General features: G+C 62.3%; 90 protein-coding genes and 1 tRNA gene (1 of these 91 running past the window's edge). 56 read left to right on the forward strand and 35 right to left on the reverse strand.

Annotated elements, in window-relative coordinates; translation table 11 throughout:
* The 5 genes from tssK (J3U95_RS12675) to J3U95_RS12695 form a co-directional block, all read left to right on the forward strand.
* Nucleotides 1–895: the 3' portion of a type VI secretion system baseplate subunit TssK gene (tssK, locus tag J3U95_RS12675; RefSeq protein WP_208278951.1), read on the forward strand. Its footprint begins 446 nt before the window's first position; 895 of the gene's 1,341 nt are visible here — the last part of the coding sequence; the start codon falls outside the window, past its left edge; the stop codon is at nucleotides 893–895.
* A gap of 29 nt (nucleotides 896–924) precedes the next feature.
* On the forward strand, nucleotides 925–1,188 hold the full coding sequence (locus J3U95_RS12680; RefSeq protein WP_109345735.1) for a PAAR domain-containing protein: 264 nt from the start codon (nucleotides 925–927) through the stop codon (nucleotides 1,186–1,188).
* Nucleotides 1,189–1,192: 4 nt separating this feature from the next.
* The gene (locus J3U95_RS12685; protein WP_208278952.1) at nucleotides 1,193–2,434 is read left to right on the forward strand and encodes a hypothetical protein; all 1,242 of its coding nucleotides are present in this window, start codon (nucleotides 1,193–1,195) and stop codon (nucleotides 2,432–2,434) included.
* Nucleotides 2,431–3,936: a hypothetical protein gene (locus J3U95_RS12690; protein ID WP_208278953.1), complete on the forward strand. Its 1,506-nt coding sequence runs from the start codon at nucleotides 2,431–2,433 to the stop codon at nucleotides 3,934–3,936. Before J3U95_RS12685 ends, J3U95_RS12690 begins: the two co-directional genes overlap by 4 nt.
* 120 nt (nucleotides 3,937–4,056) lie before the next feature.
* Nucleotides 4,057–4,794: a DNA-binding protein gene (locus tag J3U95_RS12695; RefSeq protein ID WP_229519812.1), complete on the forward strand. Its 738-nt coding sequence runs from the start codon at nucleotides 4,057–4,059 to the stop codon at nucleotides 4,792–4,794.
* Between the two features lie 101 nt (nucleotides 4,795–4,895).
* Here the strand turns inward: J3U95_RS12695 and mqo are convergent, their stop codons facing one another.
* The 12 genes from mqo to J3U95_RS12755 all read right to left on the reverse strand — a co-directional run bounded on the left by mqo (nucleotide 4,896) and on the right by J3U95_RS12755 (nucleotide 19,522).
* Nucleotides 4,896–6,485, reverse strand: coding sequence for a malate dehydrogenase (quinone) (mqo, locus tag J3U95_RS12700; protein WP_208278955.1), 1,590 nt, complete (start codon nucleotides 6,483–6,485; stop codon nucleotides 4,896–4,898).
* 488 nt (nucleotides 6,486–6,973) lie between these two features.
* Entirely contained in the window at nucleotides 6,974–7,249 is a 276-nt protein-coding gene (locus J3U95_RS12705) for a 7(1) septoil knot domain-containing protein (RefSeq protein WP_208278956.1), read from the reverse strand.
* Between the two features lie 171 nt (nucleotides 7,250–7,420).
* Nucleotides 7,421–8,575 carry a type VI secretion system baseplate subunit TssK gene (gene tssK / locus J3U95_RS12710; protein ID WP_208278957.1) on the reverse strand — a complete coding sequence of 385 codons (1,155 nt, stop codon included), beginning with the start codon at nucleotides 8,573–8,575 and terminating at the stop codon, nucleotides 7,421–7,423.
* An 8-nt stretch (nucleotides 8,576–8,583) separates the two neighbouring features.
* The gene (locus J3U95_RS12715; RefSeq protein ID WP_208278958.1) at nucleotides 8,584–9,162 is read right to left on the reverse strand and encodes a type VI secretion system tube protein Hcp; all 579 of its coding nucleotides are present in this window, start codon (nucleotides 9,160–9,162) and stop codon (nucleotides 8,584–8,586) included.
* Between the two features lie 30 nt (nucleotides 9,163–9,192).
* Nucleotides 9,193–10,839, reverse strand: a complete 1,647-nt coding sequence (tssC, locus tag J3U95_RS12720; RefSeq protein ID WP_208278959.1) for a type VI secretion system contractile sheath large subunit — start codon at nucleotides 10,837–10,839, stop codon at nucleotides 9,193–9,195.
* Between the two features lie 151 nt (nucleotides 10,840–10,990).
* On the reverse strand, nucleotides 10,991–13,093 hold the full coding sequence (locus J3U95_RS12725; protein ID WP_208278960.1) for a sensor domain-containing protein: 2,103 nt from the start codon (nucleotides 13,091–13,093) through the stop codon (nucleotides 10,991–10,993).
* Nucleotides 13,094–13,264: 171 nt separating this feature from the next.
* Nucleotides 13,265–14,140, reverse strand: a complete 876-nt coding sequence (locus J3U95_RS12730) for a helix-turn-helix domain-containing protein (RefSeq protein WP_208278961.1) — start codon at nucleotides 14,138–14,140, stop codon at nucleotides 13,265–13,267.
* Between the two features lie 16 nt (nucleotides 14,141–14,156).
* The gene (locus J3U95_RS12735) at nucleotides 14,157–15,020 is read right to left on the reverse strand and encodes a pirin family protein (protein ID WP_208278962.1); all 864 of its coding nucleotides are present in this window, start codon (nucleotides 15,018–15,020) and stop codon (nucleotides 14,157–14,159) included.
* 149 nt (nucleotides 15,021–15,169) lie between these two features.
* Complete coding sequence (locus tag J3U95_RS12740; protein ID WP_208278963.1) at nucleotides 15,170–16,534, reverse strand: alginate export family protein; 1,365 nt, start codon at nucleotides 16,532–16,534, stop codon at nucleotides 15,170–15,172.
* A gap of 1 nt (nucleotide 16,535) precedes the next feature.
* The gene (locus J3U95_RS12745) at nucleotides 16,536–18,344 is read right to left on the reverse strand and encodes an amidohydrolase (RefSeq protein ID WP_208278964.1); all 1,809 of its coding nucleotides are present in this window, start codon (nucleotides 18,342–18,344) and stop codon (nucleotides 16,536–16,538) included.
* A gap of 171 nt (nucleotides 18,345–18,515) precedes the next feature.
* Nucleotides 18,516–18,812, reverse strand: coding sequence for a putative quinol monooxygenase (locus J3U95_RS12750; protein ID WP_208278965.1), 297 nt, complete (start codon nucleotides 18,810–18,812; stop codon nucleotides 18,516–18,518).
* Nucleotides 18,813–18,877: 65 nt separating this feature from the next.
* A complete protein-coding gene (locus J3U95_RS12755; RefSeq protein WP_208278966.1) occupies nucleotides 18,878–19,522 on the reverse strand; it encodes a hydrolase in 645 nt (214 codons plus the stop codon).
* 301 nt (nucleotides 19,523–19,823) lie between these two features.
* On the opposite strand from J3U95_RS12755, the gene J3U95_RS12760 reads away from it, so the two are divergent.
* From J3U95_RS12760 to J3U95_RS12770, 3 genes are all read left to right on the forward strand, one after another.
* Complete coding sequence (locus J3U95_RS12760; protein ID WP_208278967.1) at nucleotides 19,824–20,564, forward strand: SDR family NAD(P)-dependent oxidoreductase; 741 nt, start codon at nucleotides 19,824–19,826, stop codon at nucleotides 20,562–20,564.
* Between the two features lie 237 nt (nucleotides 20,565–20,801).
* Nucleotides 20,802–21,413, forward strand: coding sequence for a nuclear transport factor 2 family protein (locus tag J3U95_RS12765; RefSeq protein ID WP_208278968.1), 612 nt, complete (start codon nucleotides 20,802–20,804; stop codon nucleotides 21,411–21,413).
* Between the two features lie 52 nt (nucleotides 21,414–21,465).
* Nucleotides 21,466–22,350, forward strand: coding sequence for a LysR family transcriptional regulator (locus J3U95_RS12770; RefSeq protein WP_229519814.1), 885 nt, complete (start codon nucleotides 21,466–21,468; stop codon nucleotides 22,348–22,350).
* A gap of 22 nt (nucleotides 22,351–22,372) precedes the next feature.
* Here the strand turns inward: J3U95_RS12770 and J3U95_RS12775 are convergent, their stop codons facing one another.
* A complete protein-coding gene (locus tag J3U95_RS12775; RefSeq protein WP_208278969.1) occupies nucleotides 22,373–24,064 on the reverse strand; it encodes a sigma-54-dependent Fis family transcriptional regulator in 1,692 nt (563 codons plus the stop codon).
* 137 nt (nucleotides 24,065–24,201) lie between these two features.
* The gene (locus tag J3U95_RS12780; protein ID WP_208278970.1) at nucleotides 24,202–25,071 is read right to left on the reverse strand and encodes a LysR family transcriptional regulator; all 870 of its coding nucleotides are present in this window, start codon (nucleotides 25,069–25,071) and stop codon (nucleotides 24,202–24,204) included.
* Nucleotides 25,072–25,204: 133 nt separating this feature from the next.
* Between J3U95_RS12780 and J3U95_RS12785 the strand changes: the two genes are divergently transcribed.
* From J3U95_RS12785 to J3U95_RS12795, 3 genes are read left to right on the forward strand one after another with little or no spacing between them, the layout of a single operon-like run.
* The gene (locus J3U95_RS12785; RefSeq protein ID WP_208278971.1) at nucleotides 25,205–25,951 is read left to right on the forward strand and encodes a glucose 1-dehydrogenase; all 747 of its coding nucleotides are present in this window, start codon (nucleotides 25,205–25,207) and stop codon (nucleotides 25,949–25,951) included.
* Nucleotides 25,951–26,799, forward strand: a complete 849-nt coding sequence (locus J3U95_RS12790; RefSeq protein WP_208278972.1) for an NAD(P)-dependent oxidoreductase — start codon at nucleotides 25,951–25,953, stop codon at nucleotides 26,797–26,799. The genes J3U95_RS12785 and J3U95_RS12790 overlap by 1 nt, the downstream gene beginning before the upstream one ends.
* A gap of 12 nt (nucleotides 26,800–26,811) precedes the next feature.
* Nucleotides 26,812–28,836, forward strand: a complete 2,025-nt coding sequence (locus tag J3U95_RS12795; RefSeq protein WP_208278973.1) for an FG-GAP repeat domain-containing protein — start codon at nucleotides 26,812–26,814, stop codon at nucleotides 28,834–28,836.
* Between the two features lie 32 nt (nucleotides 28,837–28,868).
* Here J3U95_RS12795 and J3U95_RS12800 read toward each other — a convergent pair whose 3' ends face one another.
* Both J3U95_RS12800 and glmS read right to left on the reverse strand, forming a co-directional pair.
* The gene (locus J3U95_RS12800; RefSeq protein ID WP_208278974.1) at nucleotides 28,869–29,612 is read right to left on the reverse strand and encodes a carbonic anhydrase; all 744 of its coding nucleotides are present in this window, start codon (nucleotides 29,610–29,612) and stop codon (nucleotides 28,869–28,871) included.
* A 242-nt stretch (nucleotides 29,613–29,854) separates the two neighbouring features.
* On the reverse strand, nucleotides 29,855–31,684 hold the full coding sequence (gene glmS, locus J3U95_RS12805) for a glutamine--fructose-6-phosphate transaminase (isomerizing) (protein ID WP_208278975.1): 1,830 nt from the start codon (nucleotides 31,682–31,684) through the stop codon (nucleotides 29,855–29,857).
* A gap of 162 nt (nucleotides 31,685–31,846) precedes the next feature.
* Between glmS and J3U95_RS12810 the strand changes: the two genes are divergently transcribed.
* On the forward strand, nucleotides 31,847–32,317 hold the full coding sequence (locus tag J3U95_RS12810; protein WP_208278976.1) for an Lrp/AsnC family transcriptional regulator: 471 nt from the start codon (nucleotides 31,847–31,849) through the stop codon (nucleotides 32,315–32,317).
* A gap of 124 nt (nucleotides 32,318–32,441) precedes the next feature.
* On the opposite strand, the gene glmU is transcribed toward J3U95_RS12810, so the two are convergent.
* The gene (gene glmU, locus J3U95_RS12815) at nucleotides 32,442–33,818 is read right to left on the reverse strand and encodes a bifunctional UDP-N-acetylglucosamine diphosphorylase/glucosamine-1-phosphate N-acetyltransferase GlmU (protein ID WP_208278977.1); all 1,377 of its coding nucleotides are present in this window, start codon (nucleotides 33,816–33,818) and stop codon (nucleotides 32,442–32,444) included.
* A gap of 40 nt (nucleotides 33,819–33,858) precedes the next feature.
* Between glmU and J3U95_RS12820 the strand changes: the two genes are divergently transcribed.
* The 4 genes from J3U95_RS12820 to J3U95_RS12835 all read left to right on the forward strand — a co-directional run bounded on the left by J3U95_RS12820 (nucleotide 33,859) and on the right by J3U95_RS12835 (nucleotide 36,338).
* Nucleotides 33,859–34,737, forward strand: coding sequence for a DUF6279 family lipoprotein (locus tag J3U95_RS12820; RefSeq protein ID WP_208278978.1), 879 nt, complete (start codon nucleotides 33,859–33,861; stop codon nucleotides 34,735–34,737).
* 104 nt (nucleotides 34,738–34,841) lie between these two features.
* Nucleotides 34,842–35,438: a 16S rRNA (guanine(966)-N(2))-methyltransferase RsmD gene (gene rsmD / locus J3U95_RS12825; RefSeq protein WP_208278979.1), complete on the forward strand. Its 597-nt coding sequence runs from the start codon at nucleotides 34,842–34,844 to the stop codon at nucleotides 35,436–35,438.
* 122 nt (nucleotides 35,439–35,560) lie between these two features.
* Complete coding sequence (coaD, locus tag J3U95_RS12830; protein ID WP_005664073.1) at nucleotides 35,561–36,061, forward strand: pantetheine-phosphate adenylyltransferase; 501 nt, start codon at nucleotides 35,561–35,563, stop codon at nucleotides 36,059–36,061.
* A 16-nt stretch (nucleotides 36,062–36,077) separates the two neighbouring features.
* The gene (locus J3U95_RS12835; RefSeq protein WP_071360959.1) at nucleotides 36,078–36,338 is read left to right on the forward strand and encodes a YfhL family 4Fe-4S dicluster ferredoxin; all 261 of its coding nucleotides are present in this window, start codon (nucleotides 36,078–36,080) and stop codon (nucleotides 36,336–36,338) included.
* Between the two features lie 653 nt (nucleotides 36,339–36,991).
* On the opposite strand, the gene J3U95_RS12840 is transcribed toward J3U95_RS12835, so the two are convergent.
* The gene (locus J3U95_RS12840) at nucleotides 36,992–37,276 is read right to left on the reverse strand and encodes a hypothetical protein (protein WP_005664069.1); all 285 of its coding nucleotides are present in this window, start codon (nucleotides 37,274–37,276) and stop codon (nucleotides 36,992–36,994) included.
* A gap of 149 nt (nucleotides 37,277–37,425) precedes the next feature.
* On the opposite strand from J3U95_RS12840, the gene J3U95_RS12845 reads away from it, so the two are divergent.
* Nucleotides 37,426–38,379, forward strand: a complete 954-nt coding sequence (locus J3U95_RS12845) for a LysR family transcriptional regulator (protein WP_109345713.1) — start codon at nucleotides 37,426–37,428, stop codon at nucleotides 38,377–38,379.
* Between the two features lie 98 nt (nucleotides 38,380–38,477).
* Here the strand turns inward: J3U95_RS12845 and J3U95_RS12850 are convergent, their stop codons facing one another.
* Entirely contained in the window at nucleotides 38,478–38,933 is a 456-nt protein-coding gene (locus J3U95_RS12850) for an Lrp/AsnC ligand binding domain-containing protein (protein ID WP_005664065.1), read from the reverse strand.
* 212 nt (nucleotides 38,934–39,145) lie between these two features.
* On the opposite strand from J3U95_RS12850, the gene putA reads away from it, so the two are divergent.
* Nucleotides 39,146–42,793, forward strand: coding sequence for a trifunctional transcriptional regulator/proline dehydrogenase/L-glutamate gamma-semialdehyde dehydrogenase (gene putA / locus J3U95_RS12855; RefSeq protein ID WP_208278980.1), 3,648 nt, complete (start codon nucleotides 39,146–39,148; stop codon nucleotides 42,791–42,793).
* Between the two features lie 110 nt (nucleotides 42,794–42,903).
* A complete protein-coding gene (ald, locus tag J3U95_RS12860) occupies nucleotides 42,904–44,019 on the forward strand; it encodes an alanine dehydrogenase (RefSeq protein ID WP_208278981.1) in 1,116 nt (371 codons plus the stop codon).
* Here ald and J3U95_RS12865 read toward each other — a convergent pair.
* Complete coding sequence (locus tag J3U95_RS12865; protein ID WP_208278982.1) at nucleotides 43,989–44,783, reverse strand: 5'-methylthioadenosine/adenosylhomocysteine nucleosidase; 795 nt, start codon at nucleotides 44,781–44,783, stop codon at nucleotides 43,989–43,991. The genes ald and J3U95_RS12865 overlap by 31 nt on opposite strands.
* Nucleotides 44,784–46,020: 1,237 nt before the next feature.
* Here J3U95_RS12865 and J3U95_RS12870 point away from each other — a divergent pair.
* The 17 genes from J3U95_RS12870 to J3U95_RS12950 all read left to right on the forward strand — a co-directional run bounded on the left by J3U95_RS12870 (nucleotide 46,021) and on the right by J3U95_RS12950 (nucleotide 63,739).
* Complete coding sequence (locus tag J3U95_RS12870; RefSeq protein ID WP_208278983.1) at nucleotides 46,021–46,860, forward strand: alpha/beta fold hydrolase; 840 nt, start codon at nucleotides 46,021–46,023, stop codon at nucleotides 46,858–46,860.
* 84 nt (nucleotides 46,861–46,944) lie between these two features.
* Entirely contained in the window at nucleotides 46,945–47,715 is a 771-nt protein-coding gene (locus J3U95_RS12875; protein ID WP_208278984.1) for a sulfite exporter TauE/SafE family protein, read from the forward strand.
* Between the two features lie 198 nt (nucleotides 47,716–47,913).
* Nucleotides 47,914–49,845 carry a tRNA uridine-5-carboxymethylaminomethyl(34) synthesis enzyme MnmG gene (mnmG, locus tag J3U95_RS12880; RefSeq protein ID WP_208278985.1) on the forward strand — a complete coding sequence of 644 codons (1,932 nt, stop codon included), beginning with the start codon at nucleotides 47,914–47,916 and terminating at the stop codon, nucleotides 49,843–49,845.
* Nucleotides 49,842–50,492, forward strand: a complete 651-nt coding sequence (rsmG, locus tag J3U95_RS12885; protein WP_208278986.1) for a 16S rRNA (guanine(527)-N(7))-methyltransferase RsmG — start codon at nucleotides 49,842–49,844, stop codon at nucleotides 50,490–50,492. The genes mnmG and rsmG overlap by 4 nt, the downstream gene beginning before the upstream one ends.
* Before the next feature lie 122 nt (nucleotides 50,493–50,614).
* Nucleotides 50,615–51,385 (forward strand): ParA family protein, encoded by a 771-nt coding sequence (locus J3U95_RS12890; protein ID WP_005664046.1) that lies wholly within the window; start codon nucleotides 50,615–50,617, stop codon nucleotides 51,383–51,385.
* 23 nt (nucleotides 51,386–51,408) lie between these two features.
* Nucleotides 51,409–52,287 (forward strand): ParB/RepB/Spo0J family partition protein, encoded by an 879-nt coding sequence (locus tag J3U95_RS12895; RefSeq protein WP_208278987.1) that lies wholly within the window; start codon nucleotides 51,409–51,411, stop codon nucleotides 52,285–52,287.
* Nucleotides 52,288–52,650: 363 nt separating this feature from the next.
* Nucleotides 52,651–52,986: an ATP synthase subunit I gene (locus J3U95_RS12900; protein WP_109345703.1), complete on the forward strand. Its 336-nt coding sequence runs from the start codon at nucleotides 52,651–52,653 to the stop codon at nucleotides 52,984–52,986.
* A gap of 4 nt (nucleotides 52,987–52,990) precedes the next feature.
* Nucleotides 52,991–53,824: a F0F1 ATP synthase subunit A gene (gene atpB / locus J3U95_RS12905; RefSeq protein WP_208278988.1), complete on the forward strand. Its 834-nt coding sequence runs from the start codon at nucleotides 52,991–52,993 to the stop codon at nucleotides 53,822–53,824.
* 85 nt (nucleotides 53,825–53,909) lie between these two features.
* A complete protein-coding gene (gene atpE / locus J3U95_RS12910; protein WP_005664041.1) occupies nucleotides 53,910–54,155 on the forward strand; it encodes a F0F1 ATP synthase subunit C in 246 nt (81 codons plus the stop codon).
* Between the two features lie 77 nt (nucleotides 54,156–54,232).
* Nucleotides 54,233–54,703, forward strand: coding sequence for a F0F1 ATP synthase subunit B (locus J3U95_RS12915; protein ID WP_109345701.1), 471 nt, complete (start codon nucleotides 54,233–54,235; stop codon nucleotides 54,701–54,703).
* A 2-nt stretch (nucleotides 54,704–54,705) separates the two neighbouring features.
* A complete protein-coding gene (locus J3U95_RS12920) occupies nucleotides 54,706–55,239 on the forward strand; it encodes a F0F1 ATP synthase subunit delta (protein ID WP_208278989.1) in 534 nt (177 codons plus the stop codon).
* A 78-nt stretch (nucleotides 55,240–55,317) separates the two neighbouring features.
* Complete coding sequence (atpA, locus tag J3U95_RS12925; RefSeq protein WP_005664034.1) at nucleotides 55,318–56,859, forward strand: F0F1 ATP synthase subunit alpha; 1,542 nt, start codon at nucleotides 55,318–55,320, stop codon at nucleotides 56,857–56,859.
* Nucleotides 56,860–56,915: 56 nt separating this feature from the next.
* On the forward strand, nucleotides 56,916–57,791 hold the full coding sequence (gene atpG, locus J3U95_RS12930) for a F0F1 ATP synthase subunit gamma (RefSeq protein ID WP_005664033.1): 876 nt from the start codon (nucleotides 56,916–56,918) through the stop codon (nucleotides 57,789–57,791).
* Nucleotides 57,792–57,846: 55 nt separating this feature from the next.
* Nucleotides 57,847–59,250, forward strand: a complete 1,404-nt coding sequence (gene atpD, locus J3U95_RS12935; RefSeq protein ID WP_208278990.1) for a F0F1 ATP synthase subunit beta — start codon at nucleotides 57,847–57,849, stop codon at nucleotides 59,248–59,250.
* A gap of 156 nt (nucleotides 59,251–59,406) precedes the next feature.
* On the forward strand, nucleotides 59,407–59,829 hold the full coding sequence (locus J3U95_RS12940) for a F0F1 ATP synthase subunit epsilon (RefSeq protein ID WP_208278991.1): 423 nt from the start codon (nucleotides 59,407–59,409) through the stop codon (nucleotides 59,827–59,829).
* Nucleotides 59,830–59,949: 120 nt separating this feature from the next.
* The gene (locus tag J3U95_RS12945; protein ID WP_208278992.1) at nucleotides 59,950–61,980 is read left to right on the forward strand and encodes a DUF4214 domain-containing protein; all 2,031 of its coding nucleotides are present in this window, start codon (nucleotides 59,950–59,952) and stop codon (nucleotides 61,978–61,980) included.
* 79 nt (nucleotides 61,981–62,059) lie between these two features.
* Entirely contained in the window at nucleotides 62,060–63,739 is a 1,680-nt protein-coding gene (locus tag J3U95_RS12950; RefSeq protein WP_208278993.1) for a serine hydrolase, read from the forward strand.
* 36 nt (nucleotides 63,740–63,775) lie between these two features.
* On the opposite strand, the gene J3U95_RS12955 is transcribed toward J3U95_RS12950, so the two are convergent.
* Nucleotides 63,776–64,402 (reverse strand): peptidoglycan recognition protein family protein, encoded by a 627-nt coding sequence (locus J3U95_RS12955; protein ID WP_208278994.1) that lies wholly within the window; start codon nucleotides 64,400–64,402, stop codon nucleotides 63,776–63,778.
* A 111-nt stretch (nucleotides 64,403–64,513) separates the two neighbouring features.
* Here J3U95_RS12955 and J3U95_RS12960 point away from each other — a divergent pair, with 111 nt between their 5' ends.
* Both J3U95_RS12960 and J3U95_RS12965 read left to right on the forward strand, forming a co-directional pair.
* Nucleotides 64,514–64,936 (forward strand): CoA-binding protein, encoded by a 423-nt coding sequence (locus J3U95_RS12960; protein ID WP_208278995.1) that lies wholly within the window; start codon nucleotides 64,514–64,516, stop codon nucleotides 64,934–64,936.
* Between the two features lie 68 nt (nucleotides 64,937–65,004).
* Complete coding sequence (locus J3U95_RS12965; RefSeq protein ID WP_229519815.1) at nucleotides 65,005–65,589, forward strand: glutathione peroxidase; 585 nt, start codon at nucleotides 65,005–65,007, stop codon at nucleotides 65,587–65,589.
* Here the strand turns inward: J3U95_RS12965 and J3U95_RS12970 are convergent.
* Nucleotides 65,540–66,019, reverse strand: coding sequence for an acetyltransferase (locus J3U95_RS12970; RefSeq protein WP_208278996.1), 480 nt, complete (start codon nucleotides 66,017–66,019; stop codon nucleotides 65,540–65,542). The two genes, J3U95_RS12965 and J3U95_RS12970, sit on opposite strands and share 50 nt — an antisense overlap.
* A gap of 174 nt (nucleotides 66,020–66,193) precedes the next feature.
* Here J3U95_RS12970 and J3U95_RS12975 point away from each other — a divergent pair, with 174 nt between their 5' ends.
* The gene (locus J3U95_RS12975; protein WP_208278997.1) at nucleotides 66,194–66,805 is read left to right on the forward strand and encodes an OmpW/AlkL family protein; all 612 of its coding nucleotides are present in this window, start codon (nucleotides 66,194–66,196) and stop codon (nucleotides 66,803–66,805) included.
* A gap of 193 nt (nucleotides 66,806–66,998) precedes the next feature.
* Here J3U95_RS12975 and pabB read toward each other — a convergent pair whose 3' ends face one another.
* The 5 genes from pabB to argB form a co-directional block, all read right to left on the reverse strand.
* Complete coding sequence (gene pabB, locus J3U95_RS12980) at nucleotides 66,999–68,816, reverse strand: aminodeoxychorismate synthase component I (RefSeq protein WP_208278998.1); 1,818 nt, start codon at nucleotides 68,814–68,816, stop codon at nucleotides 66,999–67,001.
* Between the two features lie 10 nt (nucleotides 68,817–68,826).
* A complete protein-coding gene (slmA, locus tag J3U95_RS12985; protein ID WP_208278999.1) occupies nucleotides 68,827–69,405 on the reverse strand; it encodes a nucleoid occlusion factor SlmA in 579 nt (192 codons plus the stop codon).
* 7 nt (nucleotides 69,406–69,412) lie between these two features.
* Entirely contained in the window at nucleotides 69,413–70,171 is a 759-nt protein-coding gene (locus J3U95_RS12990; protein ID WP_208279000.1) for a pyrimidine 5'-nucleotidase, read from the reverse strand.
* Nucleotides 70,172–70,259: 88 nt separating this feature from the next.
* A tRNA-Thr gene (locus tag J3U95_RS12995) sits at nucleotides 70,260–70,334 on the reverse strand.
* A gap of 68 nt (nucleotides 70,335–70,402) precedes the next feature.
* Nucleotides 70,403–71,332: an acetylglutamate kinase gene (argB, locus tag J3U95_RS13000; protein WP_005664009.1), complete on the reverse strand. Its 930-nt coding sequence runs from the start codon at nucleotides 71,330–71,332 to the stop codon at nucleotides 70,403–70,405.
* A 121-nt stretch (nucleotides 71,333–71,453) separates the two neighbouring features.
* On the opposite strand from argB, the gene J3U95_RS13005 reads away from it, so the two are divergent.
* A complete protein-coding gene (locus tag J3U95_RS13005) occupies nucleotides 71,454–71,645 on the forward strand; it encodes a cysteine-rich CWC family protein (protein ID WP_208279001.1) in 192 nt (63 codons plus the stop codon).
* A gap of 4 nt (nucleotides 71,646–71,649) precedes the next feature.
* On the opposite strand, the gene J3U95_RS13010 is transcribed toward J3U95_RS13005, so the two are convergent.
* Together J3U95_RS13010 and J3U95_RS13015 are read right to left on the reverse strand one after the other, a co-directional pair.
* Complete coding sequence (locus tag J3U95_RS13010; protein WP_208279002.1) at nucleotides 71,650–72,714, reverse strand: extracellular catalytic domain type 1 short-chain-length polyhydroxyalkanoate depolymerase; 1,065 nt, start codon at nucleotides 72,712–72,714, stop codon at nucleotides 71,650–71,652.
* A 98-nt stretch (nucleotides 72,715–72,812) separates the two neighbouring features.
* Nucleotides 72,813–73,292 carry a hypothetical protein gene (locus J3U95_RS13015; RefSeq protein ID WP_208279003.1) on the reverse strand — a complete coding sequence of 160 codons (480 nt, stop codon included), beginning with the start codon at nucleotides 73,290–73,292 and terminating at the stop codon, nucleotides 72,813–72,815.
* Between the two features lie 151 nt (nucleotides 73,293–73,443).
* Here J3U95_RS13015 and J3U95_RS13020 point away from each other — a divergent pair, with 151 nt between their 5' ends.
* The 3 genes from J3U95_RS13020 (at nucleotide 73,444) to J3U95_RS13030 (ending at nucleotide 75,600) form a co-directional block, all read left to right on the forward strand.
* A complete protein-coding gene (locus J3U95_RS13020; RefSeq protein ID WP_208279004.1) occupies nucleotides 73,444–73,638 on the forward strand; it encodes a DUF1289 domain-containing protein in 195 nt (64 codons plus the stop codon).
* Between the two features lie 9 nt (nucleotides 73,639–73,647).
* Entirely contained in the window at nucleotides 73,648–74,559 is a 912-nt protein-coding gene (locus J3U95_RS13025) for an MBL fold metallo-hydrolase (protein ID WP_208279005.1), read from the forward strand.
* Between the two features lie 87 nt (nucleotides 74,560–74,646).
* Entirely contained in the window at nucleotides 74,647–75,600 is a 954-nt protein-coding gene (locus J3U95_RS13030; protein ID WP_208279006.1) for an NAD(P)H-dependent flavin oxidoreductase, read from the forward strand.
* A gap of 3 nt (nucleotides 75,601–75,603) precedes the next feature.
* Here the strand turns inward: J3U95_RS13030 and J3U95_RS13035 are convergent, their stop codons facing one another.
* Complete coding sequence (locus J3U95_RS13035; RefSeq protein ID WP_109345681.1) at nucleotides 75,604–76,188, reverse strand: hypoxanthine-guanine phosphoribosyltransferase; 585 nt, start codon at nucleotides 76,186–76,188, stop codon at nucleotides 75,604–75,606.
* Nucleotides 76,189–76,316: 128 nt separating this feature from the next.
* On the opposite strand from J3U95_RS13035, the gene J3U95_RS13040 reads away from it, so the two are divergent.
* The 7 genes from J3U95_RS13040 (at nucleotide 76,317) to J3U95_RS13070 (ending at nucleotide 81,544) form a co-directional block, all read left to right on the forward strand.
* Nucleotides 76,317–78,134, forward strand: coding sequence for an aminopeptidase P family protein (locus J3U95_RS13040; RefSeq protein ID WP_208279007.1), 1,818 nt, complete (start codon nucleotides 76,317–76,319; stop codon nucleotides 78,132–78,134).
* Nucleotides 78,134–78,394: a hypothetical protein gene (locus tag J3U95_RS13045; protein WP_109345677.1), complete on the forward strand. Its 261-nt coding sequence runs from the start codon at nucleotides 78,134–78,136 to the stop codon at nucleotides 78,392–78,394. The genes J3U95_RS13040 and J3U95_RS13045 overlap by 1 nt, the downstream gene beginning before the upstream one ends.
* Nucleotides 78,395–78,424: 30 nt before the next feature.
* Nucleotides 78,425–79,168, forward strand: a complete 744-nt coding sequence (locus J3U95_RS13050; RefSeq protein WP_208279008.1) for an MgtC/SapB family protein — start codon at nucleotides 78,425–78,427, stop codon at nucleotides 79,166–79,168.
* Nucleotides 79,169–79,248: 80 nt separating this feature from the next.
* The gene (locus J3U95_RS13055; protein WP_208279009.1) at nucleotides 79,249–79,827 is read left to right on the forward strand and encodes a DUF924 family protein; all 579 of its coding nucleotides are present in this window, start codon (nucleotides 79,249–79,251) and stop codon (nucleotides 79,825–79,827) included.
* 1 nt (nucleotide 79,828) lies between these two features.
* A complete protein-coding gene (locus J3U95_RS13060; protein WP_208279010.1) occupies nucleotides 79,829–80,659 on the forward strand; it encodes a Rossmann-like and DUF2520 domain-containing protein in 831 nt (276 codons plus the stop codon).
* A 24-nt stretch (nucleotides 80,660–80,683) separates the two neighbouring features.
* The gene (locus J3U95_RS13065; protein WP_208279011.1) at nucleotides 80,684–81,061 is read left to right on the forward strand and encodes an MAPEG family protein; all 378 of its coding nucleotides are present in this window, start codon (nucleotides 80,684–80,686) and stop codon (nucleotides 81,059–81,061) included.
* 120 nt (nucleotides 81,062–81,181) lie between these two features.
* A complete protein-coding gene (locus J3U95_RS13070) occupies nucleotides 81,182–81,544 on the forward strand; it encodes a hypothetical protein (protein ID WP_109345670.1) in 363 nt (120 codons plus the stop codon).
* Between the two features lie 27 nt (nucleotides 81,545–81,571).
* Here the strand turns inward: J3U95_RS13070 and J3U95_RS13075 are convergent, their stop codons facing one another.
* The gene (locus J3U95_RS13075) at nucleotides 81,572–82,150 is read right to left on the reverse strand and encodes a putative pterin-binding protein (RefSeq protein WP_208279012.1); all 579 of its coding nucleotides are present in this window, start codon (nucleotides 82,148–82,150) and stop codon (nucleotides 81,572–81,574) included.
* Between the two features lie 63 nt (nucleotides 82,151–82,213).
* Here J3U95_RS13075 and J3U95_RS13080 point away from each other — a divergent pair, with 63 nt between their 5' ends.
* Complete coding sequence (locus tag J3U95_RS13080) at nucleotides 82,214–82,810, forward strand: alpha-ketoglutarate-dependent dioxygenase AlkB family protein (protein ID WP_208279013.1); 597 nt, start codon at nucleotides 82,214–82,216, stop codon at nucleotides 82,808–82,810.
* A gap of 176 nt (nucleotides 82,811–82,986) precedes the next feature.
* Nucleotides 82,987–83,559 carry a porin family protein gene (locus J3U95_RS13085; RefSeq protein WP_208279014.1) on the forward strand — a complete coding sequence of 191 codons (573 nt, stop codon included), beginning with the start codon at nucleotides 82,987–82,989 and terminating at the stop codon, nucleotides 83,557–83,559.
* Between the two features lie 128 nt (nucleotides 83,560–83,687).
* Here the strand turns inward: J3U95_RS13085 and J3U95_RS13090 are convergent, their stop codons facing one another.
* Both J3U95_RS13090 and ettA read right to left on the reverse strand, forming a co-directional pair.
* Nucleotides 83,688–84,233, reverse strand: a complete 546-nt coding sequence (locus tag J3U95_RS13090; protein ID WP_208279015.1) for an REP-associated tyrosine transposase — start codon at nucleotides 84,231–84,233, stop codon at nucleotides 83,688–83,690.
* 170 nt (nucleotides 84,234–84,403) lie between these two features.
* On the reverse strand, nucleotides 84,404–86,071 hold the full coding sequence (ettA, locus tag J3U95_RS13095; protein ID WP_208279016.1) for an energy-dependent translational throttle protein EttA: 1,668 nt from the start codon (nucleotides 86,069–86,071) through the stop codon (nucleotides 84,404–84,406).
* A 121-nt stretch (nucleotides 86,072–86,192) separates the two neighbouring features.
* Between ettA and J3U95_RS13100 the strand changes: the two genes are divergently transcribed.
* The 4 genes from J3U95_RS13100 (at nucleotide 86,193) to J3U95_RS13115 (ending at nucleotide 91,601) form a co-directional block, all read left to right on the forward strand.
* A complete protein-coding gene (locus tag J3U95_RS13100; protein WP_208279017.1) occupies nucleotides 86,193–87,476 on the forward strand; it encodes a site-specific integrase in 1,284 nt (427 codons plus the stop codon).
* Nucleotides 87,473–89,011, forward strand: coding sequence for a site-specific integrase (locus J3U95_RS13105; RefSeq protein ID WP_208279018.1), 1,539 nt, complete (start codon nucleotides 87,473–87,475; stop codon nucleotides 89,009–89,011). Before J3U95_RS13100 ends, J3U95_RS13105 begins: the two co-directional genes overlap by 4 nt.
* Nucleotides 89,008–91,083: a hypothetical protein gene (locus tag J3U95_RS13110; protein WP_208279019.1), complete on the forward strand. Its 2,076-nt coding sequence runs from the start codon at nucleotides 89,008–89,010 to the stop codon at nucleotides 91,081–91,083. Before J3U95_RS13105 ends, J3U95_RS13110 begins: the two co-directional genes overlap by 4 nt.
* 62 nt (nucleotides 91,084–91,145) lie before the next feature.
* A complete protein-coding gene (locus J3U95_RS13115) occupies nucleotides 91,146–91,601 on the forward strand; it encodes a hypothetical protein (RefSeq protein WP_208279020.1) in 456 nt (151 codons plus the stop codon).
* Nucleotides 91,602–92,429: 828 nt separating this feature from the next.
* Here J3U95_RS13115 and J3U95_RS13120 read toward each other — a convergent pair.
* Together J3U95_RS13120 and J3U95_RS13125 are read right to left on the reverse strand one after the other, a co-directional pair.
* Nucleotides 92,430–92,912 carry a 3'-5' exoribonuclease gene (locus tag J3U95_RS13120; RefSeq protein WP_208279021.1) on the reverse strand — a complete coding sequence of 161 codons (483 nt, stop codon included), beginning with the start codon at nucleotides 92,910–92,912 and terminating at the stop codon, nucleotides 92,430–92,432.
* A gap of 9 nt (nucleotides 92,913–92,921) precedes the next feature.
* A complete protein-coding gene (locus J3U95_RS13125; RefSeq protein WP_208279022.1) occupies nucleotides 92,922–93,386 on the reverse strand; it encodes a hypothetical protein in 465 nt (154 codons plus the stop codon).
* Nucleotides 93,387–93,713: the final 327 nt, after the last annotated feature.

Below are 93,713 nucleotides of genomic sequence, written 5' to 3' on the forward strand. Positions count from 1 at the left end.
CGCGCTGCGCCTGGTGTCCGAATTCGAGCCGCGCGACGCCTACGTCCACTTTCCCCTGCTGCGCGTGCGTAGAATCGCCACCGGAGGCTTCGAGCTCGATCCGGCGCTGGTGCCGCCGTCGATGTCGCTGGGCGCCGCCCCGGTCCTGTTCCAGCAGCTGCGCCGCCTGCTCGACGCGCTGCAGGCCAAGGTCGGCGCGCTGTACGGCCACCACCGCGAGCCGACCCGCAACGTGATCGAATTCCGCTCCGGCGACATGTCGTCGTTCTGGCTTCTGCACACGGCCAGTTCGGCCTATGCGGCGCTGTCGCACCACTTCAACCAGCCGGCACTGCACCCCGAACGCCTGTTCGAGGCGCTGCTGGACGTGGCCGGCGGCCTGATGACTTTTTCAAAGAGCTGGAACCTGTCCGACCTGCCTGCTTACCAGCACCACGATCCCGGCCCCGCCTTCGCCAAGCTGCACCAGATCGTCCGCGAGCTGCTCGACACCGTCATTTCGGCCAAGTACTTCGGCATCGCCCTGAACGAGGTGCGGCCCTGCTACCACATCGGCATGCTCGACTCGGGCAAGATCGACGACGACACCACCTTCTACATCGCCGTCTCGGCCGACATCCCGGCGGTGGAACTGGTCGACGTGGCGCCGCTGCGCTTCAAGGTGGGCGCCCCGGACGACGTCGAGAAATTCGTGCTCTCGGCCCTGCCCGGCGTGCGCCTGCAATACACGCCGCAGCCGCCGGCGGCGATCCCGGTGCGGCCCGATACCTGCTACTTCATCCTCGAGGCGAAAGGACCGATGTACGAGCGCATGCTCAAGGCGCAATCGATCTCGATCTATGTCCCGGCCGGCATGAAGGAGCTCAGGCTCGAGCTGCTGGCGGTGATGTCCTGACCGACGTTCTGAAAAAAGGGAGAACAAGCATGGCAGGAGCACTGATCAGACTAGGCGACAAGACCTCGCACGGCGGCGTCGTGCTGGAAGCCTCGCCCAACAGCGATATCGACGGCGTGGGCATCGCCCGCATGGGCGACAGGACGAGCTGCCCCAAGCACGGCCCCGGACCCATCGTCGAAGGCGATGCGACCCTGATCGTCGACGGCAAGGCAGCGGCGCGGCATGGCGACAAGACTGCCTGTGGCGCGACGCTGATCGCCGGCCAGCAAACCACCATCGACCAGGTCTGAGCCCATGTCCACCACCACGACCACGGCAGCGCCACCGTCCCCGGGCTGGTTCAGCCGCATCGGCGGCAGGCTGCTCGCGCGCCAGCCTGTCGCGCAGGACGCCACCGCGCCGGCAGTGCAGCAGGACGCTGTCCAGGAACCACCTTGCCCGACCTTGTCGATCCTCGCCGGCGCGCTGTGCACGCCCCATGGCGCATCCGCCGACGAACTGGGCGCCGCGCTTGCCGCCAACAAGGTCGATGCCGACCTCGACCGCGAACTGGTCGACGACGACGGCTTCCCGGCCATGAGCGCACGCTGCGAACAGGCCGGCGACGCAGCGGTGCGCGAAGAGATCGCCGACTGGCTCGACACCTGCACCACGCCGGCGCCGCGTTTCGGCGACGAAGGGTGGCGCGCACTCGTCCTTGGCACCACAGTCCTGCGCGAGCTAGCCGACCGCGCGGCAGGGCTGCTGGGCGCGGACGAAGGCGCGCCTTTCACGCTGCAACTGGCCTTGGCGCTGCCGGATGACTGGCAGGTCGAACACCGCCAGGCGGCGTCGGCGTGGTGCAGGCAGGTGCTGGTGCAGTCCGGCTGGCCCGCGGCGCGCATCGGCCTGGCCGAACCGGCGGCCCCGACGCCGCTCATTGCCCGGCTGGCACAGGAAGCGGAACAAAAATCGGCGCCGGCCGCGACGATCCTGCTCGCCTTCTGCTCCCACGTCGGCCAGGAGACGGTCGACCGCTGGTCGGCCAATGGCACGCTGTTCACCTCCTTCCACCCGCGTGGCCACATCCCCGGCGAAGGCGCGGCCGGCCTGCTGCTGGGGCCGGCCGCGGACGGCGCCGGCATTGTCCACCTCAGCCTGGAAGCCGAGGCCTGCGATCCGGCATCCGCCAGCCTCAAACGCCTGTCGCCGCAGCGCCTGAACACCCTTGCCGAGCGCCTGCTGCAGGGAACGGCGATCGCGCCGGCCGCCATCGCGATGGTCGTCGCCGACACCGGCGCCGACACGCGCCACGCGCTCGAACTGATGGAGTTCGGCGGCGCCACCACGCCGCACCTCGACAACGCCAGCGACATCGTCCGCCTCGGCCCGGCCTGCGGCGCATGCGGCGCCGTGCCCTTCGTCGCCGCGCTGGCGCTGGCGGCGCACGCCGCGCTCGAACACGATGCGCCGCTGCTCTGCGTGGGCAACGACGCGCCGCACCTGCGCGCGCTGGCCCTGGTCCGCCCCGCTCCTACGCCACAGGACACGCCATGAGCTCACCCTATTACGTGCCGTCGGGCCGCCTGCCGGCGCAGGCGATCGTCTCGACGGCGGCCTGCGCGCTGCTGGTCGTCATCCCGGCCTGGCTGTATGCCTGGCTGACGATCCACTCGCCGCTCGTCCTGCTCAACTGGTTCGCCATGGGCGTCTTCGCGGCCGTCATGGGCGTGGCCGCGCGCCAGGTGGCGCGCCAGGCGAAGGCGCGCAACCCCATGGGGATGGGCAGGTTGGGCCTGGCGATCGGCGTCGCCGGCTGGTACGCCCACTGGGCCGCCTGGCTTGCCATCGCCGACGCGGGCGGCTTCGCTTCGCTGCTCGCGGCTCCGCAGGACATGTGGCGCTTCGGGATGGTGCTGGCGGAGAACGAAGTGCGCCACGTCGCGGGGATGCGGATCGAAGGCAGCGCGCTCGTCGCCGGCTGGATCGTCGAGTTCATCCTGTTGACCACCTTGCCCCGGTCGCTGGCGCGCGGCGCGGCCGAGGAACCGTTCTGCGAGCTGGGCGACTGCTGGGCGACGCCGTTCGAGCTGCCGCGCAGATTCGCCTGGATCGAGGAACCGCACGTCGTCGTGCACCGGCTCGAAACCGCGCCCGGTGAACTGTTCTCGATCCTCGGCGCCAGCGTCGATGCGGACGCCGCGCGCTACAGCGCGGTGACGCTGTACCGCACCGGGGGCGATCCGTTCGTCTCGATCGACAACGTGCAGGTCGAGCGCGACGCGAAGAAGGAAAAGAAGTCCACGCGACCGGTCGTCGCCTACCTGCGCCTGCCGGGCATGGATGCAGACCGGATCATTGAAGAATGCAGCGCACCGACCGCAATCGAAACCGGACAGGCTCCGACCGACCCGCCGGAACTGGTCGACGCCATCGACCATCTTGGCGCCGGCCGCCTGGAGGAAGCGCTGGCCGGCGCCATGCCCCATGCCGCGGCAACCCAGGACGGCTTGCGCATCGATGCGATCCGCCTGTGCGCGATGGCCTGCGCGCGCCTGGGGCACTGGGCCGAATCGCTGCGCTACTGGAATGCCTTGTGCGACGAAGAGCCGAGCGCCTTCAATGCCCTGCAAACCGGATGCTGCTGCGCCATGACCGGCGACACGGCGCGCGGCGAAGAATGGATCGCCTGGGCGCGCGAACGCAATGCCACTTCGCGCGAGATGCCGGACCCGCAGATCGTGACCAGCTTCATCTCGGCCCTGGCCCAGTCCGGCCAGGCGGCGCGGGCGATGCCGTATCTCGATCAGATACGCGCGCTCTACACGGGCCTGGGCTGTCTTGATGCGACCTTGCTGTTCGTGCGCCGGGCGCCGCCGTTCGGCGTCTTCCTGCAGAACAGCCTGCCCATCGTCCGCGCGGCCCTGGACCAGGACGAGGGTCGCGCCTGGTACGCCGCGATGCGGCCGCATCTCGACGGCCCGGGAAACGAGACGCTGAGCGCCTGGCTGGACGAGAATTTTGCCAACATGGCATCAGCCACGCCGGCACAGGCCTGAGATAGCGGCAAATCCGCGACACTCCACCGCATCGTGCGATGCTTTTGAGCAACTAAACCGGCGTCTAGCGTATGATGGACAGCCCTACAACGAACATCCTGACGCGGTATGAAAACGGATATGGCACACCTGGACGTGACGCTCGGCGACGTCATCGAGGCGGCCGACACTCTCCAGAACGACAAGCAGCAGGTCACGATCGAGGCGGTGCGCGGCCTGATCGGCGCCGGCTCGACCAAGACCATCCACCAGCACCTGGCCACCTGGCGCGCCAGCCATGCGAAACCGGTCGAGGCACCCAAGGCCGAGATGCCGCCCGAGCTGCTGGCCGAACTGAGTTGCTGGGCCCAGCAGTATGCGCAAGATGCCGGCGCCGGCATGCGCGATGCGCTGGCGCGCGCCGAAAGCGATATGGATGCGCTGCTCGCGGCCGGTAACGAACTCGAAGCCGAACGCGATGGCCTGAACGCCGAACTGAGCGATGCGCGGGTCGCGCGCGAACAAGCCCAGCTGATCGCGGACGAGCGCAACGAGGAGATCGAGCGCCTGACGGCCGAGCTGCGCAATGCGCGCCAGATCGCGGCGGACGCACTGGTCGGCAAGGCCAAGGATCAACTGGCGATCGACGGCAAGGATGCCCAGCTGGCCGACCTGCGCCAGCAGCTCGAGCGCAACGTGGCGGCCACCGCGGCCGAGTCGGATGCGCGCCTGCGCGCCCAGATGGAGCTGGTTGGGGTCACGACCGAGCGCGACAACCTGGCGGCCGAGATCAAGGAATTGCGCACCACGCTCGACAACTCGCGCACCGAACGCAGCAATCTGCGCGCCGAACTCGAAACCCTGCGCGCACGCAAATAAGCCTGCGCCGGATGAAATAAAAAAAGGCCTCGGTTCAGATGAACCGAGGCCTTTCTACTTGTGAATGACTGCCGCATGCGCCGCAGCCATTCCCTACAACATTACTCCTGCGTTGCCGCCGGCACGTCCAGCGTGAACGCCTTCAGGCCCAGCGCAGCGCTGCTCTGCTGGCGGATCTCGTTGGCGAAAGCCGGATCGTCGTTCAGCTTGCGGCCGTACGAAGGAATCATTTCATGCATCTTGGCTTGCCATGCAGGCGTTTCCAGCTTGTCGCGGAAGGCCGATGCCTTGAGCACCTTGAGCATGATCGGCGCGGCGGTCGAGGCGCCTGGCGAGGCGCCCAGCAGGGCGGTGACGGAGCCGTCGCTTGACGCAACGACTTCGGTGCCGAACTGCAGCAGGCCGCCCTTCTTCGGGTCGTCCTTGACGATCTGGACGCGCTGGCCGGCGTTAACCAGTTCCCAGTCTTCCATCTTGGCTTCCGGGAAGTATTCACGCAGCGTCGCCACGCGGTCTTCCTGCGAGTTCATCACCTGCTCGACCAGGTACTTGGTCAGCGGGATGTTGTCGATGCCAGCCTGCACCATCGGACGCACGTTGCCGGTGCCGATCGAGGCCGGCAGGTCGACCCACGAACCGTTCTTGAGGAACTTGGTCGAGAAGGTCGCGAACGGTCCGAACAGCAGGGCTTTCTTGCCGTCGATGATGCGGGTGTCGAGGTGAGGCACCGACATCGGCGGCGAACCGACCGAGGCCTTGCCGTACACCTTGGCGTGGTGCGCTTCGATCAGCGCCTGGTTGGTGGTCACCAGCCATTGGCCGCCGACCGGGACGCCGCCGTAGCCCTTGGCTTCAGGAATGCCGGTCTTTTCCAGCAGCGGCAGCGCGCCGCCGCCGGCGCCGATGAACACGAACTTCGCGCTCACGGTCTTGAGCTGGTTGTCCGCCAGGTTCTTGACGGTCACGTTCCACAGGCCATCCTTGCCGCGCTTGATGTCTTCGACTTGGCTGCGCAGGTTCAGGGTCATGCCGTGGGTGCCGGTCAGGTGCTTGACCATGCTGCGGGTCAGGGTGCCGTAGTTGACGTCGGTACCGATGTCCATGCGGGTCGCGGCCACTTTCTGGTTCGCGTCGCGGCCGTTCATGACCAGCGGCGCCCACTTGCGGATCGTCTCATGGTCTTCGCTGTACAGCATGCCCTTGAACAGGTTTTCCTTTTGCAGCGCGGCGTAGCGCTTGCGCAGGTAGTTGATGTTGTCGTCACCCCAGACAAAGGCCATGTGCGGCACGTTGTTGATGAAGGTGTTCGGCGCGCCCAGGTATTCCTTCTTGACCTGGTAGGCCCAGAACTGCTTCGAGATCTCGAACTGTTCGTTGATGTCGACGGCCTTCTTGGTGTCGATGGTGCCGTCCGGCATTTCGGGCGTGTAGTTCAGCTCGGCGAAACCGGAGTGGCCGGTGCCGGCATTGTTCATCGCGTCGGAGCTTTCGGCCGAGACCGAATCCATGCGCTCGAACATCTCGATCGTCAGTTCGGGATCGAGTTCCTTGAGCATGGTGCCGAGGGTGGCGCTCATCACGCCGGCGCCGATCAGGACGACGTCGACCGGCTTGTCATTGGAGGGAGCGGGGGCTTTGCTGCACGATGCAACGATGAAGCAAGAAAGGACAACTAGAAGCGAGGTACGCATACGAGTATCACCTGAAAAATGTTTGCGATGGCCTGGCATGCAATCAGATTTAAAAAGTTCAACGGCTCGGTAAAGGAACGTTTCCACACCGCCTGCTGGCGGTATCGAAGCACCGATAAGGAACGGGTTGTCGGGACCTGTCGCGATCATTGAAAACAGCAACAAAACTCGGCAACCGACGCAGTGCGAAGGCGAGGCAACGGTGAACTGGATGACAGTCAAACCGGCCTTGCAGGCAACACGGATATGACGCGCTGACATGGGTTGTCAGGCAGGCCAGTCGATATCCCTGGCGTCCATTGAGCGGGAAGTCCTATAGAGGACTGAGCGGAGTATAGCCCAAACAAATCAGGCTTGCGCGGGCCTCTATCGGTAAACGTGGCCCTCTCAGTATTCGACCTGTGGCGGACTCAGTAGTAGTACCGAGTCCGCGGTGGTGGAACGTCATCACGCCGGCCCCGCCGGCGTCATCGCCCCTCAAAAATGCGCTAGCCCAGGTTGATCCTGGGCGGCCGCGGACGCTGCCAGCCGGCCTCGCCAACGCTGTCAACGAAACAGATTCTCAGCTCGGACATGCCTTCCGAAACGAAGCAGATGCGCACATTTGCCTCCTGGCGGTCACGCGTGATGTACCACAGCGCTTCGCCATGCGCCAGGCCGCGGGTCGACACCCGGTGCACCAGCAGGTCAGCCTTGCCGCGAGCGACGAGGGCGACGCGCACCTGGGCTTCGCCGGGACTGGTGGTTTGATAAATGGTGGGCATGATATTTACTCCTTGCGCACCTGGATCGGGCGCGCGGTACTTGTTGATCATGAGAGAACGTCCCCGCCCTCGGTTGCGCAACGATGCGCAGGATAAAGGCTTGCTCGGCGCGCTGGATGATGTGTTGGTCGATCATCGACGGTCTTGTGCCTGTGCGAAAAATGGGGTCGGCTACGCTGTTCTTGTCACATTCCGGAACTGGTGCAAGAAGAGCTGGGCAGGCATGCCGCGCCGGTCCTCACCCTGGATCAGCAGGGTCTCGCCCGGCTGGAAGGCGTCGCGTCCTTCGCTGTGGATGCGGTCGTTCCGGATCCAGAACAGCGCGACGTCCAGCTGCAGGCCAAGGCGGCGCGCCTCGTCCTCGCTCACCTGCCGCACGCGCGGCCGCTGGCGCTGGCACTGGACGGTGGGCAGCATGTCGCTGGCGGCGATGCTGGCATTGGCCAGCCAGCGGCCGGCCTCGGCCACGGTATGGCCCGGCTGCGGCCGCAGCTCCACGATCAGCTCATTTCCGGCATCCTGCGGCAGGCGCCGCGTGAAGCCGTTCTTGAAGATGCTGAAGCGCGTCCGCTCCGAGCCGCTGCGCACCGTGTCCAGCCGCGCTTCCAGGTAGCGCAGGGCATCGGCGAAACAGCCGATGCAGTCACCGTGCAGATAAGGTTGCATCCGGTAGGGCACGGGACGCCCATCGAGCGCAGACAGGGCGCCGGCCGCCGCGGCCAGGGCGAGGTAGGCCGCGCGCGGGTGCGTGGCACGATCGGTGACGCAGGCCCCGAGCGGCGGCACGGCGGCGGCGATGGCGATGGCGATCGCGGCGGCGCGATGATGCGCGGCCATGCCGCTGAGCTCGACTTCCGGCGGCGCCTCGTCGGCGCGGCACAAGTCCTGCAATCTATTCCACAGACGCTCCACCAGCTCATCGAGACGATGATGCAGCCCCATCTCTCCATGGAATTCGGCGGCGCCCAGCCGCAGCATGGGCGGGTGATAGGCGGCCAGCGTCGGCCGGCCCTGCTCATCGCGCTCGACCCGCAGTAGCGGACAGCTGCGCGACGCTTCGGGCGAAGCGGCATGGGGCGCGGTGGCCACCAGTTCGACACGCGCGCGCCTGGTCACGTGGATACGCTGCGGGAAACCGCGCTCGTCCAATGACAGCGACAGCGGCCCGGTGTCGTCCGCGTGTGGATGGGTCACGAACGTGCCGTCGGGCAGCACGCATTCCAGGCGCGTCACCCGCAGCGTGCCCTCGGCCAGGGCGGCGCGGTCGATCTCGAGCGTATGCACGCCCCAGGCGTCGGGCTGGATGTGGTCTGACAAAGGGGGCATGACAGCCCTCACGATGTAAAGGCTGTAATCGGACGATTGCGCGCCAGGCTCCAGCCGGCGGATGATTTGCCAGTTGGATCGGTACCGACCAGCTGCGTGTCGTAGAACCACAGGATCTCGCTGAAATTGAGCTTGAACCGTTCGGTCGGCGCGTCATCTGGCTCAGTCTGTAGCTGGATCTCGCTGACCATGGCATCGCGCAACCAGATGGTCATCAGGTTGACGGTCTGGTCGCTTGCGCGGCACGCGAAATGCAGCTTGGTCGGCTGCTTGTCACCGCTGCCGAGCGGCTTGGCGCGCAGGCACAGGTCGTATAGCTTGACCGAGGTCCGATCGGTGTGCTTTACACAGGTGAACTCGGTGATGACCGGCCGGCCCGAGGTGCGCGCCGAGTTGGCGAGGTCGGTCGTCATCTGCTGCTTCATTCCCTGGTGCATGGAGACAAGCTGCAGGCACGGTCCGATTTCCTTGAATAGGGCGTTGTCACGCCACTGCTCGTCGATCTGGCTGTCGGCAGTCGTCCAGTCGCTTTTTTTCTTGCCGAATACCAGCTCGGGATCGCCCGGTTCCAGAAGTATCAGATCCATGCTATTGCTCCTTTCAGTGTTGTGGCGGCCTCAGGCTGGCAGGGGGACGACCAGGCGGATCGAGGTTGGCAATTCCTCGAACTGGAAGTGCGGCTTGATGAACACGATCGCGGTGTGACGATCGGGTTCACCCGAGGCTTCGGTCACCACCACATTGGCGGCGCGCAGCGGGAAAGTCGCCTTGACGTCCTGAGGCGCGTTATCGTCCAGCAAGACATAATGGGCAAGCCAATCGTTGAGCCGGGACTCGACGCCGGCGCGGGTCATGCCGGCATTCTTGCGCATGATGACATTGAAATAGTGCGCGAAACGCGATGCGGCCAATACGTACGGCAGCGTCGTCGACAAACCGGCAATGGCACGCACATCGGAAAAGAAGCGGGGATTTGGCGCGTGATCAGCCTGTCCGCCCACGAAGACCGCACTGGCCGTTCCCTCGAGGTGGTACAGCGGCATGAGACCGAGGGCAGCCAGCTCCTTATCGTAGCGGTCGGAAATCACCACCTCGGTCGGGCATAACGGATGGGCGGCGCCGGTATCCGGAGCGGCGCCGCACAGGGGAAAGTTCTCGACCAGGCCACCACCCTCGACACCGCGGATCGCCGCCGGCCAGCCGTACAGGGCGAAGGCATGGGTAACGCGTTCGGCCAGCACCCACGCCGCATTCCCCCACAGAAAATCGGTGCGTTCCGAACCGTCGTGGGGTAGCCGCAGCAAGACGCGCGGCAACGCCAGCGTCACGTAGCGCGACACGTCCTGCGCGCGCCATTCACGCCAGGACGTGAGCCCATGGGCCTGGAAGACGCTTTCCAGGTCGCGCGGCGGCGCCAGCGGGTCGACGCTGTCCAGCCCGAACCCACGGCATGAAGCGGCCGCGATGAAGGACGTATTCGTGCTGGCGGCAACCTCGGCAATCTTGCCCACGAGGGCCAAGTCTGCGCCGCCGGCGCCAAATTCGTAGTCGCCCACCAACAAGCCATACGGAAAACCGCCATCGACACCAGCGGCGGCATCACGGAGCATCCTGGCCAGGATACCCCGGCCGGATTCTGCCACGCCGTCCATGTCCTTGCACAGCTCGCTCTTTGCAACGTCGAGCACCTTCAGCCTGAGCAGCGGGCTCGTCTCGGTCCTGGACACCAGATAGTGCAAGCCACGCCAGCTCGCTTCCAACCTGCGAAAGGCATCCTGGCGCAGGATCGCCGACACTTGGAGCGACAGCAGCGCGTCAATCTGCGCCACGCGCTGGTCGATGGCGGCATTGCCCTGGTTCTGGTCCTTGAGCAAGCATAATTCATTGCGTTGGCTGTAGGCTTTACGCAAGGTCGGCAGTGCCTGCACGACGCTCAGCGGCGCAAAATCACCCATCGAATGGAAACGCAGAAATGCGTCTGCCTCGCCCAGCCCATCGAGCTCCGGCAGACTGAGGTCGATCGCCACGCCCGGCCCGATGCTGCGCATCACCTTATCGATACTGTTGCGGTCGATGTCGTGGATCGGTCGTTGCGCCAGCGGCACAGCATCGTCCTCCGGCAAGTCGCCGCGCAGGTCGGACAGGATGCCGACGATAAACGGCAGCTCTTCCTCTGCCTTGCCCCCAACGATATCGGCATCGTAGGTAATCCGGACCCGCGGGGCCCGAACACGCTTCAATCTGGTCTGTATGCTCTCAGTCATATCCTGGCTTTGCTATGGTCGGAAAACATCAGCACCTGAACGGCGTTATTTCCTATGGATCAATGATAATGGCATGATTTATTTGCCTCAAGGAAATATTACTCGTGAGGTATAGATTGTTGGTTATGTACAAATCCGATCGACCGTCCGCTCAGGGTCGCATCACAGGCGAGTCGAGCCGCTGCATCCGGTTCTCGGCCGCTTCCGGACGCCCGAACAGATAGCCCTGGAAGTGCGAGCAGCCTTCTTCCATCAGGCGCCGCAACTGCTCCTCGGTCTCCACGCCCTCGGCCGTCGTCTCGATCAGCAGGCTGCTCGAGAGACCCGTGATGGCGCGGATGATCGCCATCGCTTCCCGGCTCTGCCCGATCTCTTGTACGAACGACTTGTCGATCTTGATCTTGTCGAAGGGGAAGGAGCGCAGATAGCTCAGCGAGGAATAGCCGGTGCCGAAGTCGTCGAGCGAAATGCGCACGCCCAGCTTTTTGAGGGCCTTCAGGGTGCGGATATTGCCGTCGCTATTGTCGAGCAACACCGACTCGGTGATTTCGAGTTCCAGCCGCTCGGCCGCCAGGCCGGAATCGGCCAGCGCCAGCGCCACCATGCTCACCAGCTCGCTGCTCTTGAACTGGATCGGCGACAGGTTGACGGCGATCGTTTCGCCATTGGTCCAGGTCGCCGCCTCCTGGCAAGCGAGGTTGAGCGCGCGGGCCCCGAGCTCGTGGATCAGGCCGGTTTCTTCGGCGATCGGAATGAAGTCGATCGGTGGAATCGCACCGCGTTCCGGATGGCGCCAGCGGATCAGCGCCTCATAGCCCGAGATGCGGTTGCCGGCCTTCTCGACGATCGGCTGATAGTGCATCTGCAGCTCGCCGCGGTGCAGCGCGCGGCGCAGGTCGATCTCGATCTGGCGCCGCACCCGCGCCGCCGCCTCCATCTCGGGCCGGAACACTTCATGGCGGTTGCGGCCGTTGCGCTTGGCTTCATACAAGGCCATGTCCGAGTGCTGCAGCAACTGCTCGGCCGTGCTGCCGGCGGGCGTGGACAGCGCGATGCCAACGCTGATGCCGACCGCGAAGCTGTGGCCCTCGATCGAGAATGCCGGCGCCACCGCCTCGATCAGGCGCTGCGCTGCCTGCTGGGCTTCTTCCAGGCGCTTGACGCGCGGCAAGACCACGGCGAACTCGTCGCCGCCCAGGCGCGCCAGCGTGTCCTGGTCGCGCAGGCATTTGCGCAGGCGGCCCGCCAGCATTAGCAGGATCTTGTCGCCGAAGCCATGGCCATAGGCGTCGTTGATGTTCTTGAAATTGTCCAGGTCGAGGCACAGGATGCCCACGCCGGAGCCATCCTCCGCGCTGGACGCGAGCGCGCTCTCGAGGCGTGCGTTGAACAGGTTGCGGTTGGGCAGATTGGTCAGGCCGTCGTGCTGCGCCATGTGATGGATTTGCGCATAGGCGGCCAGCTCGTCGGTCACGTCTTCGGTGATGATCAGCACGTACTCGCCCTCGCCATTGGGCTGCTTGCCCGGCACCGTGCGGCTGCGCAGGCTGCGCGGGCCGACCGAGGTCTCCACCAGCACGGCGTCGTCCAGCCCGACCCTGGTGGGCGCCGCATGCGCCGTCTGGCGCTCGACGTACTCGGCCACGCTGGGGCTCAGGCAATCGCCGACGGCCAGGCCCTTCAGGTCGACATAGGCCTGGGCGAACAGGCGCTGTGCCTGCTGGTTGGCCAGCAGGATGGTACGCGATGCGACGTCCAGCACCAGCACGCTGGCCGGGATGTTGGCGATCACCGAATCGAGGAAGTCCGACAGCGAAGCCATCTGGCGGCTATAGGCTTCGGCCAGCTCCTTGGCCTCGACCAGCTTGCGCCGCTGCTGGTAGCGTTCGGTGATGTCGCGCGTGATCTTGGCAAAGCCGACCAGGACGCCGTCATCGTTGCGGATGGCGTCGATCACGACGTGGGCCCAGAATGCGCTGCCATCCTTGCGCACGCGCCAGCCCTGGTCTTCGAAGCGGCCGGTGCGGGTGGCGATCTCGAGATTGGTGTCGGGCAGGCCGGCATCCCGGTCCTCGGCGCCGTAGAAGCAGGCGTAGTGGCGGCCGACGATCTCGCCGGCGGTATAGCCCTTGGCGCGCTGGGCGCCGGCATTCCAGCTGGAGACGACGCCGGCGGGCGTGAGCATGTAGATGGCGTAGTCGACCACCCCCTGGACGAGCAGGCGGTACATCAGGTCGGGGTTCTCGGTGTTCATGGGCGTGGCATTGGAAATCGGAGCACCGGGCAGGCGCGGTGCGGCGCCCCTGATGACGGGGAAGGACGCACGAAGGCGGTCATCAGGAACCCCGACTATACAGGATTTAGTTCTTTCTAGAACTAACTATGGTGCTCGAGCAATACGTAACGCACTCCCGGCAGGGCGCCGCTAGGTGCGCACGTCCAGCCGCCATGCCGCGGGCGTCGCGCCGGTCATCTTGCGGAAGGTGCGGCCGAAGTGCACCGCGTCGGCAAAGCCGGTGGCCACGGCGACGTCCTCCAGGCGACCATTGGTGTTCAACAGCAGGTGCTTGGCGCGCTCGACACGCGCCTGCAGCTGCCACTGATAGGGCGCCAGTCCGGTCGACGCCTTGAAGGCGCGGCAGTAGTGCGACTGCGACATGCCGGCCAGTTGCGCGAGCGTCGCCAGCTCGACCCGCGCCGGCATCCTGGCCTCGAGATAGCCCAACGCATCCCTGAGCTGGAGCGCCGAGAGCTTGTATCCGCTGCCTTTGGCCGGCCTGGGCCGTTCGCAAAGCCTTGCGGCAATCGCCGCGGTGAGCGAGTCGCCGTAGAGCTGAGCGGTGGGATCGGGGTCGTCGATCGCCTCGGTCAGCAACCTGATTAGGGTCCACACCCGGTCATCCGAGAAGCGCAGGCGGGGCACGTCCATCGGTCCCGGCGAACCGGACATTGCCATGCGCTCCCGGAGCAGGCTTGCGTCGAAGCTGATCGCCGCGCACCGGAGATAGCGGGCATCGTCCGCATACCCCCATAGCGCCATCTCCGCCGGCACGAAATACATGGGCCGGGGAGTGTAAGGATGGGGATTGGGGACGGCGGGCGCCGACCTGGGTTCGGCGTAGCCCTGTCCGACCTCTTCGAGCTTGGTGCCGAGCCGGATCGACTCTTCGTGACGTTTCAGCTGCACCAGGACCCGGCCCGTGCAGGTGTACTCGACCAGCTCGACATTGACGCCGTTCCAGCGACGACTCGCGGTCGTCAGCATGGTCACGTTCTCGGGCAGCTCGCGTGCGTTCGACATACGAATGCCATCGCGGCTATGCGTGAGGGACCACGGGCCGCATCGTGCCCGCGTGAGGGAATTTGCCGTGGCGGTAAGCGGCATAATAGCCGGCCAGCTCTTCGGTGGAGCCGGCAATGAAAGGGCCTTTCGCCACCACCGCGATGTTCTGCGGCTGGCCCGCATACAGCAGCAGGCGGGCGCCATCGTCCCCGGCGCGCAACTGGAGCACGCTGTCACCGTCGCCCATCGGGCCCGTCCAGCCGACCGTGCCCGTGGCGAGTTTCTCGGCCGTCGCGCCGGCTGTTAGCTCTCCTTCGATCACCACCACGAAAGCGTTGTACGAGGCGGGAACAGGCGCGGCAAAGACTGCCCCCGGCGCCAGGCGGATGTCGACCAGGGTCACCGGAACCGCATTCAACGTCGGCGCCGCCGCGTTCCCCGACTTGCCGCTGTAGACCGTCGCCACGACGCCAGGTCCGGTGTGCACCGGCATCGCGGCGCGCCGCAGGACCTGCACCCGCGGCGCCATATTGCGCTGCGCCTCGGGCAGGATCAGCCACAGCTGGAACAGGCGCATGCCGCTGGACACCACCGTGTCTTCGGCATGGACGATGCCGCTGCCGGACGTCATCCATTCGACGTCGCCTTCCTCCAGCCGCCCACCGGTATCTTCCATGGTGCCGTTCAGCATGAAGGTGACGGTCTCGAGGCCGGCATGCGGGTGTGCCTCGCCAAACGCGCCTCCCGGCGAGACGTGGTCATCGGCCATCAGGAAGAAGGGATCGGTGGCAGCCAGGTCGCCGGGCGCCACCACCAGGGCGGCCTTGTGGCGCTCGCCGTCGAAGCCCGGGCCCAGTGGCGGAATGCGGGTGACACGATCGATCGTTCGTTCGAACATTGCTCTCTCCTCGTGGTGCCGGGCGGTCCGTTGCGCATCGGCGCCATCCCGATCCCGTTCATTATCCCTGGCTGCCCAAGCGCGATCTAGACACGAAAGTGGCGATGTCGTGTCGCGAAATGCGCAACGCGACCACGTCGAGCGACAACTCAGAACCGGTACTGCGCACCGATGCCGACGAAGCTCAGCGCATCGTCGGCGCCGGTCTCGCGCAGGAACCTGCCTGGCTTCCCGTAGGCGACCACCGCCGTCGAGGACCAGCCCGGGGCCGGCGTCCAGGTGGCGCCCAGCGATGCGATGGTGGCCACGTAGCGCGCCCGGCTGTCGCCGATGGGCCCGATCAGCCTGCCGTTGGGCGCATACACGCCGTCGCGGGTGCGGTGGCGCCAGAAGAAGTCGAGGCTGGCGTTCAGCTGGACCCGTGGCGCCAGTTGCATCGTCAGCGCCGGATGGATGTTGAAGAAGTTGCGTGGGCCGAGCGTCGCTTCGTCGCCGAAATAATTCCCGCGCGGGTAGATGGGATTGAGGGTGCCGAGACGGTCGTCGCCGGGGTCCTTGTCGCCGCTGGCGACGGCGAGGAGCAGCGCCGCCCGCGGCCGGCCCGCCACGCCATCGAAGGTGTGGCCCGTTTCCGTCGCGAGCGACCAGGCGCGGATATCGGCGTTGCCGAAGTGTCCGCCCTGCACGACCGATTCCCAGTCCCAGTCCCATGCTTCGCGGCTGCCGAACAGGCGGGCGCCGACCGACCAGCGGCGCTCGTGCGCCTCGCCCTGGACGTAGCGGGCAGCGGTGTCGTCATAGTGCAGGGCATAGAGGTCCCAGGAAGTGAGGCCGCCAGTGCGGGTCGCGTAGACGCCGCGCAGCTTCTGCGTCGGCAAGCGCGTGTCGTCGAAGCTGCCCGGCAGGTTCTGGCGCGGCGCCGCGGCGAAGGCGTCCACGCGCCAGGCGCCGCCCACCGCATAGGCGCGGACGGCCTCGAAGCTGCGCCGCACATTGGGGCCCTCGCGGGCGTCGATGACGCGCCCCCTCCCGAACTGCAGCTCCTGGATGCCGGCCCGGATGCCGACGCGGCCTGCGCCATCCCCGCTCGACTGCCATTCGGCGAACAGGTTGGTCGGGTCGAGCCGGTTCTCGTCCACCGGGGACGGGCCGGCGGCGCGGCCATTGGTGGTCGAGCTGGACAGCTGGGCGAAGCCGCGCCAGTGTTCGCCCAGGCGCAGGTCGGCGAAGATGGAACTGCGATGCTGCAGCACGCCCCATCGGTCCTGGGGGTCCAGCCCATAGCGCGGATTGCCGGTGTGCTCGTAGCGCAGGCGCAGGTCGCCGCCCAGCGTCAGGCGCACATGATCCGCGAGCGGGCGGTCCTTCCAGCATGCGGCGCGGCTGCCGCCATCGGCGCATCGCTGGCGCTGGGCCTCGACGTCGTCGTCGAAGCGCAAGGGCCGATACTCCGCCAGCGCGGCATCGGCCGCCAGCAGCAGGGGAATGGCGAGCCAGGCCGCGCGCACGCTCACCTTACCGGGCCTGGTAATAGCCGCCGAAGTGCTTGATCGGCGACCAGGCCGGCAGGATCTCGGGCAATACCGGCGACAGCGAGCCGTAGTCCTGTGCGCCGTACACCACCCGGCCATCCATGACCGTCAGGACCGAGGAAACGGACTTGATCTGGGCTTCCGGCACCGTAAAGTAATCCCGGTCCAGCAGCGCGAAATCGGCGAGGTGGCCGGGGGCGATCATGCCCATCTCGGACTCGGTATTCATGAACCAGGCCGCATTACGCGTGAACAGTTTCAATGCCTCTTCACGTGTGAGGCGATTGTCCTTGGCCAGGATCTCGGCGCCGGAGATCGACTTGCCGGACACCATCCAGCTGATGCCGATCCACGGATTGAACGAAGCGGCGCGGAAGGCATCGGTGGTCATGGCCAGCGGGATCCCGCTGTCGACGAGATGGCGCAGGCGCGGAGTCTGCAACGCCTTGTCGCGGCCATGGGTCTTGACGAAGCTGTCGCCGTGCAGCGCCATCTTGGTGTCCAGGGCGATGCCGCCGCCCAGCGCCTTCACCCGGGCGATATTGGCCGGACTGATGGTCTCGGCGTGTTCGAGGCTCCAGCGCAGGCCGTCGAGCGGCATCTTCTGGTTGAGCTTCTCGAGCGCATCGAGGAAGGGCGTGATGTTCTCGTCGTAGGTGATGTGCTCGCGGAAGGGAATGCGCCGCTGGACCAGCTTGGAGATGTCCCTCTCGACCAGTCGATGCATCAGGGCCGGCTCGATGATCAGCGCCGGACGGTCGAAGTTCTCGTGGTCGTGCACCTCCACCGACAGCAGCTCGCCGGCGCCCTGGTAGGAGTGGCCATGAGCCAGGTGCGGGTGCAGGTTGTGGCCGGGAGCGATCGGCGCCGTCTTCGTGATCGCCGTGATCTGCGCGTCCACCACATTGAAGTCGGCGCCATCGCCGAACTGGATGTCCATGAAGGGCATGCGGATGTTGAGGCGGTTGTCGCGGGCGAGGGCGTCCACGGTGCGCACGGCCTTGGGATAGCCACGGAAGCCCGTGCCCGCATCGACGATGGACGTGACCCCGACGCGGTTGAGACTATGGACAATCTGAACCAGCGAGCTCACCTCTTCGTCAGGCGTGAGCTGGGGGACCATGGTTTCCATGGCGATGAAGGTGAAGGTGTAGCCGTGGACCACACCGGTGTAGCGGCCTTGCGCATCCTTTTCCAGCTCGGTGCCCGGCAGGTTGGGGAACTTGTCGGTGCCCACGCCGAAGGCGTCCATCGCCAGCTGGTTCATGAAGCCGCGGTTGTAGGCGTACTGCACGATCAGGGGATGGTTGGGGACGGCCTTGCGCAGTTCGTCCACGGTGGGGAAGCGGTTCTCCTCGAACTGGTATGGCGACCAGCCGCCGACCACCTTGACCCAGTGGCCCTCCGGCGTGCGCTTGGCTTGCTCGCTCAGCATTTGCAGGGCCCGGCGCAGCGTCGGCACGCCGTCCCAGCGCAGGGTGTAGTTGTAGCCGAGTTCGTTGAGCACGTGGGTGTGGGCGTCGATGATGCCGGGGATGAGGCGGCGGCCGCGGGAATCGATGACTTTCGTGTTGGCGTTCTTCAGGCCCAGCACCTCGGCGTCGGTGCCGACCGAGTAGATGCGGCCGTTCTTGACGGCCACGGCCGAGGCTGAGGGTTGTGCCGGATTGCCGGTGTGGATCCTGGCGTTATGGACGATCAGGTCGGCGCCTGGCGTTTCTTGCTTTCCTTGTGCCTGGGCATTGGTGAAGCCGCTTACCAGCAGGCATCCGATCAGGATTATTCGTTTCAATCTCGTTCCCCAGTTATCGATGTATAGGACACCACGCTGCACCGGTCGCGGTCGGTGAACCGGACTCGGCAGCGGGGTGGTGTGATGGGGAAGAGGTTACCTATACGGTCCAGCGTAGTCACTGATCGTTCATGCTGTTCGCAGGACGATTCTGCTCATCCGTGCGGGAGCTCAGGCGACGCGCCTGAGCATGCGTGCGAATTCCGTCTTCTCGACGTTGTCCACGCCGTTCTCGTGGAAATGCACGATGTGCGGGCCATGCTCGTGATGCCGGTCGCGCGCCTCGGTGGATGCCCACTCTTCCACGAACACGAAGTGCCCCGGCGTATCGCTGTCTTCGAACAGGTCGTAACGGATATTGCCGTCCTCCTTGCGCGAGGGCTCGACCAGGCTGGCCAGGTCGCGGCGCAGCTGGTCTTCCTTGCCTTCTTTCGCCGTGAGTCCGACGACGATGAATAATTCGCTCATTCTCTTCATTCCTTGATGTTCGATCACAGGGCGGCCTCGCGTACGGCCGCCATCGGACTTGCGGCTTACTTCGTGGCCGCGTCGTGCATCGCCTTTTCGGCATTGAAGCCGTCGTGGTTCTCGAAGACGCCCATGAAGCCCGGCACCGTCGCAGCGCGCGACCAGTCGCGCTGGAGCTCGCAGTACATCTGGACCCGGCTGATGAGCTTCACGCCGGCCTGTTCCATGCGGCGCAAGGCCGCCTCGTGCGCACCGAGCGAGGTGCCGCCCACCGCATCGACCGGCACGTAGACTTCGTAGCCCTCCTGGATCGCGTCGAGCGCCGGGAAGGTCAGGCAGGCCTCGGTCCACAGCGCGGTCATGATCAGCTTCTTGCGGCCGAGCGCCTTGACCGCCTCCTTGAACTCGATATCTTCCCAGCTGTTGATGGAGGTACGGTCGTAGGTCGGCAGGTGGCCGAGCACCTCCTGCAGCTCGGCGATCGGCGGCTTGTTGCGGCCGGTCGCGACATTGACGGTCGAGTGGATGATGGGCAGCTCGTAATTCAACGCCGCCTTGGCAGTGCTCACGATATTGAACACCAGCTCGTCGCGCGGCATCGAGCGGATCGACGAGACCTGAACCGGCTGGTAGTCGATGATGATCAGCGCCGCATTCTGGGGTGTCAGGAGGTGATCGGTATGTGGATTGCGAATTTTTTCGGTGGTCATGGTCTTCTGCGCTCCTTCTGGTAGCGGGGTTGGTTTCCGGGGCAGGCCGCACGAACACGGCATTGCGTGAATGGCCATTGTGCTGTTCCTCGCCAGGTTGCGGTAGCGCCTGCCTACGCAAAGGTCCGTAGCCTGACATGCAACCCCATATGGAAACGCGGACGTCCCATTCTTCGCAACACAGTTTGGCTATTCCAGTGCCTAGGTGTCCATGTTGCAGAGCGCTAGGATGTTCCGTGGCCCATGAATCGACGATGCATGGGCCACGCAATCCGACAAACGCCATATGGGGAGTTGAAGAATGATCGATCTAAAGGGAAAGCGCGCGCTGGTCACTGGAGCTTCGCGCGGCATCGGCGCGGCAATCGCATTGGCGCTGGCTGAAAATGGCGCCGACGTCGCGTTCACCTACCGCCACGCAGCCGACAAGGCAAACGCGATGACCGCTGCCATCGAAGGCCTGGGCCGCCGCGGCTTCGCCATCCAGGCCGACAGTGCCGATCCTGAAGCGATTGCGCGTTCCGTCGACCTGGCCGTTGGCGCACTCGGTGGACTGGATATCCTCGTCAACAGCGCAGGCGTCGGGCTCAACGGAATGATCGCGGACCTCGACATCGACGCGTACCAGGCAATGATGGATGTGAACGTACGCGGACCGCTCCTGTATGCCAAGGCAGTCATCCCGCATCTGGGCGCGGGCGGCCGTATCGTCTCCATCGGTTCGGGCCTGGCGGAACGGGTGCCGTTTCCCGGCGTGACCGCGTATGCGATGTCCAAGTCGGCCTTGCTCTCGTTCACGCGCGGACTGGCGCGCGAACTCGGCCCGCAGGAAATCACGGTCAATCTCGTGCAACCCGGCTCCACCGACACGGATTCGAATCCCGCCGACGGCCCGGCTGCCGATTTCCAACGCGGCATGACAGCCCTGGGACGTTTCGGCGAGCCGAAGGAAGTCGCGAATGCGGTAGTGTTCCTGGCCAGCCCGGCAGCCAGCGTGATCACGGGGGCGATCCTCACGGCCGATGGGGGCGCGATCGCCTGAACGGAAAGCCCATTTGATCATCTCGAAAACTTTCGCGCGCCCCAGTAAGAAAAATTAACCAAATGATTAAACCGATTCGGGGCAGCGGGATGCTGCGGCGCAGCGCATTTCTACGTTGCGAGGTGCATCTTCACCGTAAAAAATGGCATGTTGCATCACACAAAAGTAATGTTGGCACGACGTTTGCAATAGAGAGTTGGGCGACACCCAACTTTAATCCGCAACGAAAGAACCAACATGAACACATCATTCGTGACTGCCAGCACAGGCCCTGCGCGCAACGCATTTCCAGCAAACGTGGGTTCGATCGGCGCCAGCCTGATTGCCATCGGTATCCTGCTTGTCCCATCTGCTGCATTTGCCCAGGAACAGCGCGCTGCACTCGATGTCGTCAAGGAGTTCCTTGAAAATACCGCACCCGACAAGGTCGGCGCCGCAGCCAGGCGCCTGGTCGCCCCAGACGCAACCTATGTTTCGCTGAACTTCGACAACCCGGAGCTGAAGAAGATCGAGCCCTGGGCGGGAACGTCGAAAGGTCCGGAAGGATTCAGCAGCACCTTCAGCCGTGTGGCCAAATACTGGAAAATCGAGGACTTCAAGGTCACCGACATGTTTGGTAGCGGCGAGAGCGTCGCCGTGTTCGGGACGTTCACCTACCGTTCGGTGGCGGTCGGCACGACGTTCCGTTCACCATTCTCGATCCTCGCGAAAGTCAGGAACGGGCAAATCCATTATTTCCAGTTCATGGAAGACACCTATGCGTCCGCAGCGTCGTTCCGGCAAAGCGGCAGCTGGATCGTCAAGACCGATCCGGACGCGCCGGCATTTGAAGTCGGCAAGGGCAAGTAAGCGGCATGCTGATCCTCAATGGTGGCCAAGGCGGCGTGGACGAGACGGGAGCATGAAAGTGGACATCGACGTACTGCAGACCTTCGTCGAAGTTGCCGGCGCAGGCGGTATTTCACCGGCGGCATCGCGGCTCAGCTTGTCGAAATCGGTCGTGAGCCGCCGCCTCGCCCGTCTTGAAGACGAGCTGGGACTGCAACTGCTGTCGCGCACGACCCGTGGCGCGGCGCTGACGGAAGCCGGCGCGACCTTCATGCACTATGCGTCGCGGGCCTGTGCCGAGATCGACCTGGCCCGGGAAGCGATCCATCCGGCGGGCGAGCTGTGCGGGCGCTTGCGGATTGCCGCGCCGCTGTCCCTGGGCTCGACGCATTTCGCGCCCGTGATCGCGGACATGGCGCGGCGCCACCCACTGCTCAGCATCCACACCTGTTACAGCGACCAGGTCGTCGATCTCATCGGGGAGGGCTACGATTGCGCGATCCGGCTCGGCTACCTGCAAGACTCGAACCTGGTCGCGCGCCGCATCGGCCCGATCCACAGGACGCTGGTGGCCAGCCCGGCCTACGTCGAGCAGGTCGGCTTCCCCGAGACACTGGAAGAACTCCACCACCACCAGGCCCTCATGCAGGGTACGGAAGCCTGGCACCTCACGGATGGAGACACCAATGTCACAGTACGCCCCCAAGGACGTTTCAAGGCCGACAATTGCGCCGCCCTGCTCGCTGCCACGCTGGCAGGACTGGGCATTGCCTGCCTTCCCACTGGCCTGGTACGCGACCACCTGGATGCAGGGGCGCTGGTCCCAGTCCTGCGCAAGCATCCCTTGCAGCCAGCCGGCGCCTATGTAGTGCGCCCGCCTGGCCAGCGCACGACCCAAAAGGTTCGCGTCCTGACCGACCTCCTCACCGAATATTTCGACAAAACGCCACCCGTTTGAGACGCTTGCCTTTCCGGTGAACTCAGATTTTTACGGAGTCATCAGCGCTGTCGATGCTGGAATGTTTTAGCCGGTAACTGAGCTGCGGCCTGGTGATGCCCAGCATCCGCGCGGCGCCGGACAGGTTGCCCTTGCAGCGTACGACCGCTTCGCGCAACACCATATTCTCTATGTCTTCAAGCGACATTTGACTTTGGAGAATCTGGTCGCACAGGGTGCTTTTACGTTCTTGCTCAGGGTTTTCAAGTGCCCCGGCTTTGTCGACTGCAACGCGCTCCATCTCCGGCAGCACGAAGTTCGGAAACAAATCCCGGCTCTCGATCCAGTCGCCCTGTGCCGCCAGGATGACCCCGCGTTCGATCATGTTCCCAAGCTCCCGGACATTGCCAGGCCAGCCGTATGCCACCAGCGCCTGCATGGCCTGGTCGGTCACGCCTGCAACGCGCTTTTCATGCAGCGCGCAGAACTTGTCCACCATCATCGATACCAGCGACGGGATATCGCTGCGGCGCTCTCGCAATGGCGGGATGAGGATGGGGTAGACGCTCAGGCGATAGTACAAGTCGGCGCGGAAGCGTCCAGCCTTGACGGCCTCCGGCAGGTCGATGTTGGTTGCCGCGACGATACGCACATCGACCTTGCGCGGACGCTCGTCGCCGAGCCGCTCGATTTCGCCTTCCTGCAGCGCACGCAGCAGTTTCGCCTGCGAGGCCAGTGGCAGCTCGCCGAGCTCGTCGAGAAAAAGTGTGCCTCCATCGGCGCGTTCGAACTTGCCAGCGCGTGAGCTGGTGGCGCCGGTAAAAGCGCCCCTCTCGACGCCGAACAGCTCCGCCTCGATCAGGTCGTGCGGAAGTGCGGCGCAGTTGATCGTCACGAAAGCCTTGTCTGCACGCCGGCTCCGGTGATGGATGGCACGCGCGAAGCGTTCCTTGCCGACACCGGTTTCACCTGACAACAGTACCGTGACGTTGGTTTCAGCAGCTTTCTCGACGAGGCGATAGGCCTGCCTGAAGCTTGGCGATTCGCCGACCATGTCCTCGAGGCTGCGATATGTCTTCAGGCTACTGCGCAGCATGTCGACCTGGGATGAAAGCTCCAGCAGCTGGGACACGATGGACTCGGGCTCGAAGTAAGGTGTGAAGTCTTGCGCGTCGGGCCATTCCTCGACAGGCTTGCCGACGATCCGGCATTCTTCGTCCGAACAGCCGATGCACTTCGTTTCCTTGAACAGGATGAAGCGTCCCATGAAGGCAGACGTATAGCCGGAGGCGTAACCGATCAGGCTCCAGCATACGGCGTCCTGTTGCGGACCGAAGGAGTTGACGTGGGCGGCTGCTTCCCACGAGTTACGCCAGATGAACTCTCCATGGAATTCGCCTTTGTCGACGTCCATATGGCCGAGCACGGGAATGACCTGTACGCCGCCCTCGAGCATGTGCATCTGTGGCCCCGTTGCGAACGCTTCCTCGATCGTCAGGTTTCCACGAATCTTGCGCGCCAATTCGGCATCGCGCGTGCCCGATGCAAATCCCATGCGGGTGAACATGCGCCGGGTGAACTCCTTGCCGACCGAATTCATCATTTCTTCGCGCAAGCCGCCCAAGGAAGCCGCATGGAGCAACAGCATGCGGCTTTCGGACAGCCAGATCGAACCGTCGTCTGGCGAGAAGCGGATGAGCCGCCGCAGGTCCAGGTCTTCGGGAAATTCGATCATTTCTTTTCTTTACGAGATTAACGGACGGTTACGATCAGATACTACCGAGTGGATTGGAAATACATTGAATGAGAGAAGATTACCTGTACGGTCCAGCATGGTCACTGATCGTTCTTGCTATTTGCAGCACGATCCGATCATGGCGTCGCGGTCGCGGCACTCGACAGCATCGTATCGGCGATATCCAGCATCGCGCGCAGGCGGTCCATATGCCGCAAATCGTGGTGATAGCCTACCCAGATATCCCGGCTCGGGGGGCGATCGGGCAGGTCGATGCGCTGCAATCCAGATAGTGCATCGCCAAGCGGCCTTGGCAGCACTGCAATGCCCATGCCGCGCAGGCACATCTGTGCCTGGACGGCCCGGCTCGTGCTCGTGAACACCCGCCGCGACGAAGGAAACCTGTCGAGCAGCCAGGCGACATCCGGAAAATGCGACTGCGCCGTATTCATCAGGATCAACCCCACCGAAGCCGGATCGGCCTGCAGCGCAGATGCGGTGTCGGCCGAGCCATACAGGCCGTATGGAATGCTCATCAGGCGGCGCTGGACGATGTCCGGTTCGCTGAAAGGAACGAGGCGAAACGCCACATCGGCCTCGCGCCGCGACAGATCGAGCAAGCGGTAGCTGGCGATGACTTCCGGCACGACGGCCGGATGGCGGCGCGTCAATTCGGCCAGGACAGGGGCCAGGACATAGCCTGCAAACCACTCCGCCGAAGAAATCCGCAAAATGCCTTCGAGACGTTCGTGATTGCCCGCCAAGCGTCTTTCCATGGCCAGCGCGGAATTTTCCATGGATTCCGCCAGCGCCAGCACGCCGTCCCCGGCATCCGTGAGAACCAGTCCATCCCTGGTGCGGCGAAACAGCGCCTGCTCCGCCTCGTCCTCCAACGCCTTGATCCGGCGACCGACCGTCGGATGGCTCACACCCAGCGTGCGGGCGGCTTCGCCGAACGATCCGCTGCGCACGACCGCCAGGAAGATACGGACGTCGTTCCACTCCATGTCGTCACTACCCGTTCAAAAATGTACTTCGAATATATATGGATGGCAGTTCTCAAACAATATTGTAGGGGTCACCATGGCGCTTCAATCGTACCGGCCCATTCCGGGCCGGCCTCATTCGGGATCGCAAGACATGAACAAGTTGAAAGACAAGGTCGCCATCGTGACGGGCGCGTCGAAAGGTATCGGTGCGGGCATCGCCCGCCGGCTCGCGGCCGATGGCGCTAAGGTCGTCGTCAATTACGCCTCGAGCAAGAGCGGTGCCGACAAGGTGGTCGCCGACATCGAAGCCGCCGGTGGGAAGGCCATCGCGGTGGGCGCGGACGTCACCAGGAAGGCGGAGGTCGAGGCGCTGGTCAGTGCGACGATCGACCATTTCGGGCGGCTGGACATCGTGGTGAACAACTCCGGCATCTACCAGTTCGCCAGGATCGAAGAGACGACCGAGGAACTCTATCGCAAGCAGTTCGACATCAACGTCCTCGGCCCGCTGCTGGTCACCGCGGCCGCCGCGCCGCACCTGGGCGAGGGCGCCAGCATCATCAACATCAGTTCCAACGTCACGAGCGTTCTTCCGGCCGAGAGCGCCATCTACAGCGGCACCAAGGGCGCGATCGACACCATCACCGGTGTGCTCGCGCGCGAGCTCGGCCCGCGCGGCATCCGTGTCAATGCCGTCAATCCCGGCCTGGTCGACACCGAAGGAACCCACGCCGCAGGGGCGATCGGATCCGACTTCCAGGCCTGGAACGAGGAACGGACACCGCTCGGCCGCGTCGGCCAGGTGCAGGACATCGCACCGATCGTTGCCTTTCTCGCGTCAAGCGATGTCGGCTGGGTGACGGGCGAGATCATCCTGGGTTCGGGGGGCATGCGCTGATGGAGATCGGCATCATCGGACTGGGCGCAATGGGCCGCGAAATCGCGCGCAATCTGGCTGCGGCTGGGCATGCGGTGAAGGCGTGGAATCGTTCCGGTGGGGACGTCGCGGGCGTGCGGATGGTGGAGACGCCGGCACAGGCGCTGCAGGCGGACGTCGCCCTGACGATGCTGTCCGACGATGCGGCGATCCGCGGTGTCCTGCTGGAGACGGGGGCGCTGGCGCAGGCGCGCGGAACGCTGGTGCATATCGTTGCGTCGACTATCTCTGTCGGGTTCGCACGGGAACTCGTCGAGTATCACCATGCTGCGAACATCGGCTACGTGGCCGCGCCGGTGCTGGGCCGGCCGGACGTTGCCGCCAGGGGCGAACTGCAGGTACTGGCCGCCGGTCCGCTCGCTGCCGTGGAAACAGTGCGGCCAGTGCTGGAAGTCATCGGCAAGCGCATATGGGACATCGGCACGGAACCGCCGACCGCCTATGCCGCCAAGATCGCCTGCAATATGATGATCACGATGGCGATCGAGGCCATGGCCGAAGCCGTCGTGCTGACCGAGTCGAATGGACTGGTGCGCGAGCGTTTCTTCGACCTGATCCTGAATACGCTGTTCGGCAGCCGTTCATACCAGGTCTATTCGGCCAATATCATTCACGATCGCTACGAACCGGGATTCAAGGCGTCGCTGGGCTTGAAGGATTTAAGGCTTGCGCATGCGGCGGCAGAACAACTGGGGCGACAGCTGCCGATGCTCGATGCCGTTCGTCATCGAATGGGCGAGGCCGTCATTGCCGGCGGTGGTGAGAGGGACTTGTCGGTGATGGCTGATTACACCATTCGATCGACATAGCTATTCAAAGAGATGGCGCTGGCGAAAAAAGCCGATTTTGTTCTGGTTCAGCCTGAAAACCTCCCTCGCCGACGCCAGTCGAACAGTTACCACGACACGGTTATCTGGCCGGTTTGTCTGCAAACGCCATGGGAGAAAATCATGAGTTCAGCCATATACGATTTCTCTTTCGACTCCTTCCAGATTACGAACACGCGGGCGAGACACACCGACACCGACTTCGTCACCTTTAGCGTGGCGATCGGCGGCAAGGAGCCGCTCACGGCAGTGAAGTACATGGGAGACCTGAATAACGGGACCTACCAACCCGGACTTGTTTTCAAGGGTGTCGTTGTCGGCGACGGAGAAACCGTCGTGGTGTCGTACCTGATCGTGAACAAGGGCCATACCACCGAACACCGGAGCAAGATCGAGCAGGATCTGGAAAAGGCCGCCAGGGAGCTTGGCGGCAAGGCCGCGCAGGCAGCGAGCGCTGCAGCGGTAGGCGCCGCCAGCGCCGCCATCGGGGCTGCGCTCGGGACCGCCGTATTTCCGATCGTGGGAACGGCGATCGGGGCGCTGACGGGTTGGCTCATCAACAAGGGCGCAACCTTCGGCATCGATCTGATCTTCGCGAACTGCGACGGGCCGGTGGCAGGGGCGGTTCACCCATTCACGGGCGCGCAGCTGCGCCAGTCGACGGACAACGGCAAGCCGCTATCCACTCGGGACGACACGCCGGGAACAGACTCGCCAACGGGTTGCGGCAGCAATTCTCATTATTACGTGAACTGGTCGGTCCGCAAGGTGGGGGAAGGGCAGCAAGACGTCGCGCCGCGCGCCAGGCCTGGCGCCAGCCAGCGCACGGGTGACGTGGACGGAGACGGCAAGGCCGAACTCATCGTGACGAGCGCCTGGGGCTTGGGGATGCTGAAGCAGACGGGCGCCACCATGGCGTCGCCCATCATGGCGCCCAACGGCACCCGATTCGGCGATTGGCTGCTCAACACCGGCGACAATACGGTGGGGCCGGTCGCCGACTACGATGGCGACGGCAGCGCCGAGATTCTCATGACCAGCCCCTGGGGAATCGGCATCCTCAAACTCGCCGGCGGCACGCTGGTATCGCGCATGATGGCGCCCAACTCCACCACATTCGGAAACTGGGCGCTCGATACCGCAGTCACTATGGTCCGGGCGGTGGGCGACTTCGATGGCGATGGCCAACAGGAGATCGTGGCGACCGGCCCTTCCGGGATCGCCATCCTCAAACTGACGGGCGCCACGCTGACGCCGTTGATGGTCGCAGACAATTTCACGCGATTCGGCGAGTGGAGCCTCGACACTGTGAACGACCAGCTTGGCCCGATCGCGGATTACGACGGCGACGGCTGCGACGAAATCTTGGTGTCGAGTGCGTGGGGCGCCGGTATCCTGAAGCTGGCAAATGGAACGCTCGAAGCGAGCATAGTGGCGCCCAACGGGACGCGCTTCGGTGGCTGGGTGATCGACACGTCGCTCAACCGGTTCGGGCCAGCCGGCGACTACGATGGGGACGGGCGTGCCGAAACCCTGGTCGCCAGTGCGTGGGGCCTGGCTCTGTTGAAACAGACGGGAGGAACGCTGGAGGCGCCGATGATGCAGCCTGCCGGCACGCGCCTCGGTGGATGGCTCGTCGATGGCGGCGCCAATCGTTTCGGGCCGGCGGCAGATTACGACGGGGATGGCAGAGCCGAACTGCTCGTCACCAGTGCCTGGGGTATCGGCATCCTGAAGCAAGCGGGCGACACGATGACGTCGTCCATGCTGGCGCCCAACGGTACCCGATTCGGGAGGTGGCTGCTCGACAGTTCCTGCAACCGGTTTGGTCCGGCGGCGGATTATGACGGGGACGGCCGCGTTGAAATCCTGGTGACCAGTCCGTGGGGGCTCGGTATCCTGAAGCTCACTGGGGACACCCTTGGCGCTTCCATGCTGGCGGCGAACGGAACGGGCCTGGGTGATTGGGTGATCGATGCAAGGGACGAGCAACTGCTGGGGCAATCGCCGCGCACCTGATCTGTATGCGCTCACCCATCCGCCAGGGCCTGCTACTGGCTTTGCAGCACGACGCGGTCGCCCAGCGGCTGCACCGGACGCGCATTCATCTTGTAGAGTTTCCTGAACGCCGCCAGCTGCGCCGGCGTTACCTCGGCCGGCGTCTTCATCACCCGCCATAGAACGTCCTCGCTGCATGGCGGCGTGGTGAGCGAGCCGGTGAACTGGTAAAACCCGCTCCCCGATGGCAGTAAGCCCGCCGGGTCGAAGGACGCGAGCTTGCCGGTTTCGCCCGCCTTCTGCGGCAGGTTGGCGAACAAGGGCTTGAGGGCCGCCTTCTCCTTGCCCTCCTTGAACAGCACGGCGACGACGGCCAGGTCGCCCTGCGCGTCCTTGTGCACCAGGTGCGCCACCATGGGGTAGGGTTTGCCGTCGATCTGCTCTTCGCTCGGCGCGTGAAAATGGAACTGGACCAGCGTGTAGTGCACGCCGTCAATCGTCGCTGCGCTCCCGGGCGGCAAGTTCACCTGCACCGAATGCCCGTTGTTGATCATCTCCGCGTTGGCGCTCTTGTAGGCAAAGGCGGTGGGCTCGAGCGCTGCCTTGACCGCCTTGCCGGTATCGATGTTGATTGGTGACTGGTGCTTCCCGAATTTGCATTGCTTGTAGGCGTTATCGAGCTCGGCCCAGTGTGCGGCGCCGCTGTCGCCCTCGTAGCTCCACGGCGGATGCGGTTCCTGCGCATGCGCGCCGAGCGCAACGATGCTGGTGGCAACGACCGGCAAGATCTTCCTCATTGTGGCCTCCCGCTGGTGGATCGCATGGTGGAACCACTGACAAGCTTGCGCCCGGGGCGGGGATGCGTCCATTGGACGTTGGTCCTGTGGACGAATAATAGAGTTCGCTACAAACTTTCCTATAACGCAGACCGATTTCGATATGGAAAATAAAGAAGGGCCTCGACACGAAATGTCGAGGCCCTTTGTTGTGTCAAACGTTTTTTGTTAGCGTCAGACCTTACTTTGTTGGTGTCCGGTCTTTACTCGACCGTCACCGATTTCGCCAGATTACGCGGCTTGTCCACATCGGTCCCACGCGCCAGCGCCGTGTGATACGCCAGCAGCTGCAGCGCCGCCACGTGCAGGATCGGCGACAGCAGGCCGTAGTGTTCCGGCAAACGAATCACGTGCAGCCCATCGCCCGAGGTGATGCGCGAATCGACGTCGGCGAACACGTACAGCTGACCGCCACGCGCGCGCACTTCCTGCATGTTCGATTTCAGCTTTTCCAGCAGCGCATCGTTCGGCGCGATCGTTACCACTGGCATCTCTTCGGTCACCAGCGCCAGCGGGCCGTGCTTCAGTTCGCCGGCCGGGTAGGCCTCGGCGTGGATGTACGAGATCTCCTTGAGCTTCAGCGCGCCTTCCAGGGCGATCGGGTAGTGGATGCCGCGGCCCAGGAACAGGGCGTTCTCCTTGCGCGCGAATTCCTCGGCCCAGGCGATGATCTGCGGCTCGAGCGCCAGCACCGACGACAGCGCGACCGGCAGGTGGCGCATCATCTTGAGGTGTTCGGATTCTTCGGCATCGGTCAGGCGGCCGTTGACTTGCGCCAGGGTCAGGGTCAGCAGGAACAGGGCCGCCAGCTGGGTGGTGAAGGCCTTGGTCGAGGCCACGCCGACTTCGACGCCGGCACGGGTGATGTAGGCCAGCTGGCATTCTCGCACCATGGCGCTGGTGGAGACGTTGCAGATGGTCAGCGTGTGGTTCATGCCGAGGCTGCGTGCGTGCTTGAGCGCGGCCAGGGTGTCGGCCGTCTCGCCGCTCTGCGAGATGGTCACCACCAGGGTGTCGGGGTGCGGCACGCTGTCGCGGTAGCGGTATTCGCTGGCGATCTCGACGTTCACCGGCACCTTGGCCACCGATTCGATCCAGTATTTGGCGGTGAGGCCGGCGTAGTAGCTGGTGCCGCAGGCCAGGATCAGCACGCGGTCGATCTTCTTGAACACGGCATAGGCGCCGTCGCCGAAGAGTTCCGGCATCACGCCGGTCACGCCCTCGAGGGTGTCGCCGATGACGCGCGGCTGCTCGAAAATCTCTTTCTGCATATAGTGGCGGTATGGGCCGAGCTCGGCCGCGCCGGTGTGGGCGTGCACGGTTTTCACTTCGCGCTCGACCGGACGGCCGTCGATGTCGACGATCCAGTAGCGGGCCAGTTGCAGGTCGACCACGTCGCCTTCTTCCAGGTAGATGATCTGGTCGGTGGTGCCGGCCAGCGCCATCGCGTCGGAGGCGACGAAGTTCTCGTCCTTGCCCACGCCGACGATCAGCGGCGAGCCCTGGCGCGCGGCGATCACGCGGTGCGGTTCTTCGCGGCAGAACACGGCGATGGCATAAGCGCCGTCCAGGCGCTTGACGGCTTGCTGCACGGTCTCGAACAGGTCGCCGGTGTACAGGTGGTCCACCAGGTGGGCGATGACCTCGGTGTCGGTCTGGCTCGTGAACTTGTAGCCCAGGCCGGTCAGCTCGGCGCGCAGCTCGTCGTGGTTTTCGATGATGCCGTTGTGGACAAGTGCGATGCGCGCATTGTCTTCGGTCGGCGAGAAGTGCGGGTGGGCATTGTGCGACGCCGGGGCGCCGTGGGTGGCCCAGCGCGTGTGGGCGATGCCGGTGAAGCCGTCGAGGCTGGCTTCTTTGACTTGCGATTCGAGGTCGGTCACGCGCGAAGTGGAACGCGAACGGGTCAGGCGGCCATCGAGGTGGACGGCGACGCCACAGGAGTCATAACCTCGGTATTCGAGGCGTTTCAGGCCTTCGATCAGGACGGGGGTGATATTGCGTTTGGCAACTGCTCCGACGATACCGCACATGGCTAACCTCTCTGGATGAAAAACTGTTGAGTCTTATCGTAGAGCAATCTGAATGAAATAAGCTTACAGTGCGCGGCTAATTTTGTTAGATTATTTCATTCATGCATGAACAAGAAATCTTGTTTCATATAATTAAAAAGATTTATCAAATATTTCATCAAGATGACAGAACCGCCCGCTCTCGACGACCTCGATCGTCGCATTCTGAATATTTTGCAAACTGACGCATCGCATACGAACGCCGAACTGGCGGCGCTCGTGCACGTGTCGCCGCCGACCTGCCTGCGCCGCGTGAAGCAGCTGACGGAAAGTGGCGTTATCGAGCGCCAGGTGGCGATCGTGGCGCCCGACAAGGTCGGCAGCCGCCTGTCCGCCATCGTCGAGATCACGCTCGACGTGCAGGCCGCCGAGCGCATGGAAGAGTTCGAAAATCTGGCCGCCAGGGAAGCGGCCGTGCTGCAGTGCTACCGGGTGTCGCCGGGCCCCGATTTCGTGCTGGTCGTGCAGGTCGCCGACATGCCGGCCTACCACGCGCTGGCGCACCGGCTGTTCACGTCGCACGCGAACGTGCGCAACGTGAAAGCCTATTTTTCGACCCACCGCAGCAAATTCGACACCCGGATCGCCGTCTAGATCACCGGCCGCAGCCTGTGGATAATATTGTGGAAGACCAGGTGAATGAACAGTGGGTAAGCACGGTAAAACCCTGTGTTTATCTTGTTCACTTCCTGTGATTACCCTGTAAACAGCCGGTGGATTACTTCTTCACTTTCACCGGACGCTTCCATCCTTCGATGGTGATTTGCTTGGGCCGCGAGATGGTCAGCTTGCCGGCCGGCGCATCCTTGGTGAGCGTGGTGCCGGCGCCCAGGGTCGCACCCTTGCCGATCGTCACCGGCGCAACCAGCTGGCTGTCGCTGCCCACGAACACTTCGTCTTCGATCACGGTACGGAACTTGTTGGCGCCGTCGTAGTTGCAGGTGATGACGCCGGCGCCGATGTTGACGCGCGAGCCGACGGTGGCGTCGCCGATATAAGCCAGGTGGTTGGCCTTGCTGTGCGCCGCGACGGTGCTGTTCTTGACCTCGACAAAGTTACCCACATGGACGTCCTCGCCCAGCTCGGTGCCCGGACGCAGGCGCGCATACGGTCCGATCTGCGAGGCGGCGCCAATCGTGGCGCCTTCGATATGGCAGAACGGCTTGATATTGGCCCCAAGACCGACCGTGACGCCGACCAGCACGCAGTTGGCGCCGACCTTCACGCCGTCGGCCAGTTCAACTTTACCTTCGAACACGCAGCCGACGTCGATCACGACATCGCGGCCGCAAATCAGTTCGCCGCGCACATCGATGCGCGCCGGATCCATCAAGGTCACGCCTTTTTCCAGCAGGGCATGGGCGATATTCAATTGGTGACGACGCTCGAGCTCGGCCAACTGCACCTTGCTGTTCACGCCAGCCACTTCCCATTCGCCCGACGGTTGCGCCGACACGACCGGCACGCCGTCCGCCACGGCCTGGGCCACGATGTCGGTGAGGTAATACTCGCCCTGGGCATTGTTGTTGGACAGCGCCGCCAGCCACTTCTTGAGGTGACGGGTCGGGATCGCCATGATGCCGCTGTTGATTTCGCGGATGGCGCGCTCGGCCTCGCTGGCATCTTTTTCTTCGACGATGCGCACGATCTTGCCGTTCTCGCGCACGATGCGGCCCAGGCCGAAGGGGTTGGCCTGTTCGACGGTCAGGATGCCCAGCTTGTCGCTTCCTGCGGCCTCGACCAGGCGGCGCAGCGTGTCCGCCGTCGTCAGCGGCACGTCGCCATACAGCACCAGGGTGGCGCTTCCATCGTCCAGTTGCGGCACGGCCTGCATCACCGCATGGCCGGTGCCCAGCTGCGGCTGCTGCAGGGCGGTGTCGATGGTGACGCCGGTTTCTTGCGCCAGCGCGGACACCATGTCGGGCACCGCTGCGCCGCCGTGCCCGTAAATCACACATAATTTCTGCGGACTCATGCTACGTGCCGTATCGATAACGTGACGCAACAGCGGCTTACCAGCCAATGGATGCAGGACTTTCGGCAGGGCGGATTGCATGCGCTTTCCCATGCCGGCGGCGAGGATCACAACGTTCATAAGCCGTTCTCAAAAAGTTGAAAATATGAAAAATTCTAGCATGCGAGATACCTTTTTCCGGCGCACCCTAGCACTATTCGCGATTGCCTTGATGGCCTTGGCAGCCGGTTGCAGCACCATTCGCTTTTCGTACAACCAGGGCGACACCTTACTGTACTGGTGGATGAATTCCTATGTCGACTTCGAAGGACAACAGGCCGACATCGCCAAGCGCGACATCAATGGCTTGTTCCAATGGCATCGCCAGACCCAGCTGCGCGACTATGCCGCTTTATTAGGCAATTTCAAGCAAAAACTGGCCGGCAACCCAAGCCAGGCCGACCTATTGCAGGCCTACCGCGAGATCCGCGTGCGCGGCGAACGCCTGTCCCAGCGCGCGGTGCCGGAACTGACGACGCTGGCCATGTCGATCACCCCTGCGCAAATCGCCAATATCGACAAGAAGTTCAAGGACAAGAACGAGGAATACCGCCGCAAGTTCATGAGCGGCAGCGTCGAGAAGCGCCAGCGCGCGCGCTTCAAGAAATCGATGGAGCAGATGGAACTGTGGTTCGGCCGTTTCAGCAGCGAGCAGGAAGCCGCCCTGCGCCGCGCCTCCGACTTGCGTCCGCTCGACAACCAGCAGTGGCTGGAGGAGCGCCAGTACCGCCAGCGCCGCATCCTGGCGCTGCTGCAAGAGGTGCAACAGAAAAAGCTTAATCGCGAGCAGACCACGGCCAAGGTACAAGGCCTGATGCGCGAGTTGTTCACACGCATGGAGTCGCCCGAGCGCAAAGCCTTCTATGACGCCAGCATCGACCACACGACGAAATACATCCTGACCGCGATCAAACTGGCGACGCCGGAGCAGAAGGCCCATGCGCAGCAGCGGATGCAGGGTTGGATCAATGATTTCGAGGCATTGGCAGCGGGTAAATAACCTCGGCGGCAAACCGCATAAACCTGCATGCTATAGTGCCGCCCATGCAAAGAAAGTCCATCAAATCAGGGCCCCAGGCCGCCAAACCCCACGGCGCGCCGCGCATGGCCCAGCATCAGGTCCGCATCATCGGCGGCACCTGGAAACGCACCCTGCTGCCGGTGGTCGACGCCCTCGGCCTGCGTCCCACGCCGGACCGGGTGCGCGAAACCGTCTTCAACTGGATCAACCACCAGCTCGGCAGCGACTGGGAGCAAGCCAGTGTTCTCGACCTGTACGCGGGTTCCGGCGTGCTCGGCTTCGAGGCGGCCAGCCGCGGCGCGGCGAAGGTGACCATGGTCGACAACCACGGCCCGGCCGTGCGCCAGCTCGAAGCCAACCGCGACAAGCTCAAGGCCGACAACATCACCATCCTGCGCGCCGATGCCCTGACCCTGGCCCGCGACCTGGCCACCCGCGGCCAGCGCTACGACGTGATCTTCCTCGATCCGCCTTATCAACAGGATCTGCTGGCCAAGACCCTGCCGCTGTGCGCGGCGCTGCTGCTTGAAGGCGGCATGGTGTATGCCGAAGCCGAGGCGCCGTTGCCGACCGAAGGCGACGACGTCCCCGACTGGCTGATTGGCTGGGAAGCGGTGCGCGCCGACAAGGCGGGCATGGTCTACTACCATTTGCTGAAGCTGCAAGAAAAGGCGGCCTGAGTCCCGCCAAGGGGCTGGAAACTGCACAACCATTGGGCAAACCGTGCCCCGGCCTGGGGCGGATGCCGTGTTTTCAGGCATAATGCGCGTTCCGATAGGGTGTTCATTTTCAGGGAGCCGCAATGGTTGTAGCCGTTTATCCAGGTACGTTCGATCCGCTGACCCGCGGCCACGAGGATTTGGTACGCCGCGCATCCGGGCTGTTCGACCGACTGGTGGTCGGCGTCGCCGACAGCCGCAACAAACGTCCGTTCTTCACGCTCGAAGAACGCCTGGATATCGCCAACGAAGTGCTTGGCCATTACCCCAATGTGCAGGTCGAGAGCTTTTCGGGCCTGCTCAAGGACTTCGTGCGCAAGCACGACGCCCGTGTGATCGTGCGCGGCCTGCGCGCGGTGTCCGATTTCGAGTACGAGTTCCAGATGGCGGGCATGAACCGCTACCTGCTGCCCGACGTCGAAACCATGTTCCTGACCCCGTCCGACCAGTACCAGTTCATTTCGGGCACCATCGTGCGCGAAATCGCCATGCTGGGCGGCGACGTGTCCAAATTCGTTTTCCCTTCGGTCGACCGCTGGCTGCAGCAGAAAATCGCCAGCATGGCGCAAGCGCCGAAGGCCTGATTCTCCAGGACGTATCATGGCTTTATTGATTACCGACGACTGCATCAACTGCGACGTCTGCGAACCCGAATGCCCCAACGATGCCATTTCGATGGGCGAAGAGTATTACCAGATCGATCCGCACAAGTGCACCGAGTGCGTCGGCCATTTCGATGAACCGCAATGCGTGCAACTGTGCCCGGTTGCCTGCATTCCGCTCAATCCGGAATGGCGCGAATCGCGCGAAGAACTCCTCATCAAGTACGAACGGCTAACGGCCGACAAGGCCACGGCCTGATCTTCTCCCCCAAGCCGGCAACTCTGCCGGCTTTTTTATTTCCCTCTCGGCTTTCCTGACCGCGTACCGGTTTGCCCGGCATGCGGCGTCCGCACGTCCCTGAACGCCAGCTTCTCATCCAGTCCCATTCATCCGTCCCGACCTGCTACTCCCGGTTAATGTCGACGGGCGCTTTTTCACGCTTGTTGGTCTGCTGCTTTCGCTTGTCCGCCTTATTACCGTAAGTATATTTTTCCATGCTCTAGAATGTGAATTTTGTTGAACCTCTTCTATTTACTAATCAAATGACGAAAAGATGCCTTCATCTTGTTCCAAGTATCGATATTTAATGCCATTTTGAAACGCAAGCATAGCTCATCCATATTCTCGTAAAATTGCTGTAACTTACGGCTAAATATGCTCATCGTCATTATAAGTCGCACTTTAGCGTTCTCTCGCCTCAACGGTGTTTTTGACTCTTTGTGAATTTTGTTAAATAAAAACCGCGCGAAAAGCCAGGTGACGACAAGTCACCAGGTGTGAAGCGACATTCGGGCGGTTTTCAGAGGGAAAAAGAAGATCGCAGCCGTGGCGGCGTGCGACGGAGGGCAGGGACGAAAAAAAACGCGGTGTCCGTTGCCGGAGACCGCGTCAGGGGAGAAATTCGGTAATAATCAGTGGCGGATGCCCATCGCACGCACTTCGGCGGCGTCCACCGGATCCAGGCTGGCAAGCTTGCGCTTGAGCGCCAGCGCTTCGTCCAGGGCGCGGCGCGCGGCCTGTTCGGCCTTGCTGCGGCGTGGACGCACGGTCAGGTACAGGGCGCGGCCGATGCCGACCAGCAGTGGACGGAAGAACAGGACAAAGCCAGCCAGCAAGGCAAGATACACAGTGGTGCTGAACACTTGGCCGTAAGGCACGGCAGCGGCGGCTTGGACTAGGGTGGCGGTAGAAGACATGATAGGCTCGTTCTGTTATTGTTGAGAACTATAGTGCGTCGCAACATATAAATCTAATTTTGTTCCCTGATGGCCCTTATACTGTTTGTGAATGATTTGGAGTACACTACTCGTACTCCTGTCTTCACAACAGTTTTCTCCTGAATCCCATGAGCTTTCTGACGCTTGACCTGAATCTGCTGCGCGTGTTCGACGCGGTGATGACCGAGCAAAACCTGACCCGCGCCGCCGGCCACCTGGCCATGACCCAGCCCGCGGTGTCGAATGCGATCAAGCGACTACGGGAAAGCCTGGGCGACGAGCTCCTGATCCGCACCGCCTATGGCGTCAAGCCGACCCCGCGCGCCGAAGCCCTGTGGCCGGCCGTGCGCCAGGCCCTGGCGGCGCTGGAAGCGGCGGTGATGCCGGAAACCTTCGACGTCTCCAAGGCCCAGGCGACCTTCCGCATGGCGATGGCCGACGCGACCGCCGCGCTGTGGCTGCCATCCCTGATGCGCTCGATCGAACGCGAGGCGCCGGGCGTGAACATCCGCATGGTGCCGCTGACGACGCGCGAGCCGCGTCCGATGTTGTTGCGCGGCGACATCGACCTGGCGGTCGGCTTCTTCCCCGGCGTCGCGGCCCAGCTGTCGTACGAAACCGGTTCGCCGATCCGCCACGAGCGCCTGTATTCCGGCGTCTATGTGTGCGTGATGCGCAAGGACCATCCGCTGGCCAAGGAAAAGCTCGATCTCGATACCTATTGCAAGGCCAATCACTTGCTGGTGAGCTTCTCGGGCCGTGCCCACGGCCTGGTCGACGAGGCGCTGGCCCAGGTCGGTCGCGAACGCCGCATCCTCTTGACCGTGAACCAGTTCTTCACGGCGGGCAGGGTGGTGGCGAACTCGGACCTGATCACGGTGCTGCCGAAACACTTGATGGTTTCGACCGGCATGACCGACGTGCTGATCTGGAAGGAGCTACCGTTGCAGCTGCCGGCCGTCCACCTGGACATGCTGTGGCACGAACGCGATGGCCGCAGCCCGGCCCACCGCTGGCTGCGCAAGAACCTGGAATCGATGGCGGAAAGCGCCTCGAAGAGCGGCGTGCGCAAGGTCGTCTGACAGCGCCAGCACGGGTTTCAGTGGAGCAAATTGCTTCACGTGAAACAAAACGGCCAGGCAAATGCCTGGCCGTTTTACTTTAATACGCTGGCTGGTGCTCAGCGGATCGGCAGTTTGGTCGTATTCTTGACTTCTTCCATCACCGCATAGGTGTGGGTTTCGCGCACGCCCTTCTGCAGCAGGGTCTTGCCCAGGAATTCGCGGTAGGCCGCCATGTCCTTCACGCGCGCCTTGACGAGGTAGTCGAAGCCGCCGGCCACCATATGGCATTCCAGCACCTCCGGAATCATCTGCACGCTCTGCTTGAACGCATCGAAGACTTCGGGAGTGGTACGATCGAGCACGACCTCGATAAAGACTAGCAGCGACACGTCGAGCAGCTGCGGATTGAGCTGGGCAGTGTAGCCCATGATGTAACCCGATTCGTGCAGTTTGCGCACGCGCTCGAGGCAGGCCGCCGGGGACAGGTTGACCCGTGCCGCCAGCTCCACATTGCTGATGCGCCCGTCGTTCTGCAGTTCGGCGAGGATCTTCTTGCTGATCTTGTCCAACATCGGGTGTCTCCCGTTAATTTTATTCGGTCAGATTGTCGCATCAAAAACTATCTATTGCTAGTCTGGTTTAAAAACAGAATAAATCCAGAAGAATTCCTTCTACAATCGAATCATTTCCACCGACGTATAAACCGCGCCGACCACCATTTGTGGGACGGCGCTTTTGCTGTGCGGTGCCCTTCGTTGTGACTTTTTCTTTTGACTAGATAGCCATGCAGATCGCTGCTTCCCCGGCCTCCACCTTCGTTCCCTTCGACGCCCTCCACGCTGAAACCAAGCGCGAGCAAACGCCCCTGCGCGCTGCCATCACCGCCGCCTACCGCCGCGATGAAACCGAGGCCGTCCAGTGGCTGCTGGCGCAAGGCGCCACGCCGGCTGCGCAAGCCCAGCCGCTGGCGCATCGCCTCGTTTCGGCAGTGCGCGAAAAGCGTACCCGCGCCTCGGGCGTGGACGCGCTGATGCACGAGTTCTCGCTGTCGTCGGAAGAAGGCGTCGCGCTGATGTGCCTGGCCGAAGCGTTGCTGCGCATCCCGGACAGCGAAACCGCCGACCGCCTCATTGCCGACAAGATCAGCCGCGGCGACTGGCGCAAGCACCTGGGCGAATCGCCGTCGCTGTTCGTCAATGCCGCGACCTGGGGCCTGCTCATCACCGGCAAGCTGGTCTCGACCAATAGCGAGCAGGGTCTCGGCTCGGCGCTCACGCGCCTGATCGCGAAGGGCGGCGAACCGCTGATCCGCAAGGGCGTCGACATGGCGATGCGCATGCTGGGCAACCAGTTCGTCACCGGCCAGACCATCGACGAAGCGCTGAAGAACAGCCGCGACAACGAGACCCGCGGCTATCGCTACTCCTACGACATGCTGGGCGAGGCGGCGCTGACCGAAAGCGACGCCAAGAATTATTACGCCTCGTACGAAGCCGCCATCCACGCGATCGGCAAGGCCTCCAATGGCCGCGGCATCAAGGACGGTCCGGGCATTTCGATCAAGCTGTCGGCGCTGCATCCGCGCTACAGCCGTGCGCAATACGCGCGCGTGATGGGCGAGCTGCTGCCGCGCGTGCGCAGCCTGGTCCTGCTGGCCAAGACCTATAACATCGGCATCAATATCGACGCCGAGGAAGCCGACCGTCTCGAGATCTCGCTCGACATGCTCGAGGCGCTGGCGTTCGATCCCGACCTGGCGGGCTTCGAAGGCATCGGCCTGGTGGTGCAGGCCTACCAGAAACGCTGCCCGTTCGTGATCGACTTTCTTGTAGACCTGGCCAAGCGCAGCGGCCAGAAGTTCATGGTGCGCCTGGTGAAGGGCGCTTACTGGGATGCCGAGATCAAGCGCGCCCAGGTCGACGGCATGCCCGGCTATCCGGTCTATACGCGCAAGGTGTACACCGACGTCTCCTACCTGACTTGCGCGCGCAAGCTGCTGGCGGCGGCCGACGTGCTGTATCCGCAGTTCGCCACCCACAACGCCCACACGCTGTCGGTGATCTACACCTGGGCCAAGCAGGATAACGTCAGCAACTATGAGTTCCAGTGCCTGCACGGCATGGGCGAGACGCTGTACGACCAGGTCGTGGGCAGCAAGAACCTGGACAAGGCTTGCCGCATCTACGCGCCGGTTGGCTCGCACGAAACCCTGCTGGCCTACCTGGTGCGCCGCCTGCTGGAAAACGGCGCCAACTCCTCGTTCGTGAACCAGATCGTCGACGAGAACGTGGCGATCGACACGCTGCTCACCGATCCCTTCGATGTCGCACGCGCCAGCGGAGGCAAGCCGCATCCGGCGATCGCGCTGCCCCTCGACATGTTCGGCGCCGAGCGCAAGAATTCAAGCGGCATGGACCTGGTCAATGAAGACATCCTTGCCAAGGTGGCGGATGGTCTCGCGCAGCAGCGCCAGCACCTCGCCGGCCCGCTGATCGCCGGTTCGAGCGATGCAGGTACGCCGGCGAATGTGGTCAATCCCGCGATGTCGAGCGATATCGTCGGCCAGGTGAGCGAAGCCTCGCGCACCGACGTCGAAACCGCCCTGGCCGCGGCCAGCGCCTTCGCCGGCGAATGGGCCGCCACCGCCACCCATGAACGCGCCGCGATCCTCGAGCGCACCGCGGACCTGTTCGAGCAGAACGGCATCGAGCTGATGGCCCTGGCCGTGCGCGAAGCCGGTAAATCGCTGCCGAACGCGATCGCCGAACTGCGCGAAGCGGTCGACTTCCTGCGCTACTACGCGGTGCAGATCCGCGGCTCGAGCAAGGCCGAGGCGCTCGGTCCCGTGAGTTGCATCAGCCCCTGGAACTTCCCGCTGGCGATCTTCACCGGCCAGGTGGCGGCCGCCCTCGCGGCCGGCAACGTGGTGCTGGCCAAGCCGGCCGAGCAAACTCCATTGATCGCCTACCGCGCCGTGGAACTGTTCCTCGAGGCGGGCACGCCGCGCGCAGCGCTGCAGCTGCTGCCGGGCCGCGGCGAAGTGGTTGGCGCCGCCCTGACGGCGGACAGCCGCATCAAGGGCGTGATCTTCACCGGTTCGACCGAAGTCGCCCAGCTGATCAACCGCACGCTGGCCAAGCGCGCGCAGCAGGAAGGCATCGACATCCCGCTGGTGGCGGAAACCGGCGGCCAGAACGCGCTGATCGTCGACTCCTCGGCGCTGCCGGAGCAGGTGGTGCAGGACGTCCTGAGCTCCGCCTTCGATTCGGCCGGCCAGCGCTGCTCGGCGCTGCGCGTGCTGTTCCTGCAGGACGACATCGCCGACAAGACCATCAAGATGCTCAAGGGCGCGATGCAGGAACTGCGCGTGGGCTGCCCGGACCGCCTGGCGACCGACATCGGCCCGGTGATCGATGCCGAGGCCCAGCGCAACCTGCTGGCCCACATCGAGCGCACCAAAGCCACCGCGCGCAGCCACTTCGCGCTCGAGCTGCCGGCGTCGGTCGTCGCTGCCGGCACCTTCGTGCCGCCGACCGTGCTCGAAATCGCTTCGCTGGCGGAACTCAAGCAGGAAGTCTTCGGTCCGGTGCTGCACATCGTGCGCTACCGCCGCGCCGAGCTGCCCTCGGTGATCGATGCGATCAACGCCACCGGCTATGGCCTGACGCTGGGCGTGCATTCGCGCATCGATGAAACCATCGACACCATCGTCAACCGCGCCCACGTCGGCAATATCTACGTCAACCGCAACATCGTCGGCGCGGTGGTCGGCGTGCAGCCGTTCGGCGGCGAAGGCAAGTCGGGCACCGGTCCGAAGGCCGGCGGCCCGCTCTACCTGAAACGCCTGCAGCGCGGCGCGGCGCCCTTGATGGAACACGTGCGCCAGCCGGAGGCAGCATTGGAGGCCCTGATCGGTTGGCTGCGCGCCAACGGCCAGCAGCCGGTGGCCGCGCTGGCCGAAGGCTACGCGCGCACCTCGCTCAATGGCGTGTCGATGGACCTGCCCGGCCCGACCGGCGAAAGCAACCGCCTGTCGTTCACGCCGCGCGGCGCCGTGCTGTGCGCGCCGGCTACCTCCGCCGGCCTGCTCAATCAACTGGCAGCAAGCCTCGCCACCGGCAACCGCGCGCTGGTGCTGGCGCCGGCGCCGGACGCGATTCCGGCCAACCTGCCGGCGGCGGTGAAGGAACGCGTACGCTTCGTGAGCAAGGAAGAAATCGACGCGGCCGACGTCGCGATCGCGCTGGTCGAAACCGGCCTGGCCGGCCTGCTGCGCACCCAGCTGGCGGCGCGTCCGGGCGCGATCGTCGGCATCGTCGATACCGACGCCCTGGTCCCGGTGGACCTGTGGCGCCTGGTCGCCGAGCGCGCGGTCTGCGTCAACACGACGGCCGCTGGCGGCAACGCAAGCCTGATGACCCTGGGCCTGTAAAGATAGTCGCAAGGCGATCGTAGCGTGGGCGGCTTTGCCGCCCACGCGTCCAACGAACTAAAAACAGCAGGAGAAGCACCAGCAAGAACAACCCACAACAGGAGACAACCATGCTTGTAGGCGTTCCAAAGGAAATCAAGAACCACGAATACCGCGTCGGCCTCACGCCGGCGTCCGTACACGAACTGATATCGCGCGGCCACCAGGTGATCGTCCAGCAAGGCGCTGGCAGCGAGATCGGCCTGAGCGACGACCACTACACCGCTGCAGGCGCCACCATCGCCGACAGCGCCCACGAAGTCTTCGCGCGCGCCGACATGATCGTCAAGGTCAAGGAGCCGCAACCGGCTGAATGCGCGATGCTGCGCGAAGGCCAGATTCTCTACACCTACCTCCACCTGGCTCCCGATCCGGAGCAAACCGCAGCCCTCGTCAAATCGGGCGCCGTCTGCATTGCCTACGAAACGATCACCGGCCCGGGCGGCGGCTTGCCCCTGCTTGCGCCGATGAGCGAAGTCGCGGGCCGCATGTCCATCCAGGCCGGGGCCGCCCACCTCGAAAAATCCCGGGGCGGCATGGGCCTGCTGCTGGGCGGCGTGCCTGGCGTGGCGGCCGGCCACGTCGTCGTCATCGGCGCCGGCGTCGTGGGTACCAATGCACTGCAGATGGCGGTCGGCACGGGCGCCCGCGTCACGGCGCTCGACAAGAACGTCGACCGCCTACGCCAGCTCGACCTGGTGTTCGGCAACCGCATCTCGACCCTGTATTCCAATGCCCATGCGCTCGAGGAAGCGGTCCTGGACGCCGACCTGGTGATCGGCGGCGTGCTGGTACCCGGGGCTGCGGCGCCGAAACTGGTCACGCGCGACATGGTCTCGCGCATGAAGAAGGGTGCGGTCGTCGTCGACGTGGCGATCGACCAGGGTGGCTGTTTCGAGACTTCGCATCCGACGACGCACGCCGATCCGACCTTCCTGGTCGATGGCGTGGTCCACTACTGCGTTGCGAACATGCCGGGCGCCGTGGCGCGCACCTCGACATTCGCCCTGAACAACGCCACCATCGGCCATGCCCTGGCGCTGGCGAACAAGGGCTGGCGGCGCGCACTGGCGGACGACGTCCACCTGCGCCATGGCCTCAACGTCTGCCAGGGCAAGGTTACCTTCGAGGCCGTCGCCCAGGCCCTGGGCTACGACTACATCCCGCCCGACTCGCTCCTGGGCTGAAGCGGCGCTTCCACCAGGTGCCGGCACAGGCGCCGGGTGATGTGGAAAGCGTATTGCGCGGCCACCGACTTCACGAAGCGCATGAAGTCGTGGGCCGCGTTTTCATTGGCATTGTCCGACACCGCGCGGATGACGGCGAACGGCACGTCCAGTTCGTGACACACCTGCGCCACCGCTGCGCCTTCCATCTCCACCGCCACCAGCCCGGGCAGGGCGCCGTTGAGCGCATCGATGCGCAAGCGATCGTTGACGAACTGGTCGCCGCTGGCGATCAGGCCGCGATGCACGCGCGGCTGTTCCAGGCCAAAAGCCTGTCTCTCGGTCTCGGAGATCGTCTGCAGGAAGTCGCATTCCAGGAAGGCGTGGGCGGCGCTGGACAAGCGTAGCGACAGTTGCTGGTCTGGCTGGAAATGCGTCTGGCCCGTGAGCGGCACTTCGAAACGGGGGAACAGCGGACTGGCATCCATATCGTGCTGGACCAGCGACTCGGCCACCACGATGTCGCCCACACGGATCGTCTTATCCCCCGCGCCGGCAACGCCGGTGAAGAGGATGTGCGTAACTCCGAACTTTTCCACAAGCGTTGTCGCCGTCATGGCAGCGGCAACCTTGCCAATACGCGATAAAACGCACACAGCGTCGATTTCCCACAGTCGTCCGACCCAGAACTCGCGTTTGCCGTAGATGAGCTTGGCGGGCCCTCCCATGGCTTCCACGAGCCCTGCCTGTTCTTCGAGCAAGGCGCTGATGATCCCTAGACGCATGTTTTCCTGATGAGTAGGTGTGTAGAGAGGTTTTGAAGCCTTCAAAGCCGTTCAGACAGGCAACTGTGCATAAGGGACGGATTGTACACAGCTTCGATCGCATTCAGTTCTCGAATTGCAACGATCTTGGTTCTTGTTGGAAGTGGTGAGCGACCTGTTCTGGAAGACGCTTTTTTTGCCTGCGTTGTGTTTGCTTATTTAATTAAGAGATATGTATACAAGGTTGATAGTAGTAGGTAAACGCGACGTTATCTGTGGATAAGATGAGTTTACTCCACAGTATCAATGATTTACGACGTCGTTTACGCGCTGGAAAAAGCTTGCGTCCAACTTGCACGGTTCTTGGACAACAAATCGGCGCTCGAAAAAATGGCCTGTTTTGCACATCTGATGCTGTGGATATGCAGCGGCTTTTCCACAGCTGGTTCCTTATCGCTACCGTTCAGCAAGCGATGTTCGTTCGCTGTGACCTGGTGTGTGTGAATTCCAGGGAGGTTTTTTGGACGACTTTGCGTCGTCTGCAGTCTTCAAGGGTGACCCAGAGTCGGCGGCAGTGCCGTTTTCTCATATTGTTGTAGCTAAAAGCTTGTATACAAAATGATAGTAGTAGTAAACGCCTGCCGCTTTGTGGATAAAACCGATTTTTTCCACAACATCAGTGGTTTACGGTCGCGTTAACCCGCTGGAAAACGCTTGTGTCGGCGCTGTAGGAAAGTTGGATAGAAATTGCGCAGCTGGACAAGATAGGGGTTTCTGCACATTCCATCCTGTGGATATTCATTCGGTTTTCCACAGAGGCCAGCTTTGTTTGCCTGCCTCGAGGGCCTGGCAAGTAAATGCGAGAGCAAGCAGTCGAGATAGCTGGCAGCGTCGGCCTGCGTGATATCGCTTCCCGGATTTGCCACACTCTGCCAAAATTTTTTTTTTTCGCGGGCTCGTCAGGTTTACAACCAAGATCTGTATACAACGCTAATAGTAGTGGTTAACGGTCGCAGTTTTCTGTGGACAACCCTATTAAAGATCGAGAAATCAGGGATTTATGTCGCGGATAAGTCCGTGCACTGCTGAGCAAACTGCTTGGTGGCAAATCTGGACAAGATTTTTGCCTGTGCAAAAAAGCTGAGTTTTGCACAATCGATACCTGTGGATATCAAGTCGCTTATCCACAGAAGGGGTCTGGACAGGCGTTTACGTTCTGGTAAGCTGTTTCCCATCGAACTGAGGTACAGGGAAACGCATGGATGTCGTGTCGCAGTACGCCAGGGTCAACGGTTTGAACATGCACTACGTGACTGCCGGCGAGGGCCCGCCAGTCCTGCTCCTGCATGGCTTTCCTGATACCCACGCGGTCTGGCGGCGACAGATCCCGGCCCTGGCCGCGGCTGGTTTCAAGGTCATCGCTCCCGATCTGCGCGGCTACGGCAAGACCGATATGCCGCTTGACGTCAGCGCCTACGCAGTCGACTTCGTGGCCGATGACGTGCTGCAGCTCATGGATGCGCTGGGTATCGACCTGGCGACCGTGGTCGGCCACGATTGGGGCGCGCAAGTCGGCTGGCATCTGGCCATGCATGCGCCGCAGCGCGTCAGCCGTTATGCGGCGCTGTCGGTCGGTCATCCGAAGGCGCTTGCCAAGTCGGGTTTCACGCAAAAACTGCGCTTCTGGTACATGGCTGTGTTCATGACGCCGGTCCTGGCCGAGACGCTGTTGAGGGCAGGGAATTGGGCCGCGCTGCGCGCGATGAACCGTAGCCGTGAACAGCAGCAACTCTGGATCGATGCACTGGCGCCGCAGGGCCGGCTGACCGCGGCCCTCAACTATTATCGCGCCAATCTGAAGGCTTCCGGCGGCAAGCGATGGAAGCCGGTCGATGTGCCGGTGCTGGGTGTCTGGAGCGAGCACGATCCCGCGCTGCGCGAACAGCAGATGCTGGACACGCGCGAACAATGCCGCGCCGGTTTCGAATATGCCCGCATCGACGGCGTGGGCCATTGGCTGCAACTGTCGGGCGCCGACCGGCTCAATGGCTTGCTCATCGATTTCGCAAGATCCCCGGCGGCAGTCGCGCCGGCATAAGTACCACGGGGAAGGGCTGGGGCCGTGTCAGTACGGCTTGCTTGCCGTAAAATATCTGCTCTGCACCTCCTCTGAAAGTCTCCCATGATCGATGTAGTTTGGCTCGGCGGCGCCGCCTTCGCTGCCGGCCTGGTCGACGCCGTTGTCGGCGGCGGCGGCCTGATCCAGCTCCCCGCCATGTTCTCCCTGTTGCCGAAAGAAGCCCCGGCAACCATCCTCGGCACCAATAAACTCGCGGCGATCTTCGGGACCGGCTCGGCCGCCGCCAGTTACGCGCGCCGGGTGCGGGTCGCGTGGAGCACCGCGGCGCCGGCCGCCATCGCCGCCTTTGCCCTGTCCTTCGTTGGCGCCTGGACCGTGACGCGGGTGCCGGCCGACTTCGTGCGTGCGCTGCTGCCGTTCGTGCTGGTCGCGGTCGCTGTCTACACTTTCATGAAGAAGGATCTCGGCGCGGTGCACGCCCCGCTGCACAGCGGGATGGCCGAGCGTTACTGGGCAATCGGCATCGGCGCCGCCATCGGTTTTTATGATGGTTTCTTTGGTCCGGGCACCGGCAGCTTCCTGCTATTCCTGTTCGTGCGCTTCTTCGGCTTCGACTTCCTCAGCGCCTCGGCTGCGGCCAAGGTGGTCAATGTCGCCTGCAATCTGTCGGCGCTGATGTGGTTCGGTTACAGCGGTCATTTGCTGTGGCAGCTGGGTTTGCTGATGGCGGGATGCCAGATCGTCGGTTCCGTGATTGGCACCAGGCTGGCGTTGAAGCATGGCAGTGGTTTCGTACGCAAGCTGTTCCTGTTCGTGGTCTCGGCACTGATTGTAAAGACAGCCTACGACTCGTTCACAAAACTAAGTTGGTAAGCCTGTTTCACGTGAAACATCGAAGCCGGGTTCTTGCCCGGTTTTTTTTCGTCCACTGTTCCACGTGAAACATGCTAGTAAGAACAGAAGAGTAAGGTTTCACGTGAAACAAAATCTGTCGTTTTCAGACCCATGGAGAGTCCAGCAGGAAAAAAGAATCTATAATCGCGCATTAGTCTCCTCGCTCCACACCCCATCATGCTATTTCCTACTGAATTCGACGTCATCGTCGTCGGCGGCGGCCATGCCGGAACCGAGGCCGCACTCGCTTCCGCACGCACCGGTCAAAAGACCCTGCTGCTGACCCACAATATCGAAACCCTCGGCGCCATGTCCTGCAATCCGTCGATCGGCGGCATCGGCAAGGGTCACCTGGTCAAGGAAGTCGATGCCCTCGGCGGCGCCATGGCGATCGCGACCGACGAGGCGGGCATCCAGTTCCGCATCCTGAATTCGTCCAAGGGCCCGGCCGTGCGCGCCACCCGCGCCCAGGCCGACCGCGTCCTGTACAAGGCGGCGATCCGCGCGCGCCTGGAAAACCAGCCGAACCTGTGGCTGTTCCAGCAAGCGGTCGACGACCTGATGGTGGAGGGCGACCGCGTGGTCGGCGCCGTCACCCAGGTGGGCCTGAAGTTCCGCGCCCGCGCCGTGGTGCTCACCGCCGGTACTTTCCTGGACGGGAAGATCCACGTCGGCCTGCAGAACTACTCGGGCGGCCGCGCGGGCGACCCGCCGGCGACCTCGTTGTCGTCGCGCCTGAAGGAACTCAAGCTGCCGCAGGGCCGCCTCAAGACGGGCACGCCGCCGCGCATCGATGGCCGCAGCATCGACTTCTCGGTGCTGGCCGAACAGCCGGGCGACCTCGATCCGGTGCCGGTGTTCTCGTACATGGGCAATGTAGCGATGCATCCGCGCCAGGTGCCATGCTGGGTGACGCATACCAATGAGCGCACCCACGACATCATCCGCGCCGGCCTGGACCGCAGCCCAATGTACACTGGCGTGATCGAGGGCGTCGGCCCGCGCTACTGCCCATCGATCGAGGACAAGATCCACCGCTTCGCCTCGAAGGAGTCGCACCAGATCTTCCTCGAGCCGGAAGGCTTGACCACCAACGAGTTCTACCCCAACGGGATCTCGACCAGCCTGCCGTTCGACGTCCAGCTGGAGCTGGTGCGCTCGATGCGCGGCATGGAAAACGCCTTCATCCTGCGTCCGGGCTATGCGATCGAATACGATTACTTCGACCCGCGCGGGCTGAAGGCGTCGTTAGAGACGAAGGCGATCAAGGGCCTGTTCTTCGCCGGCCAGATCAACGGCACCACCGGCTACGAAGAAGCCGCGGCCCAGGGACTGCTGGCCGGCGTGAACGCCGCGCTTCAAACCCAGGGCAAGGATGCCTGGACGCCGGGCCGTTCCGAAGCCTACCTCGGCGTGCTGGTCGACGACCTCACCACGCAAGGCGTGGCCGAACCGTACCGCATGTTCACCAGCCGCGCCGAATACCGTCTGTCGCTGCGCGAAGACAACGCCGACATGCGCCTGACCGAGATCGGACGCCAGCTGGGCATCGTCGACGACGCGCGCTGGCAAGCCTTCGAGACCAAGCGCGAATCCGTCGTCCGCGAACTGGAACGACTGAAATCGACCTGGGTCAACCCACGCATCCTGGCAGCCGCCGAATCGGAACGCGTGGTGGGGCAGGCGCTCGAGCGCGAGTACAACCTGGCCGACCTGTTGAGAAGACCGGGCGTCGAGTACGACACCCTGATGACGATGCAGGGCAATGAGGGCCAGCCGCTGGCCGGCCCCGGCGTCGAAGACCCGGCGGTAAAAGAGCAGGTGGAAATCCAGCTCAAGTATTCCGGCTATATCGATCGCCAGGCGCGCGAAGTCGAGCGTCATGATCACTACGAAAACCTGAAGCTGCCCGAGAACCTGAACTACCTCGAAATCGTGGCGCTGTCGTTCGAGGTCCGCCAGAAGCTGGACAAGCAGCGTCCCGAAACCCTGGGCCAGGCTTCGCGCATCTCCGGCGTGACCCCGGCGGCGATCTCGCTGCTGCTGGTGCACCTGAAGAAACGTGGCATCCCGGGCTTCGCCCCCACCACTTCGGAGGTGGCGCAATGAAATATGCGTTCGACCGCGATGCGCTGGCCAGGGTGCTGGCCGACGGCATCGCCGAGATGGGCCTGGAGGTGAGCGCGGAACAGCTGGGCAAGCTGATGGCCTACCTGCAGCTGATGCACAAGTGGAATGCGGTATACAACCTGACTTCGCTGCGCGACCCGATGCAGATGGTGACCCACCACCTGCTCGACTCGCTGGCCGCGGTGCCGGCGTTCCTCGGTGCGCGCAATGTGCTGGACGTGGGAGCGGGGGGCGGATTGCCGGGCATCGTGCTGGCCATCACCCGGCCCGACATGAAAGTGGCGATGATCGACACCGTGCACAAGAAAACCGCCTTCCTTACGCAAGTGAAGGCGGAACTGGGCCTGGCCAACGTGACCGTGCACACGATGAAGGTGCAGGACCTGGCCGTGAGCGACAAATTCGACGTCATCACTTCGCGCGCTTTCGCGGACCTGTCCGATTTCGTCAACTGGTCGGGACACCTGCTGCAGGAGGGCGGCAAATTCATCGCCCTGAAAGGGGTGGCGCCAAGCGAGGAGCGCGAACGGCTACCGCAAGACTGGAAAGTGAGCGATTTGCAGCCGTTACAGGTGCCGAGACTGGGCGCCGAGCGTCATCTGGTTTTCATCGAGCGAACCCAGTAAACAATATTAATAGTAAAAACCGTATAAACCGTTTATATCGTTTATACAGTATGAATCATTAAAATGATTTGTACGGTATGAACGGTATGGCGTCTTGTAGCCGCTTTCAGGAAAGAGAATAGATGGCGAAGATTTTTTGCGTTGCGAACCAGAAGGGTGGGGTAGGCAAGACCACCACCACCGTCAACCTGTCGGCGGGCCTGGCAAAACTGGACCAGCGCGTGCTGCTGGTCGACCTCGACCCGCAGGGCAATGCGACCATGGGCGCGGGCATCAACAAGGCCGCGCTCGAGTCGTCGATCTACCAGGTGCTGCTGGGCGAGTCGGACGTGGCTGGCGCGCGCGTGCGCTCCGAGGCGGGGCGCTTCGACGTGCTGCCCGCCAACCGCGAGCTGGCCGGCGCCGAAGTCGAGATGGTGTCGCTCGAGAACCGCGAGCGCCGCCTGAAGGATGCGCTGGCCGCGGTCGACGCCGACTACGATTTCATCCTGGTCGACTGCCCGCCCGCGCTGTCGCTGCTCACCCTCAACGGCCTGTGCGCCGCGCATGGCGTGATCATCCCGATGCAGTGCGAGTACTACGCGCTCGAGGGCTTGTCCGACCTGGTCAACACGATCAAGAAGGTGCACGCCAACCTGAACACCGACCTCAAGATCATCGGCCTGCTGCGGGTGATGTTCGACCCGCGCATGACGCTGTCGCAGCAGGTCTCGAACCAGCTCGAGCAGCACTTTGGCGACAAGGTGTTCAAGACCATCATCCCGCGCAACGTCCGCCTGGCCGAAGCGCCGTCCTACGGCATCCCGGGCGTGACCTTCGACCCATCGTCGAAAGGCGCGCAGGCGTATATCGCCTTTGGCGCGGAAATGGTCCAGCGCATCAAGACCATGTAATCACCACGAGAGCTGACACGACAATGGCAACCAAAAAACTCAAGGGACTGGGCCGCGGGCTCGACGCCCTGCTCGGCGGCGACATGGACGCCGCGCCGACCGCAAGCAACCTGCCCTCGGTCCTGGCGGTCACCCAGATCCAGGCCGGCAAGTATCAACCGCGTACCCGCATGGATGAAGTGAGCCTGTCCGAGCTGGCCGCGTCCATTAAAACCCAGGGCATCATGCAGCCGGTGCTGGTGCGTCCGCTGCCGGCGGGTTCCAGCACGCCGTACGAGATCATCGCCGGCGAACGGCGCTTCCGCGCGGCGCAGATGGCGGGCCTGGAAGAGATCCCGGTGCTGGTGCGCGACGTCGACGACCAGGCCGCGGCCGCCATGGCCCTGATCGAGAACATGCAGCGCGAAGACCTGAATCCGCTGGAAGAAGCGCAGGGCATCCAGCGCCTGATCTCGGATTTCAATTTCACGCACGAGCAGGCGGCCGGCGCGGTCGGCCGCTCGCGCAGCGCGGTGTCGAACCTGCTGCGCCTGATCAACCTGGCGCAGCCGGTGCAGACCATGCTGATGGCAGGGGATATCGACATGGGCCATGCTAGAGCCTTGCTGGCGGTCGACAGCGCGAACCAGATCGCGCTGGCCAATCATGTGATCGCCAAGCGCCTGTCGGTGCGCGAGACCGAGAAGCTGGTCGCGCGCGCGCTCGAAGAACAAAGCGCCCCGGCCCAGCCGGCGCGCGCCAAGGACAAGCCGGGCGACATCGTGCGCCTCGAAGAAGAATTGTCCGACAAGCTGGCGACGCCGGTGCTGTTCAAGATGGGCGCGAAGGGCAGGGGGCAGATGATCATCGACTTCGCCGACCTGGATATCCTCGAGGGTGTGCTCGCGCGTCTGCGCGCGTGAAAAACAGGGACGCTACCCGGTCGCACGGGTGGCGTTGCAGGGGCCGGCGACCTCGCCGGCCGCCGCCTCGTCGGCCATCTCCACGCGTTAGCGCTACCAACTTTCTTGCCGTCCGCCGCGGTCAAAGCGCTACGTAGATCAGCGCAATTGTCACATTCCGCCCTATACACGATCTGAGCGTAAGTAGCTGAAAATATTGCGCTATCCGTCGGCATCGTGTCACATTTTCGCCATATATTCGGCCCAGTTATAAGTGTGGAATCGTTTGACTCACGTCCGTATAACCACTTATAATTCCGGCGATTCTTGTAATTATCACCTCGTAGTACGTCCAAAATGCGTCAGCGCAAGAGCTAAAAGAATATGCTACGCATCGTTTCCCTGCAGTTGATAGCAACGGTAGTCGTCGGCCTGATCGCCGCACTACTGGGGGGACGGGCTGCGATGTTTTCGGCTGTACTGGGCGGTTTGTGTTGTGTCGTGCCCAACGGGATCATGGCAGTGCGCTTGTTCGCCGCGTCTGCATCTGGAACGGCTACTCCCGCGACATTTTTCATCTGGGAATTTGTAAAGATTGCATTAACGCTGGCGCTTTTAGGCGCAACTGCGTGGCTGTATCACGATCTAAACTGGCTGGCACTGGTCGCTGGAATCGTCGTGGCACTGAAAAGTTACATCATCTTATTATTTAGGCAATGACAACATGGCGACTCCAGTAGACGGCGCAGCGCACGCGCCCACCGCTTCAGAATACATCGTTCACCACCTGGGCCACCTGAAGAATCAGTATCAGGTCGGGCCGGTCGACTTTTCGGTCGTCCACTTCGACACCTTGTTCTGGTCGATCGCCATGGGCCTGACCGCCTGCCTGCTGATGTGGGCCGCCGCCCGCAAGGCGACTTCGGGCGTTCCTGGCCGTTTCCAGGCATTCGTCGAAATGATGTTCGAAATGGTCGACGACCAGGCCAAGACCATCGTGCACGGCGACCGCAGCTTCATCGCTCCGCTGGCGCTGACCGTGTTCGTCTGGATCGTCCTGATGAACGCGCTGGACTTGCTGCCGGTCGACATGTGGTCGTGGCTGTTCGCCGCCTTCGGCGTCGAGCACATCTTCCCGTATCACCGCGTGGTCCCGACCGCCGACCTGAACGCGCCAATCGGCATGTCGCTGGGCGTGCTGCTCCTGATGATCTACTACGGCATCAAGATCAAGGGCTTCGGCGGCTGGCTCCACGAACTGTTCGCAGCACCGTTCGGCATCTGGATGGCGCCGTTCAACCTGCTCCTGAACCTCATCGAATATGCAGCAAAAATGGTGTCGCTCGGTATGCGACTGTTCGGCAACATGTTTGCCGGCGAACTGCTGTTCCTCTTGATCGCACTGCTGGGCGGTACCGCAACGATGTTCGGTTTCGTCGGTCACGTGATTGCCGGTTCCATCTGGGCGATCTTCCACATCCTGATCGTGATCCTGCAGGCATTCATCTTCATGATGCTGACGCTGGTTTACCTCGGTCAGGCTCACGAAGGCCACTGATCGAAGCCGCAAGCATCGAGTGAATGTGGTTGTAAAGAAGTTGTAGTTTTTAATTTAGTTTTTAATTTAACTTTTGGAGTTTTTCATGACTGACCTTTCTTTTGTTGCACTGGCTTGCGGTTTGATCATCGGTCTGGGCGCAATCGGCGCTTGTATCGGTATCGCTCTGATGGGCGGTAAATACCTGGAAGCTTCTGCACGTCAGCCAGAACTGATGAACACCCTGCAGACCAAGATGTTCCTGCTGGCTGGTCTGATCGACGCGGCATTCCTGATCGGCGTTGGTATCGCCATGCTGTTCGCGTTCGCTAACCCGTTCGTTCCAGTCTAAGACTCGCGTCTCGAGGTCTTGAAGGGCCGAACCAGTTTCTGGTTCGGCATCCGTGTTTCTGTAAGAAGGATAAAACCGTGAACCTTAATGCAACCCTGCTTGCACAGCTCGTGGTCTTCTTCATCCTGGCGCTGTTCACGATGAAATTCGTGTGGCCGCCGCTGATGAAAGCGCTCGACGAGCGCGCCGCGAAGATCGCGAGTGGCCTGGCCGCTGCCGATCGCGGCAAGGCCGACCTGGCTGCCGCCGAAAAGCGCGTCCAGACCGAACTGGCCGGCGCCCGTGACGAAGTGCAGAAGCGCATCGCCGACGCCGAGAAGCGCGCCGCCGCGATCATCGAAGAAGCGAAGAAAACCGCCGCCGAAGAAGGCGCACGCATCGTCGCCGCCGCCAAGGCAGACGCCGAGCAGCAAGTGACGCGCGCGCGCGAAGAACTGCGTGGCCAGGTTGCAACCCTCGCGGTTGCCGGCGCCGAGCAGATCCTGAAGCGCGAAGTGAACGCAGCGGCCCACGCCGACCTGCTGTCGAAACTGTCGACCGAGCTCTGATCATGGCTGAACTCGCAACCGTCGCCCGCCCTTACGCCGAAGCGCTGTTCCGTGTCGCCCAAACCGGCGACATGAATGCGTACTCGGCCATCGCGTCGGAACTGGGCCAGATCGGCGCCATTCCCGATGTGCAGGCCTTCGCCAGCAACCCGAACGTCACGCAGGCACAACTGGCGGACACGATTGCGTCGCTGGTCAAGGCTCCGCTGAATGCTGAAGCGAAGAACTTTATCGCGATGCTGGCCGAAAACGGCCGCATCAACCTGCTGCCCGAGATCAGCACCCAGTTCGCGATCCTGAAGAACGCGAACGAAGGCGCAGCCGACGCGACGATTTTCAGCGCGTTCGAGATTTCGGCCGACCAGCTGAACCAGCTGGTCGCCACGCTGGAAAAGAAATTTGGCCGCAAGCTGAACCCAACGGTGACAGTGGATCCCTCGCTGATCGGTGGTGTGCGCGTGGTCGTCGGCGACGAAGTGCTCGATACCTCGGTTCGCGCCAAGCTGCAACGGATGCACGTTGCACTGGCGTCGTAATCGATAGTGTGCACTCGCATAGGCCGGCGTCCCGCCCTTGCCCTACGCATCAAGAAACTATAATTGGAGTTAGCTAGCATGCAACTTAACCCATCTGAAATCAGCGAGCTGATCAAGAGCCGGATCCAGGGCCTGGAAGGCTCTGCAGACGTCCGCAACCAAGGCACCGTGATCTCGGTCGCCGACGGTATCTGCCGCATCCACGGTCTGTCGGACGTGATGCAGGGCGAGATGCTGGAATTCCCAGGCAACACCTTCGGCCTGGCAATGAACCTCGAGCGCGACTCGGTCGGCGCCGTCATCCTGGGTGCTTACGAGCACATCTCGGAAGGCGACACCGTCAAGACCACCGGCCGCATCCTGGAAGTGCCGATCGGTCCTGAGCTGCGTGGCCGCGTGGTCAACGCACTGGGCCAGCCGATCGACGGCAAGGGTCCGATCGCCACCACCCTGACCGCCCCGATCGAAAAGATCGCGCCAGGCGTCATCGCGCGTGAATCGGTGTCGCAGCCTATGCAGACCGGCATCAAGTCGATCGACGCGATGGTGCCGATCGGCCGTGGCCAGCGTGAGCTGATCATTGGCGACCGTCAGACCGGTAAATCGGCTGTGGCAGTCGATGCGATCATCAACCAGAAAGGTCAAGGCGTCACCTGCGTGTACGTCGCGATCGGCCAGAAGGCATCGACCATCAAGAACATCGTGCGTTCGCTGGAACAGCACGGCGCGATGGAATACACCATTGTTGTCGCAGCATCGGCGTCGGAATCGGCCGCCATGCAGTACATCTCGGCCTACTCGGGCTGCGCAATGGGCGAATACTTCCGCGACCGCGGCGAAGACGCGCTGATCGTGTACGACGACCTGTCGAAACAAGCTGTCGCTTATCGCCAAATTTCGCTGCTGCTGCGCCGCCCACCAGGCCGCGAAGCTTACCCAGGCGACGTGTTCTACCTGCACAGCCGTCTGCTCGAGCGCGCAGCCCGCGTGAACGCCGACTACGTCGAGAAGTTCACCAACGGCGCCGTCACCGGCAAGACCGGTTCGCTGACCGCACTGCCGATCATCGAAACCCAGGCTGGCGACGTCTCGGCCTTCGTGCCGACCAACGTGATTTCGATTACCGACGGCCAGATCTTCCTGGAGACCTCGCTGTTCAACGCCGGTATCCGTCCTGCGATCAACGCCGGTATCTCGGTGTCGCGCGTCGGTGGCGCCGCCCAGACCAAGGTCATCAAGGGCCTGTCGGGCGGTATCCGTACCGACCTGGCGCAGTACCGTGAACTGGCTGCGTTCGCGCAGTTCGCATCGGACCTGGACGAGTCGACCCGCAAGCAGCTGGACCGTGGCGCGCGCGTCACCGAACTGCTGAAGCAGCCGCAGTTCTCGCCGCTGTCGACCTCGCTGATGGCCGCATCGCTGTTCGCCGTCAACAAGGGCTACCTGGACGACATCGAAGTCAAGAAAGTGCTGCCGTTCGAGCAGGGTCTGCACGGCTTCCTGAAGTCGGGCCACGCCGCCCTGCTGTCGAAGATCGACGAAACCAAGCAACTGGACAAGGACGGCGAAGCTGCGCTGGCCGCCGCCATTGCTGATTTCAAGAAATCCGGCGCATATTAATTGATGGACCGGCGCCAACCGAGGTTGGCGCCGGTGCCCGGAAGGAGTAAGGACTCATGGCAGCAGGCAAAGAGATTCGTGGCAAGATCAAGAGCGTAGAGAATACGAAGAAGATCACCAAGGCGATGGAAATGGTCGCCGCATCGAAAATGCGCAAGGCGCAGGATCGCATGCGCGCCGCTCGTCCCTACAGTGACAAGGTTCGTAACATCACCGCCAATCTGGCCAACGCAAACCCGGAGTACACGCACGCATTCATGGCGCAAGCCAAGGGCGTGTCGGCAAAGGCAGTGGGTTTCATCGTCATCACGACCGACAAGGGTCTGTGCGGCGGCATGAACACCAACATCCTGCGCCAGGTAACGCAGAAGGCGCGTGAGCAGGAGCAGCTGGGCAACCGTGTCGAGGCAGTCGCCATCGGCAACAAGGGCCTGGGCTTCCTGAACCGCGTCGGCATGAAACTGGTGTCGCAAGCGACCCAGCTGGGCGATGCACCGCAACTGGACAAGCTGATCGGACCGGTCAAAGTGATGCTGGACGCGTACCAGGAAGGCAAGCTCGATGCCGTCTACCTGTGCTACACCAAGTTCATCAACACGATGAAGCAGGAAACGATGGTCGAGCAACTGCTCCCGCTGCCGGCGAAAGCGCTGGAAGCCGATGCAGGTGCCCACAGCTGGGACTACATCTACGAACCGGAAGCGCAAGTCGTCATCGACGAGCTGCTGGTGCGTTATGTGGAAGCGCTGGTATACCAGGCAGTGGCGGAAAACCTGGCGTCGGAACAATCGGCGCGCATGGTCGCGATGAAGGCCGCGAGCGATAACGCCGGCAGTGTCATCAGCGACCTGAAGCTGGTCTACAACAAGACCCGCCAGGCTGCGATTACCAAAGAACTCTCCGAGATCGTGTCGGGTGCCGCAGCCGTCTAAGGCCGCGCCCAGCGATCAAGTAAAAGAATCTAACTATATATCTGAAGGAACGAACATGGCTGATGGCAAAATCGTTCAGTGTATCGGCGCCGTGGTTGACGTGGAATTCCCACGTAACGCCATGCCGAAAGTGTACGACGCACTGAAAATGGAAGGCTCCGAACTGACCCTGGAAGTCCAGCAACAGCTGGGCGACGGCGTGGTCCGTACCATTGCTCTGGGCAGCTCGGAAGGCCTGCGTCGCGGCATGATGATCCAGAACACCGGCAATCCGATCATGGTTCCAGTCGGCGTGCCGACCCTGGGCCGTATCATGGACGTGCTGGGCAACCCGATCGACGAATGCGGTCCGGTCAGCCATGAGCGCATGGCGTCGATCCACCGCGATGCGCCGGCCTACGACGAGCTGTCGCCGTCGACCGACCTGCTGGAAACCGGCATCAAGGTCATCGACCTGGTCTGCCCGTTCGCCAAAGGCGGTAAAGTCGGCCTGTTCGGCGGCGCCGGCGTCGGCAAGACCGTCAACATGATGGAACTGATCAACAACATCGCCAAGGCACACTCGGGTCTGTCCGTGTTCGCCGGCGTGGGTGAGCGTACCCGTGAAGGTAACGACTTCTACCACGAGATGGCCGATGCAAAAGTCGTCGACCTGGAAAACCCAGCCAACTCGAAAGTGGCGATGGTCTACGGTCAGATGAACGAACCACCAGGCAACCGTCTGCGCGTCGCGCTGACCGGCCTGACCATGGCGGAAGCGTTCCGTGACGAAGGCAAGGACGTCCTGTTCTTCGTCGACAACATCTACCGCTACACCCTGGCCGGTACCGAAGTCTCGGCACTGCTGGGCCGTATGCCATCGGCAGTGGGCTACCAGCCTACCCTGGCCGAAGAGATGGGCCGCCTGCAAGAGCGCATCACCTCGACCAAGACCGGTTCGATCACCTCGATCCAGGCCGTCTACGTCCCTGCGGATGACTTGACCGACCCGTCGCCTGCAACCACCTTCGCTCACCTGGACTCGACCGTCGTTCTGTCGCGTGACATCGCTTCGCTGGGTATCTACCCTGCGGTCGACCCACTCGATTCGACCTCGCGCCAGCTGGACCCGCTGGTCGTCGGCGAAGAGCACTACTTGACCGCGCGCGCCGTGCAGGGCACCCTGCAGCGCTACAAGGAACTGCGTGACATCATCGCGATTCTGGGCATGGACGAACTGGCGCCAGAAGACAAGCTGGTCGTCGCTCGTGCACGTAAGATGCAGCGTTTCCTGTCGCAGCCGTTCCACGTCGCTGAAGTCTTCACCGGCGCCCCAGGCAAGTACGTTTCGCTGAAAGACACGATCAAGGGCTTCAAGATGATCGCATCGGGCGAACTGGATCACCTGCCGGAGCAAGCGTTCTACATGGTCGGCACGATCGAAGAGGCAATCGAGAAAGCCAAGAAACTGGCTGCCTAAGGGGATCTCGAAGAACCGTCGCGAGCGGCCGCAGTTTCGGGCGAGAAGCGCAGCTGTACGTTAGTACAGCGAGCATCGCAGCCTGAAACTGCAACGCGCAGCAGGTTATTCGAGATATCCCGCAGTCGGGTTCTTCGTTCAAACTGAAGGAAACACATGGCAAACACATTTCTCGTTGACGTAGTCTCGGCCGAAGAGCAGATCTTCTCCGGCCAGGCCGAATTCGTCGCGTTGCCGGGTGAAGCGGGTGAGCTGGGTATCTACCCGAAGCACACCCCCTTGATCACGCGCATCCGCCCGGGCGCCGTGCGCATCCAGGTGGCCGGCGGCGGCGAAGAGTTCGTCTTCGTAGCCGGCGGTATCCTCGAAGTGCAGCCGAACGGCGTGACCGTGCTGGCCGACACCGCGATCCGCGGTGGCGACCTGGACGAAGCGAAAGCAAACGCAGCCAAGAAACAGGCTGAAGAGCTGATGCTGAACAAGGATTCGAACATCGACTACGCGAAAGCCCAGGCCGAAATGGCCGCGGCGGTCGCGCAGCTGGCGGCGATCCAGAAGCTGCGGTCGAAAGGCCGTTGAGCTGAACAAGCTCGGCAATCAAAGAGGCAGCCTGCGGGCTGCCTTTTTTTATTGCTGAATGAAAATTAAGCTTGTCTGTTTGGTATATTTACATCCTTTCATTCAGCCGAGCCTTTTCCTATGGCGATCACCTCGCTCACCCATGTCCTGACCGTTCCGCAATACGCCACGCGTCCCTATCTGTCGCCCGATGGCCGTTGGCTAGTGGTCTGGGTCGAGGGCGCCACCGAATTCATCGGCGGCAGCGACTACACCAAGGGCATGGTCGTGCTCGATCTGGCCGATGGCAGCGTGGTGCCGCTGCGCCCACCCGCTGGTGGCGGCAATGAATATCCGCACTTCCTCGGCGCCAATTGGGAGATGGGCCAGGTGTTCTTCGAGGCCAGGGACGAGGCCGCCGTCTATGCTGCATACGCGACGAATCTCGTGACCGGTCAGACCTCGCTCGCGCCACCGCTGGGCACGGGTGCTGCGGGAGACCCGAATCCTTACGCCGGTGCCGTTTCGAACAATGGCCGTTATTCCCTGGCCGACACCGAAGCGCTTCCAGGAGCATATTACGGAACCCTGCAATTGCGCGACCGGTTGACCGGCGAGACGCGCACCGTCGATGCGCTGAACAAGACCCTGAACGAGGGCAAGCCCTATGCCCTGGGCGTGTCGGACGATGGCCGCATGATCATGTTCGAGAGCTATGCGTCGAACGTCATTCCTGGCGATACCAACGAGCGGACCGACCACTTCGTCCACGATATGCTCACTGGCAGGACCGTGGCCGTGCAATCGAACACCGCCGGCGTCATCGGCGATGGCTATATCTTCAGGTCGGCGCTGTCGGCCAACGGCCGCTACGTGACCTTCGAATCGAACGCGACCAACCTGGTGCCCGATGGCGCCAGCACCATCTCCGCCGTCTACGTCAAGGACCTGGTCACCGGCGCGATCGTGCGTGTATCCGAGGATGCCGCCGGCCGGCCGGTCGATCATGCCACGGTGTACAGCATCTCGGCCGATGGCCGCTACGTGACGCTGGAAACCTTCGCCGATATGGGCGTTGACGGTGCCCGGCCTTATCACGCCAACCTTTACGTGAAGGACGTGCATACCGGAGGTATCGGCCTGATCAACCGCGCGCCGGAAGTCGTCCTCGTCGGCTACTCATCGGCCGAAATCTCGGCCGATGGCTCCATGGTTGCCTATATGGGCGCGAAGATGGAAGACCTGCCGACGCTGCACCCCGTATTCCACACCTTCGTGGCGCCGCGTCCCGAGTTCACCACTGTCGCCATCGACGGACGCCATGTCGGCACTACCGGCGCCGACACGCTGGCCGGCGCCCTGGGCAATGACACCTACGAGGTGAATCACCGCGGCGACATCGTCGTCGAATATGCAGGGCAGGGAACCGATACCGTCATTACGTCGCTCGACAACTACACACTGCCCGATAATGTCGAAAACCTCCAGCTGACCGGCGCAGCGCGCAATGCCACCGGCAACGCACTGGATAACCTGATCCGCGGCACGGCGGGGACCAATGTCCTGCGCGGCGGCGACGGCAACGATATCCTCGACGGCGCAGGCGGCGCCGATACGCTGTACGGCGACGCCGGCTTCGACATTGCCCGCTTCGCCGGCTCGGTGAAGGACTACACCCTTAACAAGACCACCTGGCGCCACGAGGTGAAGGCCAAGGACGGAAGCATCAGCTACCTGCACGACATCGAACACCTGCAATTCGCCGATGCCGACGTCACCTTCGACACAGATGGCATCGCGGCCCAGGCCTTCCGCATCTATCAGGCAGCCTTTGACCGCAAGCCCGATCTGGAAGGCCTTGGCTACTGGATCTCCCGCATGTCGGGCGGGATGGCGCTGGACCAGGTGGCGCGGCACTTCGTCGACTCACTGGAATTCAAGGCCGTGTTCGGCGCGAATCCGGACAACGGCCAACTGGTCGACAAGATGTACCAGCACGTGCTGCACCGCGCACCCGATGCCGCGGGGCGCGACTACTGGATCGGGGCGATGGAGCAGGACGGGCTGTCGCGTGCCCAGGTGCTGCAGAGCTTCAGCGAATCTCCGGAAAACCAGGACGCGCTGATCGTCACCATCGGACATGGCATCGCCTATACGCCGTACGTAGGCTGAATTTTGACTGAAGCCGGCCGCAGTCGGTCCAGTAGGGGTACAGTAACAGAATCACAACTCGTCAAGAAGGGTAGCCGTCATGCTGAAACTCTCCGCCGTCGCTGTTGCTGTCATCCTGCTGTCGAATCCCGTGCTCGCGCAAGCGCAGCAGCCGGCCACCAAGGCCTCTGCTGCGCAGCCGCTGGCCGGCAAGCTCGACGCGCTGTTCAAGCCCCAGTACAAGGCGGACGACCCCGGCGCCACGGTGATCGTGGTCAAAAACGGGAAGACGGTGTTCAGGAAGGCCTACGGCGCCGCCGACGTGGCCGCGAAGACGCCGCTGACGCCCGGCACCGTGCTGCGCCTCGGTTCGATCACCAAGCAGTTCACGGCGGTGGCGATCCTGATGCTGGCCGAGGAGGGCAAGCTGGCCCTGAACGATCCGATCACTCGCTTCTTCCCCAACTATCCTACCGGCGGCAAGGTCATCACCGTCGAGCACCTGCTGACCCATACCTCGGGCATCGTCAGCTATACCGGCAAGTCGGGCTATGTGGCGACGATGGGGAAGGACTTCACCGTCGCCCAGATGATCGACGGCTTCAGGAACGATCCGCTCGAGTTCGAACCCGGCACCCAATTCCGCTACAACAATAGCGGCTACTTCCTGCTCGGCGCGATCATCGAGCGGGTGTCGGGCACGAGCTACGCCAGCTTCCTCGAGCAGCGCATCTTTACGCCGCTGGGCATGAAGGACACCGCCTACGAGGGCGTCGAGCGTTCGAGCGCTCCGCGCGCGACCGGCTACAGCGCGCAGGAGAAGGGATTCGCGCCGGCGCAGCCCCTGTCCATGAGCCAGCCGTATGCGGCCGGCGCGCTGGTGTCGACCGTGGACGACCTGGCGAAATGGGATGCCGCCATCGCCTCCGGCAAGCTGCTGAAACCCGCGAGCTGGAAGATGGCCTTCACGCCCTACAAGCTGAACCCGGAGAAGTCGACCGGCTACGGTTACGGCTGGGGCGTGGGCACCCTGCAGGGCGCGCCGGTGGTCGAGCACGGTGGCGGCATCAATGGCTTCCGCACCTATGCGCTGCGTTTGCCGGAGCAGAAGGTGTTCGTGGCGGTGCTGGCCAATGCCGACAGCGGCAATGCCAATCCCGAGGTGCTGGCCAAGAAGGCGGCGGCGCTGGCAATCGGCAAGCCGTTCATGGAGCTGAAGGAATTCAAGCTCGATGCCAAGTCCCTCGATGCATTCACGGGTGTCTACGATATCGACGGCAAGGAAAAGCGCACCTTCACCAGCCGCGACGGCAAGCTCATGATGGCGCGCGGCGACCGCTCGCCGGCCGCCCTGACGCCGTATTCGAAGGATGGCTTCTTCTTCCCAGGGACGCTGGCGCGCTTCGAGTTCGGGCGTGATGCGCAGGGCAAGGTCAGCCACGTCACGGTCGACAACGCAGGCGAGCGGACGCGCAACGAGCGCATTGGCGATGCGCCGGCCGAACGCGAGGCGGTCAAGATCGATAACGCCGGCTTCGACGCGCGCGCCGGCGCCTACCAGCTCGCGCCGCAGTTCACGATCACGGTGAGCCGCGAGGGCGAACGCTATTATGCGCAGGCGACCGGACAGCGGAAGATCGAGATCTTCCCGGCCAGCGAAGACGTGTTCTTCTCGCGCGACGTGAATGCCGAACTCCGGTTCGAGAAGGGCGCCGATGGCGCGCCGGTGGTCGTGTTGCACCAGAACGGCCAGGCTACACCTGGCACGCGCGTGCAGTAAGCGCTAACTGAGAGTGCTAAATGAGCAGGCCGCGGCTCACTTCGCGGCCTGCTCCTGCGCCAGGCGCAAGGCCACCTTGTGCCTGAAATAATCGTCCTTCACGTAGCGGTACAGGTTCTCGCCCGGGCACACGGTCTTGTCCGAGTAATCGCGGTGGCTCTGGATGTCGTCCAGCGAGACCTGGTATTTATCCGCCAGCATGGCCATCAAGCTCACCACCGCATCGAGCTGCTGCTGGTTCGGCTCCACCTCCTCGAAATTGCCGACCACCTCGATCAGCGCATGTCCCTTCGGGTCGTATTCGGTATTGGTGTCGCCGGCATAGGCGATGTCGCGCGCGCCGTAGATGCGGCCTTCCAGGTCGATCACGTAGTGATAGGGGATGTCGAGCCAGCCTTTCTCGGCGCGCGACCACGTCTGGAGGCGGCGCAGATAGGCTTGCGGATCGGTCCCCGGCTTGAACGGCTCGCCCTGGTGGTGCAGTGTGATATGGGTGATGCGGTGGCGGCGCGCCTTCGCATCGATGGACGGCGTGCCGCCCCAGCTGGCGACCGGCACGATGGCGCGTTCGACGTCGTGCAGGGATTCGGCGCCATGCGCACCGGCGAACGAACAGGCCAGCGCAAGAAAGGCGGCGAAACGCGAAACAGGTGCTAGGCTCATGGGCAGCTATTCAGGATGGATGAGCCGTCATCTTTCCACGTTTGACCGTGCAACGCCAGAGCATACAAACCTGATAAGCTGGATCCAACGATAACAACGTCATGAAACAGCATGAAAACCATCGCCCAGATCCTCCGCGACAGCAAGACCATCGCCATCGTCGGCATGTCGAATAAAGAAGACCGCGCCAGCAATGAAGTGGGCGCCTACTTGCAGCAGAATGGCTACCGCATCCTGCCCGTCAACCCGAGCTATGCCGGCCAGACCATCCACGGCGAGACGGTGTACGCCACCTTGCAGGACGCGGCCGACGCCCTCGCCGGCAGCGGCCAGCGCATCGACATCGTCGACTGCTTCCGCAAATCCGAAGACATCGGGCCGATCGCGCGCGACGCGATCGCCGTGCGCGCCGGCTGCCTGTGGATGCAGCTCGACATCGAGAACCAGGCCGCCGCCGACCTGGCGCGCGCCGCCGGGCTCGATGTGGTCATGAACCACTGCATCAAGATCGAGCACCGCAACCTGGAAGGGTAAACGGCGCGGTCTACGGTGGCCAGGCTTGCGCTACAATCGACGCACCTTAACCCCGTCAATACCACACCATGATCAAGACCATCGCCCTGCTGCTCGCCGCCACGGCTGCTGTCAGTGTCACCCAGCCGGCACGCGCGCAGGCCGCGCCGGTCGCCGCGCTGACCAAGAGTCCGGCCGCCTGCCCGGCCGTGCTCAAGCACAGCTTCAAGCGCCTGCAGGACGAAGCGCCGCAAGACCTTTGCCAGTACGCCGGCAAGGTCGTGCTGGTGGTGAACACGGCCAGCTACTGCGGCTTCACCAAGCAGTACGAAGGTCTCGAGAAAATCTACGCCAAGTACGGCGGCCGCGGCTTCGTGATCCTGGGCTTCCCGTCGAACGACTTCGGCCAGCAGGAACCGGGCAGCGCCAAGGAAATCGCCGACCTGTGCTTCAACACCTATGGCGTCAAGTTCCCGATGTTCGCCAAGAGCTCGGTGAAAGGCCCGCAAGCCAATCCGCTGCATGCGCAGCTGATCAAGGCCACCGGCCAGGAACCGAAGTGGAACTTCACCAAATACCTGATCGGCCGTGACGGCAAGGTGCTCGACTACTTCCCGAGCAAGGTCACGCCGGAAGATCCTCAACTGACCGGGAAGATCGAAGCGGCTCTGTAAGCTCCAGATGGAGGATCGGATAGGGCTTGCCGAACGGGTCCTGCTCCGACCGTCCCGCCACCGCGAAGCCCATGCGCTCGTAGAAGCCGAGCGCCTGCCGGTTCTGCTCATTGACGTCCACCTGCGTGGCTTTCAATTGCGCGATCGCGAACTCCACCAGGGCCCGTCCGGCGCCCTTGCCGCGGTGCTGCGGATCGACGAACAGCATCTCGATCATGCCCCCGCTCACGCCGATGAAGGCGCAGGGCTGGCCGGTCTCGTCGCGCACGCAATGCAGCGGCGTGAACTCGCGCAAGGTGCGCTCCACGATCGGCACCAGCAGCAGGAAATCGTCCGGATGCAGGAAGTCGTGGGTCGCTTGCACGGACGCTTCCCAGATGTCGAACAGGCGTGGGAGGTCGTCGTTCGCGGCGATGGTGATGCTTCGCATGGTGGTTCCTTCCGAATGTTTCTTTCGTCTCAGAGATATAACCTAGGAGATAGGCGTTTTATAAACCACACTAATAGCATGGTCATTTTGATGTAGATCATAGTTTGTTTTTCCCCACATCAATAAGCTTACCTTCGTCGCAGATGACATAAAACGAAGAAAGGTAAGAAAAAGATGAAAACGACGATGAAAACCGTGCTGGTGGCCCTGATCGCCTTGAGCGCTTCGCAAGCGATGGCCCAGGAATCCCCATGGCTGGTGCGCGCCCGCGCCGTGTACGTCGACCCGGACAACAAATCGACCCCGATCGCCGGCGTCGGCGCGGCGGACCGCCTCGAAGTGAGCACGAAGACCATTCCCGAGCTGGACATCAGCTATTTCTTCACCCCGCACATCGCGGCCGAACTGATCCTGACTTATCCACAGAAGCACAAGGCCCGCCTGGACGGCGCCGAGATCGGCACCTTCAAGCACCTGCCGCCGACCCTGAACCTGCAATACCACTTCACTCCCGGCGCGACCTTCAGCCCCTATGTCGGCGTCGGTGTGAACTACACCCGCATGTCGAGCGTCAAGCTGCTCGACGGCGCCGGCGATCTGGAAAACGATAGCTGGGGCTTGTCGCTGCAGGCCGGCGTCGACTTCCGCCTGAACGAACACTGGTCGATCAATGCCGACGTCAAGAAGGTCAACCTGCGCAGCGACGTGTACGTCGGCGGCGCCAACGCCAGCCACCTGAAGGTCGATCCGGTGCTGTTCGGCCTGGGCGTCGGCTACCGCTTCTAGGCTTCAGTTCACGCCGGTCCGCGACACGCGGGCCGGCGCGGAGAGGACCATGCATATGCCGTCAAGCAGTATGAGCCTCTCCACCTCTTGCGCGTGATCGCGTCCTGCCCGTTTCCATGGGCGAGCTTCCAGCAAAAGTATCGAGCATGGGAAAGGGCGGGGCGCGACCCACGCCTTGTACACGGCGCACGCCTCAAGTCGCGAGCACCGCGCGCAGCGGCCCGCGCAGGGCGTTGCAGACGACGATGTCGTCGGCCTGCGCCAGCATCTCTCGCGTGATCACGGCTTCGCGCGCATGCCACGCGGGCGCGGCCAGCATCACGCCGCGCATCACGCCCGGCAGCACGCCGGACGACAGCGGCGGCGTGAGCCATTCTTCGCCGAAGCGCAGGAATACGCTGCTGCGTCCCCCTTCCGTCAACTCCCCCCGCTCGTTGAAGAACAGCATATCGAAGGCGCCTTGCGCCTCGGCCGCCTTCCAGGCCGCGTCGTAGCGGCCGCGGATGCTCGTCTTGTGGCGCAGGAAGACGTCGCCGCTGTGCGTCGGCTCCTGGGCCAGCAGCAAGGTCACCGGCTCGTGCAAGGGCGCCAGCTCGCCGGACGTCAGCGTCAGCGCGCCGGCATGGTCCACCGCCAGGCGCAGGCGGTGCAGCGCATCGGAGGGCAGGGCCTGGCTGGCTTCCAGCAGCGCCACATGCGCTGCGCCGCGGTCGAAGGCAAAGCCGAAATAGGCGCAGGACGCGGCCAGGCGGTCAAGATGCTGTTCCAGATGGCGGCAGCCATGCTCGCGCGAGGCGCGGATGGTCTCGAAGATGGTGAACTCGTTGTGCAGGCCCGTGAGGAAACGCGCCTTCAGCTGGCACTCGGCGTATTCGGATTGCGCATCGCTGTCGTGGACGATGCCGGCGCCGACGCCCAGCTCTCCGCGCCGGATGCCATCCACCGGCGCGCCGAGCGCCAGCGTCCGGATCGGCACCGACAGGCAGAAGTCGCCATACGGGCGGCCGGGTGGCGCCGGATCGAACCAGCCGATCGCGCCGGTATAGATGCCGCGTGCGTCGGGCTCGAGCTCGTGGATGATCTCCATCGTGCGCCGCTTCGGCGCGCCGGTGATCGAGCCGCACGGGTACAAGGCCTTGAAGATATCTTCCAGGCCGGCGTCAAAGCGCATGCGCGCCTGCACCGTCGACGTCATCTGAAGCACGGCACCATAGCGCTGCACCTCGAACAGGGCCGGCACCTCGACGCTGCCGGTCTGCGCCACGCGGCCCAGGTCGTTGCGCAGCAGGTCGACGATCATCAGGTTCTCGGCGCGGTTCTTGGTGTCCTGCGCGAGGGCCTGGGCACGCGCGGCGTCGATATCGACTTCGCCGCTGGCCGGCGCCGTGCCCTTCATCGGCCGCGCCACCAGCATGCCCGCTTCATGGCGCACGAACAGCTCGGGCGAGAACGACAGCACGGCGCCGCCGTCCGGCAGTGTCACCAGCGCGCCATACGGCACCGGCTGGCGCGCGCGCAGGCGCGTGTACAGGGCGAGCAGCGAACCGAAGGCGTCGAAGCGCAGCCGCCAGGTGTAGTTGACCTGGTAGGTGTCGCCGGCCGCGATGTATTCACGGATGCGGTCGATCGCTTCGGTGAACTGCGCTTCATCGACATTCGCGGCGATGCCGGCGACGCCGGCCGGCTCGAGGTCCATGCTGCGCGTTGCCAGCCATGACGCCACCTGCTCGCCCGTCATGGCCTCGCAGTGGGTGAACAGCAGCACCTGCGCCAGCGGGCCGGCGAGCGGCCGGGCCGGCAGGCCCTCCAGGTGCGCACCCAGTTCATAGCTCAGCAGCGGCACGGCATGCAGGCCGTCCTGCAGCGCCTGCGACAGCGCCGCCACCAGCCGCGGCCAGCCGGCCGCGTCCTCGCACGTCAGCGTGCCCGCATGGCCGCTGTACAGGCGCGAGCGAGCCTCCCTAGCCGCGCGGGCATCGTCCAGCAGCGCGAAGACTTCGCCGGTATCCATCCTTCGGATTTTACGCCGCCAGCAGCAGGGACAGCTGGAGCGACGTGCCTTCGGTCGGATTGAGCTTGAAGCCCGTCTTTGCGAAGCGGTGCCAGCGGCCGGTGACGTAGTTCACCAGCAGGCTGGCGCGCGCGGCGACGTCGGCTTCCTGGCCGTGTCCCTGCGTGACGGCCAGGCGCAGCGCGCCCTTGAAGGCCAGTTCGACCTTGTCGTAGAACCCGTTCATGCGCAGTTGCAGGCGCTCGTCCTCATTGACCAGCGCGTCGCCGATCAGCACCCGCGTCATGCCCGGGTTGTTGGCCGCGAAGCCGAGCAGCATCTGCAGCATCGCGTGCGCCTGCGTCAGGCCGCTGTCTTCTTTCTCGGTGATCTGGTTGATCACGCCGAACACCGACGACTCGATGAACTCGATCAGTCCCTCGTACATCTGCGCCTTGCTGGCGAAATGGCGGTACAGCGCCGCTTCGGACACCGACAGGCGCGCCGCGAGCGCGGCGGTCGTGATTTTCTCGCCCTTGGGCTGCTCGAGCATCGAGGCCAGGGCCTGGAGGATTTGCAGCTTGCGCTGGCCTGGCTTCGTGCTTGCCATGGGATCCCTAGGAGTTGTTATTGGAGCGGCGCAGCCCGGAGAGCCGCGTCGGAAGTTGCCGCACGGATTTTACTTTGACATTGACGTAACCGGGGCATTTCAGGGTCCTCGGCAGGGGCGCTTTTCCAATCGGATCGCTCATCCGCGCCGTGTGACGCAGGTATTGCGTGACCCAGACGGTGCGCAGGCCCAGCTGGCGCGCGGTGCGCAGGTTGGCCAGCGTGTCTTCGACCAGGATGCAGCGCTGGGCCGCGATGCCGTATTTGCGCAACAGGCGGCGCAGCATCAGCTTCGACGGCTTCGGCCGCAACTGCCCGTGCACGTGCATGTGCTCGATCGCCACATGGTGCGAAAAGTGATTGTGCAATTTCAGACGGCGCACGATCTCGGTCGAATAGCTGTTCGGCGCATTGGTCAGCAAGATCTTGCGGCCAGGAAGACGACGCAGCAGGCGCGCCAGGCCGCGTTCGGCGCGCAACAGGGCGTCGAGCGGGCCGATGTCGTGGGTCTGGTGCAGGAAATCCTTTGCGCACACCTGGTGGTGGCGCATCATGCCGAGCAGGGTGGCGCCGTAGCGCTTCCAGTAGCCCAGGCGCGCGGCATCGACCATCTCTTGCGTGGCCGGCACGCCATCGGTGCTCAGCACGCGCGCGATATACGTGTTCATATTGGCGCTGATCGCCGGGAAGATCGCGTGCGAGGCGTCGTGCAGGGTGTTATCGAGGTCGAACAGCCAGACCGGGGCTTGGAGGGAAGAAGTAGACACAGTAATCGGCTCGCAAAGAATGCAACACGCGATTATGCCAGCGGCGCATGACGACGTCAGGGCGCAAGGTAAAACAGGGGAGGGGAGATGGTGCCCTTGACGTGGATTGAACACGTGGCCTCTCCCTTACCAAGGGAGTGCTCTACCACTGAGCTACAAGGGCGGGTAGATGCGGTGGGCAATGCCCACCGTAACGACATTCTTTGTGGGGGTTTCCCCGTCACAAAAAAATTAGTGAGACCGGATCATAGTGCCAAAAGCCTGTTCGGTCAAGACTTCGAGCAACAATGAGTGTTCGATGCGGCCATCGATGATGTGGACGGTGTTCACGCCCGATTTCGCGGCGTCCAGCGCCGACGAGATCTTCGGCAGCATGCCGCCCGAAATCGTGCCGTCCGCGAACATCTCGTCGATCTCGCGCGCCGACAGGTCGGTCACCAGATTGCCCGCTTTATCTTGCACGCCGGCGATGTTGGTCATCATGATCAGCTTCTCGGCTTTCAGGATTTCCGCGATCTTGCCGGCGACGACGTCGGCATTGATGTTGTAGGCCTGGCCGTCCTGGCCGAAACCGATCGGCGAGATGATCGGGATGAAGGCGTCGTCCTGCAGCGCTTTCACGACGGCCGGGTTGATCGCCTCGATCTCGCCGACGAAACCGATGTCGAGGAACTCGCCTGGTTTTTCCTTGTCGGGCATCGCCATGCGGCGTGCGCGGATCAGGCCGCCGTCCTTGCCGGTCAGGCCGACTGCCTGGCCACCGTAGTGGTTAATCAGCATCACGATATCTTGCTGAACTTCGCCGCCCAGCACCCACTCCACCACTTCCATGGTTTCTTCGTCGGTGATGCGCATGCCCTGCACAAAGGTGCCCTGCTTGCCAATTTTCTTCAGCGCATTGTCGATCTGCGGGCCGCCGCCGTGGACCACGACCGGATTCATGCCCACCAGCTTGAGCAGGATGACGTCGCGCGCGAAGCCGTGTTTCAGGCGTTCGTCGGTCATGGCATTGCCGCCGTATTTGATGACGATGGTCTTGCCGTGGAAGTTGCGGATGTAGGGAAGCGCTTCGGCCAGGATCTGTGCCTTCAGCGCCGTCGAAACGGCGGTCAAGTCGTCAGGTTGGTCGTCGGTCTTGAGGCTGGTCACTTGAGCGTTCATGGAGGGTCCGAAATAAATGTCGCGAGATTTTACAGCCAATGTCGTAAAGGCAGCGTAAACCTTGCGGGGAAAGGGCGGCGTCCTGTTGTATTTTATGGCAGCAATCGGTACTTTATCAGGTATGAGTATTTGCACGCGCTGCGGCGCCGAATTTGGATGCGCGATGACGGATGGCGCACGAGAACCGTGCTGGTGCACGGCCCTGCCGCCGGCCGTCGCCGTGCCGCGAGAGGCGCTCGGCTGCTGGTGCCCGGACTGCTTGCGCGCCCATATCGCCGCGCAGCCCATGCCGACGACGCCGAAGGCCGGCTGACACCTCAGCGCCGCGTACGAAAGAAACGCATCATCTCGCGGCTGGCATCCGGGCCCTTGCCGTCCGTATAGCTGCCGCGCGCATTGCCGCCGAACCAGGCGTGGCCGGCGCCATGCACCACCCAGTGTTCCGCACGCACCGTGCCGTCGTCGTCCGGATACAGGGTGCGCGTGTAGGCGTGGCCGTCCGGCACGTGGCCGGGTTCGGCCATGCCGGGGCGGGCCAGGTGGCGCGCGCCTTGCGCGACCAGTTCCTCGCCGTTGGCCGGGTGCACGGTGGTGTCGCGGTCGCCGTGGAAGACGATGATCGGCAACGGCTGTCCGCTCGTTGTGCTGCGGCGGAAATCGCCCTTCATCGCCGCCAGCGCCGACGACAGGTCGTTGGCCGAGGCAAAGGGCAGGCCGGAATGCACGCCCACCGCGGCATACAGGTCGGGATACAGCGTGCCCATGATGGTCGCCATCGCGCCGCCGGCGGACAGGCCGGCGACATACACCTGGTCCGGGTCGACCGCATGGGTGTCCATGATCGCGCGCGTCATGCCGGCGATGATCGAGGGCTCGCCTTCGTCGCGGCGCTGGTCGACCGCATTGAACCAGTTCCAGCAGCGCGAGGGGTTGGCGCCCTTGCTCTGCGCCGGATACAGCACCAGGCAGCCGATCTCTTCGGCCAGCACGTTCATCCGGGTGCCGGTGGCAAAGTCGTCCGGATCCTGGGTGCAGCCGTGCAGCATCACCAGCAGCGGCGCCGGCCTGCCGGCCTGCGCGCTCGCCACGCTGCCGGGCACGTACAGCTTGTAGTCGCGGCGGCCGGCGACGTTGGCGTGGTGACCGTCGATGAATTGACCGGGCCGGGGCGCGCGCGGCTGCTGTACAGGCGCTGGCGCCGGTGCTGGCGTTGGTGCGGCAGGCGGGGCGAAGTCGCGCATCTGGCGCTGGGCCACGCGCTGCATGACCGCTGCATTCTTGAGGGCCTGCTGTACCGCGGCGCCGGGCGCCGCCGGTCCAGCTCGCCACAGCGAGCGGGTGGCGGCGCGCATCTGGGCCAGCAGTAATCGGTGAAGTTTCATGACATTCCTTTTGTGCAGTGCACAATTTCACGCCATGAGCTTACACCAACCTGTCAAACGTTGCCGAGCGGCTGTTGCTGCAGTTTTTATGCGACTGTTTACCCACACCCTTCCACATAGTCGACGGCCGGCTTGATGCCGGCACGCATGGTCGTCAGCTTCCCCTTGCTGGCTTCGAAGATCAGTGCTTTGTTCTCGCCTTTGGGCAGGACCAGGACCTGGCCCTGTTCGTCGTATTTGTGAAGTTCGCTGCGCAGCGCGGGTTGGTGGCGCAGAGCGTCCTTGGCCGACATGCGCGCCGTGATCCCGGCGCTGTTGCGCACCACCGTCTTGGCGTCGGCGCGCACGATCATGCCGTTCTCGACCCTGAAGCTCACCTGTGGATAACGTTTGAAACGGACGATGGGGCAGGATGGATCGAGCGGCCGTGGGGTGGCGCGCTGGCCCAGCTTGCGTTCGACCTGGTCGAGCCGCTGGCCGAACTGGATCTTGCCGTAGCCATCGGGCGACAGCACCTGGCTCGAGGCCGTGGCGGAAATGCCCAGCAGGGCGGTCATTACGATGAAACGAATTTTCATGGTTCACCTCCATGCAGCAAGTTAATCGATGCGGCACTGTTCCAGGGACAGTGCGTATTGACGAGTATAGTGACTCACAAGCAAAAACGGCGCTGGACTGCCGGACGCGCGATAATGCCGCCTCCGACACATCTACGTCAGGCTTCAGGCAATGGCTCCAGAACTGCAAACCCCCGTCCCTTCGCCCTGCATCAATATCTGCAAGATGGTCCCGGAAACCGGCCTGTGCCAGGGCTGCATGCGCACGATCGACGAGATCCGCGCCTGGCGCAATGCCAGCGATGACGAGAAGCGCGCGATCTGGGCCGAGATCCGGCGCCGCGAAGCCACGCTGTTCGGCGACTGAGGCCGCGCCATGGACCTGCGTTTGCCATCGTCGGTTCATGTGCTCGAGCGCAATTGGCTGTCATCGAATAATGTCCTGCTGATCGGCGCTGACGACACGGCCCTGATCGACAGCGGCTACGTCACCCACGCGCCGCAGACGCTGGCGCTGGTGCGCCACCTGCTGGGCGATCGGCCGCTCGACCGCCTGCTCAACACCCACCTGCACTCCGACCACTGCGGCGGCAACGCAGCCCTGCAGGCGGCCTACGGCTGCCACACCGCGATTCCCGCTCTGGAAGCCGCCAAGGTCGCGCGCTGGGACGAGGCGGCGCTGAGCTTTCGCGCTACCGGCCAGCAATGCCCGCGTTTCGGCTTCGACGGCGTGCTGGCGCCGGGTGACAGCCTGCTGCTGGGCGGCCTGCGCTGGCAGGTATTGGCCGCGCCCGGCCATGATCCGCATGCGCTGCTCATCTTTTGTGCAGAAGAAGGTGTCCTGGTTTCCGGCGACGCCCTATGGCAGGACGGCTTCGGCGTGATCTTTCCCGAACTGGCCGGTGAACCCGGTTTCGACGAGGTCGGCGCCACGCTCGACCTGATCGGCAGCCTGGCGCCGCGCGTCGTCATTCCCGGGCATGGACCGGTGTTCGGCGACGTCGACGCCGCCCTGGCGCGGGCCAGGGCGCGCCTCGACTACCTGGCCGCCGATCCCGCGCGCAATGCGCGCAACGCGGTCAAGGTGCTGCTCAAGTTCCTGTTGCTCGAGCGTGGGAAGATTCCCCTGGCGGGCCTGCCGGGCCTGCTCGCCTCGATCCCGCTGGTCGAGCGGGTGCGGCCGACCGTGCTGGAGCTGGACGCCGACGAACTGGCGCAATGGGCAGCCGCAGCGCTGGTACGCGCCGGCGCGGCGCGTATCGAGGGAGAGATGTTGCTCGATCTTTAGAGGAAGGGGTCTATCACCATCGATCTAGCACGATCGTTCTTTTTTCGGGGCTATAATGCCTCGTCAACTAACCACCGAGAGCTGCCCATGACGATGCCCGCCGTGCTGCAAGACCTGTCCCTTCCCGTGATCGCCTCGCCGATGTTCATCGCCAGCGGTCCCGCCCTGGTGGCGGCCCAGTGCAAGGCCGGCATCGTCGGTTCCTTCCCGGCCCTGAACGCCCGTCCGGCCGAGCTGCTCGACACCTGGCTGACCGACCTGCAGCGCGAGCTGGCCGAGTACGCGGCCGCCCATCCGGGCGCGAAAGTGGGCCCGATCGCGGTCAACCAGATCGTTCACCAATCGAACGACCGCCTCGCGCACGACGTCGAGGTGTGCGTGAAGCACCAGGTGCCGATCATCATCTCGTCGCTGCGCGCGCCGCCGCGCGAGATGATGGATGCCATGCATTCGTACGGCGGCATCGTCATGCACGACGTGGTCTCGATCCGCCATGCCGAAAAGGCGCTGGAAGCGGGCGTCGATGGCCTGATCCTGGTGGCGGCAGGCGCCGGCGGCCATGCCGGCGCGCTGTCGCCGTTCGCGCTGGTGGGCGAAGTGCGCAAGTTCTTCAAGGGCCCGATCGCCCTGTCCGGCTCGATCGCGACCGGCGACGCGATCCTGGCGGCGCAGGCGATGGGCGCCGATTTCGCCTACATCGGTTCGCGCTGGCTGGCCACGAAGGAATCGAACGTCAGCGACGGCTACCGCGATGCGATCGTCGAATCGAGCGCGGCCGACGTGGTGTACACGAACCTGTTCACCGGCGTGCACGGCAACTACCTGAAGAAATCGATCGTGGCGGCCGGGCTCGATCCGGACAACCTGCCGGAATCGGACAAGAGCAAGATGAGCTTCGGCTCGGGCGCGGCCAAGGCCTGGCGCGACATCTGGGGCGCGGGCCAGGGAGTGGGCCTGATGGACGACGTGCCGACGGTGGCCGAGATGGTCGAGCGGCTCAAGCGCGAGTACGACGCCGCGCGGGCGCGGCTGGCGCTGTAACGCTCAATCTGCCTGCTTCAGGTCTTCCGGACGAATGGTCCACAGCCCCGGCAGGTTGCGCCAGTAGCCATACACGTCCATGCCGAAGCCGACCACGAATTTGTTGGGCAAGCTCAAGCCCACCAGGTCGGCCTGGATCGGCTTGGCGCGGCCCAGGTCCTTGTCGGCGAACACCACGACGATGACTTCGGCGGCGCCCATGTCGAGCAGGCGCTGTTTTACATGGGCCAGGGTCTCGCCTTCGTCCAGGATGTCGTCCACCACCACGATCTTGCGGCCGACCACGTTCTGGCGCGGGATCACCTTCCACACGATCTCGCCGCCGCGGTCTTCGTCGCCGTAGCGGCTGACGTGGATGTAGTCGAAGTCGAGCGGGAAGGTCAGTTGCGGCAGCAGGTGGCCGGTAAACACCACCGCGCCGCCCATCACGCCCAGCACCAGCGGGAATTCGGCGGCGCCCTCGGCGTTGAAACGGGCATTGAGTTCGTCGGCGACGCGCCGCACGGCGGCATTGACTTCGACGGGTTCGACGATCTGGGTGGCATTCGCCAGTAGCGCTCGCGCGCGCTCGTGGTGGAAATCGTGCATGGTCTTCAGTTCAGTTGAGTGCGGGACCATTATGCGTCATCCGTCTGAGCCATGCGTTCCGGTTGGCCATTCGGCAGGATTGCGGCGTATGATACGTGGCTTGGAAAACAAAACCGACGCATTCAGCCATGTCCCATAACGAATTCCAGGCCGCACGTGCAGGCCGCCTCGCGCAACTGCGCGCCGCCATGGCGCGCTACGGCATCGACGCCTATATCGTCCCGTCGAGCGACCCGCATCTGTCGGAATACCTGCCCGGCCACTGGAAGGGCCGCGAATGGCTGTCCGGCTTCACCGGCTCGGTCGGCACCTTCATCGCCACCGCCGATTTCGCCGGCGTCTGGACCGACGGCCGCTACTTCACGCAGGCCGAGACCGAGCTGGCCGGCTCCGAAATCGCGCTGATGAAGATCCCGGGCGCGGCGAGCCAGCTGCACGTCGAGTGGCTGGCCGCCAACCTGGCTGCGGGCCAGACCGCCGCCGTCGATGCGCGCGTGCTGGGCCTGGCCGGCGCCCGTCTGTTGAAAGATGCCCTGGCCGCCAAGGGCGTGACCCTGCGTCTGGACGCCGACCTGCTCGACGAAGTCTGGAGCGAGCGCCCATCGCTGCCGCTCGAACCCGTGTTCGAACACCTGCCCCCTTACGCCACCGCCACCCGCGCCGACAAGCTGCACGCCACGCGCGCCGCGATGGAGGCGCATGGCGCCGGCTTCCATTTCATCTCGACCCTGGACGATATCGCCTATCTGTTTAACCTGCGCGGCGCCGACGTCAGCTTCAACCCGGTGTTCCTGGCGCATGCGCTGATCGGCCGCGGCGACGCGACACTGTTCGTCCTCGAGGGCAAGGTGCCTCAAGATGTGCGCGCCCGCCTGGAAGCCGACGACGTGCACCTGGCGCCGTACGCCAATGCCGCGCACGCGCTCGAATCGCTGCCGGAAGGCGCGACCCTGCTGCTCGATCCGCGCCGCGTCACCGCCGGCATGCGCGCCGCCGTGGCGCAGGGCGTGAACGTGGTCGAGGCGATCAACCCGACCACCTTCGCCAAGTCGCGCAAGCTGGAAAGCGAGGCGGTGAACGTGCGCGCCGCGATGGAACAGGATGGCGCGGCGCTGTGCGAATTCTTCGCCGCGCTCGAGCCGCTGCTGGCGGACCCGAACCGTGCGCCGCTGAATGAAGTCGACATCGACACCCGCATCACGGCCGCGCGTGCGCGCCGCCCTCATTTTGTGAGCGCCAGCTTCTCGACCATCGCCGGCTTCAACAGCAATGGCGCGATCATGCACTACCGCGCCGAGAGCGCCACCTGCGCCGTCATCGAAGGCGACGGCCTGCTGCTGATCGATTCGGGCGGCCAGTACCTGGGCGGCACCACCGACATCACGCGCGTGATCCCGGTCGGCAAACCGAGCGCGGCGCAGATGCGCGACTACACGCTGGTGCTGAAAGGCCTGATCAACCTGTCGGCCACGCGCTTCCCGCGCGGCACCCGCGCGCCGATGCTGGACGCGATCGCGCGCGCGCCGATCTGGGCCGCCGGCATCGACTACGGCCACGGCACCGGCCACGGCGTCGGCTACTTCCTCAATGTGCACGAAGGCCCGCAGACGATTTCGCCGGCGGTGCCGCCGGAGCCGCATACCGCGATGGAGCCGGGCATGATCACCTCGATCGAGCCGGGCATCTATCGTCCGGGCCGCTGGGGCATCCGCATCGAGAACCTGGTGCTGAACCAGCATGTCGAGACGTCCGAGTTCGGCGAGTATCTCGGCTTCGAGACCCTCACCCTGTGCCCGATCGATACGCGCCCCATCGATCGCAGCCTGCTACGGCCTGACGAGATCGCGTGGCTGAACGACTACCACGCGACCGTGCGCGCGCGCCTGACGCCGCACGTCGAAGGCCCGGCATTCGAGTGGCTGATGCAGCGCACGGAGGCGATCTGATGGCGAGTTCACGCTCCACCCGCGCCAGCACCGCCGTCGAACGCCTGAAGCAGCGTACCGGGAACAATCTGTACTCGATGGCGCGCACCGGCGACGGCCACTTCTACCTGTCCGAGGCGCCCGGCAGTCCGCCGCTGTGTCCACCGATGGAGCTCGACGACTTCGTCGCCTTCGTCAAGGGCCTCGGACCGCAGGAGCAGCCTCGCATCAGCAAGAACGACCTGGCCTTCGAGAAGCAGCTGGTCAAGAAAAAACCATGACCGCCCGCCGACCATGAACACCATGCGCGCATGACGGAAACCAACCTGTTCGCGGCCTACTGGTCGAAGCACGAGCTGTTCACCAATGGCCTGATCTTGTTGCACCTGGTCGGGGCCTTGCTGCTCGGCCTGCTGGTCGGCTACGAGCGCGCCTACCACGGGCGCGCCGCCGGGATGCGCACCTATGGCCTGGTGTGCATGGCTTCGGCCGCGCTGACCATCCTGGCCGGCTATCCGGACCTGTGGTACGGCGGCCATGCGGGCCTGCTGGCGCCGATCGATCCGACCCGCATCATCCAGGGCGTGGTCACCGGCATCGGCTTCCTGGGCGCCGGCGTCATCATGCGCGATGGTTTCAATATCAGCGGCCTGACCACGGCGGCCTCGATCTGGGCCTCGTCGGCGATCGGCATCCTGATCGGCATCGGCTTCTACCTCGCCGCGATGGGCCTGGCCTTCCTGTCGGCGATGATCATGATCTACCTGAACCGCCTGGAGACTTTCCTGCCTTCGCGCCACGCGGTGGCGGTGCGGATGCGCTTCCGGCCCGAGTTCATGCCGCGCGAAGACGCGATCCGCAAGGTGGCGCTCGAACGCGGCTACGAGATCGCCGGCAGCTCGCTGACCATCAGCAGCGACGAAGGCCGCCAGGAATGGCGCTTCGTGGCGCTGGCGCTGTCGCGCAAGACCGGCGCGCCGCTGTCGGAACTGGCGCGCGAACTGGCCGCCTTCGACGGCGTCGACTCGTTCCAGCTGTCGCATGCGCGTAATTGACGCACTGAGTGACGCGCCGCTGAGGTGAAGCCGCGCTTCGATCTCGCAACACCAATAACAATTCCAAACGGGGTTTTCCAATGGACGCACAAGAAGTTCTCGATTTCTGGTTTCTGCCACCTTCCGATCCCGGCCATGGCAAGCAGCGCGCCGAATGGTTCCGCAAGGACGACGCCTTCGATGCCGCCGTCCGCGAACGCTTCGGCGCCGCGATCAACCATGCCATTACCGGCGGCCTGCGCGAGTGGGACGAAGAGGGCCCGCGCGGCGTGCTGGCGCGCATCCTGGTGCTCGACCAGTTCACCCGCAACGCCTACCGCGGCACCGCCGAATCCTTCGCCGGAGACGCCCTGGCGCTGAACGCCGCGCGCCAGCTGGTGGCGTCTGGCGGGCACCTGGCCCTGTCGCCGCTCGAGCGTGTCTTCGTCTACATGCCGTTCGAGCACGCGGAAGATGCGCGCACGCAGGAGCAGTCCGTCGAGTTGTTCACCGACCTGGCCGCCAGCCACGAAGGCTTCAGCGAGCAGCTCGATTACGCGCACCGCCACCGCGGCGTGATCGCGCGCTTCGGCCGCTTCCCGCACCGCAATCCGATCCTGGGCCGCGCCTCGACACCCGAAGAAGCCGACTACCTGGCCACGCCGGGTTCGGGTTTCTGAGGTGGTTGCCAGCTTGAACCTGGTCGGCGCCGGCCACGTCGGCAGGGTGCTGGGCCGCCTGCTGTCGGCCAGCGGCGCCTGCGTGGTGCAGGACGTGCTGACCCGCTCGCCGTCCAGCGCCCGGGCGGCGGTCGATTTCATCGACGCCGGCCGCGCCTGCGCCGGCATCGAGGAACTGCGTCCGGCCGACATCTGGCTGCTGGCCGTGAACGACGACCAGATCGCGCCGATGGCCGCCGCCTTGGCGCAGGCGCATGACGTCAAGGGCGCGGTCGTGTTCCACTGTAGCGGCGCCAAGGCGTCGAGCGAATTGCAGGCGCTGACCGACAAGGGCGCGCTGGTAGCCAGCGTGCATCCGATCCGCAGCTTCGCCGATCCCGAGGCCGTGGCGCGCGACTTCGCCGGCACCTTCTGCGGCATCGAGGGCGAGGCGCAAGCGCTGGCGCGGCTGGCGCCGGCATTCGAGGCGATCGGCGCGCGCCTCGTGACCATCGATGCCGCGGCCAAGACGGTCTACCATGCTGCGGCGGTGTTCGCGTCGAATTACCTGACCACGGTGCTCGACGCCGCCTTGCGCGCCTGGCAGGCGGCCGGCGTGCCGGAGACGGTCGCGCGCGAACTGGCGCGGCCGCTCGCCAGCGAGACGGTGGCGAACGTGTTCCGCCTCGGTCCGGCGGCGGCCTTGAGCGGGCCGGTGGCGCGCGGCGACCACGCCACCGTGGCGCGCCAGCAGCAGGCCCTGCTCGACTGGGACGAACCAACCGGCAGGCTGTACGAAGCGCTGGTGCCGCTGACGGCCGACCTGGCGCGGCGCAAGCACGCCGCTTCATGACTTCAAGACAATAAGGAAAACGCGATGTTCTTTACCGCCTGGGCCGCCCTGGCCGTCCTCGGTGTGTATTTCTGGACCTGGGGCGTCGCCGGCTATGCCCGCGTGCGCTACAAGGTGCCGGCGCCATCGATGGACGGTCCCGAGGCCTTCCAGCGCGCCCACCGTGTCCAGATGAATACCCTGGAGATGCTGCCCCTGGTGCTGGTGCCCTTGTGGCTGTGCGCCACCTTCCTGGGCGATCTGTGGGCGGCGGCGGGCGGCCTGCTGTGGTGCCTGGGCCGCATCCTGTACGCGGTCGGCTATTACCGCGACCCGGCCAAGCGGGAAACAGGCTTCATTTTGGGCATGCTGGCTTGTGCCGCGTTAATCGGCGCCACAGTTTTTGGCTTATTGATGCGCTAAAGCGAAAAAAGCGAATACAAAGATCGACAAAGTTCCCTTATGGAAATATGCTTAAGGACTGACTACTAATTAGCATCGCGCGTCCTGTCCTGATGGTCACTGGCGCGCCAGGAGAACAATATGTTGTTTCTGAAGAGCACGAGTGTAACCAAGGCGCCAGGGATCTATGAGGTCGATGTCGCAGCCAAGCCGCCAGGCAAGACCTTTGGCGTCTTCCTGGCCACCGACCCGGAAAATCCGCCGCACACCGTGCTTGCCGGCCTGGCCGAACTGGGTTTCCAGAACGTCCATCAGCAAAACTACGTGCACCGCGACAAGGGCAAGGTGCTCGACCTGCATTTCCAGAAGGACGGCACCGATATGTTCAAGGGCTGGAAGGCGGACGAATGCAGCGCCAACCTGGCCGCCATCGACGCCCTGTTCGGCAACGTCGGCATCAAGGTGGCGCCGCGCGTGATGAGCCTGGCGGAAGCCTACGCTTGAAGCCTGCGCTGGCCGCCTGAAGTTGGGTCAGGCCATCGCTTCCAGGTGATACAGGGCCCAGGGGCAGGCGCCGAAACGTTGCGCCACCGGGAGCGCCGCCATCTCCGGCACCCGGTCGGCGTCGTACACGGCCCAAAGCGGCCCCAGCCCTCCCAGCGGCATCGGTTTTCCATCCAGGTGGGTGGCGACGATGAAATTCCACGCTCGTAACTGTCGCATCTCCAGCACGGCGGCATAGCCGTCGACCGCGCGCATCAGCACCTTGGCGGCGTCGCGCGGCCTGGCGCCGGCCTGGGCCAGGACGTCGGCCAGCAGCGGTCCGCGCAAGGTGTGCGGTTTGCCGTCGTATTCCAGCGTTGGACGGATGGTGCGCGCCGGCAAGGCGGCCAGGGCGGCGAAATCGAGAGCATAGGCACGGTCGAACGCCAGCTTTTGCTTGGCCATCATCTGGTCGAGCGCCGGATCGAGGCCGTTGCGGTTGCTGCGCGTGATGGCGCCGGTGATGGTCAGCAGCGTCGGCCCTGCGGCCGGGGCCGTGCTGCGGCTGGCGAAGGCCGGCGCTGCGCCCGCCAGCGCGGCGGCGCCCAGGAAATGACGTTTGTCCATGCGAGAATGCGGTGTGGTGGAAAGTTCACCATCATAGCCGTCAATTTTGCGTATGGTTTAGCCATGGATTTATTTGCCGACGACTCCGTGCTGAGTCCGATTCCGCTGGAAGACGGTGAGCTCGCCTGGATGCCCCAGCTGCCGCTGCCCGGGACCAATGCCGAGGTCATGGCGCGCCTGCTGCGTGAAACCGACTGGCGCGAGGAAACGGTGGTGGTGTATGGCAAGCGCCACCTGCAACCGCGCCTGAGCGCCTGGTATGGCGACGCGGCCTATACCTATTCCGGCCTGCGCCTGCAGCCGGCGCCGTTCACGCCCCTGCTCGACACATTGCGCCAAGCGGTCGAAGCGGCGACCGGACACAACTTCAACAGCGTCCTGCTGAATCTCTACCGTAACGAGCGCGACAGCATGGGCATGCACAGCGACGACGAGCCCGAACTGGGACCGCAACCGGTCATCGCCTCGCTCAGCCTTGGCGCTTCCCGGACCTTTATCCTGAAGCATAAATACAACAAAAAGACTGTCCGCCTGGAATTGACCGACGGCAGCCTGTTGCTGATGCGCGGTGAAACCCAGAAATATTGGTTGCATGGCATCAATAAGGTGACACGCACGTTACAAGCGCGGGTCAACCTAACTTTCAGGAAAATCGTTTAAACTGCACGCAACACCATCGATCCACGCGGAAATATTAATAACCGCCTGGTCATTAAGTTACACTTTCTTACAGTTCTTACGGAATCGGCACGGACTTGCTCTGTCGCCAGTGCTATCTTGATCACATCGCGATTCGTTGGGAATCGCGAGCCAGATGAACAAGAAGAGGAATTGAGATGAAAAAGCTGATCGTTGCACTGCTCGCTACCACCGCCGCCGTTTCGGCTGTCCAGGCACAAGAATTCACCCCACGCGCTTACGTTGGCGTCGGTGCGGTGGCTACCGATTATGAATCGCGCGTCCCAGGTGCAACCACCGCCGACATCGATACCATCAAGGCATCGGCCAAGCTGTTCGGCGGCTACGAGTTCACCCCGAACTGGGCAGTCGAAGTCGGCCACACCGACTTCCGCAGCGCCGACATCTACTACACCCTGGGCCCAGTGGCTGCCAGCGGTGTCGTCGATGGCCGTTCGACCTACGTCGCCGCCAAGTTCAGCTCGCCGCTGACCGAGAAGCTGGTCGGCTACGCCAAGCTGGGCGTGTCGCACGACGTGAACGAACTGGCAGCGGTCAACGCCTCGCTGAACCGTCGTGACAGCGACAACAACGCCTACGGCGCCCTGGGTGTGCAGTACAACATCAACCAGGACGTGGCAGTGATCGCCGAATACGAACGCTTCGGCGGCACCCGCGACTTCGGCGTGCGTCCGAACGCACTGACCATCGGCGCGAAATACTCGTTCTAAGCCGAGCGTGTAGTGAACGAAAAAGGCCCTTCGGGGCCTTTTTTGTTATCTGCGTAATGTATGTAGCGCATGCGGTGATTGAACGCGTGGAAGGCTGAGCCTTCCACCCTAGGAACGTGGGACGCGATTTACAACCGCGCCAGCGCCTGGCCCTGCGGCCGCTGCACCCAGGGCGGCACGATGATCGACGGCGCCGGCGCCGCATGCCCGGCCGAGATGAAGCGGTGCAGCGACGACCACGGCCAGTCGCGCGGTTCGGCGCAGTGGCCGTGGCGCACGGCGTCGGTGTGGACGTAGTCGACCAGGGCCGCATAATCGTCGTCCAGGCCGACCCGGTAGTGGCGGTAGTGGCGTTCCCAGACCGCGCCATCGTCCACGCCGGGCTGGCCGGTCTTGCGCAGCGCCTTCGAAAACGCGATCTTCACGGCCCGCCAGCGGCTGGAACAGTCGTGGTCGCCCGGTGGCAGGGTCCAGATCGCATGGGCGTGATCGGGCAAGACCGCCCAGGCATCGACGTGGAAAGGACGGCGCGCACGCGCCAGCCGCATGGCTTCGCCGAATGCGGAGATATGTTCGGTCAACAGGTGACTGCCGCGGTCGAGCAGGCGCACCGTGAAAAAGAAGGTCCCGCCGGGAACCCGGTTATCGGGATAAAGATTGGGGTAATTGAGCATGGCCTGGCCGGCGCCGCGCGCACGAAGCGGCTGCGGTCGACGAGTTTCCGGTAGTCCTCATCGCAAAGAGTTTTACACATTTTGCATTCTGACCCCGTTCCATTTCCGCTAGTAAAAAGCCCGCCAAACGGCGGGCTCTCTCTCACGAAACAAGCGCTTGCATTCTCTGATCAGGTGGTCAGCGGCTTGTAGCGGATACGCTTCGGCTTGGCGCCTTCTTCGCCCAGGCGCTTCTTCTTGTCGGCTTCGTATTCCTGGTAGTTGCCGTCGAAGAAGGTGACTTGCGAATCGCCTTCGAAGGCCAGGATATGGGTCGCGATACGGTCCAGGAACCAGCGATCGTGGGAGATCACCATCACGCTGCCGGCGAACTCGAGCAGCGCATCTTCCAGCGCGCGCAGGGTTTCGACGTCCAGGTCGTTCGACGGTTCGTCCAGCAGCAGGACGTTGCCGCCTTGCAGCAGGGTCTTGGCCAGGTGCAGACGCCCGCGTTCACCGCCCGACAGGTTGCCCACGACTTTTTGCTGGTCGGAACCCTTGAAGTTGAAGCGGCCCAAATAGGCGCGCGACGGCATTTCGAAGCGGCCCACGCTGAGCATGTCGGCGCCGCCCGAGACGTCTTCGAACACGGTCTTGTTGTTGGCCAGCTCGTCGCGGCTCTGGTCGACCAGCGAGACCTTGGCGGTCTTGCCGATGACGACTTCGCCGCTGTCCGGCTGCTCTTTGCCGGCGATCATCTTGAACAGGGTCGACTTACCGGCGCCGTTGGGGCCGATGATGCCGACGATGGCGCCTGGCGGGACGGTGAACGACAGGTTGTCGATCAGCAGACGGTCGCCGAAGGCCTTCGAGACGTTCTTGAACTCGATGACTTCATTGCCCAGGCGTTCGGCCACGGGGATGAAGATCTCTTGCGTCTCGTTGCGCTTCTGGTATTCGTATTCGGACAGCTCGTTGAAGCGGGCCAGGCGGGCTTTCGACTTGGCCTGGCGCGCCTTCGGATTCTGGCGCGACCATTCGAGTTCCTTCTGCAGCGCCTTCTGGCGCGCCGATTCGGTCGCTTCTTCCTGCTTGAGGCGGGCCTGCTTCTGGTCCAGCCACGACGAGTAATTGCCCTTCCATGGGATGCCGTGGCCGCGGTCCAGTTCCAGGATCCATTCGGCGGCGTTGTCGAGGAAGTAGCGGTCGTGGGTGATGCCGACCACGGTGCCCGGGAAGCGCAGCAGGAATTGTTCCAGCCACTCGACCGATTCGGCGTCCAGGTGGTTGGTCGGTTCGTCGAGCAGCAGCATGTCGGGTTTCGACAGCAGCAGCTTGCACAGCGCCACGCGGCGCTTCTCGCCGCCCGACAGCACGCCGATCTTCTGGTCCCATGGCGGCAGGCGCAGCGCGTCGGCGGCCATTTCCATCTGCAGGTTCAGGTTGCCGCCATCGGCGGCGGCGATGATCGATTCCAGGCGTTCCTGTTCCTTGGCCAGGGCGTCGAAGTCGGCGTCCTCTTCGGCATAGGCGGCGTACACGGCTTCCAGCTTGGCTTGCGCCTCGAAGGCTTCGCCCAGGCCGGATTCGACTTCCTGGCGTACGGTTTTTTCCGGGTCGAGCTGCGGTTCCTGCGGCAAGTAGCCGATGTTCAGGCCCGGCATCGGGCGCGCTTCGCCCTGGATGTCGGTGTCGATACCGGCCATGATCTTGAGCAGGGTCGACTTGCCCGAGCCGTTCAGGCCCAGCACGCCGATCTTGGCGCCCGGGAAGAAGGACAGCGAGATGTCCTTGAGAATTTGACGTTTCGGCGGGACGATCTTGCCCACGCGGTTCATCGTATAGACGTAATTGGCCACTATGTTGAGCTTTCTAGAAAAGTAAACAGATAGATGATAACCTCATGATTATAAACAACAATTTGGTAGTTGTCGAAAAACGGATTCCACAGCTATTTTTGCATTATTGAGGATATTTAAGATGTGTAAACAAAACGTGCCGTATGTCGTTAAACTTGTCCGTAACGCGAACGGCGAGCGCCTCCCCGTCTTGTTATCACGCTCAACTGGACTGCCCGATTTTGATGCATCGTTATGGGTAGTTGCTTCACTTCGGACACGAAATCTTGCGAGTGAAAGCATTGCTCAGGCATTGCGAAGCGTCGTCGTTCTATATCTTGCGCTTCAACACTGTAAGGTTGATTTAAACGAACGTCTAAAGCAGGGGAACTTTCTTCTCCCAAATGAAATCGGTCAGATCTTAAAACAATGCAGACGCACGTTACTATCTAACGCGACAGACCTAGATAGAAATAACGAAGTCGCGGACAAGAAACTCAAAAAAATAACTAAATTAGAAAAATTTCGAATGCCGCAGTCGAGTTCCCAGGAACAAAATAAGGTAAATGCTTATACCACGTCAATTCGGCTAGGATACATACGAGAGTTCTTAAGATGGCGGATAAACAGGTCAATCGCTGTTGGTAAAGTTCAATACCGCGAAAATTTGATAACGCTGCGTGAGCTTGTCGATAGCGAATTGAAGAATAACACACCAGCGTCCACCGAGCGAGCAGTTTTACGGCAACGGAGTGGGATCGACCGTCAGGAACAGAAGCAACTTTTAGAGATGTTATCTCCAAGGTCCGCCTTTAATCCTTGGCGGAGCCATCAAATTAGAGTAAGAAATCAACTCGTTGTAAATGCATTTCTATCCTTAGGAATAAGAAGAGGGGAGCTTCTGGGATTGCGCGTCGGTGATTTCGATCCAAAAGCGCAAGAGGTACGAGTACTGCGCAGGCCAGACGACGTCGAAGACCCTCGTCTTCATGAGCCTAACACTAAGACTCGCGATCGAATTCTCCCCGTCTCATACGAACTCCATGTCTTGGTGAAAGCCTACATGATACATCGACGCGAGCTTGTTATGGGAAGACATGACTTTCTAATAGTAACAAATACAGGAGAACCGATGAGCAAGTCACATCTTAATCGCATCTTCACCACGCTACAAACTAATTTTCTAAAAAAAATAACGCCACACTGCCTGCGTCACAGCTTCTTTGAAAACATTGCTGATGATTTATATCAAGCAGGAAAAGATGATACAGAGATTCTGAATATTTTGACGGTACTAGGCGGTTGGAGCAACACATCAAACTCGCCTCGCCGTTATACAAAAAGGTTTGCACAGGAAAGAGCACATATCGCTGGACTAGCATTGCAAGCTAATATTTATATTAATGAAAAAGAAAACAGCTTATGAGTAATTCTGTCAGCGAGTTTCTTTCCGAGCGAGAACGACAAGGTCTTCCTAACTTCGCCTCAACCAGGGCAGGTTCGAAATATAGCCCTTGTTCAGAGTCGTGGATTTTTCGCGATGGAACAGAAAATATTAGCTTAAGATTTGACCTCCTACCTCAAGTATCACAACAACTGATGCTAGGGCTTAAAAAAACGCTGATGTGGTACCTAGCAAACAGATCTTCAAAAACTGCTGAAGGCTACTTTCACGAGTTTATAAAACTAGTGAGATTTGTATCTCGAACGCAACCAGGCCCTGTGTCGCAAATAACAGGAAATAACCTTCTCGAGTACAGAAATTCAGCCGAAAGAGTAGAGTTTGATCTCGCAAAAATTCGAGGATTCCTTCTTAGATGGACGAAGCTTGGGTCAGCCGGAGTTGAATCAGACGTATCAACAGTTTTATCCAAGTGGCGATTGAGACAGTCACCTGTTGGGGTGGCAGTTGCAACTCTTGATCCTCGAAAAGGACCGCTCACGGATTTGGAATTCGAATCTATTTTAAGTGCGCTTCATCACGCATACAGGGAAAATAGCGTTAAGCTAGAAGACCTCTTGTTAGCATACCTATTTATCTCTTTGGGAGTACGACCAGCACAAATAGCTTCGTTGAAGTGCGGCGATTTGAATGTGCCGCTTGTGAAGGGTGGAAATTATATCTTACAAATACCACGAGTTAAACAAAGACAATTAAGCCGCAACGCGTTCAAGGCTCGCAAACTTACTGTTCAGCTAGGGCGACCCTTAGCGGAGCATGTTGAGACCGTCCACAAGCGCTTTGCTGAAAGATTAAAAAATCCGCTTGATGCGCCAATGTTTCCTAGAAGCGATGGCGTCAGTAGCCTTGATGCTGCGGGATATGAATTTCATATGACTTCAGCAGCGCTATCAGAAAAGATCATAAGTTTATTTCGTAAATTACAAATTCCTTCTGAGCGCCTTGAAGGAGAGATAATTCCGATCACCCCGACTCGATTCCGACGTACGTTTGCTACGCGAGCAGTTGAGGAAGGATGGCCCTTACTGGTAGTTGCCGAACTCATGGACCATGAGGAGACCCGGCATGTTGAAATATATGCCGGTCTCACAACCCGCATAAGATCAAGTTTTAGTCGAAAAATAGCAAGCGATATGGCACCGATAGCAAAAGCTTTTACAGGAAGGTTGATTAAATCCGAAGAGCAAGCAAAATATCCAGGACCGGATAGTCGAATAATAGATTTGCGTGTCGATCGAACTGGAGCTCCTATGGGTAACTGCGGTACGAAAACCCAATGTGGGTTTGCTAGGCCAATTGCCTGTTACGGAGGTTGCCATGATTTTGAACCTTGGCTCGATGGTCCTCACCAACAAGCTTTAGATTACATGCTCCAAAGACGAGAACATCTTGAAGCAACTACTGACGCGAGAATCGCGGCAATCAACGACAGAGCTATATTAGGTTGTCTGCAAGTAATTCAACGTTGCCAGGAGATTCTAAAGAGTGAGAATATATGAGCAATTCAATTAAGTTTCTTCCGAGAATCACGTTAGATGCGAAGGAAAATCTACGTGTTTTTATCCTTGGATTGCAGCCGTCCGAAAGACCGTTTGGCTTCGAACATAACCGCTTCGACGACGACGCGTGGAGCATAGTGGGCTTATCACAAAAAGGAAGCTCTCACAGATTTATATATTTCGCAAAATTGGGTTTTAATGCGGCTAGTCAAAGAAATCGATCTCGGAACGGTGCGGCTGCTGAAATACCCCTCGATCAGTTGATGGCCGAACCTTTCCGTTCGTTTGCAAAGTGCTTAATCAATTATCTACATTTCTCAGAAAAAACGACTGCTCTTCCGGTCCGACTTATTTCCCTCCGATATATCGAAGCAGCATTAATCGAAATGAAGGGATGCGCTTGCCCTACAGCCATCACTCCAGAAGTCATGAATCGAGCAGTCACGATGGCGGCTCAGCGATTAGGGAGGTTTGCAGCATATAATGTTGGTCAACAGCTTACCGTGATATACCGCGCTACAGCCCTGTTAAAGATATTTGCGTGTCCGAGCGAGTGGACTTCGCCTCTCCCTTCTCCTCAGCGATCTCGGAACCGCGTGGGGAGTCAATTTGAACGTGATCGCCAAGAAAAATTGCCATCACCGTTAGCATTGGAAGCCCTAGCAGAAATTTTCAATTCAGACACAGATGACCCGACCGCAGTGTTTTCATCATCACTGTGCGCGCTAATGCTGTGCTCGCCTGATAGAGCAGTTGAAGCATTATATGCGCCCTTAGATCTCCTCATACCAGATTGGATTGATCCTAGTACAGGTGAGCTCGGGACCGGACTAAGATGGTATCCGGCTAAAGGTGTTGCACCAATGGTTAAAACTGTTATACCAATTATGCGAACTGTAGCTGAGCGAGCAGTTGAAAAAATGCGTCGTTTGACAGACCCTGCCCGCAGACTAGCAATCTGGTATGAGAATAACCCGGATAAGCTATTTTTAAGTAAAGAGCTTGAGCATCTGCGAATGAAAACTTACTTAAATCTACATGAGGTTCATGCGATTCTTTTCGGAGGAAGCGATATTAAAGCTACCAAAATCCAAAGAGGGAGAGCGACGAATTGGTTGGACGTTAATAATGTGAAACGCCATGTAGCCCCAAATAAAATTACCCAGGTCGTCTTCGCTGAACTCGAGCAGGCGATTCTCGCAGCACTGCCGCCAGGATTTCCGATTATGGATCCGGAGACTAACATGCGCTATTCAGAAGCCTTATGCATTGCGCGCGTTAGCGAATTTAGAGGTGGAGCGACCAGCGGCCCATCCCACGCTTGCTTTGATCGGATCAATTATGAGGTCCTAAAAAAGGCCTTAAAAAGCTCGGGATTAAACAAGTCAATCTTCGAAAAATTGGGTTATCGTGATTCTAACGGTAGTTTTTTATCTATCACTACGCATATGTTGCGCCATTATTTGAATACTCTAGTTCGGAATTCTGGGAAACTTACTGAGGAAGAAATTGCGAAATGGTCTGGACGGAAATGCGTGAGACAAAACTCGGTATATAATCATGAGTCAAATCGTGACATACTTGCGAAGCTTCGTGCCGCAGTGGGTGACCCTAATCAGTCGATCGGCCCTTTTTCTAATATCAATAATAGGGTTTTTGTACGCCGCGAAGAGTTTGCTAGCATCAAGATTATTACGGCACACACCTCAGAATTTGGCTACTGCATCCATGATTACGCTCAAGCTCCGTGCCAAGTGCACCAAGATTGTATAAATTGTGATGAGCAGGTTTGCATCAAAGGTGACCAACGCGCCGAGGCTAATCTACGAAAAATGCAAAGTGAGTTATCTCTGTTACAGGAAAACGCAAAGATGGCATTTGATGCCAACGAGCTGGGGGCTGCTGCGTGGTTTAAGCATCAAACTCAAACGCTCAATCGAGTAAATGAATTAGTCGCATTGTTAGCCGATCCTAACGTTCCTAAAGGGGCTGTAATTCAGCTGGATGTCGAGCCACCATCTCGTTTATCAATGGCCGAAGATGAGCATCTACTTCCAAGTAACTTTGATTAATTCAAGCCAAGTCTTAAATTTTACAACCCGGTTACCGGAGTGATAGAAAAGAAACTTAACCTATGTCAATCAAACAGCATAAACGGGCGCGCAACCTCGACGATAAAGCTATTGAGCAAATTGTGGAAATGCTTGACAATTGGAGTGGGCCAAAGCTCACTTGGGATATGCTAATTCAGAAAATCCTGTTACGTTTGCGTTCGAGCTATACTCGTCAAGCCTTACATAATCATACTCGGATTAAAGAGGCTTTTGCAGCACGTAAGAGGAATATGCCGCTTGCTAATATGCAAGGAGGGCAACTTCAAACTCCGGAACAACTGCGTATCGTTCGACTGGAAAGCGAAATCGACCGTTTAAAAAGAGAAAACAATAATCTGTTAGAGCAATTTCAACGGTGGGTATATAACGGTTACCTTAAACAGATGGATGAAAGGATGCGCGACTTTATGAATCAACCTCTGCCTCCTGTACATCGCGATCCTTCAAATGTTCATCGAATTAATAAAAAGAATTAGCGGAAACGGCAGAAGCACGCTATGTATCTTTCAATTCTGAAAGGTCATTTATCTTTGCGCGCCTGTAAGTGCGGTAATTCCCCCCCATAAAAGTGAGGGCGTTCATTAATGTGTGCTGCTAGCCGAGAGCGGTCTCTGCTGGACGAGCGAAACCGACCGAAGTAGACGGCAGCACTGAAATTTCGCCAGTTATGTGACCATCACTGATACGATGCTATCGCCTTATTTCTGGCCTCGACGGAAGTCAGCAAGCAGTAGGCAAACGTGAATCATTTTATATGACGATTAGGATCATAACATCGAAAATTCTTGGTGAGTCAAGACGTAATAACATGCTATCAATCTACCAAAACACTTTTCTTCCAAAACTTCGTGTATGAGGGCCCGTCTAACTGAGGCGGAATTAGCGGCTTGGTCACTTTGATAGGTGTAGGCATTGGAAAACCCACGCCAACCAAAATCGCTTCTCCTTGGCCGAGAGTCGGCAGGAAAGCTGCTGCGCTGCCGTCAAGATTTCCACAAGCGATGTCCCATCTGGCAACGGTGCATCAAAATCGTCCGCGATGGGAAATTACCCTCGCATTACCCCCGGCCTCCGGACCAGCTTGTAGCCTCGCTAATCTCCTTTGACCCATCCCATCCAGTCCCATGCAAACGCACACGGGCCTAGAGCGTCATCAATAGGGCAGGCGCTCCCTCTGAGAGCTGCTGCGAACTGCGTCTGCCATGGCTCGGGAATGTCGCGGAGGGCAACCCGGTGCGGTCGCCCTTCGCGGCTGTGAATGGGTACCAGCTCAATCCGCTCTTTCCTCTGCATAGTCGGGCTCCTTACGGTCCCTTGCGGGCATCCATCCATGCCATCCATCCGGCCCGGTGAGCGTGGGCATCGTGGCCCGCGTGGTGCCATGGGCCGTGCTTCTCGTGGTAGCGGACTACAGCGTGATGGAACGTCGAGGAATCGACAAGGCTGCGTAGGTCGTGGCGTCCGGCCAGATTGGGCGGCTGGACGCCGTTCATTGCGTCCAGCAGCAGTTCCCAGTCGGTATAGCTGTCGCAAGCGATGACGACCTCGCGGGGCAGGGTGGCAAACCATGCAGTAAGTCGGTCGGCCAGCTCGGCGCGATTGACGGCGGTGCCGGTGTGGCCCAGAAGGGGAAGCACAGCGGCCCGTACAAAGTCGTTGCACCAGTCGGCCCGGTAGTCGGATCGCTCCAGGTAGAGCTGGTGACAGCCGTCCTCGCTGACCATGCCGATGCTTATCAGGTCACAGTCGATGAAGTCGGTAAATTCGGTGTCGAGGAATATCAGCATGAAAGTAGACTATCGCTTCCTTGGGCGATATGCGAACCTGTTTGCCCTAGCGTCTGTGAGCGCGTGATGCTCGCGTTCGTCCGGGTGCTCCTTGAAGTATGCATAGAGCAGCAGTTCGTTGATTTCCGTGGATTTGATCCAGCACGGCTCTATCCAGTCAGGCACGTGGCCTTCCAACGCTTGCACAAATAGCCTCCAGTCGTACTCAGAGTCATAGCAAATCTGGATCGGGTCGGCCCGCTTGATGATCTGAAGCCACTTCAAAATGCGCACGCGCAGGTCCGCTTTTTCACAAAATGCATGCGGGTCATTGCCGAATTGGGGAATGACCACATCGCGTACGAAGTCACTACACCGGGCCGTCACGAAAGGGACCTCGATGTAGCACTCTTCTCCCAACTCTCCGACCATGCCCAAACTGATCAGTTCGGGCGTGGCGAAGTTAGTAAATTCTGTGTCGATGAATACGAGCATGAAAACAGGCTATCAGAAAAATGTCACCGCAACTGCTCATGACAAAAATTGACGTGTCTTGCGGAGAAACGGCAGGTCATAGCACTGGTAACGACCGCTTCTGGCCGTAAGCGGCCTTGGCGACAAGGCCACTTAAGAGCATTTCGAGCGACAGATTCTGTTTCGTACGTCAGACTTCGGTCTGCTCGGCGATCTCTAGTGCGTCGGTAATCCCCCCATTTTTAGAGCACGCTAAAAGTAGAGGTTAAGCGGCGAGCGCCAATTTCTGTTTTGGCGTAATACCGCCGAGCGCCATGTTAGGCCGGTCGTGATTGTAGGTCCACAACC

Origin of the sequence: Massilia oculi (assembly GCF_017582745.1) — a bacterium.
Taxonomy (GTDB): domain Bacteria; phylum Pseudomonadota; class Gammaproteobacteria; order Burkholderiales; family Burkholderiaceae_D; genus Telluria; species Telluria oculi_A.

Bases quoted from the DNA above. Each gene is read 5' to 3' on its own strand.
- J3U95_RS12680 (WP_109345735.1), top strand. From the start codon at position 925: ATGGCAGGAGCACTGATCAGACTAGGCGACAAGACCTCGCACGGCGGC.
- J3U95_RS12685 (WP_208278952.1), top strand. From the start codon at position 1,193: ATGTCCACCACCACGACCACGGCAGCGCCACCGTCCCCGGGCTGGTTC.
- J3U95_RS12690 (WP_208278953.1), top strand. From the start codon at position 2,431: ATGAGCTCACCCTATTACGTGCCGTCGGGCCGCCTGCCGGCGCAGGCG.
- J3U95_RS12695 (WP_229519812.1), top strand. From the start codon at position 4,057: ATGGCACACCTGGACGTGACGCTCGGCGACGTCATCGAGGCGGCCGAC.
- mqo (WP_208278955.1), bottom strand. From the start codon at position 6,485: ATGCGTACCTCGCTTCTAGTTGTCCTTTCTTGCTTCATCGTTGCATCG.
- J3U95_RS12705 (WP_208278956.1), bottom strand. From the start codon at position 7,249: ATGCCCACCATTTATCAAACCACCAGTCCCGGCGAAGCCCAGGTGCGC.
- tssK (WP_208278957.1), bottom strand. From the start codon at position 8,575: ATGCCCCCTTTGTCAGACCACATCCAGCCCGACGCCTGGGGCGTGCAT.
- J3U95_RS12715 (WP_208278958.1), bottom strand. From the start codon at position 9,162: ATGGATCTGATACTTCTGGAACCGGGCGATCCCGAGCTGGTATTCGGC.
- tssC (WP_208278959.1), bottom strand. From the start codon at position 10,839: ATGACTGAGAGCATACAGACCAGATTGAAGCGTGTTCGGGCCCCGCGG.
- J3U95_RS12725 (WP_208278960.1), bottom strand. From the start codon at position 13,093: ATGAACACCGAGAACCCCGACCTGATGTACCGCCTGCTCGTCCAGGGG.
- J3U95_RS12730 (WP_208278961.1), bottom strand. From the start codon at position 14,140: ATGTCGAACGCACGCGAGCTGCCCGAGAACGTGACCATGCTGACGACC.
- J3U95_RS12735 (WP_208278962.1), bottom strand. From the start codon at position 15,020: ATGTTCGAACGAACGATCGATCGTGTCACCCGCATTCCGCCACTGGGC.
- J3U95_RS12750 (WP_208278965.1), bottom strand. From the start codon at position 18,812: ATGAGCGAATTATTCATCGTCGTCGGACTCACGGCGAAAGAAGGCAAG.
- J3U95_RS12755 (WP_208278966.1), bottom strand. From the start codon at position 19,522: ATGACCACCGAAAAAATTCGCAATCCACATACCGATCACCTCCTGACA.
- J3U95_RS12760 (WP_208278967.1), top strand. From the start codon at position 19,824: ATGATCGATCTAAAGGGAAAGCGCGCGCTGGTCACTGGAGCTTCGCGC.
- J3U95_RS12765 (WP_208278968.1), top strand. From the start codon at position 20,802: ATGAACACATCATTCGTGACTGCCAGCACAGGCCCTGCGCGCAACGCA.
- J3U95_RS12770 (WP_229519814.1), top strand. From the start codon at position 21,466: ATGAAAGTGGACATCGACGTACTGCAGACCTTCGTCGAAGTTGCCGGC.
- J3U95_RS12775 (WP_208278969.1), bottom strand. From the start codon at position 24,064: ATGATCGAATTTCCCGAAGACCTGGACCTGCGGCGGCTCATCCGCTTC.
- J3U95_RS12780 (WP_208278970.1), bottom strand. From the start codon at position 25,071: ATGGAGTGGAACGACGTCCGTATCTTCCTGGCGGTCGTGCGCAGCGGA.
- J3U95_RS12785 (WP_208278971.1), top strand. From the start codon at position 25,205: ATGAACAAGTTGAAAGACAAGGTCGCCATCGTGACGGGCGCGTCGAAA.
- J3U95_RS12790 (WP_208278972.1), top strand. From the start codon at position 25,951: ATGGAGATCGGCATCATCGGACTGGGCGCAATGGGCCGCGAAATCGCG.
- J3U95_RS12795 (WP_208278973.1), top strand. From the start codon at position 26,812: ATGGCGCTGGCGAAAAAAGCCGATTTTGTTCTGGTTCAGCCTGAAAAC.
- J3U95_RS12800 (WP_208278974.1), bottom strand. From the start codon at position 29,612: ATGAGGAAGATCTTGCCGGTCGTTGCCACCAGCATCGTTGCGCTCGGC.
- glmS (WP_208278975.1), bottom strand. From the start codon at position 31,684: ATGTGCGGTATCGTCGGAGCAGTTGCCAAACGCAATATCACCCCCGTC.
- J3U95_RS12810 (WP_208278976.1), top strand. From the start codon at position 31,847: ATGACAGAACCGCCCGCTCTCGACGACCTCGATCGTCGCATTCTGAAT.
- glmU (WP_208278977.1), bottom strand. From the start codon at position 33,818: ATGAACGTTGTGATCCTCGCCGCCGGCATGGGAAAGCGCATGCAATCC.
- J3U95_RS12820 (WP_208278978.1), top strand. From the start codon at position 33,859: ATGCGAGATACCTTTTTCCGGCGCACCCTAGCACTATTCGCGATTGCC.
- rsmD (WP_208278979.1), top strand. From the start codon at position 34,842: ATGGCCCAGCATCAGGTCCGCATCATCGGCGGCACCTGGAAACGCACC.
- coaD (WP_005664073.1), top strand. From the start codon at position 35,561: ATGGTTGTAGCCGTTTATCCAGGTACGTTCGATCCGCTGACCCGCGGC.
- J3U95_RS12835 (WP_071360959.1), top strand. From the start codon at position 36,078: ATGGCTTTATTGATTACCGACGACTGCATCAACTGCGACGTCTGCGAA.
- J3U95_RS12840 (WP_005664069.1), bottom strand. From the start codon at position 37,276: ATGTCTTCTACCGCCACCCTAGTCCAAGCCGCCGCTGCCGTGCCTTAC.
- J3U95_RS12845 (WP_109345713.1), top strand. From the start codon at position 37,426: ATGAGCTTTCTGACGCTTGACCTGAATCTGCTGCGCGTGTTCGACGCG.
- J3U95_RS12850 (WP_005664065.1), bottom strand. From the start codon at position 38,933: ATGTTGGACAAGATCAGCAAGAAGATCCTCGCCGAACTGCAGAACGAC.
- putA (WP_208278980.1), top strand. From the start codon at position 39,146: ATGCAGATCGCTGCTTCCCCGGCCTCCACCTTCGTTCCCTTCGACGCC.
- ald (WP_208278981.1), top strand. From the start codon at position 42,904: ATGCTTGTAGGCGTTCCAAAGGAAATCAAGAACCACGAATACCGCGTC.
- J3U95_RS12865 (WP_208278982.1), bottom strand. From the start codon at position 44,783: ATGCGTCTAGGGATCATCAGCGCCTTGCTCGAAGAACAGGCAGGGCTC.
- J3U95_RS12870 (WP_208278983.1), top strand. From the start codon at position 46,021: ATGGATGTCGTGTCGCAGTACGCCAGGGTCAACGGTTTGAACATGCAC.
- J3U95_RS12875 (WP_208278984.1), top strand. From the start codon at position 46,945: ATGATCGATGTAGTTTGGCTCGGCGGCGCCGCCTTCGCTGCCGGCCTG.
- mnmG (WP_208278985.1), top strand. From the start codon at position 47,914: ATGCTATTTCCTACTGAATTCGACGTCATCGTCGTCGGCGGCGGCCAT.
- rsmG (WP_208278986.1), top strand. From the start codon at position 49,842: ATGAAATATGCGTTCGACCGCGATGCGCTGGCCAGGGTGCTGGCCGAC.
- J3U95_RS12890 (WP_005664046.1), top strand. From the start codon at position 50,615: ATGGCGAAGATTTTTTGCGTTGCGAACCAGAAGGGTGGGGTAGGCAAG.
- J3U95_RS12895 (WP_208278987.1), top strand. From the start codon at position 51,409: ATGGCAACCAAAAAACTCAAGGGACTGGGCCGCGGGCTCGACGCCCTG.
- J3U95_RS12900 (WP_109345703.1), top strand. From the start codon at position 52,651: ATGCTACGCATCGTTTCCCTGCAGTTGATAGCAACGGTAGTCGTCGGC.
- atpB (WP_208278988.1), top strand. From the start codon at position 52,991: ATGGCGACTCCAGTAGACGGCGCAGCGCACGCGCCCACCGCTTCAGAA.
- atpE (WP_005664041.1), top strand. From the start codon at position 53,910: ATGACTGACCTTTCTTTTGTTGCACTGGCTTGCGGTTTGATCATCGGT.
- J3U95_RS12920 (WP_208278989.1), top strand. From the start codon at position 54,706: ATGGCTGAACTCGCAACCGTCGCCCGCCCTTACGCCGAAGCGCTGTTC.
- atpA (WP_005664034.1), top strand. From the start codon at position 55,318: ATGCAACTTAACCCATCTGAAATCAGCGAGCTGATCAAGAGCCGGATC.
- atpG (WP_005664033.1), top strand. From the start codon at position 56,916: ATGGCAGCAGGCAAAGAGATTCGTGGCAAGATCAAGAGCGTAGAGAAT.
- atpD (WP_208278990.1), top strand. From the start codon at position 57,847: ATGGCTGATGGCAAAATCGTTCAGTGTATCGGCGCCGTGGTTGACGTG.
- J3U95_RS12940 (WP_208278991.1), top strand. From the start codon at position 59,407: ATGGCAAACACATTTCTCGTTGACGTAGTCTCGGCCGAAGAGCAGATC.
- J3U95_RS12945 (WP_208278992.1), top strand. From the start codon at position 59,950: ATGGCGATCACCTCGCTCACCCATGTCCTGACCGTTCCGCAATACGCC.
- J3U95_RS12950 (WP_208278993.1), top strand. From the start codon at position 62,060: ATGCTGAAACTCTCCGCCGTCGCTGTTGCTGTCATCCTGCTGTCGAAT.
- J3U95_RS12955 (WP_208278994.1), bottom strand. From the start codon at position 64,402: ATGAGCCTAGCACCTGTTTCGCGTTTCGCCGCCTTTCTTGCGCTGGCC.
- J3U95_RS12960 (WP_208278995.1), top strand. From the start codon at position 64,514: ATGAAAACCATCGCCCAGATCCTCCGCGACAGCAAGACCATCGCCATC.
- J3U95_RS12965 (WP_229519815.1), top strand. From the start codon at position 65,005: ATGATCAAGACCATCGCCCTGCTGCTCGCCGCCACGGCTGCTGTCAGT.
- J3U95_RS12970 (WP_208278996.1), bottom strand. From the start codon at position 66,019: ATGCGAAGCATCACCATCGCCGCGAACGACGACCTCCCACGCCTGTTC.
- J3U95_RS12975 (WP_208278997.1), top strand. From the start codon at position 66,194: ATGAAAACGACGATGAAAACCGTGCTGGTGGCCCTGATCGCCTTGAGC.
- pabB (WP_208278998.1), bottom strand. From the start codon at position 68,816: ATGGATACCGGCGAAGTCTTCGCGCTGCTGGACGATGCCCGCGCGGCT.
- slmA (WP_208278999.1), bottom strand. From the start codon at position 69,405: ATGGCAAGCACGAAGCCAGGCCAGCGCAAGCTGCAAATCCTCCAGGCC.
- argB (WP_005664009.1), bottom strand. From the start codon at position 71,332: ATGAACGCTCAAGTGACCAGCCTCAAGACCGACGACCAACCTGACGAC.
- J3U95_RS13005 (WP_208279001.1), top strand. From the start codon at position 71,454: ATGAGTATTTGCACGCGCTGCGGCGCCGAATTTGGATGCGCGATGACG.
- J3U95_RS13010 (WP_208279002.1), bottom strand. From the start codon at position 72,714: ATGAAACTTCACCGATTACTGCTGGCCCAGATGCGCGCCGCCACCCGC.
- J3U95_RS13015 (WP_208279003.1), bottom strand. From the start codon at position 73,292: ATGAAAATTCGTTTCATCGTAATGACCGCCCTGCTGGGCATTTCCGCC.
- J3U95_RS13020 (WP_208279004.1), top strand. From the start codon at position 73,444: ATGGCTCCAGAACTGCAAACCCCCGTCCCTTCGCCCTGCATCAATATC.
- J3U95_RS13025 (WP_208279005.1), top strand. From the start codon at position 73,648: ATGGACCTGCGTTTGCCATCGTCGGTTCATGTGCTCGAGCGCAATTGG.
- J3U95_RS13030 (WP_208279006.1), top strand. From the start codon at position 74,647: ATGACGATGCCCGCCGTGCTGCAAGACCTGTCCCTTCCCGTGATCGCC.
- J3U95_RS13035 (WP_109345681.1), bottom strand. From the start codon at position 76,188: ATGCACGATTTCCACCACGAGCGCGCGCGAGCGCTACTGGCGAATGCC.
- J3U95_RS13040 (WP_208279007.1), top strand. From the start codon at position 76,317: ATGTCCCATAACGAATTCCAGGCCGCACGTGCAGGCCGCCTCGCGCAA.
- J3U95_RS13045 (WP_109345677.1), top strand. From the start codon at position 78,134: ATGGCGAGTTCACGCTCCACCCGCGCCAGCACCGCCGTCGAACGCCTG.
- J3U95_RS13050 (WP_208279008.1), top strand. From the start codon at position 78,425: ATGACGGAAACCAACCTGTTCGCGGCCTACTGGTCGAAGCACGAGCTG.
- J3U95_RS13055 (WP_208279009.1), top strand. From the start codon at position 79,249: ATGGACGCACAAGAAGTTCTCGATTTCTGGTTTCTGCCACCTTCCGAT.
- J3U95_RS13065 (WP_208279011.1), top strand. From the start codon at position 80,684: ATGTTCTTTACCGCCTGGGCCGCCCTGGCCGTCCTCGGTGTGTATTTC.
- J3U95_RS13070 (WP_109345670.1), top strand. From the start codon at position 81,182: ATGTTGTTTCTGAAGAGCACGAGTGTAACCAAGGCGCCAGGGATCTAT.
- J3U95_RS13075 (WP_208279012.1), bottom strand. From the start codon at position 82,150: ATGGACAAACGTCATTTCCTGGGCGCCGCCGCGCTGGCGGGCGCAGCG.
- J3U95_RS13080 (WP_208279013.1), top strand. From the start codon at position 82,214: ATGGATTTATTTGCCGACGACTCCGTGCTGAGTCCGATTCCGCTGGAA.
- J3U95_RS13085 (WP_208279014.1), top strand. From the start codon at position 82,987: ATGAAAAAGCTGATCGTTGCACTGCTCGCTACCACCGCCGCCGTTTCG.
- J3U95_RS13090 (WP_208279015.1), bottom strand. From the start codon at position 84,233: ATGCTCAATTACCCCAATCTTTATCCCGATAACCGGGTTCCCGGCGGG.
- J3U95_RS13100 (WP_208279017.1), top strand. From the start codon at position 86,193: ATGTGTAAACAAAACGTGCCGTATGTCGTTAAACTTGTCCGTAACGCG.
- J3U95_RS13105 (WP_208279018.1), top strand. From the start codon at position 87,473: ATGAGTAATTCTGTCAGCGAGTTTCTTTCCGAGCGAGAACGACAAGGT.
- J3U95_RS13110 (WP_208279019.1), top strand. From the start codon at position 89,008: ATGAGCAATTCAATTAAGTTTCTTCCGAGAATCACGTTAGATGCGAAG.
- J3U95_RS13115 (WP_208279020.1), top strand. From the start codon at position 91,146: ATGTCAATCAAACAGCATAAACGGGCGCGCAACCTCGACGATAAAGCT.
- J3U95_RS13120 (WP_208279021.1), bottom strand. From the start codon at position 92,912: ATGCTGATATTCCTCGACACCGAATTTACCGACTTCATCGACTGTGAC.
- J3U95_RS13125 (WP_208279022.1), bottom strand. From the start codon at position 93,386: ATGCTCGTATTCATCGACACAGAATTTACTAACTTCGCCACGCCCGAA.